The organism is Bradyrhizobium sp. KB893862 SZCCT0404 (assembly GCF_018130885.1).
GTDB lineage: Bacteria > Pseudomonadota > Alphaproteobacteria > Rhizobiales > Xanthobacteraceae > Bradyrhizobium > Bradyrhizobium stylosanthis.
Genome location: NZ_JAFCLT010000009.1, coordinates 1 through 108,191 on the forward strand (window position 1 = coordinate 1; position 108,191 = coordinate 108,191).

At 65.9% G+C, this 108,191-nt stretch carries 117 protein-coding genes and 1 riboswitch (1 of these 118 running past the window's edge); of the genes, 67 read left to right on the forward strand and 50 right to left on the reverse strand.

Annotated elements, in window-relative coordinates; translation table 11 throughout:
- Positions 1-891: 891 nt before the first annotated feature.
- The 3 genes from JQ617_RS29725 to JQ617_RS29735 form a co-directional block, all read right to left on the reverse strand.
- Positions 892-2,940, reverse strand: coding sequence for an elongation factor G (locus JQ617_RS29725; protein WP_212029442.1), 2,049 nt, complete (start codon positions 2,938-2,940; stop codon positions 892-894).
- Positions 2,941-3,131: 191 nt separating this feature from the next.
- Complete coding sequence (locus JQ617_RS29730; protein WP_063687358.1) at positions 3,132-3,614, reverse strand: DUF992 domain-containing protein; 483 nt, start codon at positions 3,612-3,614, stop codon at positions 3,132-3,134.
- 175 nt (positions 3,615-3,789) lie between these two features.
- Positions 3,790-4,992 carry a pyridoxal phosphate-dependent aminotransferase gene (locus JQ617_RS29735; protein ID WP_063687356.1) on the reverse strand — a complete coding sequence of 401 codons (1,203 nt, stop codon included), beginning with the start codon at positions 4,990-4,992 and terminating at the stop codon, positions 3,790-3,792.
- Between the two features lie 594 nt (positions 4,993-5,586).
- Between JQ617_RS29735 and JQ617_RS29740 the strand changes: the two genes are divergently transcribed.
- From JQ617_RS29740 to JQ617_RS29765, 6 genes are all read left to right on the forward strand, one after another.
- The gene (locus tag JQ617_RS29740) at positions 5,587-6,237 is read left to right on the forward strand and encodes a glutathione S-transferase family protein (RefSeq protein WP_063687352.1); all 651 of its coding nucleotides are present in this window, start codon (positions 5,587-5,589) and stop codon (positions 6,235-6,237) included.
- Between the two features lie 154 nt (positions 6,238-6,391).
- Complete coding sequence (locus JQ617_RS29745; RefSeq protein WP_167358260.1) at positions 6,392-6,568, forward strand: hypothetical protein; 177 nt, start codon at positions 6,392-6,394, stop codon at positions 6,566-6,568.
- A gap of 73 nt (positions 6,569-6,641) precedes the next feature.
- Positions 6,642-6,800 (forward strand): hypothetical protein, encoded by a 159-nt coding sequence (locus tag JQ617_RS29750; RefSeq protein ID WP_063687351.1) that lies wholly within the window; start codon positions 6,642-6,644, stop codon positions 6,798-6,800.
- 125 nt (positions 6,801-6,925) lie between these two features.
- Positions 6,926-7,732: a PAS-domain containing protein gene (locus JQ617_RS29755; protein WP_212029443.1), complete on the forward strand. Its 807-nt coding sequence runs from the start codon at positions 6,926-6,928 to the stop codon at positions 7,730-7,732.
- Between the two features lie 72 nt (positions 7,733-7,804).
- Complete coding sequence (locus tag JQ617_RS29760) at positions 7,805-8,260, forward strand: GNAT family N-acetyltransferase (protein ID WP_212029444.1); 456 nt, start codon at positions 7,805-7,807, stop codon at positions 8,258-8,260.
- 256 nt (positions 8,261-8,516) lie between these two features.
- Positions 8,517-9,458 carry an aldo/keto reductase gene (locus JQ617_RS29765; RefSeq protein WP_212029445.1) on the forward strand — a complete coding sequence of 314 codons (942 nt, stop codon included), beginning with the start codon at positions 8,517-8,519 and terminating at the stop codon, positions 9,456-9,458.
- 32 nt (positions 9,459-9,490) lie between these two features.
- Here the strand turns inward: JQ617_RS29765 and hmuQ are convergent, their stop codons facing one another.
- From hmuQ to JQ617_RS29780, 3 genes are all read right to left on the reverse strand, one after another.
- Complete coding sequence (hmuQ, locus tag JQ617_RS29770) at positions 9,491-9,814, reverse strand: heme-degrading protein HmuQ (RefSeq protein ID WP_212029446.1); 324 nt, start codon at positions 9,812-9,814, stop codon at positions 9,491-9,493.
- A gap of 77 nt (positions 9,815-9,891) precedes the next feature.
- Positions 9,892-11,109, reverse strand: a complete 1,218-nt coding sequence (locus tag JQ617_RS29775; RefSeq protein ID WP_212029750.1) for a DUF1501 domain-containing protein — start codon at positions 11,107-11,109, stop codon at positions 9,892-9,894.
- A 2-nt stretch (positions 11,110-11,111) separates the two neighbouring features.
- Complete coding sequence (locus JQ617_RS29780; protein ID WP_212029447.1) at positions 11,112-12,680, reverse strand: DUF1800 domain-containing protein; 1,569 nt, start codon at positions 12,678-12,680, stop codon at positions 11,112-11,114.
- A gap of 114 nt (positions 12,681-12,794) precedes the next feature.
- On the opposite strand from JQ617_RS29780, the gene JQ617_RS40100 reads away from it, so the two are divergent.
- Complete coding sequence (locus tag JQ617_RS40100) at positions 12,795-12,998, forward strand: cysteine-rich CWC family protein (protein WP_249157687.1); 204 nt, start codon at positions 12,795-12,797, stop codon at positions 12,996-12,998.
- A gap of 203 nt (positions 12,999-13,201) precedes the next feature.
- Here JQ617_RS40100 and JQ617_RS29785 read toward each other — a convergent pair whose 3' ends face one another.
- Positions 13,202-13,900, reverse strand: coding sequence for a glutathione S-transferase family protein (locus tag JQ617_RS29785; RefSeq protein WP_212029448.1), 699 nt, complete (start codon positions 13,898-13,900; stop codon positions 13,202-13,204).
- Between the two features lie 199 nt (positions 13,901-14,099).
- On the opposite strand from JQ617_RS29785, the gene JQ617_RS29790 reads away from it, so the two are divergent.
- A complete protein-coding gene (locus tag JQ617_RS29790; RefSeq protein ID WP_212029449.1) occupies positions 14,100-15,218 on the forward strand; it encodes an MBL fold metallo-hydrolase in 1,119 nt (372 codons plus the stop codon).
- Positions 15,219-15,247: 29 nt separating this feature from the next.
- A complete protein-coding gene (locus JQ617_RS29795; protein ID WP_249157688.1) occupies positions 15,248-15,823 on the forward strand; it encodes an SCO family protein in 576 nt (191 codons plus the stop codon).
- A gap of 34 nt (positions 15,824-15,857) precedes the next feature.
- Here JQ617_RS29795 and JQ617_RS29800 read toward each other — a convergent pair whose 3' ends face one another.
- Together JQ617_RS29800 and JQ617_RS29805 are read right to left on the reverse strand one after the other, a co-directional pair.
- Positions 15,858-16,088 (reverse strand): hypothetical protein, encoded by a 231-nt coding sequence (locus JQ617_RS29800; RefSeq protein ID WP_212029451.1) that lies wholly within the window; start codon positions 16,086-16,088, stop codon positions 15,858-15,860.
- Positions 16,085-16,864, reverse strand: a complete 780-nt coding sequence (locus JQ617_RS29805; protein WP_212029452.1) for a TSUP family transporter — start codon at positions 16,862-16,864, stop codon at positions 16,085-16,087. Before JQ617_RS29805 ends, JQ617_RS29800 begins: the two co-directional genes overlap by 4 nt.
- Positions 16,865-17,168: 304 nt before the next feature.
- On the opposite strand from JQ617_RS29805, the gene JQ617_RS29810 reads away from it, so the two are divergent.
- The 5 genes from JQ617_RS29810 (at position 17,169) to JQ617_RS29830 (ending at position 22,558) form a co-directional block, all read left to right on the forward strand.
- Positions 17,169-18,086 carry a LysR substrate-binding domain-containing protein gene (locus JQ617_RS29810; protein WP_212029453.1) on the forward strand — a complete coding sequence of 306 codons (918 nt, stop codon included), beginning with the start codon at positions 17,169-17,171 and terminating at the stop codon, positions 18,084-18,086.
- Positions 18,087-18,403: 317 nt separating this feature from the next.
- Positions 18,404-18,628: a hypothetical protein gene (locus tag JQ617_RS29815; RefSeq protein WP_063687329.1), complete on the forward strand. Its 225-nt coding sequence runs from the start codon at positions 18,404-18,406 to the stop codon at positions 18,626-18,628.
- A 39-nt stretch (positions 18,629-18,667) separates the two neighbouring features.
- Complete coding sequence (locus tag JQ617_RS29820) at positions 18,668-18,901, forward strand: hypothetical protein (RefSeq protein WP_212029454.1); 234 nt, start codon at positions 18,668-18,670, stop codon at positions 18,899-18,901.
- 93 nt (positions 18,902-18,994) lie between these two features.
- Positions 18,995-21,952, forward strand: a complete 2,958-nt coding sequence (uvrB, locus tag JQ617_RS29825; protein ID WP_212029455.1) for an excinuclease ABC subunit UvrB — start codon at positions 18,995-18,997, stop codon at positions 21,950-21,952.
- 30 nt (positions 21,953-21,982) lie between these two features.
- Positions 21,983-22,558, forward strand: a complete 576-nt coding sequence (locus JQ617_RS29830) for a hypothetical protein (RefSeq protein ID WP_212029456.1) — start codon at positions 21,983-21,985, stop codon at positions 22,556-22,558.
- Between the two features lie 95 nt (positions 22,559-22,653).
- Here JQ617_RS29830 and JQ617_RS29835 read toward each other — a convergent pair whose 3' ends face one another.
- Positions 22,654-23,040 carry a hypothetical protein gene (locus tag JQ617_RS29835; protein WP_212029457.1) on the reverse strand — a complete coding sequence of 129 codons (387 nt, stop codon included), beginning with the start codon at positions 23,038-23,040 and terminating at the stop codon, positions 22,654-22,656.
- A gap of 294 nt (positions 23,041-23,334) precedes the next feature.
- Positions 23,335-23,571: a hypothetical protein gene (locus JQ617_RS29840; RefSeq protein ID WP_212029458.1), complete on the reverse strand. Its 237-nt coding sequence runs from the start codon at positions 23,569-23,571 to the stop codon at positions 23,335-23,337.
- Positions 23,572-23,861: 290 nt separating this feature from the next.
- Between JQ617_RS29840 and JQ617_RS29845 the strand changes: the two genes are divergently transcribed.
- The 6 genes from JQ617_RS29845 to JQ617_RS29870 all read left to right on the forward strand — a co-directional run bounded on the left by JQ617_RS29845 (position 23,862) and on the right by JQ617_RS29870 (position 27,759).
- A complete protein-coding gene (locus JQ617_RS29845) occupies positions 23,862-24,302 on the forward strand; it encodes a nuclear transport factor 2 family protein (protein ID WP_212029459.1) in 441 nt (146 codons plus the stop codon).
- Positions 24,303-24,478: 176 nt separating this feature from the next.
- Positions 24,479-24,811, forward strand: coding sequence for a hypothetical protein (locus JQ617_RS29850; protein WP_502754901.1), 333 nt, complete (start codon positions 24,479-24,481; stop codon positions 24,809-24,811).
- A 186-nt stretch (positions 24,812-24,997) separates the two neighbouring features.
- Positions 24,998-25,438, forward strand: a complete 441-nt coding sequence (locus JQ617_RS29855) for a nuclear transport factor 2 family protein (RefSeq protein ID WP_212029460.1) — start codon at positions 24,998-25,000, stop codon at positions 25,436-25,438.
- Positions 25,439-25,720: 282 nt separating this feature from the next.
- Entirely contained in the window at positions 25,721-26,641 is a 921-nt protein-coding gene (locus JQ617_RS29860; RefSeq protein WP_212029461.1) for a hypothetical protein, read from the forward strand.
- Between the two features lie 263 nt (positions 26,642-26,904).
- On the forward strand, positions 26,905-27,327 hold the full coding sequence (locus JQ617_RS29865; RefSeq protein ID WP_212029462.1) for a hypothetical protein: 423 nt from the start codon (positions 26,905-26,907) through the stop codon (positions 27,325-27,327).
- Between the two features lie 294 nt (positions 27,328-27,621).
- Positions 27,622-27,759 (forward strand): hypothetical protein, encoded by a 138-nt coding sequence (locus JQ617_RS29870; protein WP_167358259.1) that lies wholly within the window; start codon positions 27,622-27,624, stop codon positions 27,757-27,759.
- Between the two features lie 39 nt (positions 27,760-27,798).
- Here JQ617_RS29870 and JQ617_RS29875 read toward each other — a convergent pair whose 3' ends face one another.
- From JQ617_RS29875 to JQ617_RS29885, 3 genes are all read right to left on the reverse strand, one after another.
- Positions 27,799-27,945 (reverse strand): hypothetical protein, encoded by a 147-nt coding sequence (locus JQ617_RS29875; RefSeq protein WP_167358258.1) that lies wholly within the window; start codon positions 27,943-27,945, stop codon positions 27,799-27,801.
- A 197-nt stretch (positions 27,946-28,142) separates the two neighbouring features.
- Positions 28,143-28,622, reverse strand: a complete 480-nt coding sequence (locus JQ617_RS29880; protein ID WP_212029463.1) for a MaoC family dehydratase — start codon at positions 28,620-28,622, stop codon at positions 28,143-28,145.
- Positions 28,622-29,074 (reverse strand): MaoC family dehydratase, encoded by a 453-nt coding sequence (locus tag JQ617_RS29885; protein ID WP_212029464.1) that lies wholly within the window; start codon positions 29,072-29,074, stop codon positions 28,622-28,624. The genes JQ617_RS29880 and JQ617_RS29885 overlap by 1 nt, the downstream gene beginning before the upstream one ends.
- A 169-nt stretch (positions 29,075-29,243) precedes the next feature.
- Between JQ617_RS29885 and JQ617_RS29890 the strand changes: the two genes are divergently transcribed.
- Complete coding sequence (locus JQ617_RS29890) at positions 29,244-29,540, forward strand: DUF4282 domain-containing protein (RefSeq protein WP_027545964.1); 297 nt, start codon at positions 29,244-29,246, stop codon at positions 29,538-29,540.
- A 122-nt stretch (positions 29,541-29,662) separates the two neighbouring features.
- Here JQ617_RS29890 and ychF read toward each other — a convergent pair whose 3' ends face one another.
- The 4 genes from ychF to JQ617_RS29910 form a co-directional block, all read right to left on the reverse strand.
- Positions 29,663-30,760: a redox-regulated ATPase YchF gene (gene ychF, locus JQ617_RS29895; protein ID WP_212029465.1), complete on the reverse strand. Its 1,098-nt coding sequence runs from the start codon at positions 30,758-30,760 to the stop codon at positions 29,663-29,665.
- 142 nt (positions 30,761-30,902) lie between these two features.
- Entirely contained in the window at positions 30,903-31,508 is a 606-nt protein-coding gene (gene pth / locus JQ617_RS29900; RefSeq protein WP_212029466.1) for an aminoacyl-tRNA hydrolase, read from the reverse strand.
- 58 nt (positions 31,509-31,566) lie between these two features.
- The gene (locus JQ617_RS29905; protein WP_063687308.1) at positions 31,567-32,286 is read right to left on the reverse strand and encodes a 50S ribosomal protein L25/general stress protein Ctc; all 720 of its coding nucleotides are present in this window, start codon (positions 32,284-32,286) and stop codon (positions 31,567-31,569) included.
- A gap of 270 nt (positions 32,287-32,556) precedes the next feature.
- Positions 32,557-32,808, reverse strand: a complete 252-nt coding sequence (locus tag JQ617_RS29910; RefSeq protein ID WP_007596812.1) for an accessory factor UbiK family protein — start codon at positions 32,806-32,808, stop codon at positions 32,557-32,559.
- A 168-nt stretch (positions 32,809-32,976) separates the two neighbouring features.
- Here JQ617_RS29910 and JQ617_RS29915 point away from each other — a divergent pair, with 168 nt between their 5' ends.
- The 6 genes from JQ617_RS29915 to JQ617_RS29940 all read left to right on the forward strand — a co-directional run bounded on the left by JQ617_RS29915 (position 32,977) and on the right by JQ617_RS29940 (position 38,421).
- The gene (locus tag JQ617_RS29915) at positions 32,977-33,708 is read left to right on the forward strand and encodes a dienelactone hydrolase family protein (protein ID WP_212029467.1); all 732 of its coding nucleotides are present in this window, start codon (positions 32,977-32,979) and stop codon (positions 33,706-33,708) included.
- 15 nt (positions 33,709-33,723) lie between these two features.
- Entirely contained in the window at positions 33,724-34,566 is an 843-nt protein-coding gene (gene lgt / locus JQ617_RS29920) for a prolipoprotein diacylglyceryl transferase (protein WP_212029468.1), read from the forward strand.
- A 21-nt stretch (positions 34,567-34,587) separates the two neighbouring features.
- Positions 34,588-35,706, forward strand: a complete 1,119-nt coding sequence (locus tag JQ617_RS29925; RefSeq protein WP_212029469.1) for a class I SAM-dependent methyltransferase — start codon at positions 34,588-34,590, stop codon at positions 35,704-35,706.
- A complete protein-coding gene (pgeF, locus tag JQ617_RS29930) occupies positions 35,703-36,470 on the forward strand; it encodes a peptidoglycan editing factor PgeF (RefSeq protein WP_212029470.1) in 768 nt (255 codons plus the stop codon). The genes JQ617_RS29925 and pgeF overlap by 4 nt, the downstream gene beginning before the upstream one ends.
- Before the next feature lie 185 nt (positions 36,471-36,655).
- The gene (locus tag JQ617_RS29935; protein WP_212029471.1) at positions 36,656-37,273 is read left to right on the forward strand and encodes a hypothetical protein; all 618 of its coding nucleotides are present in this window, start codon (positions 36,656-36,658) and stop codon (positions 37,271-37,273) included.
- A gap of 194 nt (positions 37,274-37,467) precedes the next feature.
- Positions 37,468-38,421, forward strand: a complete 954-nt coding sequence (locus JQ617_RS29940) for a ribose-phosphate pyrophosphokinase (protein ID WP_063687301.1) — start codon at positions 37,468-37,470, stop codon at positions 38,419-38,421.
- Positions 38,422-38,538: 117 nt separating this feature from the next.
- Here JQ617_RS29940 and JQ617_RS29945 read toward each other — a convergent pair whose 3' ends face one another.
- Positions 38,539-39,099: a 6,7-dimethyl-8-ribityllumazine synthase gene (locus JQ617_RS29945; RefSeq protein WP_063687821.1), complete on the reverse strand. Its 561-nt coding sequence runs from the start codon at positions 39,097-39,099 to the stop codon at positions 38,539-38,541.
- A gap of 75 nt (positions 39,100-39,174) precedes the next feature.
- Positions 39,175-39,349, reverse strand: a riboswitch (FMN riboswitch).
- A 408-nt stretch (positions 39,350-39,757) separates the two neighbouring features.
- Here JQ617_RS29945 and JQ617_RS29950 point away from each other — a divergent pair.
- From JQ617_RS29950 to JQ617_RS29960, 3 genes are all read left to right on the forward strand, one after another.
- Positions 39,758-40,258 carry a type III secretion system chaperone family protein gene (locus tag JQ617_RS29950; RefSeq protein ID WP_212029472.1) on the forward strand — a complete coding sequence of 167 codons (501 nt, stop codon included), beginning with the start codon at positions 39,758-39,760 and terminating at the stop codon, positions 40,256-40,258.
- Positions 40,259-40,417: 159 nt separating this feature from the next.
- Positions 40,418-41,311 carry a pyrroline-5-carboxylate reductase gene (gene proC, locus JQ617_RS29955; RefSeq protein WP_249157689.1) on the forward strand — a complete coding sequence of 298 codons (894 nt, stop codon included), beginning with the start codon at positions 40,418-40,420 and terminating at the stop codon, positions 41,309-41,311.
- An 80-nt stretch (positions 41,312-41,391) separates the two neighbouring features.
- Positions 41,392-42,744, forward strand: a complete 1,353-nt coding sequence (locus JQ617_RS29960; RefSeq protein WP_212029473.1) for an NAD(P)H-dependent oxidoreductase — start codon at positions 41,392-41,394, stop codon at positions 42,742-42,744.
- A 59-nt stretch (positions 42,745-42,803) separates the two neighbouring features.
- Here JQ617_RS29960 and JQ617_RS29965 read toward each other — a convergent pair whose 3' ends face one another.
- From JQ617_RS29965 to JQ617_RS29990, 6 genes are all read right to left on the reverse strand, one after another.
- Positions 42,804-43,196, reverse strand: a complete 393-nt coding sequence (locus JQ617_RS29965; RefSeq protein ID WP_063687296.1) for a thioesterase family protein — start codon at positions 43,194-43,196, stop codon at positions 42,804-42,806.
- Positions 43,197-43,387: 191 nt separating this feature from the next.
- Positions 43,388-43,642 carry a tautomerase family protein gene (locus JQ617_RS29970; RefSeq protein ID WP_283806164.1) on the reverse strand — a complete coding sequence of 85 codons (255 nt, stop codon included), beginning with the start codon at positions 43,640-43,642 and terminating at the stop codon, positions 43,388-43,390.
- Positions 43,643-43,734: 92 nt separating this feature from the next.
- Complete coding sequence (gene hisS / locus JQ617_RS29975; RefSeq protein ID WP_212029474.1) at positions 43,735-45,255, reverse strand: histidine--tRNA ligase; 1,521 nt, start codon at positions 45,253-45,255, stop codon at positions 43,735-43,737.
- 212 nt (positions 45,256-45,467) lie between these two features.
- Positions 45,468-45,992, reverse strand: a complete 525-nt coding sequence (locus JQ617_RS29980) for a YegJ family protein (protein WP_212029475.1) — start codon at positions 45,990-45,992, stop codon at positions 45,468-45,470.
- Between the two features lie 128 nt (positions 45,993-46,120).
- Positions 46,121-46,639, reverse strand: a complete 519-nt coding sequence (locus JQ617_RS29985; RefSeq protein WP_212029476.1) for a DUF2314 domain-containing protein — start codon at positions 46,637-46,639, stop codon at positions 46,121-46,123.
- A gap of 177 nt (positions 46,640-46,816) precedes the next feature.
- Positions 46,817-47,899 (reverse strand): branched-chain amino acid aminotransferase, encoded by a 1,083-nt coding sequence (locus JQ617_RS29990; protein ID WP_212029477.1) that lies wholly within the window; start codon positions 47,897-47,899, stop codon positions 46,817-46,819.
- A 340-nt stretch (positions 47,900-48,239) separates the two neighbouring features.
- Between JQ617_RS29990 and JQ617_RS29995 the strand changes: the two genes are divergently transcribed.
- The 3 genes from JQ617_RS29995 to JQ617_RS30005 are packed head-to-tail and all read left to right on the forward strand — an operon-like array spanning position 48,240 to position 50,917.
- Complete coding sequence (locus JQ617_RS29995) at positions 48,240-48,782, forward strand: MarR family winged helix-turn-helix transcriptional regulator (RefSeq protein WP_063687288.1); 543 nt, start codon at positions 48,240-48,242, stop codon at positions 48,780-48,782.
- Positions 48,779-49,510, forward strand: a complete 732-nt coding sequence (locus tag JQ617_RS30000; protein WP_063687286.1) for a response regulator — start codon at positions 48,779-48,781, stop codon at positions 49,508-49,510. The genes JQ617_RS29995 and JQ617_RS30000 overlap by 4 nt, the downstream gene beginning before the upstream one ends.
- A gap of 18 nt (positions 49,511-49,528) precedes the next feature.
- On the forward strand, positions 49,529-50,917 hold the full coding sequence (locus JQ617_RS30005) for an ATP-binding protein (protein WP_212029478.1): 1,389 nt from the start codon (positions 49,529-49,531) through the stop codon (positions 50,915-50,917).
- Positions 50,918-51,030: 113 nt separating this feature from the next.
- Here the strand turns inward: JQ617_RS30005 and JQ617_RS30010 are convergent, their stop codons facing one another.
- Entirely contained in the window at positions 51,031-51,561 is a 531-nt protein-coding gene (locus JQ617_RS30010; protein ID WP_212029479.1) for a DUF3617 domain-containing protein, read from the reverse strand.
- A gap of 45 nt (positions 51,562-51,606) precedes the next feature.
- The gene (locus tag JQ617_RS30015) at positions 51,607-51,900 is read right to left on the reverse strand and encodes a hypothetical protein (RefSeq protein ID WP_063687283.1); all 294 of its coding nucleotides are present in this window, start codon (positions 51,898-51,900) and stop codon (positions 51,607-51,609) included.
- 182 nt (positions 51,901-52,082) lie between these two features.
- On the opposite strand from JQ617_RS30015, the gene JQ617_RS30020 reads away from it, so the two are divergent.
- From JQ617_RS30020 to JQ617_RS30035, 4 genes are all read left to right on the forward strand, one after another.
- Positions 52,083-52,544 carry a hypothetical protein gene (locus tag JQ617_RS30020; protein WP_063687282.1) on the forward strand — a complete coding sequence of 154 codons (462 nt, stop codon included), beginning with the start codon at positions 52,083-52,085 and terminating at the stop codon, positions 52,542-52,544.
- Positions 52,545-52,663: 119 nt separating this feature from the next.
- Positions 52,664-53,356 (forward strand): ribonuclease T2 family protein, encoded by a 693-nt coding sequence (locus tag JQ617_RS30025; RefSeq protein ID WP_063687281.1) that lies wholly within the window; start codon positions 52,664-52,666, stop codon positions 53,354-53,356.
- Positions 53,357-53,549: 193 nt separating this feature from the next.
- A complete protein-coding gene (locus JQ617_RS30030) occupies positions 53,550-54,413 on the forward strand; it encodes a 23S rRNA (adenine(2030)-N(6))-methyltransferase RlmJ (RefSeq protein WP_212029480.1) in 864 nt (287 codons plus the stop codon).
- A gap of 253 nt (positions 54,414-54,666) precedes the next feature.
- Entirely contained in the window at positions 54,667-54,882 is a 216-nt protein-coding gene (locus JQ617_RS30035; RefSeq protein WP_008544396.1) for a cold-shock protein, read from the forward strand.
- A gap of 133 nt (positions 54,883-55,015) precedes the next feature.
- Here the strand turns inward: JQ617_RS30035 and JQ617_RS30040 are convergent, their stop codons facing one another.
- Complete coding sequence (locus JQ617_RS30040) at positions 55,016-55,639, reverse strand: outer membrane protein (protein ID WP_063687278.1); 624 nt, start codon at positions 55,637-55,639, stop codon at positions 55,016-55,018.
- Between the two features lie 249 nt (positions 55,640-55,888).
- Between JQ617_RS30040 and uvrC the strand changes: the two genes are divergently transcribed.
- The 7 genes from uvrC to JQ617_RS30075 all read left to right on the forward strand — a co-directional run bounded on the left by uvrC (position 55,889) and on the right by JQ617_RS30075 (position 62,161).
- Entirely contained in the window at positions 55,889-57,952 is a 2,064-nt protein-coding gene (gene uvrC / locus JQ617_RS30045) for an excinuclease ABC subunit UvrC (RefSeq protein ID WP_212029481.1), read from the forward strand.
- 97 nt (positions 57,953-58,049) lie between these two features.
- Complete coding sequence (gene pgsA / locus JQ617_RS30050) at positions 58,050-58,667, forward strand: CDP-diacylglycerol--glycerol-3-phosphate 3-phosphatidyltransferase (RefSeq protein ID WP_063687274.1); 618 nt, start codon at positions 58,050-58,052, stop codon at positions 58,665-58,667.
- Positions 58,664-58,915: a molybdopterin converting factor subunit 1 gene (moaD, locus tag JQ617_RS30055; protein ID WP_212029482.1), complete on the forward strand. Its 252-nt coding sequence runs from the start codon at positions 58,664-58,666 to the stop codon at positions 58,913-58,915. The genes pgsA and moaD overlap by 4 nt, the downstream gene beginning before the upstream one ends.
- A gap of 4 nt (positions 58,916-58,919) precedes the next feature.
- On the forward strand, positions 58,920-59,387 hold the full coding sequence (locus JQ617_RS30060; protein WP_212029483.1) for a molybdenum cofactor biosynthesis protein MoaE: 468 nt from the start codon (positions 58,920-58,922) through the stop codon (positions 59,385-59,387).
- Positions 59,387-60,346 (forward strand): 50S ribosomal protein L3 N(5)-glutamine methyltransferase, encoded by a 960-nt coding sequence (gene prmB / locus JQ617_RS30065; protein WP_212029484.1) that lies wholly within the window; start codon positions 59,387-59,389, stop codon positions 60,344-60,346. Before JQ617_RS30060 ends, prmB begins: the two co-directional genes overlap by 1 nt.
- A gap of 92 nt (positions 60,347-60,438) precedes the next feature.
- On the forward strand, positions 60,439-61,029 hold the full coding sequence (locus JQ617_RS30070) for a phage holin family protein (RefSeq protein WP_212029485.1): 591 nt from the start codon (positions 60,439-60,441) through the stop codon (positions 61,027-61,029).
- A 1-nt stretch (position 61,030) separates the two neighbouring features.
- Positions 61,031-62,161: a YihY/virulence factor BrkB family protein gene (locus JQ617_RS30075; RefSeq protein ID WP_212029486.1), complete on the forward strand. Its 1,131-nt coding sequence runs from the start codon at positions 61,031-61,033 to the stop codon at positions 62,159-62,161.
- 47 nt (positions 62,162-62,208) lie between these two features.
- On the opposite strand, the gene JQ617_RS30080 is transcribed toward JQ617_RS30075, so the two are convergent.
- Positions 62,209-63,048 carry a class I SAM-dependent methyltransferase gene (locus tag JQ617_RS30080; protein WP_212029487.1) on the reverse strand — a complete coding sequence of 280 codons (840 nt, stop codon included), beginning with the start codon at positions 63,046-63,048 and terminating at the stop codon, positions 62,209-62,211.
- Between the two features lie 121 nt (positions 63,049-63,169).
- On the opposite strand from JQ617_RS30080, the gene JQ617_RS30085 reads away from it, so the two are divergent.
- The 3 genes from JQ617_RS30085 to JQ617_RS30095 all read left to right on the forward strand — a co-directional run bounded on the left by JQ617_RS30085 (position 63,170) and on the right by JQ617_RS30095 (position 67,232).
- Positions 63,170-64,735 (forward strand): winged helix-turn-helix domain-containing tetratricopeptide repeat protein, encoded by a 1,566-nt coding sequence (locus tag JQ617_RS30085; RefSeq protein WP_212029488.1) that lies wholly within the window; start codon positions 63,170-63,172, stop codon positions 64,733-64,735.
- Positions 64,736-64,877: 142 nt separating this feature from the next.
- Positions 64,878-66,365, forward strand: a complete 1,488-nt coding sequence (locus JQ617_RS30090) for an EAL domain-containing protein (protein WP_212029489.1) — start codon at positions 64,878-64,880, stop codon at positions 66,363-66,365.
- Positions 66,366-66,377: 12 nt separating this feature from the next.
- Positions 66,378-67,232 carry a TIGR01459 family HAD-type hydrolase gene (locus JQ617_RS30095; protein ID WP_063687256.1) on the forward strand — a complete coding sequence of 285 codons (855 nt, stop codon included), beginning with the start codon at positions 66,378-66,380 and terminating at the stop codon, positions 67,230-67,232.
- Between the two features lie 183 nt (positions 67,233-67,415).
- Here JQ617_RS30095 and JQ617_RS30100 read toward each other — a convergent pair whose 3' ends face one another.
- The gene (locus tag JQ617_RS30100) at positions 67,416-67,811 is read right to left on the reverse strand and encodes a response regulator (RefSeq protein WP_007596883.1); all 396 of its coding nucleotides are present in this window, start codon (positions 67,809-67,811) and stop codon (positions 67,416-67,418) included.
- A 232-nt stretch (positions 67,812-68,043) separates the two neighbouring features.
- On the opposite strand from JQ617_RS30100, the gene JQ617_RS30105 reads away from it, so the two are divergent.
- The 7 genes from JQ617_RS30105 to arfB all read left to right on the forward strand — a co-directional run bounded on the left by JQ617_RS30105 (position 68,044) and on the right by arfB (position 77,065).
- Complete coding sequence (locus JQ617_RS30105) at positions 68,044-69,015, forward strand: bifunctional riboflavin kinase/FAD synthetase (RefSeq protein ID WP_212029490.1); 972 nt, start codon at positions 68,044-68,046, stop codon at positions 69,013-69,015.
- A gap of 201 nt (positions 69,016-69,216) precedes the next feature.
- Positions 69,217-72,225 (forward strand): isoleucine--tRNA ligase, encoded by a 3,009-nt coding sequence (ileS, locus tag JQ617_RS30110; RefSeq protein ID WP_212029491.1) that lies wholly within the window; start codon positions 69,217-69,219, stop codon positions 72,223-72,225.
- 7 nt (positions 72,226-72,232) lie between these two features.
- Positions 72,233-72,727, forward strand: coding sequence for a signal peptidase II (gene lspA / locus JQ617_RS30115; RefSeq protein WP_212029492.1), 495 nt, complete (start codon positions 72,233-72,235; stop codon positions 72,725-72,727).
- Positions 72,728-72,825: 98 nt separating this feature from the next.
- The gene (locus tag JQ617_RS30120; RefSeq protein WP_212029493.1) at positions 72,826-73,554 is read left to right on the forward strand and encodes a hypothetical protein; all 729 of its coding nucleotides are present in this window, start codon (positions 72,826-72,828) and stop codon (positions 73,552-73,554) included.
- A 193-nt stretch (positions 73,555-73,747) separates the two neighbouring features.
- On the forward strand, positions 73,748-75,142 hold the full coding sequence (locus tag JQ617_RS30125) for a M16 family metallopeptidase (RefSeq protein ID WP_502754903.1): 1,395 nt from the start codon (positions 73,748-73,750) through the stop codon (positions 75,140-75,142).
- On the forward strand, positions 75,139-76,509 hold the full coding sequence (locus JQ617_RS30130) for a M16 family metallopeptidase (RefSeq protein WP_212029495.1): 1,371 nt from the start codon (positions 75,139-75,141) through the stop codon (positions 76,507-76,509). Before JQ617_RS30125 ends, JQ617_RS30130 begins: the two co-directional genes overlap by 4 nt.
- Positions 76,510-76,648: 139 nt before the next feature.
- Positions 76,649-77,065, forward strand: a complete 417-nt coding sequence (gene arfB, locus JQ617_RS30135) for an alternative ribosome rescue aminoacyl-tRNA hydrolase ArfB (RefSeq protein WP_212029496.1) — start codon at positions 76,649-76,651, stop codon at positions 77,063-77,065.
- A gap of 47 nt (positions 77,066-77,112) precedes the next feature.
- Here the strand turns inward: arfB and JQ617_RS30140 are convergent, their stop codons facing one another.
- Positions 77,113-77,418 (reverse strand): hypothetical protein, encoded by a 306-nt coding sequence (locus JQ617_RS30140; protein ID WP_212029497.1) that lies wholly within the window; start codon positions 77,416-77,418, stop codon positions 77,113-77,115.
- A 302-nt stretch (positions 77,419-77,720) separates the two neighbouring features.
- Here JQ617_RS30140 and JQ617_RS30145 point away from each other — a divergent pair, with 302 nt between their 5' ends.
- From JQ617_RS30145 to JQ617_RS30160, 4 genes are read left to right on the forward strand one after another with little or no spacing between them, the layout of a single operon-like run.
- The gene (locus JQ617_RS30145) at positions 77,721-78,107 is read left to right on the forward strand and encodes a c-type cytochrome (RefSeq protein ID WP_212029498.1); all 387 of its coding nucleotides are present in this window, start codon (positions 77,721-77,723) and stop codon (positions 78,105-78,107) included.
- On the forward strand, positions 78,108-78,503 hold the full coding sequence (locus JQ617_RS30150; protein ID WP_212029499.1) for a VOC family protein: 396 nt from the start codon (positions 78,108-78,110) through the stop codon (positions 78,501-78,503).
- 44 nt (positions 78,504-78,547) lie between these two features.
- The gene (locus tag JQ617_RS30155) at positions 78,548-79,096 is read left to right on the forward strand and encodes a gluconate 2-dehydrogenase subunit 3 family protein (RefSeq protein ID WP_212029500.1); all 549 of its coding nucleotides are present in this window, start codon (positions 78,548-78,550) and stop codon (positions 79,094-79,096) included.
- Positions 79,097-79,123: 27 nt separating this feature from the next.
- Positions 79,124-80,692 carry a GMC family oxidoreductase gene (locus tag JQ617_RS30160; protein WP_212029501.1) on the forward strand — a complete coding sequence of 523 codons (1,569 nt, stop codon included), beginning with the start codon at positions 79,124-79,126 and terminating at the stop codon, positions 80,690-80,692.
- Positions 80,693-80,939: 247 nt separating this feature from the next.
- Here JQ617_RS30160 and JQ617_RS30165 read toward each other — a convergent pair whose 3' ends face one another.
- Positions 80,940-81,257, reverse strand: a complete 318-nt coding sequence (locus JQ617_RS30165; protein WP_063687238.1) for a ribbon-helix-helix domain-containing protein — start codon at positions 81,255-81,257, stop codon at positions 80,940-80,942.
- Between the two features lie 240 nt (positions 81,258-81,497).
- Between JQ617_RS30165 and mutL the strand changes: the two genes are divergently transcribed.
- Complete coding sequence (mutL, locus tag JQ617_RS30170) at positions 81,498-83,312, forward strand: DNA mismatch repair endonuclease MutL (RefSeq protein WP_212029502.1); 1,815 nt, start codon at positions 81,498-81,500, stop codon at positions 83,310-83,312.
- 103 nt (positions 83,313-83,415) lie between these two features.
- Here the strand turns inward: mutL and rsmD are convergent, their stop codons facing one another.
- Together rsmD and JQ617_RS30180 are read right to left on the reverse strand one after the other, a co-directional pair.
- Positions 83,416-83,970 carry a 16S rRNA (guanine(966)-N(2))-methyltransferase RsmD gene (rsmD, locus tag JQ617_RS30175; protein ID WP_212029503.1) on the reverse strand — a complete coding sequence of 185 codons (555 nt, stop codon included), beginning with the start codon at positions 83,968-83,970 and terminating at the stop codon, positions 83,416-83,418.
- 140 nt (positions 83,971-84,110) lie between these two features.
- Positions 84,111-86,135, reverse strand: coding sequence for a pseudouridine synthase (locus JQ617_RS30180; protein WP_212029504.1), 2,025 nt, complete (start codon positions 86,133-86,135; stop codon positions 84,111-84,113).
- Between the two features lie 119 nt (positions 86,136-86,254).
- Between JQ617_RS30180 and JQ617_RS30185 the strand changes: the two genes are divergently transcribed.
- Positions 86,255-86,713 carry a nucleoside deaminase gene (locus tag JQ617_RS30185; protein ID WP_212029505.1) on the forward strand — a complete coding sequence of 153 codons (459 nt, stop codon included), beginning with the start codon at positions 86,255-86,257 and terminating at the stop codon, positions 86,711-86,713.
- 93 nt (positions 86,714-86,806) lie between these two features.
- On the opposite strand, the gene JQ617_RS30190 is transcribed toward JQ617_RS30185, so the two are convergent.
- Together JQ617_RS30190 and purD are read right to left on the reverse strand one after the other, a co-directional pair.
- Positions 86,807-87,709: an alpha/beta fold hydrolase gene (locus JQ617_RS30190; protein WP_212029506.1), complete on the reverse strand. Its 903-nt coding sequence runs from the start codon at positions 87,707-87,709 to the stop codon at positions 86,807-86,809.
- A 212-nt stretch (positions 87,710-87,921) separates the two neighbouring features.
- The gene (purD, locus tag JQ617_RS30195; protein WP_212029507.1) at positions 87,922-89,205 is read right to left on the reverse strand and encodes a phosphoribosylamine--glycine ligase; all 1,284 of its coding nucleotides are present in this window, start codon (positions 89,203-89,205) and stop codon (positions 87,922-87,924) included.
- Positions 89,206-89,397: 192 nt separating this feature from the next.
- Between purD and JQ617_RS30200 the strand changes: the two genes are divergently transcribed.
- Positions 89,398-91,290, forward strand: coding sequence for a tetratricopeptide repeat protein (locus tag JQ617_RS30200; protein WP_249157691.1), 1,893 nt, complete (start codon positions 89,398-89,400; stop codon positions 91,288-91,290).
- 39 nt (positions 91,291-91,329) lie between these two features.
- Positions 91,330-91,896 carry a hypothetical protein gene (locus JQ617_RS30205; protein WP_212029508.1) on the forward strand — a complete coding sequence of 189 codons (567 nt, stop codon included), beginning with the start codon at positions 91,330-91,332 and terminating at the stop codon, positions 91,894-91,896.
- 24 nt (positions 91,897-91,920) lie between these two features.
- On the opposite strand, the gene JQ617_RS30210 is transcribed toward JQ617_RS30205, so the two are convergent.
- From JQ617_RS30210 to JQ617_RS30220, 3 genes are read right to left on the reverse strand one after another with little or no spacing between them, the layout of a single operon-like run.
- Positions 91,921-92,220 (reverse strand): winged helix-turn-helix domain-containing protein, encoded by a 300-nt coding sequence (locus tag JQ617_RS30210; RefSeq protein WP_011090236.1) that lies wholly within the window; start codon positions 92,218-92,220, stop codon positions 91,921-91,923.
- Positions 92,221-92,224: 4 nt separating this feature from the next.
- Complete coding sequence (locus JQ617_RS30215) at positions 92,225-92,779, reverse strand: Asp23/Gls24 family envelope stress response protein (protein WP_212029509.1); 555 nt, start codon at positions 92,777-92,779, stop codon at positions 92,225-92,227.
- Positions 92,776-93,888, reverse strand: coding sequence for an alpha/beta hydrolase (locus JQ617_RS30220; protein WP_212029510.1), 1,113 nt, complete (start codon positions 93,886-93,888; stop codon positions 92,776-92,778). Before JQ617_RS30220 ends, JQ617_RS30215 begins: the two co-directional genes overlap by 4 nt.
- Positions 93,889-94,027: 139 nt before the next feature.
- Between JQ617_RS30220 and xseA the strand changes: the two genes are divergently transcribed.
- Positions 94,028-95,653, forward strand: coding sequence for an exodeoxyribonuclease VII large subunit (xseA, locus tag JQ617_RS30225; RefSeq protein WP_212029511.1), 1,626 nt, complete (start codon positions 94,028-94,030; stop codon positions 95,651-95,653).
- Positions 95,654-95,997: 344 nt separating this feature from the next.
- On the opposite strand, the gene JQ617_RS30230 is transcribed toward xseA, so the two are convergent.
- Complete coding sequence (locus JQ617_RS30230) at positions 95,998-96,147, reverse strand: hypothetical protein (RefSeq protein WP_212029512.1); 150 nt, start codon at positions 96,145-96,147, stop codon at positions 95,998-96,000.
- Between the two features lie 295 nt (positions 96,148-96,442).
- Positions 96,443-97,267 (reverse strand): dienelactone hydrolase family protein, encoded by an 825-nt coding sequence (locus JQ617_RS30235; RefSeq protein WP_212029513.1) that lies wholly within the window; start codon positions 97,265-97,267, stop codon positions 96,443-96,445.
- Positions 97,268-97,428: 161 nt separating this feature from the next.
- Between JQ617_RS30235 and JQ617_RS30240 the strand changes: the two genes are divergently transcribed.
- On the forward strand, positions 97,429-97,656 hold the full coding sequence (locus JQ617_RS30240; protein ID WP_063687205.1) for a DUF2093 domain-containing protein: 228 nt from the start codon (positions 97,429-97,431) through the stop codon (positions 97,654-97,656).
- A 16-nt stretch (positions 97,657-97,672) separates the two neighbouring features.
- Here the strand turns inward: JQ617_RS30240 and JQ617_RS30245 are convergent, their stop codons facing one another.
- From JQ617_RS30245 to JQ617_RS30275, 7 genes are all read right to left on the reverse strand, one after another.
- Positions 97,673-97,978, reverse strand: coding sequence for a hypothetical protein (locus tag JQ617_RS30245; RefSeq protein ID WP_212029514.1), 306 nt, complete (start codon positions 97,976-97,978; stop codon positions 97,673-97,675).
- Positions 97,979-98,164: 186 nt separating this feature from the next.
- Positions 98,165-99,190: a tetraacyldisaccharide 4'-kinase gene (lpxK, locus tag JQ617_RS30250; protein WP_212029515.1), complete on the reverse strand. Its 1,026-nt coding sequence runs from the start codon at positions 99,188-99,190 to the stop codon at positions 98,165-98,167.
- The gene (locus tag JQ617_RS30255; RefSeq protein WP_145656264.1) at positions 99,183-100,529 is read right to left on the reverse strand and encodes a 3-deoxy-D-manno-octulosonic acid transferase; all 1,347 of its coding nucleotides are present in this window, start codon (positions 100,527-100,529) and stop codon (positions 99,183-99,185) included. Before JQ617_RS30255 ends, lpxK begins: the two co-directional genes overlap by 8 nt.
- Entirely contained in the window at positions 100,492-101,205 is a 714-nt protein-coding gene (locus tag JQ617_RS30260) for a lysophospholipid acyltransferase family protein (protein WP_063687199.1), read from the reverse strand. The genes JQ617_RS30255 and JQ617_RS30260 overlap by 38 nt, the downstream gene beginning before the upstream one ends.
- Entirely contained in the window at positions 101,202-101,444 is a 243-nt protein-coding gene (locus tag JQ617_RS30265; RefSeq protein WP_063687197.1) for a DUF4170 domain-containing protein, read from the reverse strand. Before JQ617_RS30265 ends, JQ617_RS30260 begins: the two co-directional genes overlap by 4 nt.
- Positions 101,445-101,505: 61 nt before the next feature.
- Positions 101,506-102,315, reverse strand: a complete 810-nt coding sequence (locus JQ617_RS30270; protein ID WP_212029516.1) for a 3'(2'),5'-bisphosphate nucleotidase CysQ — start codon at positions 102,313-102,315, stop codon at positions 101,506-101,508.
- Positions 102,302-103,705 (reverse strand): TldD/PmbA family protein, encoded by a 1,404-nt coding sequence (locus tag JQ617_RS30275; protein WP_212029517.1) that lies wholly within the window; start codon positions 103,703-103,705, stop codon positions 102,302-102,304. The genes JQ617_RS30270 and JQ617_RS30275 overlap by 14 nt, the downstream gene beginning before the upstream one ends.
- Positions 103,706-103,978: 273 nt before the next feature.
- On the opposite strand from JQ617_RS30275, the gene JQ617_RS30280 reads away from it, so the two are divergent.
- Positions 103,979-104,497 carry a DUF6101 family protein gene (locus JQ617_RS30280; RefSeq protein ID WP_212029518.1) on the forward strand — a complete coding sequence of 173 codons (519 nt, stop codon included), beginning with the start codon at positions 103,979-103,981 and terminating at the stop codon, positions 104,495-104,497.
- 8 nt (positions 104,498-104,505) lie between these two features.
- On the opposite strand, the gene ubiA is transcribed toward JQ617_RS30280, so the two are convergent.
- Positions 104,506-105,438, reverse strand: a complete 933-nt coding sequence (ubiA, locus tag JQ617_RS30285) for a 4-hydroxybenzoate octaprenyltransferase (RefSeq protein WP_212029519.1) — start codon at positions 105,436-105,438, stop codon at positions 104,506-104,508.
- Positions 105,435-106,094 carry a hypothetical protein gene (locus JQ617_RS30290; RefSeq protein ID WP_212029520.1) on the reverse strand — a complete coding sequence of 220 codons (660 nt, stop codon included), beginning with the start codon at positions 106,092-106,094 and terminating at the stop codon, positions 105,435-105,437. Before JQ617_RS30290 ends, ubiA begins: the two co-directional genes overlap by 4 nt.
- Positions 106,095-106,303: 209 nt before the next feature.
- On the opposite strand from JQ617_RS30290, the gene JQ617_RS30295 reads away from it, so the two are divergent.
- Together JQ617_RS30295 and JQ617_RS30300 are read left to right on the forward strand one after the other, a co-directional pair.
- Positions 106,304-107,053 carry a 16S rRNA (uracil(1498)-N(3))-methyltransferase gene (locus tag JQ617_RS30295; RefSeq protein ID WP_212029521.1) on the forward strand — a complete coding sequence of 250 codons (750 nt, stop codon included), beginning with the start codon at positions 106,304-106,306 and terminating at the stop codon, positions 107,051-107,053.
- Between the two features lie 529 nt (positions 107,054-107,582).
- Positions 107,583-108,191, forward strand: partial view of an ATP phosphoribosyltransferase regulatory subunit gene (locus tag JQ617_RS30300; RefSeq protein ID WP_212029522.1) — the 5' portion only. 543 nt of this gene lie beyond the right edge of the window; the window shows 609 of its 1,152 coding nt (coding positions 1-609); it begins with the start codon at positions 107,583-107,585; its stop codon lies beyond the right edge, outside the window.

Here is a 108,191-nt window from a genome sequence, read left to right on the forward strand (position 1 = left end):
GCTACTAACCGTCCTCAACGCCATGATGCGCGAAAGGAAGCCCTACCTAAAGGCCAAGCCGACATAACAGTTGCCGGCTCTGCGCAGCAATGCTGCGCATTGCAGCGCGTCCGGGACACGGCCGGGCGAAAGCGCGGCCACCCCACACGTCCGTCATTGCGAGGAGCGCAGCGACGAAGCAATCCAGAATCCTTCCGCGGAAAGAGACCCTGGATTGCTTCGCTGCGCTCGCAATGACGGGGACGCTGCAGTTGCGCCAAACTCCGCTCTTGTGCCCCGGACGCGGCGCAGCGCGAAGTGATGCGCCGCAGAGCCGGGGCCCATGCAGCAGCTAGTTTCGTAGCTTTCTGGGTCCCGGCTCTGCGCACAATGCTGCGCATTGCAGCGCGTCCGGGACACGGCCGGGCGGAGGCGCGGCCACCCCACACGTCCGTCATTGCGAGGAGCGCAGCGACGAAGCAATCCAGAATCCCCGCGGAAAGATTCTGGATTGCTTCGCTGCGCTCGCAATGACCGGGAAGCTGCAGTTGCGCCAAACTCCGCTCTTGTGCCCCGGACGCGGCGCAGCGCGAAGTGATGCGCCGCAGAGCCGGGGCCCATGCAGCAGTTAGTTTCGTAGCTTTCTGGGTCCCGGCTCTGCGCTGCAATGCTGCGCATTGCAGCGCGTCCGGGACACGGCCGGGCGAAAGCGCGGCCACCCCACACGTCCGTCATTGCGGGGAGCGCAGCGACGAAGCAATCCAGAATCCTTCCGCGGAAAGATTCTGGATTGCTTCGCTGCGCTCGCAATGACGGGTGGAGAGAGCGAGGCCTAATTAGACGCCGCGCGTGGAACCCCACCCTCTCCCCGTAAAGAACGGAGAGAGGAGAGAGCGATGCCGCCCTAACGGATCACGCCGCGTGCTGGTGGGCGGCGATGATCTGGTCGGCGGCGCGGCCGGTGACTTCGGCCATGTGGTCGAACTGACGGGTGAAGCTGCCAGCGCCTGCCGTGGCCGAACGCAGCTCGACGATGAGCTCGCCGATCTCGGCTTCCGGCATCATGGCGCGGACGCAGTCCCAGCCGCTCCAGCCGTCGCGGGTGTCGAAGCCGAGGATCTGACCGCGCCGCGCCGACAGGATCGCGTTGATCTTGGCGGTGGCGTCGGTAGGACAGACGATCTCGACCACGTGGATCGGCTCCAGCAGCACCGGCTGGCATTGCGGCAGGCCTTCGTTGAGCCCGACCCGCGCCGCCGTGCGGAAGGCGAGATCGGAGCTGTCGACGCTGTGATAGGAGCCGTCGGTCAGCGTCACCTGCACGTCGGTGACGGGGAAGCCGAGCGGACCGCGCGTCAGCCCGTCGACGACGCCCTCCTCCACCGCAGGGATGTAGTTGCGCGGCACTGCGCCGCCGACCACCTTCTCGGTGAACTTGAAGCCATCGCCGCGCGGCAGCGGCTTGATGTCGAGCACGACATCGCCGAACTGGCCGTGGCCGCCGGACTGCTTCTTGTGACGGCCGCGCTGGGTGATCGGCTTGCGGATGGTCTCCTGATAGCCGATCGCGGGCGGATGCGAGGTGACCTTGACGCCGAAGCGGTCGCGCAAGCGCTCGCTGGCGACGCGCAGGTGCATCTCGCCCTGGCCCCACAGCACGGTGTCGTGGGTCTTGGGGTTCTGCACGATCATGAGCGAGGGATCCTCCTCATGCAGCCGCATCAACGACTGGCCGAGCTTGACGTCGTCCTTGCGGTCGGTGGCCGCAACGGAGATCGCGAGCACGGCCGAGGTGGTCTCCTCCGCGACCAGCGCCGCGGGCTGGGTCTTGCCGCTCGAGACCGTGTCGCCAGTCTTGACCGGATCGAGCTTGGCGAGCGCCACCGTATCGCCGGCTTCCGCCGACGCGCGCTTGGTGTCGTAGGCGCCGTTGACGGCAAGGATGCCGGAGATGCGCCCGGAGCCGCCGGAGGAGGATTGCAGCGTGGCGCCGTCGTCGAGATGGCCGGCGAGCAGCCGCGTCAGCGACAGCTTGCCGCCGTGCTGCGAATGCAGCGTCTTGAAGACGTAGCCGAGCGCATCCTTGCTCTCGGGCGCGCCGAGACGTTTTGCGGTCTCCGCGACGCCGGGCGCTTCGTGGCGCAGCGCCTTCATCAGGCGCAGCACGCCGTTTTCGCGCGCCGCCGCGCCGAGCAGCACCGGGCAGATCTGTCCTTCGCGCAGTTCGCGGGCGAGATCGTCGAACACCGCATCGCGCGGCGGCTGGATGTCCTCGAGCAATTGCTCCATCAGCGCGTCGTCGTGGTCGGCGAGCTTCTCCAGCATCGAGAAGCGGGCCTCCTTCTCGCGGTCGAGGTCGCCGCCTTCGAGCGCGACCACCTCGGAGGCCTTGTGCTCGCGATAGATGAAGGCGCGCTCCAGCGCGAGATCGACGAACCCTTCGATCAGCTCGCCCTTCCAGATCGGGATCTGGCGCAGCACCAGCGGCACGCGCGAGGCGGGCTGGAGCATCGCGAGGGTCTCGCGGATGCGCTTGTTGGCGCGGTCGATCTTGTTGAGGAACAGGAAACGCGGGATCTTCAGCTCTTCCAGCTCGCGCAGGATGATCTGAAGCTGCGGCAGCTTCTTCTCGTCGGCCTCGCAGACCACGACGGCGGCGTCGACCGCAGGCAGCGCGGCGCGCATGTCGTGGGCAAACTCGACGGAACCGGGACAATCGAGGAAGGTGTAGCTGTCGCCCATGAAGCTCGTGGTGGCGGCAGTGAGGCCGACGGTCATTTTGTGATGACGGGCCTCCGGAGTGGCGTCGCCGACGGATGTTCCGGCGTCGACGCTGCCGGCGCGCGGGATTGCGCCCGTTCGCGCCAGTATTGCTTCGAGAAGAGTGGTTTTACCGCTTTGGAAAGGGCCCACCAGCGCGATGCACCGTGGACCTCGGGGACTTCTGACGTCTTGTCCCATTTCGCCGCCTCCTTGGTGTGGAGCTCGGCCCATGATTGGGTCGGCAAACGCAGATGCTCTGCCCGTCCCCGAGATTTGGCAAGCGTCAAACGTCGCTGCGGTGCGTCGTCGGTTGAATCCGTTGTAAAGTCTTGGAGATCAGCCGCGCTGTTCCACCTCTCCCCGATGGGGAGAGGTAAAGCGACATTGTCTTAACGGCCCGGACGCAGTTCCAGGCTTTCGAGGCCGGCGGCGACGCTGAGGCCGACCTGGCCCTGCACGCTGAGCGGCTGGAGCGCGATCGAATTGTTGGAGCCGCCGACCAGCACGTTGCCGCCGACACCGACGCCGAGCGCGGCGCTGCCCTGCGCGCCCGCGTAATTGCCGGAGAGATCGCCGGGGCCGAGCCGGTCGACCGGCGCGAACACGCCCCAGGCCAGCGTGGTCTCCTGGGTGATGCCGATGTCGAGGCCCACTTTGCGGATCGTCGCGACGTAGCGGTCATCGGGCAGGCCGTCGGCGCGCAGCACGCAGCCGAGATTGGTCACCGAGCCCACGATGAAGCCGACGCTGGCGCCGCCGCGGCATTCGAGCACGCCGACCCGCACCATGCGCTGCTGCTGTGCGCTGCCGCCGGCGACGGAAGCAACGAGGCTCGCGACAGTGAGTCCGGCGAGGAGGAGTGAGCGGCGCATGAAAGATCTCCGGCGATGGATGTGATGCGAGCAGAGAGAGCTCCCTGCCCGTGTTGCGCGATGGTCTATGCCACAAGACCCCTGGCGGGGCCAGATCGCGCGCCCCGATGAGCGTGCGATCAACAAAAAGGCCCGCCGGAGGCGGGCCTTTCCAATTTGCACTGTCGCGGCAGGCTCAGCGAAGATTGCCGCAGAAGCGCTGGATGCGCTTGCAGGCGTCTTCGAGGTCCGAGGTCTTGGTCGCGTAGGAGATGCGGAACGCCGGGCCGAGGCCGAAGGCCGAGCCCTGCACCACGGCGACGCCTTCGGTCTCCAGCAGCTCGGTGACGAAGTCCTCGTCATTGCCGATCACCTTGCCCGACGGCGCGGTCTTGCCGATCGTGCCGGCGCAAGACGGATAGACGTAGAACGCACCCTCGGGACGCGGGCACTCGATGCCCTTGGCCTGGTTGAGCATGGAGACCACGAGGTCGCGGCGCTCCTTGAACACCTTGTTGTTGGCGGGGATGAAGTCCTGCGGACCGTTCAGCGCTTCCACCGCCGCCCACTGCGCGATCGACGACGGGTTCGAGGTCGACTGCGACTGGATGGTCGACATCGCCTTGATGAGCTGGGCCGGGCCGCCGGCATAGCCGATACGCCAACCGGTCATGCAATAGGCCTTCGACACGCCGTTCACGGTGAGCGTGCGGTCGTAGAGTTTCGGCTCGACCTGCGCGACCGTGGTGAACTGGAAGTCGTCATAGACGAGGTGCTCGTACATGTCGTCGGTCATCACCCAGACATGCGGATGCTTCACGAGCACGTCGGTGAGCGCCTTCAGCTCGGCCCTGGTGTAGGCCGCACCGGTCGGGTTCGACGGCGAGCACAGGATGACCCATTTGGTCTTCGGCGTGATCGCGCGCTCGAGCGCCTCGGGCTGCAGCTTGAAACCGGTCGCGGCGGTGCAGACCACCGGCACCGGCTCGCCGCCGGCGAGCGCCACCATTTCAGGATAGCTGACCCAGTACGGCGCGGGGATGATCACCTCGTCGCCCGGATTCATGGTCGCCATCAGCGCGTTGTAGAGCACCTGCTTGCCGCCGGTGCCGACGATGATCTGGTTCGGCTTGTAGACCACGCCGTTCTCGCGCTGGAACTTGGCGATGATGGCTTCCTTCAGCTCGGGAATGCCGTCCACCGCGGTGTACTTGGTCTTGCCGGCTTCGATGGCGTGGATCGCCGCCAGCTTGATGTTGGCGGGCGTGTCGAAGTCGGGCTCGCCGGCACCGAGGCCGATGACGTTGCGGCCCGCCGCTTTCAGCGCGCGTGCTTTATCCGTGACCGCGATGGTCGCGGACGGCTTCACACGGTCGAGCGCAGCGGCAAGGAAGGACATCGTCATCTCCTGACAAGCGTCGTGAACCCATGGGTCGCCACGACTCTGATTGTGGGAATGGAGCCACCCTAAAACGTGCGCCGCTGCATCGCAAGAAACTTCGGCCCGATCCCGAAAAAGTTTACGATTTGGCGCGGTTCAAGGCCTGTTTTCCGGCAATTTCCCGCAACTTTGCCGCGCAAACCCCTCATATCCGGCAAGGCTTGTCCTCGGAGCAATTTTACGCGCTTAGCGGTCTCAAAATGAGGGCTCGTCATGCCCGGGCTCGTCCCGGGCATCCACGCTCTTCTTGCCGCGGTCAAGACGTGGATGGCCGGGACAAGCCCGGCCATGACGACGCGGAGACATTTGCGTTCTGACGGAGAGAAGGCGCCCCTCACACCAACGCGGCACACCACCGCCACGCGTTGACGCAAGCGTGAACTGTGTCGCGTGGTCGCGTGGAAATGATCTTCCGCGGCGCTGCAGCGCGGTAGGGTTTTCGAGTTTTTCTATTGGCTGGCCCTTGCGGCGGATTCGCATCGGCATCATTGTTTAGCCGCGCTGCGGGGCAACAAGCGCCGCGTCTTCCCGTCCTCGGTTCAGAACTCCGGAATGTACAAGCTCTATTCGATGCAACGCTCCGGCAACAGCTACAAGGTCCGCCTTGCGCTGGCGCTGTTGAACGTCCCTTACGAAGCGGTGGAGGTGGACATTCTGCGCGGCGAGAGCCGCACGCCGGACTTCCTGTCGAAGAACCCGTCGGGCCAGGTGCCGCTGCTCGAGGTCGGCGGGGACCGCTTCCTCGCCGAGTCCAACGCCATCCTGTGGTACGTCGCCGTCGGCACGCCGCTCGCGCCGGAGAATCGCATCGACCGCGCCGAGGCGCTGCAATGGATGTTCTTCGAGCAGCACGCGCTCGAGCCGAATATCGGCGCCGCCTATTTCTGGCTGTCGCTGGTCAAGGGCGGCCGCGACCTGCAGACCCACGCGCTGGAGGACTGGATGGAGCGCGGCTACGGCGCGCTCCAGGTGATGGAGAACCACCTCAAGACCAATTCCTATTTTGCTGCCCGCCAGCTCACGGTCGCCGACATCGCGCTGTACGGCTACACCCACCTTGCCGACCGCTGCGACTTCGACCTCGAGGCCTTTCCGGCGATCCGGGACTGGCTGAAGCGGGTCGAGGCCGCACCCGGATTCGTGTCGATGGACTGGCGGCCGGCCGACATCGACGACCCCGCCAGCATCGCGGCAGGGGCCTGAAACCGGTGCAGCGTTAAGAAATAGCGGGCATAGCGTTAACCTTTGCCGCAATCCCGCCACGTTCGGCGCGGCGGCTGCCGCAATATTGCCGGTTGAGATGGTGAAATTGTTCGGTGTCGCGGGTGATTCGCTCGCGCGTTGAAGGATTTAGACCATGACTCGGGCGTCCGGCACGGCAGGCTTTCAGAGCCAAACCGATACCGTTTCGTCTTCCCGGCTGACCAACGCGGTCGCGGCTTCGCTCGCCGTCGCCGCGCTCTCGCTGTGCCTGATCGTCACCCTGACGGTGCTGTCGACCAAGGCGACCATGGCGATGGGCCTGCCGGTCTGATTCCCGTTTCATCCTCGACGAGCCTTCAGGGCGCCGCACGCCCCGCGCCGGCCGGCAGCGCGACAGGACGTCGATGAAATCACCTGTGGTCATCGTTGCAATCACCCTCACCGCGGCCATCCTGGTCGCGGCCTCGCTGCTGATCTTCACCGGCATGCGCAAGAGCCCGGGCAGCTCGACGCTGAATGCGCCCGCGCAGCAACAGCGCATCAGGCACGTGCATTTGACCTAAAATCATCCGAAAGCTTTGCGCCGCGTCTCAAGCCGCCCTTAAGGGCTCCGCGCGATTTCGCACTGCGTCATCGCAACAATGAGTCAGTGTTGCGCCCTTACTCGTTCAGGGAGGAACGAGAGGCCATGCGGTTCGGATGGCGCGCGATGTCCGGTCCAATGCTGACGGTAGCGGTCACGCTGCTGGCGCTTCTGCTCGATCGCGCCGTCCACGTTCCCTCGCCTGCGCCATTGTTCGTCTGCATCGTCGCGCTGGCCGGCGCGCTCGCGGGCTTTGCCGCCGCCATGACCAGCGCAGCCCTCGCGGTCGTCGGCGCGGCGCTGTTCTTCCTCAATCATCGCGCCACCTCCTTCTACGCCGGCGCGGACCTGGTTGGGCTGCTCGCCGTGACGGCCTTCGGCACCGCAGGCATCACCGGGTTGATGCGCGAGCGGCTGCTCGCGACCTTCGCCGCGGAGCGCCAGAGCCACGCGCTCGCCGCGCGGCTGTCAGCCGCGCTCGACCAGGTCGACATCGGCATCGTGCTGCTCGATACCGAGACGCGCGCCGAGTTCATCAACCGCGCCTTCCGCGACTATTTCGCGCTGCCGGATGAAATGGCCGACAGCAAGCCGCCGTTCATCGCGCTGATGTATCACGGCCGCGACACCGGCGCGTTCGAGCTGCCGGAGGACGAGCTCGGCACCTTTATCGCGCAGCGCATGGAGATGGTGCGGGTCGGCGATGCCAGGCCGATCACCATCAAGCTGCGCAATGGCGAGGTGCTGCGCTTCGTCTGCGCCGCGCTGCCCGACGGCGGACGCATGCTGAGCTATACGCCGGTCACCGACCTCGTGCGCCACACCGACGCGCCGGCGCGCGCCGATTACTACCGCTCGCTGCGCGACCCCGCGAACCGCAAGCTGATCCGGTATCTGCGCGTTGCGGAGTGAGGCGATTGCGCGATTGATCGGTGCTCCCCTCATCCCGTATGAAGGACACTTCATCGATCGCGGGATTTTCAGATGTCGCTCACCATTCGCTCCGTCACGAGGCAGGACTACGATCAATGGCTGCCGCTGTGGGACGGCTACAATGCCTTCTACGGCCGCTCCGGTCCGACTGCGCTCTCGCCGAAGATCACCGAGGTGACGTGGCAGCGCTTCTTCGATGCCTATGAGCCGGTGCATGCGCTGGTGGCCGAGAGCGACGGCACGCTGCTCGGCATGACGCACTATCTGTTCCATCGCAGCACCACCGCGATCGAGCCGTCCTGCTACCTGCAGGACCTGTTCACGCTGCAGGCTGCGCGCGGCAAGGGCATCGCCTCAGCGCTGATCTACGGCGTCTACGAGCGCGCCAAGCTCGCGGGATCGCCGCGGGTCTACTGGCAGACCCACGAGACCAATACCACCGCGCAAAGCCTGTACGACAAGGTCGCCGAGCGCTCCGGCTTCATCGTCTATCGCAAGATCTTCTGATCCCCGGCGGCATTCGGCCTGTGGATAACTCGGCCTGTCACCGGCGCGTAACACACCGGGATTAAGTTGCAGCTGCGTCTGATCAGGCCCCCCGTCACCGATCAAGCGCCCCAAGCGGTCCCCGTCAGTCGCCGCGTCTGACAGGGGCCGCATTTTTTTGTCCGCGCCGCCGGCATGGCAGCAGCGCGGCGGGCAGCTTGCTGCTGCGGCGCACGGCGGTCAGAATGCCGGCCGTTCATCTCCCACAGGATCCCCCATGGAAATTCGTAATCTCGGCGCCTCCGGCCTTCGCGTGTCCGCGGTCGGCCTCGGCTGCAACAATTTCGGCCAGCGCATCGACCTCGAAGCCTCGCGCAAGGTGATCCATCGCGCGCTCGACCTCGGCATCACGCTGTTCGACACCGCCGACATCTATTCGAACATGGGCGGCTCGGAGACCGTGCTCGGCGCGGTGCTGGGCGATCGCCGCAAGGACATCGTGCTGGCGACGAAATATTGCAAGCCGATGGCGGAGGACGGCACCAAGCAGGGCGCCTCGCGCCGCTACATCATGGCGGCCGTGGAGGCGAGCCTGAAGCGGCTGAAGACCGATTACATCGATCTCTACCAGCAGCACGATTACGACCCGTTGACGCCGATCGAGGAGAGCCTGCGCGCGCTCGACGATCTCGTGCGGCAGGGCAAGGTGCGCTACATCGGCAATTCGAACTTCCCGGCATGGCGTATCGCGGAAGCGGAGTATGTCGCGCGCGCGATGAATGTCAGCCGCTTCGTGTCGTGCCAGGACGAATACTCGCTCGTCGTGCGCGACATCGAGAAGGATCTGCTGCCGGCCGCCACCGAATACAAGCTCGGCCTGCTGCCGTTCTTCCCGCTCGCGAGCGGGCTGCTGACCGGCAAGTACAAGAAGGGCGAGGCTGCGCCCGGCGACACCCGCTTCGGCCAGACGCCACGGCTGCGCGATCGCTATGTCACCCCGCGCAACGAGGCGATCGTCGAGAAGCTGCAGGCCTTCGCCAAGGCGCGCGGACACTCGATGCTCGAGCTCGCCTTCTCCTGGCTGGCCGCGCGCCCGCAGGTCTCCAGCGTCATTGCAGGTGCCACCCGCCCCGAGCAGATCGAGCAGAACGTCAAGGCGATCGCGTGGAAGCTCAGTTCGGAGGACATGGCCGAGATCGACAAGATCACGCTGGGCTGATCATCGCGACTGCCGATCTCGACGGCGCGGCGCTACTTGGCGCCGCGTCCGACCGTCTGCATCACCTCGAACCCCTCGAACTGGGGATGGCCGAGATAAAGCGGCTTGTTGTCGCCGGCCCGGTGATGCGCGGCGCGAAACGCTTCCGACTTCGTCCACGCATCGAACGCCGCGTGGTTCGCCCAGATCGTGTGCGAGGCGTACAGCGTATGATCCTCGAGCTCGGGCCCGCGCAGAAGGTGGAATTCGACGAAGCCCGGCACCTTGTCCAGATGCGTGTCGCGGGTGAGCCAGACCTGCTCGAAGGCAGCCTCGGAGCCCTTGGCGACACGGAACCGGTTCATGGCGATGTACATGGATGGTCTCTCCTGATGCTCGCCACATCATGTCGTCATTCCCCGACGCGCCGCAAGGCGCGGGCCGGGAATGACAGTTAAGCAATCAGCCCCTTCATCGGCCTTGCGCTTGCGCTGTCCGGGAACACCGTTTCCGCCAGCACGCGGTCGGACAGGCCGAACTGGTCCTGCAGCACGCCCTTGATCACGGAGCGCAGGTCGGTGGTGGGCTTGAGGTCGCGGCCCTCGTAGAGGTTCGCGAGCTTGAGGCCCGGCCAATCGGAGATGACGCGGCTGCCCTTGACCGCGCCGCCGGCGAGCAGCGCGATGGTGCCGGTGCCGTGATCGGTGCCGTCGGTGCCATTGATGCGCGCGGTGCGGCCGAATTCGGTGGCGACGACGACGGCGGTGTCGCGCCAGCGATCGCCCAAGCCGCTCTCGAATTCGGCGAGTGCGCCGTCGAGCCCGCCGAGCAGGAAGGCAAGACGCCCCACGGGCCCGCCCTCATTGGCATGCGTGTCCCAGCCGTCGAAGGCGAGCGCGGCAATGCGCGGACCGTCGTCGGCCGCCATCAGTTTGGCGGCGCCGCGCGCCACCTGGCGCATCTGCACGACCTGATTGCCGGGCTTCGGCTTCATGTCGTCGCCGCTTGCAGCCTTCTCGAGCTGGAGGCCCTGCGACAGCGCAGAGGCCAGCGCGGGATCGCGATGACGGTAGAGATCGACGAGCCGCATCGCGGTGTCGTCGTCGGCCTGCGGCAGCGCGACCGGCGCCCAGCCGACGGTCGGCGCATTGCCGCGCAGCACCAGCGGCGTGGTCGGGCCCACTGCAAGACCGCTCGACACGCGCTCGCCGCGCGGCAGCGCTTCGAGCGCGCGGTTGAGCCAGCCGGATTGCACGCGGCCCGGGCCGGCATAGCCGCTTTCCAGCACGTCCTGGCCGTCGAAATGCGAGCGGTCGCGATAGGGCGTCGCCACCGCATGGATCACCGCGGCATGTCCGCCGCGATACATGCGTGCGAACTCCGGCATCGCCGGATGCAGCGCGAAGAAGCTGTCGAGCATGATCGCCGGATGCGCGCCGTCGGCCGCGAGCGCGATCGAGCCGTGCAGGCCGGCATAATCGGGATCACCGAGCGGCGCGACGGTCGAGAGCCCGTCGAGCGCGCCGCGCAGGATCACCACGATCAGCCTGGGATCGCGCCCATTGGCCGCGCGCGCGAATTTCGGCAAATAAGCCCAGGCCGCGAAGGAGGCCCCGCCGAGCAGAAGGCCGCGGCGCGAGGTGAGGAGGCGGTTCTCGACGCAGTCGATCATCATCATCTCCTCTGCATCTCCGGCGACATCAACAGCAGCGCCAGCGCCTGCTGCCGCGATTCCGCGCGCTCGATGGTGCGGCGCGTCTCGATGGATGCGGCGTCGGCTGCGGCGAATTCCAGGAGGTCGATCGGATCGATATTGTCGCCGAGCCGCGAGGCCACTTGCGCCGCAATGTCGAGCCGCAGCTTGATGCCTTCAGGCGCAGCCCATGCCGCGCTGGTATCCGGAAAACCGTTGGGACCCGCCGGAGACCACAGCGGCTGACCGAGCAGGTTCAGACTGTTGAGATATCGGCCGGGATCCTCCGGCACGCGGGCAAGCAGCCGGCCGCTCGCGACCAGGAAGTCGTAAGGCGAGCGCATCTTGGTCAGCGGAGCCTTCCAGGCCTCGTCGGAATCGACGAGTGCGGCCGCCATCGCCTTGAGGTCGCCGTCGGTCTTGACGAAGACATCACGCAATCGCGCGACGAGCGCCGGCGGCGGATCGTCGGCAACGAAATGACGGACGAGCTTGGTCGCGATGAAATTCGCGGTCGAGGGATGGCGCGCGATGTCGGCCAGCGCGGCTTCGCCCTGCGCGACGCCGGCCGGCTCGTAGGTCTTGCCGAGCAGCATCTGCGGGCCGGGCTGGTGTGCATTCGTATTGAACACGAAGGAGCCGGGCGTGCCGAGCTGTCCTTGCCGACCGGCGAAGGTCCAGCCGGTGATGATGCGCGCAAGCGAGGTGACGTCCTCCTGCGTGTAGCCGCCGCCAACGCCGAGCGTATGCAGCTCCATGATCTCGCGCGCCAGATTTTCGTTGAGCCCGCGCTTGCGGTTCTGGCCCGCGCGCGAGTCCGGCCCGAGCGATTGCTGGTTGTCGAGGAAGAACAGCATGGCCGGATGCTGCTCGACCGCTTTCAGCATGTCGGAGAAGCGCCCGAGCACGTGCGGCCGGATCGCCTCGCGCTCGAACGCGCCGGCCCAGATCCGCGCCAGCTCGCCCTTGCTCGCGGAGATGCAGAAATGGTTGGACCAGAACACGACGAGACGCTCGGTGAAGCCGCACTCGGCCAGCGTCGCGCGCTGCAGGCGCGCCAGCGCCTCGGCGCGAAAAGTCTTCTGAATCACGTTGAGCGGTTGCGGCGCGGGTTTTGCAGCCGGCGGCGGCGAAGCGTTCGGCTGCATCATCTCGGGCTTCGCCGCGCCGTCGACAGGCTTCGCATCCGTCATCTGGCCGCCGATCTCGGTGGCGGCCGTGTTCAGCGAGAGATTGCGGCGCAAGGCGGGCTTCTGATCGGCAGGCGGCTGCGGCGGCATCTCCGCGGGCGCGGCGGCTTTGGCGGTTTCCTTGGCGGCCTCGCGCGCCTGCTTGACCTGGTCTTGATAGGCGAACACGGCCTGGCCGAGCTGCGGCGTCGATTGCAGGCCCGGCGCCTCCAGCAGCACGCCGTTCGGACGGGCCAGTTCCGCCTTCACAAAGCCTCTGGGATCGGAGGCCGCGTTGATGAGATCGCCCGATGCGCCGCCACGGGCGCCGAAGCCGAAACGGTTGAGCGCAACGAGGGCGGCTTGCGAATCGCGGGCCATCGATTTGTCCTTCGCGCCTTGCCAACCGCTTTTCCGAGACGTGCGCAGCGCATAGTATAGCGCAGCGACAGATGAACCCGACATGAAAATGACGGCGAAGCCTTTGCGTAAATCATGACAAATCCGAAAGAAATGCCGTCAGCCCCGGCCCTTCCGCGCCGCCTCGCCTGCTCCCGCTGCGGCACCGAGTTCGGCTGCGACCTCTCGGGCACCTGCTGGTGCGCGGAGGAAACGGCCAAGCTGCCGATACCGGTCGAGGGCGAGGATTGCCTGTGCCGGGAGTGTTTGCGGAAGGCGGCGACGGAGGCTGTTCGTTAGAACGCGGGACGACCGCCACATCCTCAGTGTCGTCCTGGCGAAAGCCAGGACCCATTACCCCAGGATTCAGTTTGGCGAAGGCCCGTCGTTCGGTACGCATACCACCTGCGATCGAGAGACCTCGCGGTATGGGTCCTGGCCTTCGCCAGGACGACGTTGAGGAGGGAGTGTGCGCTCCCCAACGACATAGTGGGGCGTGTGCCCTACACCGCAAATCCCGGCGACATCCGCGCCATGCCGTCGAATGCATCCAGCAGCTTTTCGCGCCAGGCGTAGACAGGATCGTCGCTCTCCAGCAGCTTGAACGGGCTGACGACGCGCGCCCACTGGAAGCCGCCGAACACGATATAGTCCGCATAGTTCGGCGCAGCTCCGCCGATGAAGGGCTGCTTCTTCAGCGTCTGGCGCATCACCTCCAGCGACTTGCGGAAGGCGACGACGCCGGTGTCGCGGCTCGCCATCACCTCTTCCAGCTTCTTGCCGCCGAAGCGCGCCTCGCGCGACTGCCGGAAGTAGACGGCATCGACCTCGGCGAGATTGTTCGGGATGTCGGCGACGATCAGCGGAAAGATGCCGCCGACGATGGCGATGTCGCCGAAAGCGTTGATCATGCGCGCCATGGCGCGGCCGCCTTCGCCGCCGAACAGCGACGGCCGATCCGGAAAATTATCCTCGAGATAGTTCGCGATGGCCCAGGAATCGAACACGGGCTTGTCGTGATGCAGCAGCACCGGGACTTTCTCCGAGCCGTGCGGCGCGATCGCGCTCTTCTCGGTGAAGCGCCAGGGCAGCGTCTCCGCCGACAGGCCCTTATGCGCCAGCGCCATTCGCGTGCGCCAGCAATACGGGCTGAAGGGGCGCGAGGGATCGGTGCCGACGAGTTCGAAGAGTTTCAGTGACATGATTGGTCCCGTTGCTGCGATTGCCGGACAGAGTAACCGTCATGGCGCGGAGCGCAAGAAAGCCGTCCCGTCGCCGGTGCCCCGGTGTGACCGGCAATCGGTTGCCTGCTCGCGCTCGCACCGGACCTGCCGTCACTTGTTGCAGCGGCCCCCGGATTGGACCTAAGCTCGGGCATTTCAAAAATCGGGAGGCATTGCAATGACCCAGACCATTCCACGTCGCGATTTCCTTCTCGGCTCGGCGGCGCTCGCCGGCGCTGCGGCCGCCAACGCCTTCACCTGCGTCGAGATCGCGAGTGCGGCGCCGATCACCGTTCCGACCGTCGACAAGCTCTCGATCCGCGTGCTCGTGGATTCGAGCTTCGACCTGTTCTTCCGTCCCAAGCAGATCAACGGCGTCTCGATCGCGCCGGCCACGCGCGTCGGCGGCGATTACCGCAAATCGCTGCACAATGAATGGGGCCTGTCGCTCTGGTTGGAATCCGAAGGCGGCGGCAACCAGCGCACGCTGATGCTGGACTACGGCTACACGCCCGAAGTGCTGCTCAACAACATGGCGCTGATCGGCGTCGATCCGGCCAAGCTCAACGCGCTGATCGTCAGCCATGGCCATTACGATCATTTCGGCGGCCTGAACGGCTTCCTCGACAAGTTCCGGGACAAGCTGCCCGCCGACCTCAAGCTCTATGCGGGCGGTGAAGACAATTTCTGCCATCGCGTCAGCCCGACGCCGACGCAGGGGCAGTTCGCCGATTTCGGCACGCTCGACCGGCGGCAGCTCGCGGCGCAGAAGGTGACGACCGTGCTGTGCGAAACACCGACCGTGATCGCGGACCATGCCTTCACCACCGGCAAGATCGCCCGCCGCAGCAGCGAGCGCGTTCTGCCGAACACGCTGGTCGAGTTCGGCATCAAGGACGGGCTCGGTTGCAATGCCGGCCATTATCTGCCCGCGGAGATGGAGGGCAAGATCGTGCCGGACGAGCACATCCACGAGCACGCCACCTGCTTCAACGTGCGCGATCTCGGCCTCGTCGTGATCTCGTCCTGCGGCCATGTCGGCATCGTCAATTCGGTGAAGCAGGCGCAGGAAGTATCGGGCATCCAGAAGGTGCACGCCGTCGTCGGCGGCTTCCACCTCGGCCCGGCGCCCAAGGACTACCTCACGCAGGTGGTGAGCGAGATCAAGGCGCTCAACCCTGACGTCGTGGTGCCCATGCATTGCAGCGGCCTCAACTTCGCGCAGGAGGCCAATGCCCAGATGGAGGGCAAGGTGGTGGTGACGACGACGGGTAGCCGCCTCACCTTCGGCCTGTGATGCGACGCGCCCGCGCCTGGCTGTACGCAATGCTGGCGTTCGCCTGCGCGGGCACGGCGCAGGCGCGCTCGGCCGCCGAGACCATGGACATCCTGATGTGGAATCGGGAGCCGGTCGGCGGACCATTCGAGCTGATCGACCAGGCCGGCAAGGTGCGCAGCGACCGCGACTTCCGCGGACGGCTGATGCTGGTCTATTTCGGCTTCACCTATTGCCCCGACGTCTGCCCGACCGATTTGATGGCGATCGGACAGGCGCTCGAGCAGCTCGGGCCGGACGCCGACGCCGTGCAGCCGATCTTCATCACGCTCGACCCCGAACGCGACACGGCCGGGCATCTTGCTGAATACGTGCCGCTGTTTCATCCGCGGCTGCTCGGGCTGACCGGCAGCCTCGAGGCGATCGCGACGGCGGCGGAGGCCTACAAGGTCTATTTTGCCAAAGTCCCGATCGGCAAGGACGGCGGCGACTACACGGTCGACCACACCTCTTTCATCTACCTCATGGACCGCGACGGGAAATATCTCGGCTTCTTTCCGCCGGGCACGTCGGCCGAGCGCATGGCCGAGATCATCCGGCCACGGCTTGCGGCGCCTTCACGCTAGCCCTCCGGCGAGAGCAGGCCGGACGCGACGCGCATCACCGCCCGTTGGTGCGCAGCAATTTCTCGCCGCCTTCCGTCACCGCGATGACGAGCCCCATGCCCGGCAGCGTCTCGCGCGCGACGTAGCCGCGATCGGCGGCGTCTTCCCAGATCGTGAGGCGCGGGCACGAGGTCTTCCAGGTCGCGATCACCTCGGCATAGGCGCGCGGCTCGCGCGCGACCCATTCGACGAAGTCCAGCACCAGCGGATCGGCAGTCTCGCTCATTGCAAACCTCCCTTGTCGAAGGCGGCCAGCACCGGCGTGCGAACCATGAGCCATCCGCCATAGGCGATGTAGTAGCAGGCGATTGTGGTGATCAGCTTGTTGGACCAGGCGATGAATTGCTGGTCGGTCATGGCCTCGAGGATGCGCCGTGCCAGCGTGGTGCCGAGCATCGAGGCTGCAATCGCGACGCCGGCGAGCACGGGATCGAGGCTTGCGGCCTGGTCGATGACGCCGCCGAAATAGATCAGCTTGGTGAAATGGCTGACGAGCTGGCACATCGCTTTGGTCGCCACCTTCTCGCGCCGGCCGAAATCGCCGCCGAGGAAGAAGGTGTCGAGCAGCGGGCCGGAGACGCCGGTCATCAGCATCAGGCCCATGCAGATCGTGCCATAGACCGTGCCCTGCCAGAGCCTGTCAGGATCCGGCTTGACGTTCGACGGCAGCAGCCGTGCCATGAACGGTGTGACGCCGAGCAGCAGCAGCGCGGTCGGCTTGTCCGGCACGTAGCGGGTGATCGACCAGGCCGCGAGCGCGATGGCCGCGCCGGCCATGTAGTTCGCGACCGGCCGCCAGCGGATATGCGACCGCCACAGCAGCGCGCGCCAGCCGTTCGAGGCCATCTGCGTGATCGCATGCAGCACCATCGCGGTCGGCAGCGGCATCAGGGCCAGCAGCACGCCGATCAGAATCAACCCGCCCGCCATGCCGAACAGCCCCGACAGGAACGCGGTGGCGACCATCAGCAATCCAAGGGCAGCGATCATGATGGGCGTCACGTGGGGATTCTCCTGTGGTGGCGAGGCGACGTAAGGGACGAAGGCTGCTCATTCCCCCTCGCTCCGCTTGCGGGGAGGGGGAGCCTCCGCGGGGACGGAGGCAGTTGGACTCGCGGAGACTCCCCCTCGCCCGGAATTTGCTGACGCAAATCCCGGCCTCTCCCCGCAGGCGGGGAGAGGTGAAGGGCACCGCCTCCGCTTCGACAAATCAACTTGGAATTACTCTCATTCTTGTGCCCCGCTTGCTCCCCCTTCGCAAACTGAGTTATCTTGCCCTGGCATCAGCTTTCCTGAGGGTCGGGCATTGCGGCGGCTGCTGTTTCTCAACGGCATCAAGGCATTCGAGGCGGCGGCGCGGACCGGCAGCTTTGCTGCGGCCGGGCTCGAGCTGAACGTGTCGGCGGCCGCGGTCAGCCGCATGGTGCATCTGCTGGAGGAGCGGCTCGGTGTCGGGCTGTTCGAGCGCAAGGCCAACAAGCTGGTGTTGACGCAGGCGGGCCGCGCCTATCAGAGCGGGCTGACGCCGATCTTCGACGCGCTGGCGAGCCTCACCGCCCAGGTGACCGCGCCCTCCAGCGTGCGCGTGCTCACCATCGGCGTCGGCCACACCTTTGCGATGCGCTGGCTGATCCCGCGGCTGTCGGAGTTTCGCAACGAGGAGCCCGACATCGAGGTGCGCTTCACCACCGGCGGGGCGCTGGTGCCGTTCGGCGAGGACTGGAATTGCGGCATCAAGCTCGGCACCGGCGACTGGCCGGGCCTCGTCGCCGAGCCGCTGTTCGCCGGCGATCTCACGCCGGTCTGCGTGCCCCGGCTCGCCAGCGGCCTGAAGCGGCCGGCCGACCTCAGGGGACCCAGCCTGATCCGTGTCGCGCACTCACCCGAGGACTGGCCGATCTGGCTGAAGGCCGCCGGCCTTGCCCGCATCAACGCGCGCGGCCCGGAATTCCAGTTCTACGGCCAGGCGCTGCAGGCCGCCGCCGACGGGCTCGGCATCGGCATGGGGATCCGCCCCTATATCGACGACGATCTCGCTGCCGGCCGGCTGGTTGCGCCGTTCGACCTCTCGGTGCCCAAGGGCATGCGCTGGTACCTGCTCTATCGCAGCTTCCAGACCGAGCAGCGCGACTTCGCCGCGTTCCGCCGCTGGATCATGCGGGCAGCCTCGGAACCCGCGACCCGCCCCGTGCGGCGCGCGGGCCGTACCGCTACACGGAACTGACTATCCAAACTTGCCAATTGCAATTGAAGCTTTGCAAACCCGGACGACGGTGCACCTCTCCCGCTTGCGGGGGAGGTCGGCGCGAAGCGCCGGGTGGGGGCTCTCTCCTCTCGGGGAATCTCTCCGCGGAGACACCCCCACCCCAGCCCTCCCCCGCAAGCGGGAGAGGGAGAGCACCGGCTCTGCGGAACTCAATTCGACACGCCCAAAAGCAAAAAACCCCGCCCCTTGTGAACGGCTTCACATCATCAAATCCGCAATCGTGGTCCCCTAACCCCCCAACAAGACACGCGACCTAGACACTTTGGGGACTACCAATGACGACCCTCTACGACGGCTTTGACATCGAATCCTTCGAGGCAGGCAAGGGACTGTGGCACGCCCGTATCCGGCGCTCCGATTTCAGCCCGGTTGCCATCGACGGCGTGCTGTTTCCGGCCATGGAAGTCGGCTTCGCCTGGCCCGATCGCGACGCCGCGATCGCCGACGCCAAGCACCACATCGACCGCTTCCGCCGGCGCACCGATCGCGACGACGACTAGATCTTCCAGCACAGCGCGGCGCGAAACGAGGAACCGCTGATGTCGTATATCGAGATCGATGAGACCCAGCCGCTGGCCCGATCCTTCGCACGATCGGTGCTGTCGAAATGCCCGGACTGCGACGGCGATCTCACGGTGCTCCGTGTGATCGGCGGCCGCGCCGGATGCGAGTACTGGACCATGCGCTGCACCGATTGCGGCGGCGTCCATCTCGACATCCTGAAGCCGCGCCAGGCGGCCGCGGATGACGACGGGCCGCTGCCGGCGGCGTGACGTTCCGCCCTGCTGCCAACCTGCTGTCAGCAGTCCGAGCATGGACGGGCTTTCGCCCTTTATTGAGGGGCGGACTCGTCCCATATTCGCCCCATGGCGAAGAAACCTGCTCCCCCTAAATCCCCCAAAACCAAGGCCCCGAACTCCAAGGCGCACCGCCCTGACGTGCAGCCGATCGGGCCGGCGCTGGCCGAACTGCTCAATCCCGCGATCAACCGCGGCGATGCCGGGCTTGGCTCGGGGACAGGCCTGCAGCCGCCGCCGGACAATTCGCGCGACCGCCGCGCCGGGGGCGAGGCTGCCGCGCATCGCGCGCGGGCCTCGACGCCGAAGGAGTTTCCCCAGGACTCTGCCCGACCGATGCCGCTGCGGCCCAATCCGCAGCCGCCGGGAGCCCGTGCATCGACTGAAGGCTTTGACGAGGCACCGCAGGCCAATTACGGCACCGCCGCCACGATCCCGACGCTCGATCCGGAACTGGCGCGTCAGCTCGGCCTGCCGACCGAGGAAGACGACGCCGAAGCGCTGGCGCGTCCGCCGCGCAACAAGATGGAGGCGCTCGGCGTCAAGGCGACCGCGGAGGCGCTGGAGTCGCTGATCCGCGAGGGCCGGCCCGAGTTCCGCAAGAACGACGGCTCCGTGAAAGTGTGGACCCCGCACCGGCCGCCGCGGCCGGAAAAGTCCGAAGGCGGCGTGCGTTTCGAGATCAAGTCAGCCTACGAGCCCAGGGGCGACCAGCCGACCGCGATCAAGGAGCTGGTCGAAGGCATCGAGCGCAACGACCGCTCGCAGGTGCTGCTAGGGGTCACCGGCTCCGGCAAGACCTACACCATGGCCAAAGTGATCGAGGCGACGCAGCGGCCCGCCATCATCCTGGCGCCGAACAAGACGCTTGCCGCCCAGCTCTATGGCGAGTTCAAGAGCTTCTTCCCCGACAACGCGGTGGAGTATTTCGTCAGCTATTACGACTACTACCAGCCGGAAGCGTATGTCCCGCGCACGGACACCTACATAGAAAAGGACTCGTCCATCAACGAGCAGATCGACCGCATGCGCCACTCGGCGACGCGCGCGCTGCTCGAACGCGACGACGTCATCATCGTGGCGTCAGTGTCCTGCATCTACGGTATCGGTTCGGTCGAGACCTACACCGCGATGACCTTCGCGCTGAAGAAGGGCGAGCGCATCGACCAGCGCCAGCTCATCGCCGACCTCGTCGCGCTCCAGTACAAGCGCACCCAGGCCGACTTTACCCGCGGCACTTTTCGCGTGCGCGGCGACGTCATCGACATCTTCCCGGCGCACTATGAAGACCGCGCCTGGCGCGTGAACCTGTTCGGCGACACCATCGAGGCCATCGAGGAGTTCGATCCGCTCACCGGCCACAAGCAGGACGAGCTCGAATTCATCAAGATGTACGCCAACTCGCACTATGTGACGCCGCGCCCGACGCTGGTGCAGGCCATCAAGTCGATCAAGTCCGAATTGAAGATGCGGCTCGACCAGCTCAACAACCAGGGACGCCTGCTGGAGGCGCAGCGGCTGGAGCAGCGCACCACCTTCGACCTCGAGATGATGGAGGCGACGGGAAGCTGCGCCGGCATCGAGAACTATTCGCGCTATCTCACCGGGCGCCTGCCCGGCGAGCCGCCGCCGACGCTGTTCGAATACGTGCCCGACAATGCGCTGGTGTTCGCCGACGAGAGCCACGTCACCGTGCCGCAGATCGGCGGCATGTTCCGCGGCGACTTCCGGCGCAAGGCAACGCTGGCCGAATATGGCTTCCGTTTGCCGTCGTGCATGGACAACCGCCCACTCCGCTTCGAGGAGTGGGACATGATGCGGCCGCAGACGGTCGCGGTGTCGGCCACGCCCGGCGGCTGGGAGCTGAACGAGAGCGGCGGCGTCTTCGTCGAGCAGGTCATTCGTCCGACCGGCCTGATCGATCCGCCCGTCGATATCCGCCCCGCCCGCACCCAGGTGGACGATCTCGTCGGCGAGGTGCGCGCCACGGCCCAGGCCGGCTATCGCTCGCTGATCACGGTGCTGACAAAGCGCATGGCGGAGGACCTCACCGAATATCTGCACGAGCAAGGCATCCGTGTCCGGTACATGCACAGCGATATCGACACCATCGAGCGCATCGAGATCATCAGGGATCTCCGCCTCGGTGCCTTCGACGCGCTGGTCGGCATCAACCTGTTGCGCGAAGGCCTCGACATTCCCGAATGCGCGCTGGTCGCGATTTTGGACGCCGACAAGGAAGGCTTTTTGCGCAGTGAAACGTCCTTGATCCAGACCATCGGCCGCGCCGCGCGCAACGTCGACGGCAAGGTGATCCTCTACGCCGATCAGATGACGGGCTCGATGGAGCGCGCCATCGCCGAAACCAACCGCCGCCGCGAAAAGCAGGTCGAGTACAACACCGCCAACGGCATCACGCCGGAGAGCGTGAAGAAGCAGATCGGCGACATCCTCAACTCGGTCTACGAGCGCGACCACGTGCTGGTCGAGGTCGGCGGCCACGACATGACCGACGACGTCATCTCGATCGGCCACAATTTCGAAGCCGTGCTGGCCGATCTCGAAACGCGGATGCGCGAGGCCGCAGCCGATTTGAACTTCGAGGAAGCCGCGCGCCTGCGCGACGAAGTCAAGCGCCTGCGCGCGACAGAGCTCGCCGTGGTGGACGATCCCACCGTCAAGCAGCGCGCCGTGGCCGGCAAGGCCGGCGCCTATGCCGGCACGAAGAAGTACGGCGACGCCGCGAATTTGCCGGTCAGCGCCATGAAGAAGAAAACCGTCGGCTCCGCGCTGAAGGCCAGCGGCGGCGGCAGCGGCTCGAAGGTCCACAAGCCGCATCTCGACGAGATGCACGGCCCGGAATCGCTGCCCTACCGCGAGAAGCAGACGCTGCCGTCAAAGCCGTTCGGAAGCACGAGCCGGATCATCCAGCCGACGGACTCAAGGCAGTCGGGGCCGGAGTTCGGGCCGGCGCCGAAATCGACGGGCGGGGCGCCGGGACGGCGGGGCGGGTGGAAGAAGAGGTAGGTTAGCCAAAGGTTCGAGCAGGATTCTGGATTGATCTTTTCGATGAAGCGAAAGAAATATTTCAAAGTTCCATCGAATATCGTCATTGAGCAAATGACAAACAGCTCGCTTGGTCACGACCGTAGAGGAGCAATCGCGAGGACCAAGCAAATCTATCGATTATTCGGACCACCGCGCGGTATGATGTTCTCCGGTGTTATGACCGCTGACACCTACTACGAGATGATTAACGCCTATATCTTCGGGCTTTACATTTCGACTGTATTCGCGGCCCACGCACTGATCGAGTCGTCGCTGTCTTTCGGCTTCATGTTTAATTCGAAAGACGAGGCAATTGCCGAAGGTGGCCTCGGCAAGATCGTCACGGCCTCACTAGAGCGAGGACATATATCTAATGAACTTGCTAAGCGCTTGAACGAACTTCGCCTCATGCGAATTGCTTACTTTCATTCTCATGTTGGTTTGAACAAGAAGGGCGCGATGAAGCGGGTCTTGGATAAGGGAAAATACGGCGTGAAGCTTCACAGAAGCGATGCAAGCGACGCCCTGCGGATCGTGCACGAATTTTTGAACGAGACTTCGCCAGGCTTTTTCCATAATGAATAGTTCTTGGCGGCACCGAGATCACGGACTCGGAGGACGATGGATTTTCAGATTCGCTGCTTCGCGGTGAACCTGAGTGACGTGCTAAGACCGCTTCCTCACCCCACGCTCGCCGTCACCACCGCCATCACCGACAGCAGCAGCACGATCGTCACCAGCTGCAGCGAGGCGACGGGCTGGGTGCGCCAGGCTGTGATCTTGTCGGACAGCGACAGGTGGGCCTCGAAGAATTTCGGCTCATAGACGGTCTTGAAAACGGCAGGGAAGCTCGGGCCGAGGGTCACGGCCAGCATCGCATGCATCAGCGAGGCGATCGCGACGAAGATGGCGACGCCGGGGTCGCCGGAGAGGTCGTGGTTGCCGCAGAGCTTGAGCAGGAAGGCGGCGACGGCGAAGGTCGGGAAGCTCTGCAGCGTCGCGGTCAGCGCGAGGCCTTCGAGCGCGTTGTGCAGGCGGGACTTTCTCGTGGCGGCGATGGTGGCCATGGCACGTCTCCCTGATGACATGGGGATGACGGTAGCCGCGAGGCCGGAGGAGCGATGTGAGATGGGTCACGCGCATTTCGACACCGAACAAGGGGTGAGAAACGCTTCGGATTTGTGGCGTTGAACATGCCGCCCGCTCCGCCGCGTTCCCTCCCCCCTTGCGGGGGAGGGTTAGGGAGAGGGGTGGCTCCGGGAGAGGTCTGAGTTCGTGGCTACCCCTCTCCCCGCCCCTCCCCCGCAAGGGGGGAGGGAGTGAGAGAGCGGTGGGCGCCTGACTCGTGCGAGAATGAACGCCTACAGCTTCCCCTGCCCGTTCACCTGGCTCTGCTGTTGCCGCTGCTTCTCCTGTTCCTTGGCGTGGTGGCGGCCGTAGAGGCAGCCGGCGGCGGCGCCCAGCACGCCGTGATGGCCGGCATAATGGCCGGCGACGCCGCCGACGACGGCGCCCTTGATGCAGCCCTTGGCGTTGGCGGCGGAACCCGCGCCGAGCATGAGGAGCACGGCTGCGGCGGTGAGGAGCGTGGATTTCATGGATGTCTCCGGATGCGATGTCCTGGCATCAACGGGCGCTGACGGCTCCGGGTTCCCTCGCGCCCGGCATTGCAGGACGCGTCGGCCGGTAGGCACGCAGCGTCATCGCAGGGCGCGAAGGCCGCTCGGTTTCTTGCAAGGAAACACGGGTGCAACCCGCAATTGCACCCCATGAACCGGGTATTGCGCCGGCGCGTCATAGACTGGATCACCCCTGTGTTCTCACGGATTGGAGCATGCGCGGGCTGCGCGTTAGCGTCCGCGGGTCATGGCAATGAGGGCGGCTCGGCATGACGGTGGAATCGTTGAACAGGCAACGCGTCGTGCATCTGCTCGACGCCTTCGCGCGCGGCGACATCGAGGCCGCGCTGGCGTGCTGCACCGACGACGTCGACTTTCTCACGCACGCACCGATCGACGTGCTGCCGCACATGGTGCCGCGCCACGGCAAGGGCGAGCTGCGCGAGCTGTGGCAGACGATCTGGTCGCGCTATTCGGAAGTTCGCTACAAGGCCCCGCACATCCTCGCCGACGGCGACGAGGTCGCGACCTACATGCACACCTATTTCAGGAAGCGCAGCAACGACCGCATCGTGCAGTTCGACATGGCGGTGTTCTACACCTTCCGCGGCGGGCTGGTGGCTCAGATCCGCGAGATCATCGATTCCTACGATCTGGTGCAGCAGGTGCTGGAGCGCGAGATCGGGCCGCTGATCACGGGGGTGGATTGAGTCTTCTCCCTCTCCCCGTTCTTACGGGGCCGCGACGAGCTTCGCTCCCTCTCTCCGCGCGTGAGGTCCTCGTGAGACCTGTCCCCCCTCACCCGGATCGCACCGGACGATGCTGCGCATCGCCGAGGCGATCCGACCTCTCCCCGCAAGCGGGGAGAGGTTAAGAGCGCCCCCGTTTGAACCTCCCTGCCCGCCGGCAAGACCCATCCCGGGGCGTTGTGTACGCCGGCTGGGGTTGGCCGATGAAAATCGTTTTGCTTGCCGTCTTGGGACTGTTTTTGGGAACGCTGGGCGGGGCCGCGCTCGGCATCGGGGCCGGGCTCGCTTTCGTCGAAATCGCACAAACCACGAATTTCGAGGGCCAGAACGGCATGCTGGTGTTCTTCACTTTCATGCCCGCGGGCGCTGCCATCGGCGGGATCGGCGGCGCAGCGCTGTTCGGCCTGCTGGCGCTGCGCGACAGCGCCATTGCGCTGGAACGGGAACCCGCGGTGCACGGGGACCGGTAAATTACGGGGTCCTGTTGTAAATCTCACAAATCGCCATCAATTGTGCATTGCAAAAACGTGAATTGCGTTTTGGCCGAAATCCCGTACCTTGTTCGTATACAAATGAGTTGAGCGCCCCGGGGCACCTTTACGGTGCATGGGGTCGTTTTCCGTTTTTTCTGCAAGCCAGCTTCAGGACTGCCCCAAATGACAGAGCACAGCCTCTGGCGTTTCTCGCGCGCATTGCACCGCGCGATCAACGACCGGCATTTCGAGGATATCGAGTCCCTGATCGACGAGGACGTCGAGTGGGCGCTCTACGGCCCCATCGACATGTTTCCATTCCTCGGCGCGCGCCAGGGCAAGGAAGCGGTGCTCGACGTCATCCGCCAGCTTGCCGACAATTTCCAGGTCCGCCGCTTCGACCGCGAGAGCATCATGCTGGGCGTGGATTCCGCCGCCTCGATGCTGCGCTATTCGCTGACGGCGCTGGATTCCAACAAGCCGATTTCGCTCCGGGTCGCGCAGTTTGCCCAGTTCAGGGCAGGCAAGCTCATCAGCATGCGCGTGCTGATCGACACGTTCGACCTGGTCGAGCAGGCACTCGGCCGCGCCATTCATCTGCCGAAGATGACCAGCGTCGGCTGAGGGGGACGCCAACGGGTCCCGCTGATCGGGACCGATGACGAGGCGACCGCGACGTCCTGGCCTCCAGCCCCGCCGGATGCCGTCGCAGGCCAGCCGTCATCGGGCGCGCGCCTTTCGCGCGGCCCGTTGGTTCGCGTCCCCAACGCGGGCATCCCGAGGCGAGCCGCCACAATTTCGCAACGATAGATCCGCATGTATGGTGGTGACCGAATGGCGCATGGTCATCACCGAGGGCCGACATATATTGTCGGACAGCATGCGCCGGGGTTTGCGGGCAGGACGATGGAATTCTCGACAGGTTTTGGCTGGACCAGGCTGCCGGTGCTGGCGGCCACGTTCATTCTGGGATCGGTTCTGACGGTCTCGGCGCAGATCATCCCGCCCTTCTCCCCGCCCGCCGCCGTCGTGTCCGACGACGAGGAGGCCGAGACGGCCGAGGCTCCCAACGTCAACGATCCCGATGTGATGAAGGACATCGACGTCGACAAGCTCGACTGGAGCCAGCTCGCCATCGATGCCGGCACGCTCAACGACATCATCGCCGCCAAGAAGCGCGCCCAGGCCGCCGCCAATAGCGGCATGGCCTGGTCGTCGAACACCAACACCAACGGCTCGTCCGCGGTGACGGTGAAGCAGTCCGTGTTCGAGTTCTGGGACACGCGGATCGGCGCCGACATGACGGTGGCGAGCGAGCCCCGGACGATGTCCGAGCTCTTGGCACAGAAGGCCACCAATGGCGGCAACCTGCCGCAATCCTCCGGCAGCGCCTGGGCGACCGCGACCGCGCCGGGCGCCGGCGTGATCTGGGACAAGACCGCGGTCGAGGCCCGCGTCGATCCCGGCTCTGAACAGAGCAAGCTCGGGGCCTCGCTGACCAAGTCGGTGCCGCTGACGGGCGACACCTCGCTGACGCTGCAGAACGGCTACAGCGTCAACCAGCAGGGCACCACCGCCGTCCCCGGCATCGGCGGCCACATCACGCGCAATTACGAGACCGACCAGACCGCCAAGGTCACCAACACCGACACCGGCACCAGCATCACCGCAGGCCAGACGCTGTCGACCACCGACGACAAATGGCTGCGCAAGCTCGGCGCCGAGCAGAAGCTGTTCGACAACGTCACCGTCTCCGGCTCGGTCGGCGAGACCTCGCAAGGCGCGATCAACAAGAGCGTGACGGCAGGCTTCAAGAAGAGCTGGTAGCTCGGCGATCAGACTCTATCCCCTCGGAGCTCTCCGAAGGAGCGCGTCTCGCAGGCGCTCTTCACGATGAGGGATAGAAGGTTCCGTCGCTCGACCTGCGTTTACACTCTCCTAACCATACGCCACGGCAAAGCCCCCGAATCGTCCGCCCTTGCCGTATCTCGGCCATGCCGCGGTCAAAATCCGACGCCCTAGTCAGGATGACCGAATTCGTCGTGCGGGGGACACTCGCGCTGCGCTCAAACGCGAACAGGGGAACACCGATGAACGCTATCCGTCCGGAAAAGATCGAAGGCACCGAAACCGAGACCGTCGACAGCAATCTCGCTGCGGTGACCGAAGTCGAAGCTGGCATCCGTGACTTCGTCCGCAACGACATCGCCTATCTGCGCCGTCCCGCGGCGGCGACCACCGATGCGCCGCCGCTCGATCCGAGCGCGGAGGCCACCGTCACCAACGTCAACTCGCTGATCCAGCGCGTCGCCGGCACCTCGCTCGCCGAGATCGAGAACCTGATCTCCGAGCTCGAGAGCCTGCGTGACCTGCTCCATGCCGAAGGCCAGCGCGTCCAGCGCGAGATCTCCGGCTACGCCCAGCTCAGCCAGGCGGCGATGAAGTCGACCCGCATGATCTCCGACAACGTCGCGCAATGGAAGCGCGCTGCCGACGGCCTGCGCAACAGCTGATCGCACCTACCAGGCATCACTGGACCGCCGCGTTCCCGGAAGGGAGCGCGGCGGTTTTGATTCGTGGTCAGGTCTCGTGCCCCGGACGCGGTGCGGCACGCAGTGCTGCGCCGCAGAGCCGGGGCCCATGCCTCAGTTGAGTGCGCCTCACAATGGGTCCCGGCTCTGCGCAGCAGCGCAAGAGCGCTGCAGCGCGTCCGGGACACGAGAGTGTGCCTTTGAACCGTCCGCCGCTTATCGGCGACCAATGCCAAGCGCCCGTGCCGCCACGGCCGGGTTCGGGGGACATTCCAGATGGAAAGCATTCGGCCCGACACCACGGAGCCCATACCGATGCGGCCCGCGCCGAACCAGTTCGGCACGATCATGCTGCGGTTTGTCGGATTGCTGGCGGTTGCGATCGCGGTGCTGGCGTTCGTCTATAGCCGCTGAGGCGGGACCGCGAGGCGGTCCCGAAACATTAACGAACCCTTACCGGGCCGCGTCGAAGGTCGAGGCTTCCAGGGTGTAGGCGCCGTCGGCATAGCCCTTCACCACCATGCCGGCGACCAGCATCACGGCCAGCGTCGCGGTAGCGAAGATAAATCCGACAAACTTGAGTGCGCCGCGGTCAGCCATGGTCCTCGTCCCCTGTACCTCTGCCTATTCGTTCAAATAGACAGCGACAGGTTCATAATTGGTTAGCAACTCGATGGTTCCCCCAACTGCTTCGCGGGTAACCATGTTGCGCAGGCTTATGGCAGCAGGCCCGAATAGCGTCCATAGCGCGCGGGCAACACTCGCGCACTCATTTGCCCGTTCATCCTGGAACAGATCTAACCTTTCGCGCGCATCGGCACGAAGGCCGAGGCGGTGATGGAATAGACCTCTTCGCCGCGCTGGTTGGTGCCGGTGGTGCGGGCCGTCAAAATGCCCCAGCCGGGACGCGAGGCGGAGGTGCGCTTGTCGATGACGACGTTGACGTAGGAGACGATGTCGCCGGCCAGCACCGGCTTGATCCAGCGCAGGTCGCGAAAGCCCGGCGACGGGCCCCAGATTGCGACCTCCTCGCCGCGCGCCGCGGCCTCCCGCGCCAGACGCTGGCCGTCGGCGACAAGCAGGCTCATGCAGGCCGAACCGACATGCCAGCCCGAGGCGGCGAGCCCGCCGAACAGCGAGTTCTTGCCCTCCTCCTCGTCGAGGTGAAAGCGCTGCGGATCGAACTTCGCGGCAAATGTCTTGATGGATTCGGCCGTGAACGTGTAGGCGCCGATCTCGCGGCGCTGGCCGATGGCGATGTCGTCGAAGAACCGCATCAGGCCGCTCCCTCGCGCCGCTTGATCAGGATCGGCGAGGTCATCTCGGCGAGCGCCTGCCCGGCGGCATTGCGCGCGGTGCACTTGAACTTGACGATGCCGAGCTCGGGCCGACTCTTCGAGGTGCGCGCCTCCAGCACGTCGACCTCGAGCGTGAGATCGTCGCCGGGCCGCAAGGGCGAGAGCCAGCGCACCTCGTCGACGCCGGGAGACCCCAGCGACGCCGCGCGGGTAATGAAACCGTCGGCCATCATCCGCATCATCAGCGAGCAGAGATGCCAGCCCGAGCCGGACAGGCCGCGCAGCATGCTCTTGGCGGCGGCGTCCTCGTCAAGGTGCATCGGCTGCGGATCGAACTCGGCGGCAAAGGCCAAAATCTCGTCGCGGGTGACATGGCGCGGGCCGAATGTTCCGAACCGGCCGGGCGGGAAGTCTTCGAAGGTCAGGGTCATCTTGGGAATGCTTTGCGGGAATGACAGATTGTGGCCGCACTTTGCGGCAATCTCAACCCGCCGGCCCGCATGGCTCGTGCTACACACGCGGTGGCGGCGGTGGTCTTGAGTCGGACCAGCCAAGGGCCAGGATCCACCCACGCGACCCAAATTTGCCCTGGGGAGAGCAATGTTTTCATTCAGCGACCTGTTTCAATGGGACCGCTTCATCACGCCGACGATCATCAAGACCTTCTACTGGCTGGTGATCGCGCTGATCTGCCTGTTCGGCCTCTCCGGCATCTTCTCCGGCCTCGCCGCGATGGCGATCAGCCCGTTCGGCGGCTTCCTGGTGCTGCTGTCGTCGATCGCGAGCGTCGTGGTCGGGATCGTGTTCTCGCGCATCGTCGCCGAGCTGATCCTGATCGTTTTCCGCATCAACGAGCACCTCGGCGCGATCAGGGACCAGGGCGGCGGGATGAAGTGAGGCAGGCGTAGGTGCCGTAGGGTGGGTTAGCCGAAGGCGTAACCCACCAACTTCGTTCGGCAATGCGCAAGCATGGTGGGTTACGCTGCGCTAACCCACCCTACGGCACCGTCGCTGGTGCCTTACGTATTGAACCGGAAGTGCATCACGTCGCCGTCGGCGACGACGTATTCCTTGCCTTCGAGGCGCAGCTTGCCGGCATCGCGGGCGCCGGCTTCGCCGTTCAGCGCGACGTAATCCTCATACGCGATGGTCTCGGCGCGGATGAACCCCTTCTCGAAGTCGGTGTGGATCACGCCGGCCGCGCCAGGCCCCTTGGTGCCGCGATGGATGGTCCAGGCGCGCGCTTCCTTCGGTCCCACCGTGAAATAGGTGATGAGGTGCAGCAGCGAGTAACCGGCGCGGATCAGGCGATCGAGGCCGGCTTCTTCCAGGCCCAGCGTCTCCAGGAAGTCGGCGCGCTCTTCGCGCGAGATCGTCGCGATCTCGGATTCGATCTTGGCGGAGATGACGACGGCGACCGCGCCCTCCTTCGCCGCCTGCTCCTCGACCGCTTTTGAGAAGGAATTGCCGGTGGCCGCAGACCCTTCCTCGACGTTGCAGACGTAGAGCACGGGCTTCGACGACAGCAGGCCGAGCATGGAGAATGCCCGCTCCTCCTCCGCCTTGCGTTCGACGAGGCGCGCGGGCTTGCCGTCGCGCAGCAGCACCAGGGTGCGGTTGACGAGGTCGAGCTGCTCCTTGGCGTCCTTGTCGTTGCCCTTGGCCTTCTTGGTGAGGTTGTCGACGCGCTTCTCGAGGCTGTCGAGATCGGCGAGCATCAGCTCGGTCTCGATGGTCTCGATGTCGGCGAGCGGGGCGATCTTGCCCTCGACATGGGTGATGTCGGAATCCTCGAAGCAGCGCACGACATGCGCGATGGCGTCGACCTCGCGGATGTTGGCGAGGAACTGGTTGCCGAGACCTTCACCCTTGGAGGCGCCGCGCACGAGGCCTGCGATGTCGACGAAGGTCAGCCGGGTCGGAATGATCTGCGCCGACTTGGCGATCGCCGCGAGCTTGTCGAGCCTGGGATCAGGCACGGCGACCTCGCCGACATTCGGCTCGATGGTGCAGAACGGATAGTTCGCGGCCTGCGCCGCGGCCGTCTCGGTCAGCGCGTTGAACAAGGTCGACTTGCCGACATTGGGCAATCCGACGATCCCGCATTTAAATCCCATGGTCGTCCTCTATCCGTATTCGTCATGGCCGGGCTCGACCCGGCCATCCACGCCTTAACGCGCGGAACGAAGATCGTGGATGCCCGGAACATCTAGCGCGAAGACGCGCTTCTGTCCGGGCACGACGGAGAGAACAGCGACCCTATTCCTTGCCGTTCTCGTCCTTGGTCAAAAATCCCTTCGCCTGCATGGCCAGATGCACCCTGTTGGCGAAGGTCGCGTCCGTACCCTTGGCGACCAGTGCGGCGTGCTCGGCGACGGCGTCGCAGAGCGTCGTCACCCAGTCGTTGTCGGCCTTGGCGAAGTCCGACAGCACGTGGCCGTGCACCATTTCCTTGACGCCGGGATGACCGATGCCGAGCCGCACCCGGCGGTAGTCGTTGCCGATATGCGCCGAGATCGAGCGCAGACCGTTATGGCCGGCAATGCCGCCGCCGATCTTCACGCGGACCTTGCCCGGCGGCAGTTCGAGCTCGTCGTGAAACACGGTGACGTCGCCCGGCGCGATCTTGAAGAAGCTCGCCGCTTCCTGCACGGCGCGGCCGGAATCGTTCATGTAGGTCGTGGGCTTGAGCAGGATCACGCGCTCAGTGCCGAGCGTGCCTTCCGAGGTCTCGCCCTGAAAACGACGGCGCCATGGTGCAAAACCATGACGCCGCGCGATTTCGTCGACGGCCATGAAGCCGATATTGTGCCGGTTACGTGCGTATTTCGCGCCGGGATTGCCGAGCCCAACAAAGAGTCGCATGACGCGGCGCGCCCCTCGCTCGGCGCGCGGCTAGAGACCGCGCGCCAGCTTTGAGAGATTACTTCTTCTTGTCGCCGCCGGCGGGAGCCTTGGCAGCAGCCGCGGGAGCAGCAGCAGCCGGAGCCGCAGCGCCAGCCGCCGGAGCGGCCGCAGCGCCCGGAGCCGCGCCACCAGCAGCAGCCGCAGCAGCAGCCTTCTGCTCTTCGGCGTAGCCGGACGGCGGCACGATGGTGACGAGGGTCGCGTCCTCGCGGGTCAGCGCCTTCACGCCGGCCGGCAGCTTGATGTCGGCCAGATGCAGGGAGTGACCGATTTCGAGCGAGCCGACGTCGGCCTCGATGTACTGCGGAATGCTCTCGACACCGCACTCGAGCTCGATCGCGTGGGCGACGATGTTGACGGTGCCGCCGCGCTTCACGCCGGGCGAACCTTCCGCCTTCACGACGTGCAGGGGCACGCTGATGCGGATGGTGGCGCCTTCGCCGAGCCGCATGAAGTCGACATGGATCGGGAAGTCCTTGACCGGGTCGAGGTGGTAGTCGCGCGGAATCACGCGGTGCTTCTTGCCCTCGAGATCGATGTCCACCAGCGTGGTCAGGAACCGGCCGGCGAGGATGCGCTGGCGCAGTTCACGATCTTCGATCGAGATCGTGACGGGGGGCTGGTTGTTACCATAGATCACTCCGGGAACTCGCCCGGCGCGACGCTCAGCCCGGGCGGCCCCCTTGCCGCTCTTCGGACGTGCGGTCGCCTTCAATTCCTTGACGGTCGTCGCCATGTCGTTAAGTCCTTGTTTTTGCAAAAGTTAATGGGCCGCAGCGCGGCCCATGGCATCGTCCACAGCAAGCCTCCAGGGGTGCGGGGGCCGCGGACGTGGCGGGCTTTTACCCGGAAGATGCGGAAATGACAAGGAAATGCGGGGATTTTTTGCGGGGGCCCGGTGCCGTCCCGTACTCGTCGTTCCGGGGCGATGCGAAGCATCGAACCCGGAACCTCGAGATTCCGGGATCGCGACTTCGTCGCGCCCCGGAATGACGCCGAGAGGGCGTCAGCCGCCGAGCTTGGCCTCCAGCGCCGCGATGCGTGCCTTCAGGGCCTCGTTCTCCTCACGGGCGAGGCGGGCCATGTCCTTCACCGCCTCGAACTCCTCGCGCTTGACGAGGTCCATGTCGCGCAGGAATTTTTCGGCCTGGGTGCGCATCACGGTGTCGAACTCGCGCTTGACGCCCTGGGCGGCACCGGCGGCGTCGTTCATCAGGCGGCCGATCTCGTCGAAAAACCGGTTGTTGGTCTGGGTCATGTCGGTCTCCTGGCAGCCTGCCGATAAACTTTGCGCGAACACGCAAAAAGACAATGGCAATCCGCAGCCTGGGGTTCAAGGGCGAAGCGGCGGTATCCTTGTCATGCCCCGGTTTCCTTGCAATCGTAATCAACGTCCCTGCATAACAAGAATCAGAAAGCGCACGAGATGATCGACCAGCAGATCGCGATCCTCACCAAGGACGGCCACACTGCAACCTTCATCAGCCATCCCGAACGTGGCGGGCCGTTCCCGGTCGTCCTGTTCTACATGGATGCGCCGGCGATCCGCGAAGAGCTGCGCGACATGGCGCGCCGGCTCGCGACATCGGGCTATTACGTGATGCTGCCGAACCTGTATTACCGCTCCGGCGTGATGGAGCTCGGCGCGCTGCCCGCCGATCCGAACGCACCGGAACGCAAGCGCATGTTCGCACTGATGGGCTCGCTCACCATTCCGATGATCATGGACGACACGCGCGCGCTGCTCACTTATGCGGAAGGCCAGGCGGCGGCGAACACCAAAATCGTCGGCACGGTCGGCTATTGCATGAGCGGCCGTTACGCCGTCAACGCCGCCACGCATTTCCCCGATCGCGTCAAGGCCGCCGCCTCGGTCTACGGCACCCAGCTTGCGACCGATCAGGACGACAGCCCGCATCTCGCAGCGAGCAAGACCAAAGCGGAGCTCTATTTCGCCTGCGCCGAGACCGACATCTACGCGCCGGCCGAGATCATCGAGAAGGTCAAGCAGGGCATGAGCGGAGCGAAAGCCGAGGTCGAGATCTATCCCGGCACGCATCACGGCTTTGCCTTTCCCAAGCGCCCGGTCTACGACCGCGACGCCGCCGAGCGGCATTGGGAGCGGCTGCTGGCGCTCTACCGCCGCAATCTCGTCTAGACCATAGAAGGCGCGATGCCCTTTCTGCTCATCGACTTTCCCTCGTTCAGCCCGATCGCGCTCGAGATCGGGCCGTTCGCGATCCGCTGGTACGCACTCGGTTATATCTGCGGGATCACGATCGGCTGGCTCTATGCGCGCGCGCTGATCAAGAACGACAGGCTGTGGTCCGGCTCCTCGCCGATCAGCCTGGTGCAGATCGACGATTTCATCCTGTGGGTGACGCTCGGCATCATCGTCGGCGGCCGCACCGGTTACGTGCTGTTCTACAACCTGCCCTTCTTCATCGAGCATCCGGCCGCCATCTTCCGATTGTGGGAAGGCGGCATGTCGTTCCACGGCGGCTTCCTCGGCTGCGTCGTGGCGGTGATGTGGTTCGCCCGCAAGCACGGCATCTCGATCCTGTCGCTCGGCGACATCACCTGCGGCGTCGCCCCGATCGGGATTTTCCTGGTGCGGCTCACCAACTTCATCAACGGCGAATTGTGGGGCCGCGCCGCCGACCCCAGCCTGCCCTGGGCCATGATCTTTCCGACCGGCGGCGACGTGCCGCGCCACCCGAGCCAGCTCTATGAAGCGGGCATGGAGGGCCTGTTGCTGTTCATCGTGCTCGCCGTGATGATCCGCCGCGGCGCCCTGAAGCGGCCGGGGCTGATCCTCGGCAGCTTCATCCTGATCTACGGCCTGACCCGGATCGTCGGCGAGCATTTCCGCGAGCCGGATGTCCAGCTCGGCTACCTCTGGGGCGGATTAACCATGGGTATGCTGTTGTCGATCCCGATGCTTATTGTCGGCCTCATACTTATTGTATTGGCAGTGAGGCGCGGTGCGCCGAAGCCTGCAGAGGCCATTCGTTAATTTCTTTCGAGAAGATGGACCGTGACCGAACAGCCGCTACTCAACGAGATCAAGGCGCTGATCAAATCGTCAGGCCCCATGCCGGTCTGGCGGTACATGGAACTGTGCCTGATGCATCCGCGCTACGGCTATTACGTCTCGCGCGATCCCCTGGGGCGTGAAGGCGACTTCACCACCGCGCCGGAAGTCAGCCAGATGTTCGGCGAGCTGCTCGGACTGTGGACCGCCTCGGTGTGGAAGCAGATGGGCTCGCCGCAATTCCTGCGGCTGATCGAGCTCGGTCCCGGCCGCGGCACCATGATGGCGGATGCGCTGCGCGCGCTCCGCGTGCTGCCGCCGCTGTACCAGGCGCTGCACATCCACATGGTCGAGGTCAATCCGGTGCTGCGCGAACGGCAGGCTGCGACGCTGTCGAGCGTGCGCAACATCACCTGGCACGACAGCATCGACGACGTGCCGGACGGACCGAGCGTCATCCTCGCCAACGAATATTTCGACGTGCTGCCGATCCACCAGATGGTGCGCTACGAGAACGGCTGGCACGAGCGCGTGATCGAGATCGACCCGAACGGCAGGCTTCAGTTCGGCGCGGCCGCCGAGCCGACGCCGCGCTTCGACGTGCTGCTGCCGCCCTTGGTGCGCGCCGCGCCCGTCGGGGCCGTGTTCGAATGGCGGCCGGACGGCGAGGTCATGAAGCTCGCCACGCGCGTGCGCGACCAGGACGGCGCGGCGCTGATCATCGATTACGGCCATCTGCGCAGCGATGCCGGCGACACCTTCCAGGCGATCGCGCGTCACACCTTCACCGATCCGTTGAAGGCGCCGGGCCAGGCCGACGTCACCGCCCATGTCGACTTCCAGGCGCTCGCGCGCGCGGCGGAAGACGTCGGCGCCCGCGTGCACGGTCCGGTGACGCAGGGCGACTTCCTCAAGCGCGTCGGCATCGACACCCGCGCCGCCGCCCTGATCCAGAAGGCGACGCCCGAGGTCGCCACCGACATTTCGGTCGCGCTCAAGCGCCTCACGGACACGGGGCGCAGCGGCATGGGCTCGATGTTCAAGGTGCTCGGCATCTCCGAGCCGCGGCTGACAGGCATTGCCGGCCTCAGCGATTTGGAACGTGCCGGAGGGAATGGATGACGCTCACTTCGTCGCTGCTATCGGCGGTGCCCGGCCTGCGCCATGCCTTCTTCACGCGTGAAGGCGGCGTCTCCGGCGGCATCTATGCCGCGCTAAACGGCGGGCTCGGCTCCAACGACGACCAGGCCCTGGTCGCGGAGAACCGACGCCGCATGGCCGAGCATGTCGGCGTCACGCCGGAACGTTTCGTCAGCCTGCACCAGATCCATTCGCCCGACGTGCTCGTCGCCGAAACGCCGTGGCCGAGCGGACCGCGGCCGAAGGGCGACGCGCTGGTGACGAAGACGCCCGGCATCGCGCTCGGCGTCTCCACCGCCGATTGCGGACCGGTGCTGTTCGTCGATCCCAATGCGCGCGTGATCGGTGGCGCGCATGCCGGCTGGAAGGGCGCGCTCACGGGCGTGCTCGAAGCGACGATCTCCGCGATGGAAAAGCTCGGCGCCACGCGCAGCGGCATCATCGCCGCGATCGGCCCCCTGATCCGCCAGGACAGCTACGAGGTCGGCAACGAGTTCGTGGCGCGCTTCATCGAGGCGGACGCGGACAACGCCGTGTTCTTCATGCCGTCGGTGCGCGAGGGACACGCGATGTTCGATCTCGCCGGCTTCATCCGGACGCGGCTGGAAGCCGCCGGCATCCTGATGATCGACGATCTCGGCCTCGACACCTACGCCGACGAGCGGTTCTTCAGCTACCGCCGCTCGGTGCATCGCAAGGAGCCGGATTACGGCCGCCACGTTCACGCAATCGCGCTCGAAGCGTGAACACAGCGGCAACATGAGCGATCGTCATTCCGGGGCTCGCGAAGCGAGAACCCCGAAGCTCGAGATTCCGGGTTCGATGCTTGCGCATCGCCCCGGAATGACGGGTGCATAGTCGCGACGACGGTGCGTTGTGTCGCCGCCGCCCTAGACGTTAATGCGTTTTAACGATATCGCTGCCCTCCATAATGAGGGACGCGTCATTCATCCTGGGCCGTGCGGGTTCGCGCGTGCTGGCAGTCATGCTGCTGGCGGCTGCGGCCTCGCTGGGCGGCTGCGCCGGAGGCGGCGGCACTGCCGCCAACTCCTATGCGATGGCGCCGAGCACCGGCTCGGGAGCGACCGTGGCGTTCGAGTCCATCGACGGACCGCCGCCGCAGGTGTTCGACCGCATGGTGGGCGTGCTCGACAGCGAATCCAAGCTGCGCAGCCTGTCCGTGGTCTCCCGCGAGGGGACGGCCGCCTATCGCGTGCGCAGCTACCTTTCCGCCCAGGTGGTGCGCGGCAAGACCGTGATCGCCTGGGTCTGGGACGTCTACGACGCCAACCAGCAGCGGGCGCTGCGCCTGTCCGGCGAGGAACCCAGCTCGGCCAAGGGCGGCCGCGATCCCTGGCAAGCGGCCGACGATCTCGTGCTGCGGAAGATCGCCCAGGCCGGATTCAGCGGACTTTCCAACATGATCAACGGCACGCCGGATGCCCCGAACACGGCTCCCGGCCTGCGGGGACCTGCCGTGGCGAGCGCCATTCCGGCCGCGCCCGCGCGCGAGATGCCGGCCTCGGCGCTGGGCTATGCCGAGCAATAACCCCCGCTAAACCACGGGCCCAGTTTGCAGCCAAGCCGTTGGCCCGACTCAGGATTTTCAAAGGGAAAACGTAGCATCCCGGGTTGCCATTGCAGGCCTCGGCCTGATATTTCCTCGCCCGTCGTAACCGTGCTGCCAGTGGGTATTCTGTGATGTTGAACGTCGTATCCAGCAAAGCGCGGGAGGAAGCGTCCATGTCGGCCAAGAACGGCTCCATCAAGCTTGTCGCCGGCAACTCCAATCCGGCTCTCGCCCAGGCCATCGCCCAGGGCCTCGACATGCCGCTGACCAAAGCGGTGGTCCGGCGCTTCGCCGACATGGAGATCTTCGTCGAGGTCCAGGAAAACATCCGCGGCTCGGATGCCTTCATCATCCAGTCGACCTCGTTCCCGGCGAACGACAATCTGATGGAGCTGCTGATCATCACCGACGCGCTGCGCCGCTCCTCGGCGCGCCGCATCACCGCGGTGATCCCCTATTTCGGCTATGCCAGGCAGGACCGCCGCTCCGGTTCGCGCACGCCGATCTCGGCCAAGCTGGTCGCCAACCTGATCAGCCATGCCGGCGTCGACCGCGTCATGACGCTCGACCTGCATGCCGGCCAGATCCAGGGCTTCTTCGACATCCCGACCGACAATCTGTTCGCAGCCCCGCTGATGGTGCGCGACATCCGCGAACGTTTCGACCTCAGCAAGGTGATGGTGGTTTCGCCCGACGTCGGCGGCGTGGCCCGTGCCCGCGGCCTCGCCAAGCGCATCAACACCCCGCTCGCGATCGTGGACAAGCGCCGCGAGCGTCCGGGTGAGTCCGAAGTCATGAACGTGATCGGCGACGTCTCCGGCTACAGCTGTATCCTGGTCGACGACATCGTGGACTCCGGCGGCACGCTGGTGAACGCGGCCGACGCGCTGATCGCCAAGGGTGCCAAGGACGTCTACGCCTACATCACCCACGGCGTGCTCTCCGGCGGCGCGGCCGCCCGCATCGCGGGCTCCCGGCTGAAGGAGCTGGTGATCACCGACTCGATCCTGCCGACCGAAGCGGTGACCAAGGCGCCGAACATCCGCACGCTGCCGATCGCCAGCCTGATCTCGGACGCGATCGCGCGCACCGCCGCGGAAGAGTCGGTGTCGAGCCTGTTCGACTAGCTTCTCCGATTCCTAGAGGTCTCGTTGGGTGGGCAGGCGCGAAGCGCCGTGCCCACCTTTTCTTTTTGTAAGCAGGTGGTGGGCACGCTGACGCTTTGCCCACCTACGGCAGGGTGCCTACCCCACGATCCCCGCCGCGACCTGGCCGCGCAGGCGCTCCAGGCCGTGCAACGTCTCCGCGCAGGCAGCCGCAACCTCGACGCCCTTGATGGCAAAGTGCCTGCGGAAGAAATCGTAGTGCACCTCGGTCTCGTGGAATTGCTGCGGCGTCAGCACGGCCGAGAACACCGGCACCTCGGTGCGCAGCTGCACGTCCATCAGCGCCTTGATCACGGTGTCGGCGACGAACTCGTGGCGATAGATGCCGCCGTCAACGACGAGGCCGGCCGCGACGATCGCGGTGTAGCGCCGCGTCTTGGCGAGGAGCTGGGCGTGCAGCGGGATCTCGAACGAGCCCGGCACCTCGAACACGTCGACATGGGTGAGGTGACGCGCCTCGGCCTCCTTCATGAAGGCGATGCGGGCTTCCTCGACCACGTCGCGGTGCCAGCAGGCCTGCACGAAGGCCACCCGCTGCGGCTTGGCAAAGCGCGGATGCTCCCGCACCGGGTCTTGTGGAACCGGCGGTTGAGCGACTTCAGAAGCTTCGGTTTGGGGATCTTGCAACATCTGATTCATGGCTTTCCTCTCGAGGACCAGAATCAGGGCACACGGAACGACAAACAGCCGCATCCTGACGATGCGTCTGCCACCGACCGTTCTCTTTCATCCGGACTTTAACCGTCGGCTTCGGAGTTGCACCGAATCTGCTGACCCTTCCCTTCGGGACAATCCTTTGCAGGAAACCCCGTCGAGGAAGGCGCTCGCGGGCTTAGGCCTTTCGGCCCTTACCGCCGGTGGGGACTTTCACCCCGCCCTGAGAACATCGGCCGTCCGGAATGAACGGCCTGAGGCGAAATATGACGCCGCGCGGCGGCCGCAGCAAGCGTGTTCCGCATGGGGAATCCGCATGGTCCCATGCCGGCGCGGCGGGAGCGGCCTCGCGGGGCGGAATTAACGATTGGCCGGCCGGCTCGAATCCGATTCCGGTTTGTTCTCCTCCATCCGGATCGCGACCCTGCTGCGTTAATAATTGTGGCGGAGATGAGCTGTGGACGAACGAGTCCTGGCTTGTGGACGGACTCGCGACCCCGTTGCGCAGATTCCGCAAATCACATCACTTGATCCGCGACAGGCCCGCGCTGATCCGAGCGATCGCAACAGCGACATTGAGGGAGCGTGCCGGGCCGACCGCGTGCGTATCAAAGACAACAAGAAGGCAAGAGGTCGAGACGGCATGTCCCTGCTCGAAGGCACTATCGATTCCAAAAGCCATCCGCTCGCGGTGGTCGAGGACATCGCTGCCAGCAACAACTGGCCGTTCGAACGCTCCGGCGAAGACGAGCTGACCATTGTCTCCAAGGGACAGTGGACCGACTACCAGATCTCCTTCACCTGGATGGGCGAGATCGAAGCGCTGCATCTGGCTTGCGCGTTCGACATGAAGATTCCGCTCGCGCGGCGTGGCGAGGTGCAGCGGCTCGTCGCCGCCGTCAACGAGCAGCTGTGGGTCGGCCATTTCGATCTGTGGACCAACACCGGCATGGTGATGCACCGCCAGGCGCTGGTGCTGCCGGGCGGCCTCACCGCCTCGACCGCGCAATGCGAAGCCATGCTCGCCGGCGCGATCCACGCCTGCGAACGTTACTTCCCGGCGTTCCAGTTCGTGGTGTGGGCCGGCAAGACCACCGCGCAGGCCATGGACGCCGCGATGTTCGACACGGTGGGTGAGGCGTAAGGCTCGCCCTCCCGAGGCGGTGAGCGGGCCCCGCTCTCTCATCGTCGTCCCGGCCTAGCGCGCAATTGCGCGCGGGGGGCCGGGACCTATACCGCGTGATCCATCTTGTGGTACGCGGCTTGTTGCGACCACCTTCATCCACTAGAAACGCTTGTGATTATGGGTCCCGGCCCCCCGGCGCGCAATTGCGCGCTAGGCCGGGACGACAACGAGCTTGTGGTGACCACAGTGGCAAACAGCACCCTTCAAAACATCACCGGCACCATCCTGCTCGCCGGCGCCGGCAAGATGGGCGGCGCGATGCTGACCGGATGGCTTGCGGGCGGGCTCGACCCGCGCCGCGTCGCGGTGGTGGACCCGTTCATCTCGCCGGAGATCACCGCGCTGGCCACCAAGGGCGTCGCGCTCAATCCCGATGTGACGGCCGCAGGCCGGGTCGAGACGATGGTCGTCGCGGTGAAGCCGCAGATGTTCCGCGAGGCCGGCGCGAAGCTGAAATCGTTCGTCTCGGAGAAGACCTCGGTGGTCTCGATCATGGCGGGCACCACCATCGCATCGCTCGAAGAGGTCTGCGGCGGCGCCGTGGTGCGCGCGATGCCGAATACGCCGGCCGCCATCGGCCGCGGCATCACCGTGGCCGTCGCGGCGAACAACGTCAGCGCGGGTCAGCGCGCGGTAGCCGACGCGCTGCTGCGCGCCACCGGCTCGGTGGAATGGGTCGAGGATGAAAGCCTGATGGACGCGGTGACCGCCGTGTCCGGCTCGGGCCCGGCCTATGTGTTCCTGCTCGCCGAGGAGCTTGCACGGGCCGGCGTCGAGGCGGGCCTGCCCGAGGCGCTCGCGACGAAGCTCGCGCGCGAGACCGTCGCCGGCTCCGGCGAGTTGCTGCACCAGTCGGAGCTTCCCTCGGCCACGCTGCGCCAGAACGTCACCTCGCCCGGCGGCACGACGGCTGCGGCGCTCGGCGTGCTGATGGGCGAGCCTGGTTTGCGCGAGCTGATGATCCGCGCGATCGCGGCGGCGACGAAGCGGTCGAAGGAATTGGCGAAGTAGGCAGATCAGGAGCGCGCTTCGGCCGCGATGGGCGGCCGGATGCGAGGCGATCCCGGCTGTTGCCGACAGGGAGAGCGATCGTGAACCTCCACGCGAAACTTCTCGAACGACAAGCCAGCGGCCACCCCATCAGGATCGGGCTGATCGGAGCGGGCAAATTCGGTGCGATGTACCTGCATCAGGTTCTGCGCACACCGGGCGTCCATCTCGTCGGAATTGCGGACCTGTCACCGTCGCGTGCCCGCGAAAACCTGAGCCGGGTCGGCTGGCGGGCGGAGCAATTCGCAGCAAGCTCGCTGGACAATGCGCTCAAGACCGGCACGACCTTCCTGACCGACGACTGGGAGGCGCTGGTGAAGTGCGACGGCATCGAGCTGATCGCCGAGTGCACCGGCAATCCCGTGGCGGCGGTCGAACACTGCCTCGGCGCCTTTGCTGCGGGCAAGGCGGTCGTCAACGTGACCGTCGAGGCCGATGCCTTCTGCGGACCGATCCTTGCGCAAAAAGCGCAGCAAGCCGGCGTGATCTACAGCCTCGCCTATGGCGATCAGCCGGCGCTCGCCTGCGATCTCGTCGATTGGGCGAAGGCCTGCGGTTTCCCGGTCGTGGCGGCGGGCCGCGGCCACAAATGGCTGCCGCACTATCGGGAATCGACGCCCGAAACGGTCTGGGACCACTGGGGTCTCACCGCCGAGCAAGCCGCGCGCGGCGGCATGAATCCGAAAATGTTCAACGCCTTCCTCGACGGCTCCAAGCCGGCGATCGAATCCACCGCGATCGCGAACGCAACCGGGCTGGAGGCGCCCTCGCAAGGCCTCGCATTCCCGCCGGGATCGGTCGACGACATCCCGACGCTGATGCGTCCCCGTTCCGAGGGCGGCGTGCTGGAATCCAAGGGCCTGGTCGAAGTCGTCTCCTGCCTGACGACTGAGGGCAAACCGATCCCCAACGACATCCGCAAGGGCGTCTGGGTCTGTTTCGAAGGCGACAGCGAGTACATCCGCAACTGCTTCCAGGAATACAGCGTCGTCACCGATCCGAGCGGCCGCTACATGAGCTCCTACAAGAAGTGGCATCTCATCGGTCTGGAGCTCGGCATTTCCGTCGCCTCGATCGCCCTGCGCAAGGAGGCGACGGGCGTCGCGACCACGTTCAACGCCGATGTCGCCGCGACGGCCAAGAAGGATTTGCGCGCGGGAGATACGCTGGACGGAGAAGGCGGCTACACCGTCTTCGGCAAGCTGACGCCGGCGAGCACGTCGCTGGCCAAGGGCTATCTGCCGCTCGGGCTTGCGCACAATGTGCGACTGACGAGGCCGGTCGCAAAGGACGCCTGCATCACCTGGGCCGATGTGGCGATCGACGAGACGCTGCCGGCCGTACGCATCCGGAAGGAGCAGGAAGCGTTCTATGCGTCGCCGAAACCGCGCTAGAAGTGCCGTAGGCACCGCGCTTTGCGCCTTTGCCCACCCTACGGCACCTGAGTCCTTGGCTAGGCCCCGAGCCGCTTGTTGAACATCGCGACATTCACCAGCCCGCGCGCGTGGCGGCCTTCGCCGAGCTTGCGCGTGCCCTCGAACGCCTCGACCTCGAAGCGGATGACGCGGCGCTCGACCGCGACCACTTTCGCGGTGGTGCGCACCGTCGCGCCGACGAGGCTTGCTGCGAGATGGCGGATGTCGACCTCGGTGCCGACCGTGACCCAGCCCGGCTGCAGCGCCGAGCGGATCGCATCGCCCGACGTCATCTCCATCTCGAGGATCATCATCGGCGTCGCATAGACCATCGGCATGCCCGGCACGAAATGCCCGACCGTGCGCTCCACCGGGACCACCAGCGTGCGCTCGGCGCTCATGCCTGTCGTGATGAAGTCGCGTGCGTCCATGGTGCTTGCTCGATGTCGTCCCGGACAAGCGAAGCGCAGATCCGGGACCCATAACCACTGGATCGAGTTTGACGAAGACTAGGAGTTGCCAGCGTGCCCACAACCACTCCCTGTGGTTATGGGTCCCCGCCCCCCGTGCGCAATTGCGCACTAGGCGGGGACGACACTGGTGATCGACTCTGCAGCAGGGCCTACTTCTTCGCCGCCGCCGCGCGCTCAACGAACGTCTTGCCGCCCTTCATCTTGTGGCGGAGCGGGGCTTCGTTGATCTGGATGACGACGGCATCGGCGTCGACGCCGAGATTCTTCACCAGTGCCTGCGTGATGTCGCGCATCATGCCGGCCTTCTGCTCGTCGGTGCGGCCTTCGGCCATGCTGACGGTGATCTCAGGCATTGTTCTCTCCCTTGCGGCCGAATACCGGCCATTCCCTGCTGCTGTCGCGATGACCGGGCACACCCCGGTCCTTCATGAAGGAGCGCATCAAACAGGACGCGGATGCCCGGGACAAGCCCGGGCATGACGGCCTGCCGGAATGGCTATCCCCACTTTACGTCATGGCGCGCCAGCACCTCGCGGACTTTCGTCACGAGATCGGCTTCACTGCACGAGAACTGCGCCGGACGGGTCTCGCGCCATTCCTGGTTGGAGGCGATCGCAGCGGCCGCCTTCGCGCCTTCGATCAGATCCTTGATCTGCAGCTCGCCGCGCGCCTTTTCATCCGAGCCCTGGATGATGACGCAGGGTGAGTTGCGGCGGTCGGCATATTTGAGCTGGTTGCCCATGTTCTTGGGATTGCCGAGATAGAGCTCGGCGCGGATTCCCGCGCTGCGCATGGACGCCACCATCTTCTGGTAGTCCGCGACGCGGTCACGGTCGAACACGGTGACGACGACGGGCCCGAATTCGGGCCGGGTATCGAGCTTGCCGAGCAAGGTCAGCGCGGCCTGGAGGCGCGAGACGCCGATCGAGAAACCGGTCGCCGGCACCGGCTCGCCGCGGAAGCGCGAGACCAGGCCGTCGTAGCGCCCGCCGCCGCCCACCGAGCCGAACCGCACCGGGCGCCCCTTCTCGTCCTTGGTCTCGAGCAGCAGTTCGACCTCGTAGACCGGGCCGGTGTAATATTCGAGGCCGCGCACGACGGACGGATCGATCTTGATGCGGTCCGCGCCGTAACCCGACGCCGTGACCAGTTTTGCAATCTCTTCCAGCTCGCTCACGCCGGCCTGACCGACCTGGCTCTTGGCGAGGTAGGTTTCCGCCGCAGCAATCGCCTCTTTCCAATCCTCGCGCGGTTTGGTGATGGCGAGAACGACGTCGGCTTCGGCCTCGCTCAGATTGGCGCCCTTGGTGAAGTCGCCCTTGCCTTCCTCGCCGCCGTCCCAGCGTCCGGGGCCGAGCAGCTTGCGCACTTCGTCGGCGGAGAACTTGTCGAGCTTGTCGATCGCGCGCAGCACCGTCAGTCTGCGCGCGGCGTTCTCATCGCCGCCGAGCCCGATGGCTTCGAGAACGCCGTCGAGCACCTTGCGGTTGTTGACCTTCACGACATAGGAGCCGCGCGCGATGCCGAGCGCTTCCATGGTGTCCGCGGCCATCATGCAGATCTCGGCATCCGCCGCCGGCGTCGCCGAGCCGACCGTGTCGGCGTCGAACTGCATGAACTGGCGGAAGCGGCCGGGGCCCGGCTTCTCGTTGCGGAAGACGTAACCGACGCGATAGCTGCGATAGGGCAGGACCAGGCCATCGGTGCCGTAGCGCTCGCCGACATAGCGGGCGAGCGGCGCGGTCAGGTCGTAGCGCAGGCTGATCCACTGTTCGTCATCGTCCTGGAACGAGAACACGCCCTCGTTCGGGCGGTCCTGGTCGGGCAGGAACTTGCCGAGCGCGTCGGTATATTCCATCGCCGGCGTCTCCACCGGCTCGAAACCATAGAGCTCGTAGACGGCGCGGATCTTCTCGACCATCTCGCGCGTCGCCCGGATCGCAGCGGGATCGCGATCCTCGAGCCCGCGCGGCAGGCGCGCCTTCAGTTTCTGGGGTTTTTTGGGTTTTTCGGCCATGCGGGCGTTTACCAGCCGGGGCCGGTGGCGGCAACCAGAGTATCCGTAGAACTCGTCATGGCCGGGCATAGCCGTCCGAAGGACGGCGTCGCTGCCGCTCGCCTATGTCCCGGCCATCCACGCGCCGCGATGGCGGTGCCAAAGACGTGGATGCCCGGGACAAGCCCGGGCATGACGGAGTGTGTGGCTAGGCGGGGAGCGGGGACGAGAGATTACGGCTGCTCCATCCTTGCCCTCAGGGCATCGGCATCCGCCTTGGGCAGCGATTTCAGCGTCGGCTTGATGGTTTCGCCGCCGACGATCTTGCCGTTGCGCATGAACATCCAATCCGAGATGTCGGCCTCGGTGAACTTGACCTGGTCGCCCGCATGCTTGCCCGGCAGGTCGCGCGGTTCGTTGGCGAACAGGCCCGAATAGGTCCCGCCGGGCTGCTTCTTCACCTCGCCGATCCAGATGTGCTCGCCGCCCTTGCGGGTCGTGAAGCGCACCTTCAGCGAATGGCCGGTCTCGGACGGTTTTGGTGCCTCGTAAGAAGCCCAGAAGGTCGGGAGCGTGCCGCGCGCACGCGCGATCGCGGCATTCATTTCGGGATCTGTGGTGCGGACGTCGACGATCGGCGAGCGGTCTTGCGCTGCGACCTCGTGCGTCGGACCGATGGTCAGGATGCCGAAAACGGAGATGCCGGTGATGGCGGCGAGAACGACCCATTTCATGGGCTGGCAGAGTTTGGTTGCCATGATCGCGATTCCAGGAATGCTCGGTGTGTCCTGGCTTTGTCGCGTTGTTGTGGCGGAGAGTTCACAGCGCAAAAGTCCACAAGCATTGCGCTTTTCCCCTCTCCCCTTGTGGAGAAGGAAAGGAGGATTTACGGCTGCTCCATCCGCGCGCGGAGTGCGTCGGCGTCGGATTTCGGCATGGATTTGAGCAGCGGCTTGATGGTTTCGCCGCCGACGATCTTGCCGTTCCGCATGAACATCCAGTCCGAGATGTCCGCATCCCTGAACTCGGTGAGGTCTCCGAACCGCTTTCCCGGCAGATTCCGAGGCGTGTCCGCGAAACGGGCGGCATATTCACCACTCGGAAGCTTCTTCACGTCGCTCATCCAGATGTGCTCGTCATTACCGACGGCCCGAAATCGCACCTTGAGGGCGTGGTCCGTCTCCATCCGTTTTGGCGCCTCATAGGAGGCCCAGAAGACAGGCAGCGTAGCGCGTGCGCGTGCGATCGCGGCATTCATCTCGGCGTCCGTGTCGGCGACGCTGATGACCCGGTCCGCCACTTCGACCGTGGGGCCCGTACGCAATGTCAGAATACCGTAGAGAACGGCTGCCGTTACGACAGCGGATACGGCCCATTTGATCTGCTGGGAAAGAGGGGTGGGCATGGAGCGCAATGTCTGGGAGCTTGATGTCCCAGACATTCTCACACAGTTGCATCGAAGTTTTCAACAACTAAAGGTTATATGGTCCGGCAAGAACGGAGCGCACCGCCTTCACAAGAAGATGCGCTGCCGATCCCTGTTGCGATCTCAATCCCGGCACTCACTCCGGGACACGAGACCTCAAAACACCTTGCGGATCCAGTTGTGCGGATCGTTGGTGCGGCCGTACTGGATGTCGACGAGCTGCTTGCGCAAGCCCATGGCGACGGGGCCGGCGGCGCCGCCCGAGATCTCGAAATCGCCGCTGACCGAACGCACCTTGCCGATCGGCGAGATGACGGCGGCGGTGCCGCAGGCGAAGGCCTCCTTCAGCCTGCCCGAGGCCGCATCCTTGCGCCACTGGTCGAGCGAGTACGGCTCCTCGCGCACCGTCTTTCCGGCATCACGGGCGAGCGCGATGATGGAATCGCGGGTGATGCCGGGCAGGATGGTGCCGAGCGGCGGCGTCGAGAGCGAACCATCGTCGAACACGAAGAACACGTTCATGCCGCCGAGCTCCTCGATGTACTTGCGTTCGACCGCATCGAGGAAGACGACCTGATCGCAGCCGTGCTGGATCGCTTCGGCCTGTGCGCGCAGGCTCGCGGCATAGTTGCCACCGCACTTGACGGCGCCGGTGCCGCCGATCGCGGCGCGCGTGTAGTTCTCGGAGACCCAGATCGAGACCGGCGCAGGGCCGCCCTTGAAGTAGGAGCCGACCGGCGAAGCGATCACCGAGAAGATGTATTCTGACGACGGCTTGACGCCGAGGAAGGTCTCGCTCGCGATCATGAAGGGACGCAGATAGAGGCTACCCTCGCCGCCCGGCATCCAAGCGCGGTCGATCCGCACGACCTGCTCGACCGCCTCGATGAAGACGTCCTCGGGGATCTGCGCCATCGCCATGCGGTCAGCGGAGTCCTTGAAGCGCCGCGCATTGGCGTCGGGGCGGAACAGGTTCACGCCGCCGTCGTCACGCTTGTAGGCCTTGAGGCCTTCGAAGATTTCCTGGGCGTAGTGCAGGACGGCGCCGGCCGGATCCATCTGGAAGTTGGCGCGTGCCTCGATCTTCGCCTCGTACCAGCCGCCCTTGGCCTGGTTGTAGCGGACGATCGCCATGTGGTCGGTGAAGACCCGCCCGAAGCCGGGGTCCACCAGCTTGGCGACGCGGTCCTTCTCGGGGGTCGGATTTGTTGCGGGCTGGATGTCGAATTTCATAGTCATGTCCTTGCCTCCCGCTGCCGGTAGCGGCGCTGTTCTGGCGCCCGCCTGCCCGCTTCCGGGCCCGGCTGGCTTGATTGGGTTTCTAGCCGGACCGCCGCCAGCCATGTTACGGCCGGTTTCCGTGGCCAGCATGTCCGCCGAGGACATGCTTTTGCGGAAGGCGGAAGTCCAGTATGTTTTGCCGAAATGCCGCTCGACAATCGCACGGTAGATCTGCTTCGGCCGTCGCCGCCTGTCCGGCTCTCTCTGGCCGCCCTGCTACGATGCCACCCGACGCGGAACGATCTAAAATTTCGTGCGGGTCGATCGTTTTGTAACATTGAACCCAAGATACGTCAATATGCCTGACATAAATTTCGCGACTTCCTCTCAAGACGCTGCCGAGCCGCGGCCGGCCGCAGGCGATGGAGGCAATTTGCGCTGGGATATCATCGAGCTGCTGTTCTTCGCCTATCGCGATTTCGTCGGCGATCCCGACCAGGAGCTGGAGGCGTTCGGCTTCGGCCGGGCTCATCACCGGGTCATGCACTTCGTCTATCGCTATCCCGGCCTGAAGGTCGCCGACCTGCTCGACGTCCTGCGCATTACAAAACAGTCGCTCGGCCGGGTGCTCAAGCAGCTCCTGGACGAGGGCTACATCGTGCAGAAGACCGGCGACAATGATCGCCGCCAGCGCCTGCTCTACGCGACGCCGAAGGGCGAGACGCTGGTGCAGAAGCTCGCCGGCCTGCAGACCACGCGGATCACCAAGGCGCTCGCCGAGATGAGTCCCGAGGACGCGGAGACGGTGAAGCGCTTCCTGCGCGCCATGATCGATCGCGACGATCCGGACAAGGTGCTCGAGACGATCTTCGCTTCCGTCAACCACGACGCCAAGGAGTGACCGTGCCGCTCGCAGCCACGCTCGCCCGTCCGCCGGTGCAGCCCGCCGACGACGCCCCGCATCTGCTGCTGGTCGACGACGACCGCCGCATCCGCGATCTGCTCTCGCGCTTCCTCGCCGCCGAGGGCTATCGCGTGACAACAGCTGCAAGCGCCGGCGATGCGCGCTCGAAGCTGCTCGGCCTGCATTTCGATCTCCTGATCCTCGACGTCATGATGCCCGGCGAGACCGGCTTCGACCTCGCCCGCTTCATCCGCACTTCCTCCTCGGTGCCGATCGTGATGCTGACCGCGCGGCACGAGGCCGAAGCACGCATCGAAGGCCTGCAGATCGGCGCCGACGATTACGTCGCAAAGCCGTTCGAGCCGCGCGAGCTCGCGCTGCGCATCAACAACATTCTCAAGCGCGCCGCGCCGCCGCCGCAGGCCGCAGCGGTCGACAAGATCGCGTTCGGTCCCTACGTCTACCATCTCGATCGCGGCGAACTGCGCCAGGGCGAGGAGGTCATCCACCTCACCGACCGCGAGCGCGAGATGCTGCGCATTCTCTCGGAGACGCCGGGCGAGACCGTGCCGCGCAGCGCGCTGACCGGCAATGGCAGCGTCAACGAACGCGCCGTCGACGTGCAGATCAACCGTCTCAGGCGCAAGATCGAGACCGATCCCGCCAATCCGCTGTTCCTGCAGGCGGTGCGCGGCATCGGCTATCGCCTAGTGGCCTCGCCATAGATCAGTGAACCGCGACCGATGAGCACGATCGACACCGGCCTGACGCTGCTCAAGAGCGCAGCGGGCCGCGTCTCCGCCGCGAACGGCTGGATGGGCAACGCGTTCAAGGGCTGGATGCCGACCGGCCTCTATGCCCGCGCGCTCCTCATCATGATCGTGCCGATGGTGATCCTGCAGTCGGTCGTCGCCTTCGTGTTCATGGAGCGGCACTGGAACACCGTGACGCGCCGCCTGTCGGCCGCGGTGGTGCAGGACATCGCCGCACTGATCGACGTCTACAAGGGCTATCCGCAGGACAAGGATCGCGACCAGATCAAGCGCATCGCCCAGCAGCGCCTCGGCCTCGTCGTCGACTTCCTACCTGCCGGCGACATGCCGCCGCCGGGACCGAAGCCGTTCTTCTCGCTGCTCGACCAGACGCTGTCGGTGCAGCTCGGGCGCCAGATCGGGCGCTCGTTCTGGATCGACACCGTCGGCCGCTCCAACCTGGTCGAGATCCGCATCCAGCTCGACGATGCCGTGATGCGCGTGTTCGCGCAGCGCAGCGCCGCTTACGCTTCGAATTCGGAGATCTTCCTGTTCTGGATGGTCGGCACGTCCTCGATCCTGCTGATCGTCGCGGTGCTGTTCCTGCGCAACCAGATCAAGCCGATCCTTCGCCTTGCGGACGCAGCCGAGAGTTTCGGCAAGGGCCGCGAGGCGCCGAACTTCAGGCCGCGCGGCGCGCGCGAGGTACGGCGCGCGGCGGTCGCCTTCCTGGAGATGAAATCGCGCATCGAACGCACGATGGAGCAGCGCACCGCGATGCTCGCCGGCGTCAGCCACGATCTGCGCACCATCCTGACCCGCTTCAAGCTCGAGCTGGCGCTGATCGGCGACAGCCCCGAGATGGAAGGCATGCGCAAGGACGTCGACGAGATGTCGATGATGCTGGAGGATTACCTCGCCTTCGCCCGCGGCGATTCCGGCGAGCAGTCGCAGCCGACCGACATGGCGCAGGCGCTCGAGGAGCTGCGCAGCGACGCCGAGCGTCACGGCCACACCGCGACCGTCGCCTTCAACGGCCTACCCGTGGTGACGGTGAAGCCGGCCTCGTTCAAGCGCTGCCTCGCCAACCTCGTCACCAACGCCGCGCGCTACGGCAAGGCGATCGCCATCACCGGCCAGCGCGATCACCGTTATTTGACCGTCACGGTCGACGACGACGGCCCCGGCATTCCCGCCCATCTGCGCGAAGAGGTGTTCAAGCCGTTCCTGCGGCTCGACAACGCGCGCAACCAGGACGAGGGCGGCACCGGCCTTGGCCTCGCGATCGCGCGCGACATCGCGCGCTCGCATGGCGGCGACATCACGCTCGGCGACAGCCCGATGGGTGGATTGAGAGCGAGCGTGAGGATACCGGTGTAGCAGAGAAGGCGGCTGTAGCCCGGATGGAGCGAAGCGCAATCCGGGATTCTTTCTGTGCGACTGAGAAAAGGCCCCGGATTTCGCTTCGCTCCATCCGCGCTACGAACCTCACCTTACTTCGGCAGCAGCGCCTTCAGCTTGTCCATGTCGCGCACGTTCATCTTGAAGCCGCCGGGCATCACGATGTCGCCCGGCTTCTGATCCGCCTTGCAGGCGCCAAGCCATTTGGCTTGCACCGTCATGGTGCTATCGCGCCCCGCGGCGCCGGCGACGCCGCCTTGCGCGTGCGAGGTGGACTTCACCGTATAGGCCGAGTTGAAATCGCCGGTGATCTCGGCATGCGACGTCGTGCTGACGCCGGCGACGCTGCATTCGGAATCGCTGACATAGCCGGTCGCGGTCTTCTTGATCTCCTGCTTGGCGCAGATCTGCTTGGCCATCGGGGAGACGTTGTTGCTCATCTCCTTGTCGACGGTCTCGTCGGTGCAGTGCTGCATGGTCATCTCGGGCACGGGCGAGCCGGTCGTGACCAGCTTCAGTTGCCAGAGGCCAGCCTTGCGCACCGGCAGATCGTCGGCGCAGGCGCTGCCTGCCGACAAGGCAAAGCAAACGGCCGAGCCGAGCAAAGCGAGTTTGCGCGTCATGTGAGTAGGCTCCCGGCTGAGAAAGTACGGCGCCGCGACGGCGCCTCAGTACAGCGTGCGGATCGGCCGTTCGGCGGCGCCATAGGGCACCCAGCGGCAGGAGAACGAGATGTATCCGCCCTCATAGGCCTGCACGCCCAGGAATTTGACGACCTTGCCGTAGCGCGCACAGTGATCGACCGCGACCTGCCGCGCATCGACCTGGGTCGCCATCGAATAGGCGATGATGCCGCCGGTGTCGTTGCCCTTGAACGGAGGCACCGGAAGCAGATCGGCGCGCGCCGGCTGGCTCGCCATCATACCCAGGGCAAGAAGGCCCGCGGCCGCAATGATTCGCATTCCCGTCACTCCAATTGGTCGGCGCCAGTTTACGGTGCCGGGACGGAAGTGAAAAGAACCGAAGGGCGGCGGCTGCGGCGTTATGATCAACTCCTGGCCAAGTGTTGCCGCGCTGCACTTGACCTCCCCTGGCCTTCGCGGCACCGTCCGGGCTTCGCAAGACCCAGCTGTCCGGATTGCCCATGCGCGCCCTCACCCTGAAATCGCTCCGTTTCGCCGCCCTGCTCGGCCTCATGTTCGGGGCGCTCTCGCTCGGCGAGGCCAAGGCCGCCAACCCGCTGGAGCTGAACTTCTGGCTGAGCGGGCCGCGCTATGACGGCGCCGTCGCCGACTGCGACAAGGCGCTGCCGACGATCGCCACCCAGTTCTGGGAGAAGGAAAGCTCCTTCTGGAATTCCCCGTTGAAGATCACGGGCTTCTCGGCCGTTCACGAGGTCGCCTTCCGGCCCTGGCAGTCCGACAACATTCCGCGCCGCTATTGCACCGGCGAGGCCATGCTCACCGACGGCAAGGTGCGCAAGGTGCACTTCTCGATCATCGAGGATGGCGGCTTTGCCGGCTACGGCAACGGTGTCGAATGGTGCGTGGTCGGGCTCGACCGCAACTGGGCCTACAACCCGGCCTGCCGCGCCGCCAAGCCGTAAAGCCCTGCGCCTGATTCGGCCCGATCAAGCGGCCGGACGGCACCAGCGACAATTTTGTTCTTGAAATGTTCTTGTTGCCTGCTAGGCTCGTTTGCACAGTCTAGTTGAGGGGCGTTGCCATGTTTCATTCCAGATTGCATTCGTTCTCCCGTCTGATGATCTCGCTGACCCTCGCTGCCGCCTTGGCAACCCTCGCCGGCGGCGCGAAGGCGCAGGACAAGCGGCAGAACGCGCCCGGCGAATTCGATTTCTATGTACTGTCGCTGTCATGGTCGCCCTCGTTCTGCGAGGAAGCCGCCGAGCGCGGCCGCAATTCGCAGATCCAGTGCAGCGGCCGGCCCTACGCCTTCGTGGTGCACGGGCTGTGGCCGCAATATGAGAACGGCTTTCCGGAATATTGCCAGCGGCCGGCGCCGCGGCTGAACCGCAGCATCGTCTCCTCGATGCTCGACCTGATGCCGGCACCGGGCCTGATCTTCAACGAGTGGGACAAGCACGGCACCTGCTCGGGGCTCGCCGATCGCAGCTATTTCGAGACGATCCGCAAAGCGCGCGCCGCGATCAAGATTCCCGCCGAATATCTCGATTTGTCACAGGCCAAGACCGTGGCGCCCGGCGATGTCGAGGAGGCCTTCATCAAAGCCAATCCGGGCCTCAGCAGTGCCGCCGTCTCGGTCACCTGCAACCGGACGCGGCTGTCCGAGGTGCGCATCTGCCTCAGCAAGGACCTGCAATTCCGCGCTTGTGAGGAGATCGACCGCCGCGCCTGCCGCCGCGACCACGTGACGATGCCGCCGATCAGGGGTGGGTAGAGCAAATGCTCGTGCCCCGGACGCAGCGCAGCGTCTCTTTGACGATGCGCTGCAGAGCCGGGGCCCATGCTGCACGGGAATCCCTGGTCCCTGGGTCCCGGCTCTGCGCCGCAACGCTCACGCGTTGCACCGCGTCCGGGACACGTGATCGTGCCTCTTTGCTCAAGCCATCACGTGGCGTAGTGCTCTTCCCATGAACTATCGCCACGCCTTCCATGCCGGCAACTTCGCCGATGTCATCAAGCACATCGTGCTGGCGCGCATCATCACCTACCTGCAGGACAAGCCGGCCGCGTTTCGTGTCATCGACACCCATGCCGGTGCCGGGCTCTACGATCTCGAAAGCGACGAGGCGCGACGTGGCGGCGAGTGGCTGACCGGCATCGCGCGGCTGATGCAGGCGCGCCTGTCGAACGACACCGTGGCACTGATCAAGCCGTATCTCGACATCGTTCGCGCCTTCAATCCGAAGGGCGAGCTTAAGGCTTATCCGGGCTCGCCGCTGATTGCGCGCGGCCTGCTCAGACCGCAGGATCGCCTCGTCGCCTGCGAACTCGAGCCGAAGGCGCGCAAGGCACTGATCGACGTGCTGCGCCGCGACGAGCAGGCGCGCGTGGTCGATCTCGACGGCTGGATGGCGCTGCCGGCCTTCGTGCCGCCGAAGGAACGGCGCGGACTCGTGCTGATCGATCCGCCGTTCGAGGCAAAGGACGAATTCGAGCGACTGGGCGAAGCGTTCGCGACAGCCTTCACGAAATGGCCGACCGGTATCTATGTAATCTGGTATCCCGCCAAGAGCCGGCGTGCCACTGACACGCTGGCGCAATCCGTGGCGCGCCTCGCAGGCGCAGCAAAACCGCCGGGCAAATGCCTGCGCCTTGAATTCAGCGCCGCACCGCAAGCCGATGGCGGGCCTCTCACCTCGACCGGGCTCTTGATCGTCAATCCGCCCTACACACTGCAAGGCGAGCTCAAGACCATCCTGCCGGAGCTGGAAATGCCGCTCGGCCAGGGTGGTGCTGCCAGATTCCGATTAGAGGTACCCAAACAGTCGTAACACTCCGGCATTCTTGGGAAAAATATGCAGTAGCCATAGTCAATCTGCAAAGAACCGTATTATGCTGTTTCCGTGACTGGCTTTACGTTCCGCTTCCGCGAATGGTTGCGGCGGAGTGAAGGCCTAAGAAAGATCCCGCCGGACCGATGAGGCCCGACGAAGGATGGCCAGCTCTCCCGGGCTTCGTAAGGCCCGGTCATGTTGCGACGTGCGTCTGCGTCGCGACGGAGGAGCAATGAGGGGGAGTTTCCCGATGGCCATGACGGGAACAGTTAAGTTCTTCAACGGCGAGCGCGGCTACGGTTTCATCAAGCCTGATGACGGCGGTCGCGACGTCTTCGTTCATATTACGGCTGTAGAGCGTGCGGGACTGAAAGATCTTGCCGAAGGACAGCGCATTACTTTTGAAGTCGAACCGGACAAGAAGGGAAAGGGACCCAAGGCGGTCAACCTTGTGATCCTGTCCTAGCGGGCTAGCCCGGCGAAACGCCTGACGCGAAAGCACCTGTCGCAAAAGTACTTGGTGCAAAAGTATCTGGCGCAAAAAAATCCCGGCCGCGAGCGGCCGGGAGGCTGTGGTCCGGTATTTTCTTCTTCAGCTATCAGAAGTGATAGTTCACGCCTGCGCGCACAACGCTGGCGCTATAGCCGTTTGACACGCCCGTAATCGCGAACTGACTCGTCGACAGATCGATGTAGAGATATTCGAGCTTGGCGCTCCAGTTCGGCGCGAAGCCGACTTCCGCACCGGCACCGATGGTCCAGCCGGCGGTCGTGTGCGACTCGGTCCAGCCGAAGGTCTGCGCACGCAGCTCGCCGAAGGCGAGACCGGCGGTGGCGTAGAACAGCACGTTGCTGAAGGCGTAGCCGGCGCGGCCACGCAGGGTGCCGAACCACGGATTGGAGAACTTCCACGGCGCGAAGGTGTCGTCGGCACCTGCGGCCTGGATGTCACCCTCGACGCCGAACACAAACGGGCCGTTCTGGAAATTGTAGCCGGCCTGCACGCCGCCGGTGAAGCCGGACGGCTTGACCGGGCTGTTGCTGACAGAACCCCATTCATAGCCGATGTTGCCGCCGAGATAGGGACCGGCCCAGCTATACGCATTCAGCGGCTGGTTCACGGTATAGGGGGCACGCCCGCCATAGTTCATATCGGCGGCCTCTGCCGAAGCTGTCCAGCCGGCAGCAACCAACGCGGCTGCGCCCACGACCAACCCCTTCATCACACTCTCCAACGCAACTACTGTCCCCTTGCGCTGCCGGCGCCGCCGCGCGCGGCAAAAGCGCATGGTTACGGAACCACGACCTTTTCGCGTAGGATTTATCGAGAGTTTTAAGTTAAAGGCCTGTTAAGCCGGGTTACCGCGCTGTTAACAGGCTTAAGCAAGCGTTACCGGGAACTGCGCCGCCATCCTGTGCGTGCCGCACGGCCGGAACTTCAAATCGGCACACCCAGCGCCTAAATTCGCTCCATGGCTCACGATTCCACCGACAATCCGGACGACGCACGCACGCGCAAATCGCCCCGCGGCGCGACAGCGGACGCCCCGCCCGAGAGCCTGTCCCCGCCCGATCTCGATCCCGCCAGCACCGGCGGCGAGGACGAGGACGATGCGCTGCTGCCCGACATCCTCGAAGACAGCGGCGCCGTCGGCGAGGAGCCGCTGGCGACCGGCCACGAGGCGATCGAGCGGGCGGTGCGGCTCGCCCCCACCTCGCCCGGCGTCTATCGCATGCTCAGTGCCAATGCCGACGTGCTCTATGTCGGCAAGGCCAAGAACGTCAAAAAGCGCCTCTCCAACTACGCGCGGCAAAGCGCGCCGCAGCCGGCGCGCATCCTGCGCATGATCGCGGCCACGGTGACCGTGGAGATCGTCTCGACCAACACCGAGACCGAGGCGCTGCTGCTGGAAGCCAACCTCATCAAGCAGCTGCGGCCGCGCTTCAACGTGCAGCTGCGCGACGACAAGTCGTTTCCCTACATCCTGATCACCGGCGACCATTGGGCGCCGCAGATCCTGAAACATCGCGGCGCGCAGACGCGTCCCGGCCGCTATTTCGGCCCGTTCGCCTCCGCCGGCGCCGTCAACCGCACCATCACCGCGTTGCAGCGGGCGTTCCTGATCCGCTCCTGCACCGACTCCTTCTTCGAGAGCCGCACCCGCCCCTGCCTGCTCTACCAGATCCGCCGCTGCGCCGGTCCCTGCACCCGCGAGATCGACTTCGGCGGCTACACGACGCTGGTGCGCGAGGCGAGCGACTTCCTCTCCGGCAAGAGCCACGCGGTGAAGCAGGAGCTCGCCGGCGAGATGGAGAAGGCCTCCGGCGAGCTCGAATTCGAGCGCGCCGCGCTCTACCGCGACCGTCTCGCCGCGCTGTCGGCGATCCAGTCGCAGCAGGGCATCAATCCGCGCACGGTGGAGGAAGCCGACGTGTTCGCCGTCCACCAGGAGGGCGGCTTCTTCTGCGTCGAGGTGTTCTTCTTCCGCACCGGCCAGAACTGGGGCAACCGCGCCTATTTCCCGCGCGCGGAGAAAACCTTTACGCCGGAAGAAGTGCTCGGCTCCTTCCTCGCCCAGTTCTACGACGACAAGCCGCCGCCGAAGAACATCCTGCTCTCGCACGAGATCGAGGAGAGCGAGCTTTTGGCCAACGCGCTCTCGATCAAGGCCGGCCACAAGGTCGAGGTCTCCACGCCCAAGCGCGGCGAGAAGAAGGAGCTCGTCGCCCACGCGCTGACCAATGCGCGCGAGGCGCTCGGCCGCAAGCTCGCGGACACCGCAACGCAAAGCCGGCTGCTGGAGGCCATGGCTGCGACACTGAGCCTGCCGCATGCGCCCAAGCGCATCGAGGTCTACGACAACAGCCACATCCAGGGCACCAATGCGGTCGGCGCCATGATCGTCGCCGGCCCCGACGGCTTCGTGAAGAACCAGTACCGCAAGTTCAACATCAAGTCGGAAGGGATCACGCCGGGCGACGACTTCGCCATGATGCGCGAGGTGCTGGAGCGCCGCTTCAAGCGCCTGATCAATCCGCCCGAGGACGCCGGGGCTAAGGCCAAGGACGACGATTTCCCGCAATGGCCCGATCTCGTGATCATCGACGGCGGCCGCGGCCAGCTCAATGCGGTCAGGGAGATCTTCGCCAATCTCGGCCTGACCCAGGTGTCGCTGATGTCGGTCGCCAAGGGGCCGGACCGGGATGCCGGCCGCGAGACCCTGTTCATGCCGGAGCGTGAGGCGATCAAGCTGGAGCCGCGCGATCCCGTGCTCTATTTCATCCAGCGCCTGCGCGACGAGGCCCACCGCTTCGTCATCGGTTCGCACCGCAAGCTGCGCAAGAAGGACATCCGCGAGGCCGGTTTGCAGGAGATTCCGGGCATCGGGCCGTCACGCAAACGTGCCTTGCTGCACCATTTCGGAACCCTGAAGGAGATCGAACGGGCCTCGATCGCCGATCTCGGCAAGGTTCCGGGGGTCAGCGCCGAAAGCGCCCGCAGGATTTTCGAGTATTTCCATCCCCAGCCGGGGTGAACTAAAGGGGGACCGCGGTCATAAGGGCGTCGTATCCCGCATCCCATTTGTGAGCGGGACGGTTGACCTTCAGCCTTGAGCGGTATTGGTAGGACGGATGAACATCGCCACGACACGAGGGACGACCAGCCGCGCGATGTCCCTCCCGAACATCCTGACCTATGGCCGGATCGCCGCGATCCCGGTCGTGGTCGGATGCATCTATGCGCAGTCGATCCTGGATCAGCCGCTGTGGCTGCGGTGGCTCGCGGTCGCCATTTTCATCGCGGCTGCGGTCACCGACTACCTCGACGGCTATTACGCGCGGATCTGGAATCAGCAATCGGCGTTCGGCCGGATGCTCGACCCGATCGCCGACAAGCTGCTGGTCGCCTCCTGCCTGCTGATGCTGGCCGCCGACGGCATCATCCATGGCTGGTCGCTGTGGGCCGCCATCGTGATCCTGTGCCGCGAGATCCTGGTCTCGGGCCTGCGCGAATACCTCGCCGCGCTCCGCGTCAGCGTGCCCGTGACCAAGCTTGCGAAGTGGAAGACCACGGTCCAGCTGGTTGCGATCGGCTTCCTGCTCGCGGGCCCTGCCGGCGACGAGGTGGTGCCCGTGGTCTCGATGATCGGGCTGGCGCTGCTGTGGGCCTCGGCGATCCTGACCATCTACACCGGCTACGACTATTTCCGCGCCGGCATCCATCACCTCATCAAGGAGGATGAGGGATGAGGGTGAAGTATTTCGCCTGGGTGCGCGAGCGCGTCGGCAAGGCCGAGGAGACCATCGAGCCGCCGGCGACCGTGCGCACCGTCGAGGAGCTGATCGCCTGGCTGTCCGGCCGGAGCGAGGCCTACGCCTATGCCTTCGAGAAGCCCAAGGTGATCCGCGCTGCAATCGATCATGCCCATGTCAAGGCGGACGCCACCATCGCCGGGGCGCGCGAGATCGCGTTCTTCCCGCCGATGACCGGCGGCTAGGCTCATGAGCTGCCCCGTCACCATCCGCATCCAGGAAGACGATTTCGACATCGCGCGCGAGATCGCCGTGCTGACAAAAAGTCGCACCGACATCGGCGCAGTGGTGAGCTTCTCCGGCATCTGCCGCGCGGACGACGACAGCAGCAAGGTCGCAGCGCTGACGCTCGAGCACTATCCCGGAATGGCCGAGGAAGAGATCAGGCGCCATGCCGACGAGGCCGTCTCGCGCTGGCCGCTCAACGGCGTCACGGTCATCCATCGCGTCGGGCGCTTCATGCCGGGCCAGAACATCGTGCTGGTGCTGACCGCCTCGCAGCATCGCCAGGCCGCATTCCAGGCCGCCGAGTTCCTGATAGACTACCTCAAGACCAGCGCCCCGTTCTGGAAGAAGGAAGAGAGCGCCACCGGCACCGGCTGGGTCGAAGCCCACGCCCGTGACGACGAGGCCGCCGCACGCTGGACCAAATCCTGATGGCAAAAGTTGCAAAAAAGACCGCGCGCGGCCGCGCCGCGCCGAAGCTTGCGAAAGTGGGACCCGGCGAGCTTCTCACGCTGCTCGACTACGTCCGCTATGGGGTGAGCCGCTTCGTCGAGGCGAAGCTCGCCTTTGCCCATGGCACGACCGACCCGGTCGCCGAAGCAGCCTTCCTGGTCAGCGAGGCCCTGCATCTCAACCCCGAGCAGTTCGAGGCCTTCGCCAACGCCCGCGTCACCGCCGCGGAAGGCAAGACCATCCTCGACCTCATCCATCGGCGCGTCACGACGCGCAAACCGGCCGCCTACCTCGTCAACAAGATCTACATGCGCGGCCTGCCCTTCTATGTCGACGAGCGCGTCATCGTTCCGCGCTCCTTCATCGGGGAGTTGCTCGATTCGCATTTCGGCGGCGAGGAAGGCGCCGGCGCGCTGATCGACGACCCCACGGCGGTCGAGCGCGTGCTCGATCTCTGCACCGGCTCGGGGTGCCTGGCGATCCTCGCCGCGTATCATTTCCCGAATGCCGCGGTCGATGCCGTCGACATCTCCAAGGGTGCGCTCGAGGTTGCCGCGCGCAATGTCAGCGAGCACGGCCTCGAGGAGCGGGTCAGCCTGCATCGCGGCGACCTGTTCGCCCCGCTCGGCGACGCCAGGTACGACCTGATCATCACCAACCCTCCTTACGTCGATGCGGACGGCATGGCCGCGCTGCCGCCGGAATGCCGGGCCGAGCCGAAGCTTGCCTTCGATGGCGGTACCGACGGTCTCGACGTGGTGCGCCGGATCCTGGCTGACGCCCCCGATCATCTGACGCCGAATGGCGGCTTGATCTGCGAGATCGGCCGCGGCCGCGACCTGGTCGACGAGGCCTTTCCGGAACTGCCGCTGCTCTGGCTGGACACGGAAGATTCCGAGGGCGAGGTGTTCTGGATCGCGGCCGCCGATCTCGGCTGATCCGTCACCGCGATCCCCGTCCCGCACGGAACAAGTCAAATTCCGCAACGTTCATCCCCCGACGCATTTACGCGCTCTGGGAGGATGTCCGCATGCTCGCGCCATCGGGCGAATTGCTGCGCGCCGGCGTGGCGCTCAAGCTCAATCACGTCAAACGCGCCGCGCAATCCTATCTGCGTGACCAGACCAGCCACGCCACCGGCAAGATGACCTCCTATGCGGTGGCCGGCGGGCTGTTCGCGGTCGCGGGCTTGTTCGTCGTCGCGGCATTCTTCGTGGGGCTGATCGCCCTGTATCGTTGGATCGCGATCCACTACGGGCAATTCTGGGGCTTTGGCGTCGTCGGCGCCGTGCTCCTGGTTCTCGCTGCGGTCTGTGCCGGGGTGGCCATGATGCAGATGAGGCGCAAGACCAGGCCGATCGTGCCGCTTGCAAGCCGGCTGCGCGTTGCGATCGCCACGCCGCGAATCCCGCGCGGAACAGTCAAGGAGGCGGTGAAGGAGGTGGCGACGACGATTCCCCTCGTGCCACTCGGACCCGGCGAACGCGATCGTGGCAGAAGTCATGGCAGATCGGTTCGCACCAACCGGCCCGTGCAGCTTGGCCTGATGCTCGCAGCGGTCGGGCTGCTGGGCGTCACGGCGGCGCGCCGGCGGCGCCACGGGCACCGGCTGGAGACGTGACGTGCTGGTGCGGCGTTCCGGGCAGATCGACAACTGGCTGCTGGTGGCGGCGACCGCCGTCTTCGTGCTGACAGCGGAGCGCTACTTCCAGGACTCCGGCCTGGTCCGTCCGGGACCGCCGCCGGACCACCGCAACAGCGAGGCGAACTCGCCCGAGACCAACCCGGTGCGGGCGGCCGTGCAGCCCGGCCGCGGCCGGCACTCGAAAAGCCCGTACGCAATTCCCTGGGCCGGCTGGAAGGATATCTTCTGGCGCACCTATCAGCGCATCGACGACGATCGGCTGCTGGCGACCGCGGGCGGTGTCGTCTTCTTCGGGCTGCTCGCGATCTTTCCCGCCGTGACCGCGCTGGTCTCGTCCTACGGATTGTTCGCCAATCCCTCGACCATCACCGACAATCTGCAGACGCTCGCGATGATGCTGCCCGAAGGCGCGTTCCAGATCGTCGCCGAGCAGGTCGGACGCGTCGTCTCGAACGGCAATGCGACGCTCGGCGTCACCTTCCTGGTCGGCCTGGTGCTCGCGATCTGGAGCGCCAATGCCGGCGTGAAGTCGATCTTCGACGCCCTCAACGTCGCCTATGAGGAGCGCGAGAAGCGCAGTTTCATCCGGCTCAACATGGTGTCGCTGGCCTTCACGGTCGGCGGCATCGTGGCGCTGCTGCTGATGGTCGGCGCCGTCGTCGCCTTCCCGCTCGCGCTCGACCATCTCGGCATGGCGCCTGAAAGCAAGCTGATCGTGGCGCTGGCACGCTGGCCGCTGCTGTTCGTCATCCTGCTTGTGGCGCTGGCCATGCTCTACCGCTTCGCGCCCAGCCGCGACGCGCCGCGCTGGCAGTGGCTGAGCGTCGGCGCGCTCGCGGCCGCCATCCTCTGGATCGCCGGATCGTCGCTGCTGTCCTGGTATCTCTCGGCCTTCGCCAATTACAACGCGACCTACGGCTCGCTCGGCGCGGCGATCGGCCTGATGATGTGGATGTGGATGTCGGCGATCGTCGTCATGTTCGGCGCCGAGCTCAATTCGGAGATCGAGCGGCAGACCTTGCGCGACACCACCACCGGGCCGCCCAGGCCGCTCGGCACCCGCGAAGCCGTCTCGGCCGACACGGTCGGCGCCGCTGCGCCGTCCTGATCGGCTGCGGCCGGGCCGGAGACCGGCCCGACCGCATCGCGCGCGTGTCAGCGCTTGGTAATCACGGCTTCCAGATATTCGCTGTGCACGACGATGGTGCCGTCATCGGCGTGGTTGAACTCGCCGAGCAGCGCCAGCAGATCGCGCTTCAGCGCGGCCTGGCCGGTCTCGTCGAGCGCGGCAAACGCCTTCAGCGTCGGCCCATAGAAGGTCTTGAAGATCTCGAGCCAGTGCTCCGGCGAACGATAGCGGAACACGAACATGCGCGGCTCGGCGGCGATCTCCGCGGCCTGACTGCCGAACATCTCCTCGAGCCGCGCCGGCGTGCCCCACAGCGCCGGTGATTTCACCCCGGCCGGCGGCGGCAGGTGCTTGCCGATGGTCTTGAACAGCTGGCCGATGAAACCCTGCGGCGTCCAGTTGGCGAGGCCGATCTTGCCGCCGGATCTGCAGACCCGCGCGAGCTCGGAGGCCGCCTTGTCCTGATCCGGCGTGAACATGACGCCGAAGGTCGAGAGCACGACGTCGTAGCTGGCATCGGCAAACGGCAGCGCTTCGGCATCGGCTTCGCGGAATTCGATGGTGAGATGTTCGGCGGCCGCGCGCTCGCGCCCGCGCTTGAGCAGCGCCGCCACATAGTCGGTCGACGTGACGTCGCACCAGCGCCGCGCCGCGGCCAGCGTCGCATTGCCGTTGCCGGCGGCGACGTCGAGCACCTTGCTGCCTGCGCGTAAGTCGATTGCCTCACACAGCTGCTCGCCGACGATCTGCAAGGTGGTGCCGACGACGGCATAATCGCCCGACGACCAGGCGCCGTGCTGGCGCTGCTTGACGGCGGCAAGATCGGGCTGGGCTGCGGCGGGCTTGAGTGCGGCGGATGTCGACATGAGCAATCTCCTGCGGTTGAAAACGCCGGGACGATAGGGCGCATGCGGCTCGCTGGCCTTGAGAGCGGCGTTATTTTACGCTGAGAGCACCTTGATTTCCGGATGGGAGCGAGGGGGATTTGTGACGTTTCAGTTCGAGGATTTCCTGCTCGACCCCGAGCGCCGCGAATTGCGGCAGGCGGACGCGCTCGTCGCGCTCGAACCGCAAGTGTTCGATCTGCTGACCTACCTCGTCCGCAACAGGGAACGCGTGGTGACGCGGGACAATCTGCTCGATGCGATCTGGAACGGCCGCGTCGTCTCGGAATCGACGCTCACCAGCCGGATCAACGCAGCGCGGCGCGCGGTCGGCGACAATGGCGACGATCAGCGCCTGATCCGCACCATCGCGCGCAAGGGCGTGCGGTTCGTCGGCGCGGTGACCGAGCTGGCCGGCGCGGCCGGCAAACCGGCCGATACCGACGCGTGGCACGCGCCGCCGCCGGCGGGCCTGCCGCTGCCCGATCGCCCGGCGATCGCGGTGCTGCCCTTCACCAACATGAGCGGCGAGGCCGAGCAGGATTATTTCTCCGACGGCATCAGCGAGGACATCATCACCGCGCTGTCGAAGCTGCGCTGGTTCTTCGTCATCGCGCGCAACTCCTCCTTCATCTACAAGGGCCGCGCGGTCCACTTGCGGCAGATCGCCGACGAGCTCGGCGTGCGCTATGTGGTCGAGGGCAGCGTCCGCAAGGACGGCGAGCGCGTCCGCATCACCGCGCAGCTCAACGACGTCGCCACCGGCAGCCATCTCTGGGCCGGGCGCTACGACCGCGAGCTCGCCGACGTCTTCGCCGTCCAGGACGAGATCACCGAGGCGATCGTCGCTGCGATCGAACCACAGCTTTACGCCGCCGAAAACTTTCGTGCCGAGCGCAAGCCGCCCGACAGCATGGACGCCTGGGACCTCGTGATGCGCGCGCTCTCGCATTACTGGCGGGTGACGCGGCAGGATCATGTCGTGGCGCAGGCGCTGCTCGAAAAGGCCATCGCGCTCGACCCGAGCTACGGCAAGGCGCTCGGGCTGCTCGGCACCAGCTACATGTTCACCGCGCATATGGGCTGGATGGAGATGGCGAGCGCCATCCCCGCCGCCGAGCGCGCCGCGCGGGCGGCGATCCGCGCCGACGACGAGGACGCCTGGGCCCACAACGCGCTCGGCCATGTCCATCTGTTCGCGCGGCGGTTCGAGGACTCGCTGGCCGAGTTCGAGACCGCCCTGCGGCTCAATCCGAACTTCGCGCTGGCCCAGGGCTATCACGGCCTGGCGCTCAGCTATTGCGGCCGCTGGCAGGAGGCCGACGAGGCGGCGCGCCGGGCGATCCGGCTCAGCCCGCGCGATCCCTATGCCCCCGTCTATTTCGGCATCGCCGCCTATGCCCGCTTCCTCGGCGGCGACTACGCCGAAGCGATCCGGCTTGCGCAGGAGTCGCTGCGCCAGCGCGGCGACTTCGTCGGCGGACACCGGGTGCTGACCGCGGCCGCGGGCATGGCCGGACAGACCGGGATCGCCCACGCCGCGCTGAAGGAACTCCGCCGCGCCCAGCCGAACATCTCGCTGGCCTGGATCGCCGAGTTCATGCCGATCAAGCTTGCCGCCGACCGCGAGCGCTACCTCGAAGGCTTTCGCCGGGCTGGACTGAGCTGAGCCGCAAACAAGCCGCTATCCCCTCGAATCAACAATGATGTTAGGGTTGCGCTGCTTGGGGGAGCATGAGGCGTGACGGGACCGCACAGGGGCCCGTGTTTTCCCGGGTGAGGCAGTCATCTCTTGAGGCGTAACGCGCGGCATGATTCGCATTTCGACGATCTTCATCGCCATCTGCATGGTTCTGGTCGCGGCCTCGCTCGGGCTGGTGCTCTATGCGGTCGCCGGCATCAGCGGAACTGAATCCGCGATCGTGGCGCTGACCGCGCTGACCTTCCTGATCCTCTACAACGCAGTGTCGATGCGGCTGCGCGACCGCAGCGACGTCGGCGGCCAGATCGCCGACCTCTCCCGCGGCACAGCCGACCTCGCCCGCCAGGTCGCCGAGTTCGGCCGCCGGCTGGCCGCGATCGAGGGGCGCATCGCCTCGTCCAACTCGACCAACTCCGACCGCATCCAGTCGGTGGTCGGCGAGATCAACGAGCTTGGCGGTCTGGTCAGGCAGCTCGCCACCACCGTGTCGGCTCATGAGGACCTCCTGGCGGGCGCCGCTCCCTCCCCCGCTCCGGGTGCAAGGCCCGAGGCGGAGGCGCCGATGGATTTGGTGGCAGCGTTCGAAGAGCTTCCCATGGCGCCGCCGCCGCTGCCCGCGCCTCCTCCGCCGCCCCCAATGCAGCCGCGGCCGGCAGCGGCCGTTCAGACCCAGTCCGCCCATCCGGTCCAGACCGCCAACGGACGCAACCAGACCCAATTGCTGGCGACGCTGCGCAACGCGATCGACGAGAACCGCATCGACATCTTCCTGCAGCCCATGGTGACGCTGCCGCAGCGCAAGGTGCGGTTCTACGAGGCGGTGACAAGGGTGCGCGACGAGCGCGACCAGCTCATCGCCGCGGAGGAGTTCATCAGCATCGCCGAGGCCTCCGGGCTGATCGGGCGCATCGACAACATGGTGATGCTGCGCTGTGTGCAGGTGCTGCGGCGCCTGATGGTGCGCAACAAGGACGTTGGCGTGTTCTGCAACGTCGCGGCCTCCACGCTCGGCAACTCCACCACCTTCGCGCAATGCCTCGACTTCCTCGAAGCCAACCGGGCGCTGGCGCCCTCGCTGGTGCTGGAGTTCAAGCAGTCGACCTTCCGCAATCTCGGCCCGGCCGAGACCGAGAACCTCGCCGCGCTCGCTCAGCGCGGCTTCCGCTTCTCGATCGACCACGTCACGGACCTCCGGATCGAGCCGCGCGAGCTCGCCGACCGCGGCGTGCGCTTCATCAAGGTGCCGGCTGCGCTGCTGCTCGACCCGAGGCAAGCCTCGACCTCGGACATCCATCCGTCCGACCTCTCGGACCTGCTCGGCCGCTTCGGCATCGACCTGATCGCCGAGCGGATCGAGGGCGAGCGCGCAGTGGTCGATCTGCTCGATTACGACGTGCGGTTCGGCCAGGGGTTCCTGTTCGCGCCGCCCCGGCCATTGCGGCCGGAGGGGGCATCTGCTACCGGCGGGGCCGCGCCGAACCAGGCGCAGGACACTCAGGGATCCAATGGCTCCGGCACACAAAGCTCAGGCGCGACGTCATCGGCGCCTCCGCCCCAGCGTCTCACCGGCAACGCGGCTCTCGCGCGCCGCATCTGACCGGCCGCGCGCATGACCACGCTGCATTTCGCCGAAAGCCTGCGCGAGCTCGTGGGCGGCGTCGATGTCGTGCTCAGCGACATCTGGGGCGTGGTCCATAACGGCCTGGAATCCTTCCCCGAAGCCTGCGAGGCGCTGCACACCTATCGCAGCCGCGGCGGTACGGTGATCCTGATCACCAACGCGCCGCGCCCGGCCGATTCCGTGCAGCGGCAGTTGCGCAAGCTCGGCGTCGCCGACGAGACCTACGACGCCATCGTGTCATCGGGCGACCTGACCCGGCTCTATGTCGCCGAGCATCCCGGCCGCAAGATGTTCTGGCTCGGACCCGAGCGCGACAATTCGATCTATCGCGGCCTCGATGCGACGACCGCGCCGCTCGAAGAGGCCGACTACATCGTCTGCACCGGCCTCTACGACGACGAGACCGAAACCGCCGAAGACTATCGCGGCATGATGCTGAAGGCGCGCGAGCGCAAGCTCACGCTGGTCTGCGCCAACCCCGATATCGTGGTGGAGCGCGGCGACCGGCTGATCTATTGCGCCGGCGCCATCGCCGAGCTCTATCGCGAGCTCGGCGGCGAGGTGATCTTCTACGGCAAGCCGCACCGGCCGATCTACGAGCGCGCCATGGCGCTGGCCGGCGAGCGCCAGGGCCACCAGATCGACCGCAGGAAGGTGCTGGCGATCGGCGATTCCGTCCGCACCGACCTCACCGGCGCGCGCGAATTCGGCATCGACTGCCTGTTCGTCACCCGCGGCATCCATGCCGAGGAGTTCGAGGGCCTCGACCAGCTCGACGCGAATACGGTGGCGGAATTGTTCGGCCATCCGCCGAAGGCGCTGATGCGCGAATTGAAGTGGTGATGGCGAGGGCGGTCCGAAGCGACCGAACTTAGACCAATTGCTGAGCCCGTATTGTGGCCGTCATGGCCGGGCTTGACCCGGCCATCCACGTCTTCCCTTTTGCATCCAAGAACGTGGATGCCCGGGACAAGCCCGGGCATGACGTTCCCAATGGAAGATTGTTTATCCGGATGAAGAGCGCGCTTACGCGCTCGCCATGTCCGGGAAGACAGCCTCGATCTTGGTCTTCAGCGTCGCCGCGTTGAACGGCTTGACGATGTAATTGTTCACGCCGGCCTTCTTGGCCGCGATCACGTTCTCGGTCTTGGATTCCGCCGTGATCATGATGAAGGGCGTGGTGGCGAGGTTCGGATCCGCGCGCACTTCGCGCAGCAGGTCGTAACCCGTCATCGGCTCCATGTTCCAGTCGGAGATCACGAGGCCGTACTTCTTGCCGCGCATCTTGTTCAGCGCTGCCGAACCGTCGCTGGCATCATCGATATTCTCGAAGCCAAGCTGCTTCAGGAGATTCCTGATGATACGGATCATGGTGCTGTAGTCATCAACCACCAGAACCGACATCGACAAATCAACCGCCATCTCGACTCCCCCAACGCAAACCCAGGAATAATTACAATCGGAGCTCCCGGGCCGGGGCCCGTGCAGTTCCACTTTTCAAGGACTAGCACCAAGGCTTTAAACAGCGCGTTAACTGGGGCCGCCCGTGAAGAATTGAAATCCTGTTCAATCCGGCCGCCCCCGCCCCGCTTGACTTCGCCGGTCGGCTCAAGCCACGGTCCCGGCCGGTCCCGCCGGCTCGAGAATTCCCCTGATGGCCCCGCATTTTACCGTTATCCGCGACACCACGCCGGATTCCGCTATTCCCCGGGGCGCCGTGGTCGCCATGGGCAATTTCGACGGGGTGCATCTCGGCCACCGGGCGGTGATCGCGGCGGCCCTGGAAATGGGCCGCGCGCATGGCCGCCCTGCGCTGGCGTTGACCTTCGAGCCGCATCCCCGGCGGTTTTTCAGCCCCAACACCCCGCAATTCCGCCTGACGGACGAGCGGGCCAAGCTGCGGCTTCTGGCCGGCACCGGGCTCGCCGGCGCCGTGGTCATGACCTTCGACAAGGCAAGGGCCGGCACCAGCGCGCAAGACTTCATTCACCATGACCTGATCCGCCGCCTCGGCGTCAGCGGCATCGCGGTCGGCTACGACTTCCATTTCGGCAAGGGCCGGGTCGGCTCGCCAGGCCTGCTTGTAAACGAGGCACCCCGGCTCGGCATCGAGGTCGACGTGCAGCCGCATGTCGATATCGACGAGCGGCCGGTGTCCTCCAGCGCCATCCGGATCGCGCTCGCCGAAGGCCTGCTCGACGACGCCACCACCATGCTGGGCGCACCCTGGTTCGTCAGCGGCGAGGTGATCCATGGCGAGAAGCGCGGCCGCGACCTCGGCTATCCCACCGCCAACATCCGCCTGGATGCCAATTGCGGCCTCAAGCACGGCATCTATGCGGTCCGGGTCGGCCGTGGACCTGAGCGGCTCGATGGCGTTGCCAGCTTCGGCCGCCGGCCGACCTTCGACAATGGCGCGCCCCTGCTGGAAATCTTCCTGTTCGACTTCAAGGGCGACCTCTACGGGCAGACGCTGGACTGCGCTTTCGTCGGCTTCATCCGCGAGGAGCTGAAATTCGACAGTCTGGAGGCCCTGATCCGCCAGATGGACGACGATTCCACCCGCGCCCGCGCCATGCTGGCCGCGGCGCCCGACGCATTTCCGCGGCTGGGCGTGATCGATTGAGGCCGAAACCGGCCTGCCGGACCTTTGCGCTTCCTCCGCCCGGCTGCTATGGAGAGCCCATGTTTGCGCGGCGCATCATAGGGATTAGCGGCCCGGCTTCCGCCTGAGCTTTGGCTCGGCGCAAGACCGGGATTTTGTCGTTTCACCCCCGCGATTCCATGTCGCCATCCGTTCCCGCGCCCTTCCGAGCCAGTCAGCCTCATGTCCGAAAAGCCGCAGAAGTCCCAAAAGTCTGAAGCCAACGACTATTCCAAGACCCTGTACCTGCCGCAGACCGAATTCCCGATGCGCGCCGGCCTGCCGCAGCGCGAGCCGGAGATCCTGAAATACTGGAACGACATCAGTCTGTACGACAAGCTGCGCAAGGAAGCGGAAGGGCGCGCCAAGTTCGTGCTGCATGACGGCCCGCCCTACGCCAACGGCAACATCCATATCGGGCACGCGCTGAACAAGATCCTCAAGGACGTCGTGACCAAGAGCCAGCAGATGCTCGGTTTCGACTCCAACTATGTGCCGGGCTGGGACTGCCACGGCCTGCCGATCGAGTGGAAGATCGAGGAGGAGAACTACCGCAAGAAGGGCAAGCAGAAGCCCGACTTCCGCGACTCCACCGCGATGGTGGCATTCCGCAGGGAGTGCCGTGCCTACGCGACCCACTGGATCAACGTGCAGCGCGAGGAATTCAAGCGGCTCGGCATCGTCGGCGACTGGGATCATCCCTATCAGACGATGAGCTATCCGGCCGAAGCGCAGATCGCGCGCGAGCTGATGAAGTTTGCGGCCAACGGCACGCTCTATCGCGGCTCCAAGCCGGTGATGTGGAGCGTGGTCGAGAAGACCGCGCTGGCCGAGGCCGAGGTCGAGTACGAGGACTACACCTCCGACATGGTCTGGGTGAAATTCCCGGTGACCTCGCCGGCGCATGGCGCGCTCGCCTCCGCCAGTGTCGTGATCTGGACCACCACGCCGTGGACGCTGCCGGGCAACCGCGCCATCTCGTTCTCGCCGAAGATCGCCTACGGCCTCTACAAGGTGACCGATGCCCCCGCGGACAATTGGGCGAAGACCGGCGATCTCCTGATCCTGGCCGATGCGCTCGCCGCGGAAGTGTTCAAGCAGGCGCGCGTCACGTCTTACGAGAAGGTGCGCGACATTCCCGGCGACACGCTTGACGCGGTCGAATGCGCCCATCCCTTGCGCGGTCTGGATGGCGGTTACGAATTCATCGTGCCGCTGCTCGCCGGCGAGCACGTCACCGACGACACCGGTACCGGCTTCGTGCACACCGCGCCGAGCCACGGCCGCGAGGACTTCGACGTCTGGATGGCCAACACCCGCGAGCTCGATGCGCGCGGCATCTCGACCGCGATCCCCTACACCGTCGACGAGAACGGCGCCTACACCGCGCAGGCACCCGGCTTCACCGGCAAGCGCGTGCTCAACGACAAGGGCGAGAAGGGCGACGCCAACGAGGCCGTGATCCAGGCGCTGATCGAGCGCGGCCATCTGCTCGCGCGCGGCCGCCTCAAGCATCAGTATCCGCATTCGTGGCGCTCGAAGAAGCCGGTGATCTTCCGCAACACGCCGCAATGGTTCATCGCGATGGACAAGGACATCAGCGAGGACGGCCATGCGAAGAAGGGCGACACGCTGCGCGCCCGCGCGCTGCGCGCGATCTCGGTCACGCAATGGGTGCCGCCGTCGGGCGAGAACCGCATCAACGGCATGATCGCCAATCGTCCGGACTGGGTGATCTCGCGCCAGCGCGCCTGGGGCGTGCCGATCGCCGTGTTCGTGCGCGAGAAGGCGGACGGCTCGGCCGAGATCCTGCAGGACGAGATCGTCAACCAGCGCATCACCGAGGCCTTCATGGAGGAAGGCGCCGACGCCTGGTACATGGACGGCGCCCGCGAGCGCTTCCTCGGGTCGCGCGCCAGCGAAGACTGGAAGAAGGTCGACGACATCTGCGACGTCTGGTTCGATTCCGGCTCCACGCACGCCTTCGTGCTCGAAGACCGCCAGAACTTCCCGCAGCTCGGCAACATCGTCCGCAAGGTCGACGGCGGCGACGACACCGTGATGTATCTCGAAGGCAGCGACCAGCATCGCGGCTGGTTCCACTCCTCGCTGCTGGAAAGCGCGGGCACGCGCGGCCGCGCGCCCTATGACATCGTGCTGACCCACGGCTTCACGCTCGACGAGAACGGCCGCAAGATGTCGAAGTCGGTCGGCAACACCGTCGAGCCGCAGAAGGTGATCAAGGATTCGGGCGCGGACATCCTGCGCCTCTGGGTCTGCGCCACCGACTATGCCGACGACCAGCGCATCGGCCCGGAGATCCTGAAGAACACCATCGAGACCTATCGCAAGCTGCGCAACACGGTCCGCTGGATGCTCGGAACGCTGCATCATTTCAAGGCGAGCGAGAAGGTCGCTCATGCCGAGATGCCCGAGCTGGAACGGCTGATGCTCCATGAGCTCGCAAAGCGGGCCACGGTCATCCGCGCGGCTTACGCCTCCTTCGACTACAAGACCGTCGTCGCCACGCTCTCCGCGTTCCTGAACAGCGAGCTGTCGGCCTTCTATTTCGACATCCGCAAGGACACGCTGTATTGCGATCCGCCGTCCTCGGTGGCGCGCAAGGCGGCGCTGACGACGATCGATCTGCTCTGCGAGTCCGTCCTGAAGTGGCTCGCCCCGATCCTGAGCTTCACCGCCGAGGAGGCCTGGCGGATGTACAGGCCGCAGGCCGAACCGTCGGTGCATCTCACCGTGTTCCCGGATGCGATGGACGCATTCCTCGACGACAAGCTCGCCGCGAAATGGGAGACCATTCGCGACGTCCGCCGCGTCGTCACCGGCGCGCTCGAGCTCGAACGCGCCGCCAAGAACATCGGCTCCTCGCTGGAGGCCTCGCCGGTGATCTATATCGCCGACCGCGCCATGATGATGACGCTGTTCGACGTCGATCTGGCGGAGGTCTGCATCACCTCGAACTACGAGGTGCGCGAGGGCGAGGCGCCGGCGAATGCCTTCCGTCTCGATGCCGTGCCCGGCGTTGCCGTCGTGGTGGAGAAGGCGGTCGGCACCAAATGCGCGCGCTCCTGGAAGATTTCGCCGACCGTCGGCGAGGACGCCGAATACCCCGACGTCACCCCGCGCGACGCCCAGGCGCTGCGCGAATGGAAGGCGTTGGGCGTGAGCGTCTGATCCCGGCATGACCCCGCTCCGCGCCGGCATCCTCTCGGCCGTGGTCACGGTCATCCTCGACCAGGCCTCGAAGCTGTGGCTGTTGAACGGGTTCGACCTCGCCCGGCGCGGCGTCGTGAAGGTGACGCCGTTCTTCGACCTGGTGCTGGCCTGGAACATCGGCATCAGCTTCGGCTGGCTCCAGAATGACGGCCAGGCGGCGCAGATCGCGCTGATGGCGGTCAAGGCCATCGCGGTGGTGGCGCTGGCGATCTGGATGGCCCGCTCCCACACCCTGCTGGCGACCGTCGCGCTCGGGCTGATCATCGGGGGCGCCATCGGCAACGGCATCGACCGGCTGGCCTATGGCGCGGTGGTCGATTTCGCCCTGTTTCACATCGATATCGGCGGAAATACCTATAATTGGTACGTGTTTAACCTCGCGGACGTGGCCATCGTTGCTGGGGTGGCGGCGCTATTGTATGATTCCTTCCTGGGGGTACCCGCCGCAAAAGCGCCCTGATCCCGGCCGATACGGACCGGCAGGTGGAACCTTGCTTTTGCGAGGGTTTTCAGCCGCATGCGAGCGGCAAACTGCCACAATTTGGAACAGGTACAGTGATGCGCAGCCCGAAGACCAGCGGTTCGATGGTTCGATATCCCCGGTCGGGGTTCTGGCAGGCATTGAAATTGTCCGCCGTCGTGCTCGGCATCGGCCTCGTCATGTCCACAGGCGCGGCCCGCGCCGGTGACGACGGCGACGATGACGACGACATGACCTTCGAAGAGAAGCTCATCGACAACCTGATGTCCGGCATCGGCGCCAAGAGCATGGAGAAGAAGGGCATCGAGTACCGCGAGCGTTCGCCGCTGGTAGTGCCGCCCAAGCTCGACCTGCCGCCGCCCGCGGGCACCGAAGCCAAGAACGCGCCGAACTGGCCGAAGGACCCCGACGAGAAGCGCCGCAAGGAAGCCATCGCCCAGCGCAAGAAGGCTGTGAAGGCGACCGAGAACTGGCAGGCCGCCCAGCCGCTGACCCCCGCCGAGATGAAGGCCGGCCAGGTCGCCGCAGCGCCCCGCACCAGCAACGATCCGATCCAGCCGGGCACCAACGGCAATCCGTCGCTCAGCCCCGCCGAGCTCGGCTACACCGGCGGCCTGTGGAACATGATGAAGGGCGGCAACAGCTCCGAGTCCAAGCAGTTCACCACGGAGCCGCCGCGCCAGTCGCTGGTCGAGCCGCCGCCGGGCTACCAGACGCCGTCGCCGAACTACGCCTATGGCGCCGGCCCGGACAAGTCGCGACGGACCTATTTCGACATCATGTCGGGCAAGGACAAGGAACAATAGCGTTCCTCGTCCACCGCGACATCCTGACAGAGCGCGCCGGCGGCTCGTGCAGCCCGGCGCGGTCGTAAATTGCTTATCAGTAACTTGCCTACGCGTTGAGTTCTCTGCTTCGTGACGCGAAGCCTCAGCCGCACGGTGTAGCATGCCGTGCCCTCCGAGCCGGACATCCGGGCTCGGCCTTTCACCAGGGATGATGATGTCCTCTTACCGATCGGCTACCTGCCTCCTCGCCGCGCTGCTTTCGACGAGCGTCCTCTCAGCCGGCGCCGCCGTCGCCCAGACCACGGTGACATCGGCGCCGCCCGCCAGCTTCACGCTTCCCAACGGCATGCAGGTCGTGGTGATCCCCGATCACCGCACGCCCGTGGTCACCGAGATGATCTGGTACAAGGTCGGCTCGGCCGACGAGACGCCGGGCAAGTCCGGGCTCGCGCATTTTCTCGAGCATCTGATGTTCAAGGGCACCTCGAAGCATCCGGTCGGCGAATTCTCCCAGACCGTGCTCCGCGTCGGCGGCAACGAGAACGCCTCGACCTCGGTGGACTACACCAATTACTACCAGCGCGTCCCGAAGGAGCAGCTGCCGACCATGATGGAGTTCGAGGCCGATCGCATGACCGGCCTGATCCTCAAGGACGAGAACGTGCTGCCCGAGCGCGACGTCGTGCTCGAAGAGTACAACATGCGCGTCGCCAACAATCCCGACGCGCGGCTCAACGAGCAGATCATGGCCGCGCTCTATCTCAACCATCCCTACGGCCGTCCGGTGATCGGTTGGCATCAGGAGATCGAGAAGCTCGATCGTGAGGACGCGCTCGCCTTCTACCGCCGCTTCTACGCGCCGAACAACGCGATCCTGGTCATCGCCGGCGACGTCGAGGCCGCCGACATCCGCCCGCTGGTCGAGCGCAATTTCGGCTCGATCCCGGCCCAGCCCGCGATCCCGGCACGACGCATCCGCCCGCAGGAGCCGGAGCCGGCGGCGCCGCGCACCGTCACGCTGGCCGACCCCCGCGTCGAGCAGCCGAACCTGCGCCGTTATTATCTCGTTCCGTCCGCAACCACGGCGGCAGCCGGTGAGAGCGCGGCCCTCGACGTGCTGGCGCAGCTGATGGGCAGCGGCAGCAACTCCTATCTCTACCGTGCGCTCGTCGTGGACAAGCCGCTCGCGGTCTCCGCCAGCGCCAGCTATTCCAGCATCTCGCTCGACCCGACCCAGTTCGCGATCTCGGCCTCGCCGAAGCCCGGTGTCAGCTTCACCGAGGTCGAGCAGGTGATCGACGGCGTCATTGCCGACATCGCGCAGAACCCGATCCGCGCCGAGGATCTGGAGCGCGTGAAGACCCAGCTCATTGCGGAAGCGATCTACGCCCAGGACAATCAGGCCGTGCTGGCGCGCTGGTATGGCGGCGCGCTGACCACCGGCCTGTCGATCGAGGACATCAGGAGCTGGCCCGACCGCATCCGCGCGGTCACCGCCGACCAGGTCCGCGCCGCCGCGCAGAAATGGCTCGAGAAGAAGCGCTCGGTCACGGGCTATCTGATCAAGGACACCGCCGCCACCAAGCGCGAGGAGAAGCGTTCGTGACCTATCCCTTCCTCCGCGCGCGTCATTTCGCGCTGTCGTTCGTCACCGGCGCGGCGCTCGCGCTCGCGACCGTCTCGCCGTCGCAGGCGGCCGCGAAGATCCAGCGCCTGGTTTCGCCCGGCGGCATCGAGGCCTGGTTCGTGCAGGACGCCACCGTGCCGCTGATCGCCATGGAATATTCCTTTGCCGGCGGCTCGTCGCAGGATCCCAAGGACAAGTCTGGCGTCGCCAATCTGGTCGGCGACCTGCTCGACGAAGGCTCCGGCGATCTCGACTCCAAGACCTTTCACGAGCGGCTCGACCGCCGCGCCATCGAGCTCTCCTTCAGCGCCACCCGCGATACCTTCCGCGGCAGCCTGCGCATGCTGCGCGACAACAAGGACGAAGCCTTCGACCTGCTCAGGATGGCACTGACCTCGCCGCATTTCGACACCGCCGACGTCGAACGCATCCGCTCGCAGGTTCTCTCGGGCCTGCGCCGCGAGACTACCAACCCGTCGTCGCTGGCGAGCCGCAAGTTCCTGGAGGTCGCCTTCGGCGATCATCCCTACGGCCGGCAGACCAACGGCTCGCTGGACAGCGTGCCGACCATCTCCGTCGCTGACCTGAAGGACTATGTCGGCCGCGTCATCGCCAAGGACGGGCTGAAGGTCGCCGTCGTCGGCGACGTCGATCCGGCGACCCTCGGCAAGCTGCTCGACCACACCTTCGGCAGCCTGCCCGCCAAGGCCAATCTGACGCCGGTCGCCGACGTCGAGGCGGCCAAGCCGCCGCAGCGTGCGTTCGTGCCGCTCGACGTGCCGCAGACCGTCATCACCTTCGGCGGCCCCGGCGTGAAGCGCAGCGACCCGAACTTCATGGCGGCCTATGTCGTCAACCACATCCTCGGCGGCGGCGGCCTGTCCTCGCGGCTCTATCGCGAGGTTCGCGAGAAGCGCGGCCTCGCCTATTCGGTGTTCGAATCCCTGCTCTGGATGGAACATTCGGCGGTCTTCATCGGCAACACTGGCACCCGCGCCGACCGCGCCGGCGACACCATCGAGGCCATCGACAAGGAAATCCGCCGCATCGCCGAGGAGGGCCCGACGCAGAAGGAGCTCGACGAGGCCAAGTCCTACCTCAAGGGCTCGCAGATGCTGGCGCTCGACACCTCCTCCAAGCTGGCGCAGGCGCTGCTGCAGTACCAGCAGGACAAGCTGCCGATCGATTACATCGAGAAGCGCAATGCCATCGTCGACGCCGTCACCCTCGACGACGCCAAGGCCGCCGCCAAACGGCTCTGGGGCCAGGGCCTGCTGACCGTCGTCGTCGGCCGTGCCCCGCAGGCCGCCGCGCAGCCGGCAGCCACGGCGCCCAAATCGAACTAGCAAGTCGAACTGGCATTCGACCTTTTCTCTATCGCTTCCTGAATGGCCGGGCTCGCCCCGGCCATTTGCGTTTCGAGAGCAGCGCCATTGCTGAAGGCCGGTGTCCGCGGTATGTCCGGACATCACGAATGGTGCCATCATGCTGCGGATATCCCGCGATCTCGTCATCGACGAGGACGACATCGAGATCGGCTTTGTCCGCGCCTCCGGGCCGGGCGGGCAGAACGTCAACAAGGTCGCGACCTCCGCGCAGCTCCGCTTCGACACGCGCAAGCTGACGATCCCGGAGGACGCATCGATCCGCCTCGCCCGCATCGCCGGCCAGCGCATGACCAAGGACGGCGTGATCATGATCCACGCCCAGCGCTTCCGCACCCAGGAGCGCAACCGCCAGGACGCCATCGACCGCCTCGTCGAGATCCTGAAGGAAGCCATGGTGCGGCCGACGCCGCGCCGCGCGACGCGGCCGACCTTTGCCTCCAAGCAGCGCCGGCTCGAGGGCAAGAAACGCCGCGGCGACGTCAAGGCCGGCCGCGGCCGGAGCTTCGACGACTGACACGCAGGAACTCCGGCCGCGGGGCGACCGGAGTTCTGCCGTCGAGACTAGTAGCGCTTGGACGGGGCTGCACCGCCCGTGGCGGCATCGTCGGCGGTCCCCTTGTGCCCAGCGCTGCCCGTGGTGCCGACCGTGCCTCTGGTGCCCTTGGTCGACTTCATGCCGGTCTTCTCGCCCGCAGCGCCCGGCTGAGCGTCCATCTCCTCATCGCCGCTGCCCATCGTGCTGCCTTGCACGGGTTTGCCTTGCACGGTGCCGCCTGTCTTGGCGGGTGGCGCGCTTTGCGCGAGAACGGGGGTCGCAATGAGAGCCGACAGAGCGCATGCGATCATCGAGGTCTTCACCAACTTCATCCATTTCTCCTGGATTTTTTCGCGACGAATGGCGCGGCGGCTCGCGCGCCGCTCGTCTGCACCGGGCCATTGCATCGCATCGAGAGTTCGAGCGGCGCGATCGTCATGCAATGCGCATGGTGTGGTGAACGTTTAGGGATTTGGCGGCGGTTTCGCGGAATTGTGCTCCGCATATAAGGCAACGCGGAACGGCACACATCACGAACATCTCCGCGTGGAGCGAAACAGCCCGCTACTACCACCGCATCTTTGCCGCCGCCTAGAGTTTGCGCAGCGTGAATGTGGATGGCGGATTCTTGGCGATGCGCGCGATCGTGCTGGGATTGTGCACCGCGGTGGTGCTGTTGGTCAGGGTTGCCGATGCGCAAATGCCGTTGCCGTCCGCAAAGCCCCCGGATGGCGCCACGCTCTTCAAGCAGCAATGCGCGGTCTGCCACACGTTGAACCTGTCGGAACCGATGCGGCAGGGCCCGCCGCTCGTGAAGATCGTCGGCCGCTCCGCCGGCAAGGCCGAAGGCTTCAAATACTCGGAGGCGCTGTCGAAGGCCGACTTCGCCTGGGACGACGCGAAGCTTGATGCCTGGCTGACCAATCCACAGGCCGTCATTCCCGGTGTGACCATGGTCTACCGGCAGGCGAAGCCGGAGACGCGCGCTGCCATCATCGCGTACTTGAAGGAGCAGAACTGAATGGCAAAGCCCGTTCATTCCATGATCCGCGTGCTCGACGAGGCACGCGCGCTCGATTTCTACAGGCGCGCCTTTGGCCTCGAGGTCGCCGATCATCTGAAATTCTCGGACTTTGCCCTGATCTATCTGCGTCACCCCTCCTCACCTTTCGAGGTCGAGCTGACGGTGAATTTTGATCGCAAGGAGCCGTATGCCCTCGGCGACGGCTACGGCCATCTCGCCGTGGTGGTCGACGATCTCGATGCCGAGCACGCCCGCTTCGAGCGCGAGAAGCTCGCACCGGGGCCGCTGCGCGACTTCAAGCACGACGGCAAGACGCTGGCGCGCTTCTTCTTCGTCAGCGATCCCGATGGCTACAAGATCGAGGTGATCCAGAAAGGCGGGCGCTTCGGCTGAACAATCACAACAATCCCAATCATAAAAATCCACGGAGGAATGCCATGAGAGAAGTCGATCGTCGAAGCAAGCACAGCCGCCGCGTCTTTCTCAAGGGCGCCGCGACCGCCGTGCCGGTCGTCGCTGTCGCGACCAGCGTCACTGTCAGCATCGAGGATGCCTGGGCCGAGGATGCCAGCACGCTCTCGCCCGCGACGATGAAGACGCTGCTGAAGGTCGCGCGCGACATCTATCCGCACGATGTGCTCGGCGACAGCTACTACATCACCGCGATCAAGCCGTGGGACGGCAAGGCGGCCAAGGATCCCGCCGTCAAATCGCTGATCAGCGACGGCGTCACCCGGCTCGACCAGAACGCCAGGGATCGTCACAAGGTCGCCTACGCCGAAGTGCCGTGGGAAGCCGACCGCGTCGTGCTGCTGAAGGAGATCGAGCAAAGCGACTTCTTCCAGAAGGTGCGCGGCGACCTCGTCGTCTCGCTCTACAACCAGAAAGAGGTCTGGCCGCGCTTCGGCTACGAGGGCTCCTCCGCCGAGCACGGCGGCTACATCAACCGCGGCTTTGCCGACATCGACTGGCTGCCGAAGGCCTAAGTCACCCAACGGTTCAGGAGAACGCATATGGCAAAATTCGATCTGAACGATTCCAGCGTTGTGGTGATCGTCGGCTCCGGTGCCGGCGGCGGCACGCTGGGCAACGAGCTCGCGCAGAAGGGCGTCAAGGTGGTCATTCTCGAGGCTGGCCCCCGCATCGAGAACCAGGACTTCATCAACGACGAGTGGGAGAGTTTTTCCCAGCTCGCCTGGACCGACGCGCGCACCACGTCGGGGACGTGGCGCGTCGCCAAGGATTTTTCGGGCCTACCCGCCTGGATCGTCAAGGCGGTCGGAGGCTCGACCGTGCATTGGGCAGGCGCGTCGCTGCGCTTCGACGAGCACGAGTTCCGGGTGAAGAGCGCCTACGGCAACATTCCCGGTGCCAACCTGCTGGATTGGCCGGTGACGCTGGCGGAGATGGAGCCGTGGTACGCCAAGGCCGAGAACAAGATGGGCGTGACCCGCACCAACGGCATTCCCGGCCTGCCCGGCAACAATAACTTCAAGGTGCTGGAAGCGGGCGCCAAGAAGCTCGGCTACAAGACCGTGCACACCGGCAACATGGCGATCAACAGCCAGCCGCGCGATGGACGCGGCTCCTGCCAGCAGATCGGCTTCTGCTTCCAGGGCTGCAAGTCGGGCGCGAAATGGTCGACGCTCTACACCGAGATCCCCAAGGGCGAAGCGACCGGAAACCTCGAAGTGAGGCCGAGCAGCATGGCGGTCAAGATCGAGCATGATGCGAGCGGCAAGGTGACCGGCGTCGTCTACGCCGACGAGAGCGGCGCCATGCAGCGCCAGAAGGCGCGCATCGTCGCGGTCGCCGGCAACTCGATCGAGAGCCCGCGGCTGCTGCTCAACAGCGCATCCACGATGTTCCCCGACGGCCTCGGCAACTCATCGGGACAGGTCGGCCGCAATTACATGCGCCACATGACCGGCAGCGTCTATGCCGTATTCGAGAAGTCGGTGCACATGTATCGCGGCACCACGATGGCCGGCATCATCCGCGATGAAGCCGCCAACAACCCGAAGCGCGGCTTCGTCGGCGGCTACGAGATGGAGACGCTGTCGATCGGCCTGCCCTTCATGGCGGCATTCCTCAATCCTGGCGCCTGGGGCCGCCCGTTCACGTCGGCGCTCGACGGCTATCCCAGGATGGCCGGCATGTGGCTGGTCGGCGAGGACATGCCGCAGGAGACCAACCGCATCACGCTCGACCCGGCCGTGAAGGACAAGTTCGGCCAGCCGGTCGCGAGCGTGCATTTCGACGATCATCCCAATGACCTCGCGATGCGCGCGCATGCCTACAAGCAGGGTGCCGCGGTCTACGACGCGGTCGGCGCCACCGTGACCTATCCGACGCCGCCCTATCCGAGCACGCATAATCTCGGCACCAACCGCATGAGCGAGAAGCCGAGGGACGGCGTGGTCAACAAGTTCGGCCAGAGCCACGACGTCAAGAACCTGTTCGTCTCCGACGGCAGCCAGTTCACCAGCGGCGCGGCCTGCAACCCGACGCTGACCATCGTCGCGCTCGCGATCCGGCAGGCGGACTACATTGCGGGAGCGATGCAGAAGAAGGAGATTTAACGGCCGACGTCATCGGCTCGGAATGGAGCACACCGTTCTCTCCCCGTCATTGCGAGCGAAGCGAAGCAATCCAGACTGCCAACGCGGAAACATTCTGGATTGCTTCGTCGCAAGCGCTCCTCGCAATGACGGCGGAGGGAGCGTCATAGCCGGATGGAGCGAAGCGTAATCCGGGGCTGCTGTCACTTGCGGCCGAATCCCGGATTGCGCTACGCCCCATCCGGGCTACGAACTTTTGTCGGAACGGCTACTCCGCCGCATCCAGAATCGGCGCCACCGTGGCCTTGAACTCCGGCACCGTCACCATGCTCTTCGAGCGATAGATCAAGCACGAGCAGCGCAAGAGCGACGCGAAATTGTTGACCTCGCCGTGATGGTCGAGCACCTCGCTGTAGAGCGTGGTCAGGAACTTGCCGAGGCTCATGCCCTCCTTGGCCGCGATCTCCTCCAGCGTGTCCCAGAACGCCATTTCGAGCCGGATCGAGGTGCAGTGCCCGCCGATCCGCAAGGAGCGGGTCTGGGATTCGTAGTCGCGTTGGGGCTGATGCGCGAAGAGATGGCACATGGCGTCCTCCCGTCCTGTTGCCGTTTTTTCACGATGCTACACCGCGGCCCGGCACCCCACAATCAGGACGGCATTCGGACGCCCGTCCGTCCCGGCTGCGCGATTTTCTCGAACGCCCAATGTCTTCAATGTGATAGGCATCCCTCTTCCCCAGGCGGCCACGACCCTGTTGCCCAACACATGCTTTTGACGCAACACGGCCTAGAATAGCACCGTCAGCGAATCCAGATCGTCAGCCTCATGCCCGTCCGCCAATTGCCAGAACAGGTCGTCAACCGCATCGCCGCCGGCGAGGTGGTCGAACGGCCCGCGAGCGTGGTCAAGGAGCTGGTCGAGAACGCCATCGATGCCGGCGCCAGCCGGATCGACGTCTTCACCGACGGCGGCGGGCGGCGGCGGATCGGCATCACCGACGACGGCAGCGGCATGACCGCAAAGGACCTCGCGCTCGCGGTCGAACGCCACGCCACCTCCAAGCTCGACGACGAGGACCTGCTCCAGATCCGCACCCTCGGGTTCCGCGGCGAGGCGCTGCCCTCGATCGGCTCCGTGGCGCGGCTGTCGATCACGACGCGGCATGCCAGCGAGCCGCATGCCTGGGCACTCAATGTCGAGGGCGGCGAGAAGTCCGAGATCATGCCGGCGGCGCTGGCGCATGGCACGCGGGTCGAGGTCAACGACCTCTTCTACGCGACGCCGGCGCGGCTGAAGTTCCTGAAGACCGACCGCACTGAGGCGGAAGCCATCCGCGAGGTGGTGCGGCGCCTCGCCATGGCGCGGCCCGACGTCGCCTTCACGCTGGCGGGCGAGGAGCGCGCGCCGGTGACCTGGGCCGCCGCCCTGCCCGGCGCCGCCGGCCGCCTGACGCGGCTCGGCGACATCCTCGGCGCGGAGTTCCGCAGCCATGCCTTCGAGGTCCATGCCGAGCGCGAGGGCGTCGTCGTCTCGGGCTATGCAGCCGCCCCCGCGCTGACGAAAGCCAATGCGCTCGGGCAATATCTCTTCGTCAACGGCCGGCCGGTTCGCGACAAGCTCATCCTCGGCGCGGTGCGCGGGGCCTATGCCGATTACCTGCCGCGCGACCGCCATCCGGTGCTGGCGCTGTTCGTCACGCTCGACCCGCGCGAGGTCGACGCCAACGTGCATCCGGCCAAGACCGAGGTGCGCTTCCGCAACGCCGGCCTCGTCCGCGCGCTGATCGTGCACGGATTGAAGGAAGGCCTCGCGCGCGAAGGCCGCCGCACCGCCGCCAACAGCGGCGAGAGCGCGCTGTCCTCGTTCCGCCCCGCCTTCACGCCGCAGCGCCCGGCGAGCTGGGACTGGCGCGCCTCGCCGTCCGCCCCCGTCGCGCCGATGCCGTCTTTCGACGGCGCGGCCGCGCCTGTTTTTGCGGAGCGCGCCCAAGCCGCGTTCGACGTCGGCGCGCCCAGCGCCGACGTGCGGATCGAGACCCAGCCGGTGGCCGACCTCGTCGATCGCCCGCTCGGCGCCGCGCGCACCCAGATCCACGAGACCTACATCGTGTCGCAGACCCGCGACGGCCTGATCATCGTCGACCAGCACGCCGCGCATGAACGCATCGTCTATGAGCGGCTGAAGGCTTCGCTCGCCGCCAACGGCGTGCAGCGGCAGATCCTGCTGATCCCCGAGATCGTCGAGATGGACGAGGCCACGGTCGAGCGCCTGCTGGAGCGCAGCGAGGAGCTCGCTTCATTTGGCCTTGCCATCGAATCCTTCGGCCCCGGCGCGGTCGCGGTGCGCGAGACGCCGTCGCTGCTCGGCAAGACCAATGCCGGCGGGCTGTTGCGCGATCTCTCCGAGCACATGGCCGAGTGGGACGAGGCGCTGCCGCTCGAACGCCGCCTGATGCATGTCGCGGCGACCATGGCCTGCCACGGCTCGGTGCGCGCCGGCCGGCGGCTGCGGCCCGAGGAAATGAACGCCCTGCTCCGCGAAATGGAGGAGACGCCGAACTCCGGCCAGTGCAATCACGGCCGGCCGACCTATGTCGAACTGAAGCTCAGCGATGTAGAGAAGCTGTTCGGGCGGAGGTGAACTTCGTAGGGTGGGTTAGCGAAGCGTAACCCACCTCTTTAGCTTCCGCGGAGACAGAAGTGGTGGGTTACGCCTTCGGCTAACCCACCCTACGGGAGCGTGACTACGGCCGCTTCAAAAACACGAACTCCGTGTCGTCATACGCCCGCCGCTCCAGCTCCTCGAAACCTTCCGGCGTTGCGAACTGCGCGGCCTTGGCTTCTTCCACCACCAGCAACGCGCCCGGCGTCAGCCAGCCGCCGTCGCGCAAGGACGCAAGCGCCTTCTCCGCAAAGCCCTTGCCATAGGGCGGATCGAGGAACACCAGCGAGAACGGCTCGACCGGATGCGCGGGCCCGAGATCGGTCGCATCGCGGCGATACACTTTCGTCACGCCGCCAAGGCCGAGCGACTCCACATTGTTGCGCAACAGCGCGCGCGCCTCAGCGCCGTTGTCGACGAACAACGTGAACTTCGCGCCGCGTGACGAAGCCTCGATGCCGAGCGCGCCGGTGCCAGCGAAAAGATCGAGCACGCGCGCATCCTCAATCGGATCGTCATAGGCGTGCACGAGGATGTTGAACACGGACTCGCGCAAGCGGTCCGCCGTGGGGCGGATGTCGCGCGAGGACGGTGAGGCGAGATTGCGCCCCTTCAACCTGCCGCCGACCACGCGCATCACACGGCTCCGTCATGCCCGGGCTTATCCCGGGCATCCACGTTCTTGAGCGGTGGACGCAAGCAAGACGTGGATGGCCAGGTCAAGCCCGGCCATGACGACCTCTTGCACGGTATCGAACTCGCCCCGACCATTAGGAGCTACTCGCCATCCCGCGGAGTCAGGTCGCGCTTGCCGTGATAGCCGCGTTTGGGACGGCGCGGCGGGCCGTAGCCGTTCGCTTCCATCTCGTTGCGCTCGCGCGCCTCCTCGCTGCCGGTGCGCTGCACCAGCACGCGGCGGCCCTTGCGGTCGGCGATCACGGCGCGCTTGCTGGCGGGCTTCTTCGGCGGATCGTCAACGCGGTCGGCGGATTTCGACGGCACGTCGAACTCGGCGCCCGATTTCTCGATCACCTTGTCGCCGAGCTGCTCGCGCAGCACGCGCGACCTGATCTCGTCGACCTGGCCTTCGGGGATCTCGCCGAGCTGGAACGGGCCGTAGGAGACGCGGATCAGCCGGTTCACCTCGAGCCCGAGATGGGCGCAGACGTTACGCACCTCGCGGTTCTTGCCTTCGCGGATGGCGAACACCAGCCAGACATTGGCGCCCTGGTCGCGCTCCAGCGTCGCCTCGATCGGACCGTACTTGACGCCCTCGATCTCGACGCCGTTCTTGAGCTCGTCGAGCTGCGCCTGCGTGACGTCGCCATGAGCGCGGACGCGGTAGCGGCGCAGCCAGCCGGTGTCGGGTAGCTCGAGCGTGCGCGCGAGGCCGCCGTCATTGGTGAGCAGCAGCAGGCCCTCGGTGTTGAAGTCGAGCCGGCCAACCGAGATCAGGCGCGGCAGGCCTTCGGGCAGATTGTCGAACACGGTCGGACGCCCCTCGGGGTCGTCATGCGTCGTCATCAGGCCGCGCGGCTTGTGATAGAGGAACAGCCGCGTGCGCTCACGCTCCGGCAACGGCTTGCCGTCAACGAGAACGACGTCGCTCTTGGTGATGTCCAGCGCCGGCGAGTTGATGACGCGGCCGTTGACGGTGACGCGGCCCTGCGTGACCATCTCCTCGGCATCGCGGCGCGAAGCAAGGCCCGCGCGCGCCAGCGCCTTGGCGATGCGCTCGCCTGTCTTCTTCGGCTTCGGCGCGTCGTCCCGGCGCGGCCGGCCCTCGAAATCCCGATCGCGCTCGCGATAGGCGCCGCGGCCGCCGAAGGCGGGGCGCTTCTCGAAGATCCGGCTGTCGTCCTCGTTGTCGCGGCGCGGACGGTCGCGGAAGCGGCCCTCGCTGCGCGGATGCTCCTGCCAGTCCATGCGGCCTTCCGGGCGCTGGCGCGGCCGATCGAACTTCGGCCGGTCACCGCGTTCGCTGTCACGGTCACGCGGACGATCGAATTTCGGCCGATCGCGGAAGGGGCGATCGCCCGATCCACGATCATCGCGCGAGCGCGAGAAGCGCGGACGGTCCTCGCCGCGTCCGCCCTCACGGCGGTCGTCGCGCTGACGCCAGGGCTTTTCCTCGCCACGATCGCGGCCGCCGAAATCCTTGTCGAAGCTCTTGCGCGGCCGGTCGCTGCGCGGACGATCGTCGCGCTTCTGCCACGGCTTTGAATCGCTCCGCTCGCCGCGATCGCGCGGACGGTCACCACGGTCGCCGCCGCGCGAAAACTTCCGCTCGCCGTCGAACTTGCGTTCCGGGCGGTCGCCGCGCGCCGCGTAGGGGCGCTTGTCGCCGAACTTCCTGTCGCTGGAGCGGCCGGCGGGACGGGCGTCATCGCGATCGCGGCTACGCGGCGGACGGTCGTCGCGGTCGAAGTTCGGACGATCGCCGCGCGGCTTGAACGGGCGCTTCTCGCCGTCGCGCGAGCCGCGATCCGAGAACGGCCGGTCGCCACGCGGCTTGAAGCTGCGCTCGCCACGGCCCTCGCCGCCACGGTCGTCGCGCTTGAAGCGCGGGCGGTCGGAAAAATCGCGGCGCGGGGCATCGCCGTCCTCGCGGCGCCGGAACGGACGGCCCTCGCGGTCACCACGGGGCGGGCGGCTGTCGCGATCGCCCTTGCCCTCGAACTTGCCCTCGAAGCCGCGCTTGCCGAACTTCTTCTCGGGACCGCGCGGCTTGCCGCTACGGCCGCCCTTGGGCGGGCCTCGCCGGCCGCGGGAATCGTTGTCTTTGTCGCTGTCGCGAGGCATGAATAATCTCACTCAGGGGGTGGCCGTTAAGCATTACGCGCGCTCGTTCCGAGCCGCATGCTCAGGCAAAACTCATAAGCACTTCTGCTGAAGGCGCAGCTACTAGCAGGTTTCTTCGGATGATACGAGGCTTGAAAGCCCCCTCTTTCATGGATTTGGCGCTTCTGGCGGCCGAAAATGCCGGAAAATCGGGCGAAGTTCCGATCGGATGCGTCGTGGTCCGCGACAACGAGGTCGTCGCCACCGCCGGTAACCTGACGCTGACCGACCATGACCCCACCGCCCATGCCGAGATCGTCGCGCTGCGCGAGGCGGCGAAGAAGATCGGCAGCGAGCGCCTGGTCGACTGCGACCTCTACGTGACGCTGGAGCCGTGCACCATGTGTGCGGGCGCGATCTCCTTTGCAAGGGTCCGGCGGCTCTATTACGGCGCGGCCGACCCCAAGGGCGGCGCGGTCGAGTCAGGCGTGCGGTTCTTCGCCTCGCCGACCTGCCACCACGCGCCGGACGTCTATTCCGGCGTCGGCGAGAGCGAGGCGGCGCGGCTGCTCAGGGAGTTTTTCCGGGAGCGGCGGTAGCGTAGCCCGGATGGAGCGAAGCGCAATCCGGGACAGTATCGCAAGTGAGGAGAGACCCCGGATTTCGCTTCGCTCCATCCGGGCTACAATATCTCAATCGGAAAAAAACTCCCGCAGCGCCCGCGCCGTCACCTCCGGGTTCTCCTCGGTGAGGAAGTGGCCGGAGTCCACCGGCATGCCGTCGACATTGGTCGCCCACTGCTTCCAGGTGTCGAGCGGGGTCGCCGCGGCCTGGGCGATGCCGGCATTGCCCCACAGCGCCAGCATCGGCACGGTGATCTTCTTGCCGGCTTCGAAATCAGCCTTGTCGAGGTCGTAGTCGAAATAGGCGCCGGCGCGGTAGTCCTCGCACATCGCGTGCACGCGGGCGGGATCGCGGAACGGGGCGATGTAGTGCTCGAGCGCGCGCTTGTCGATCGCATCCAGCGTCTTCGACTTGGTCTGGCTCGCCATCTTGAAGCGCAGGAAGAACTCGCCATTGCCGGAGATCAGCGTCTCCGGCAGCGGCGCGGGCTGGGCGAGGAAGGTCCAGTGGTAGATCTTCAGCGCATAGGCCCGGTTCATCCGCTCCCAGTAATTATAGGTCGGCAGGATATCGAGCACGGCGAGCTTCGACAGCCGGCCGGGATGGTCGAGCGCCAACCGGTACGAGACGCGGCCGCCGCGGTCGTGGCCGGCGAGCGCGAAGTGCACGTGGCCGAGTTGCTCCATCGCCTGCACCATGGCCTTGGCCATCGCGCGCTTGCTGTAGGGCATGTGCAGCGCATCGCTCTCGGGCATGTCCGACCAGCCATAGCCCGGCAGGTCGGCGATGATCAGCGTGAACCTGTCGGCAAGCTCCGGCGCCACGCGGTGCCACATCACATGGGTCTCGGAGAAGCCGTGCAGCAGCAACAGCGGCGGCCCCTTGCCGCCGACGCGCGCGAAGATGCGGCCGAAGGAGGTGTTGATCCACTCGGAGGCGAAGCCGGGATAGAGGTCGGCGAGATCGGACATCTTTCTGCATCCTTGTCTGGTCAGTCCCGGGGCCGCCCCGACAAAAGAAAAATGTCGAAAACAACCCCATGCACAGTACCGGTATTATCGGCGGGGCTGCTAACCTCAACAGCCGATTGCACATTTCTGGAATGTCGATGTGGCGGCGCGAAGGCGCCAAACGCCGGGATTTTCGGACCGGCGCGTGCCCGCGCGCCGTCCGGAATGACCCGCTAGCCCTTGGCCTTCTCGGCTTCAACCGCCTGCCAGCCGATATCGCGGCGGCAGAAGCCGTCCGGCCAGTTGATGCGGTCGACGGCCTGATAGGCGCGCGCCTGCGCCTCGGTCACGGTCTTGCCCAGCGCGCAGACGTTCAGCACGCGGCCGCCATTGGCGAGGATCGCGCCGTCCTTGGCGACCGTTCCGGCGTGGAAGATCTCGACGGTGTCGACCTCTGAGGCGTCATCGAGCCCCTCGATGCGCGTGCCCTTCTGGTAGTCGCCGGGATAGCCCTTCGCCGCCATCACCACGGTGAGCGCGGATTCCGGATGCCAGCGCAGATCGAAATTCTTCAGCTGCCCGTCGCAGGCGGCGAGGAAGGCGGGCACGATGTCCGACATCATGCGCAGCATCAGCACCTGGCACTCGGGATCGCCGAAGCGGACGTTGAACTCGAACAGTTTCGGGCCCTGCGTCGTCAGCATGATGCCGGCATAGAGAATGCCGCGGAACGGCGTGCCGCGCTGCTGCATGCCGGCGACCGTCGGCAGAATGATCTTCGCCATGATCGCGTCGTGGATCGCGGGCGTGACCAGCGGCGTCGGCGAATAGGCGCCCATGCCGCCGGTGTTCGGACCGACGTCGTGGTCGAACACGCGCTTGTGGTCCTGCGCGGAGGCCAGCGGGATCGCGGTCTCGCCGTCGCACAGCGCGAAGAAGCTGATCTCGCGGCCGGGCAGGAATTCCTCGATCACGACCTCGGCGCCCGCCTCGCCGAAGGCGCCCTCGAACATCATGGCGATGGCGTCCTCGGCCTCGCGCACGGTCTTGGCGACGACGACGCCCTTGCCTGCGGCAAGGCCGTCGGCCTTCACGACGATCGGCGCGCCCTGGCTCTGGACGTAGGCGCGCGCGTCGTTGGCGTTGGTGAAGCGCTTGTAGGCGCCGGTCGGAATGCCGAATTCGGTGCACAGCGCCTTGGTGAAGCCCTTGGAGCTTTCGAGCTGGGCCGGGATCCTGTTCGGGCCGAACGCCTTGATGCCGGCGGCGGTGAGGTCGTCGACGATGCCGGCCGCCAGCGGCGTTTCCGGGCCGACCACCACGAGTTCGACCGCATTTGTCCTGCAGAAATCGATCACGGCCGCATGGTCGGCGATATCGAGCGCCACGCACTCCGCCTCGCGCGCCATGCCGGCATTGCCGGGCGCGCACCAGAATTTGGTCACCAGGGGAGAGGCTGCGATCTTCCACGCCAGGGCATGTTCGCGGCCGCCGGAACCGAGCAGGAGAATGTGCATCGAGGGCTCAGGAATAAGGGGTTTTGTTGGGGCGGAGGTCGCACGAATCGGGGTGGGGCTCAAGGGGGCTGGGCCCGAACTCCCCGGCATTCCGGGGCGCGGCTTGCTCCGCTCCCCCTTCTCCCCTTGCGGGAGAAGGGGGCGCGCGGATGCGCGCCGGATGAGGGGTTGTATCCGCAGGTTCGAACAGGAATGGGACTCGTGGATAGAACCCCTCACCCGAATGAGTTTGCATCTGACGGCTTCGCTGCCCTCTCCCGCAAGGGGAGAGGGCGCAATGATTTGCATCGCAGCGCTACGGATGGAGCCCGACAGGCCTGCTGCCCTAACGCAAATCCGCCCGCTCCCATTGACTCGCATCGCGAATGGGCAAATCCTCCGGCAACGCAATTGCCATCATCATTTTCAGCACGACGAACTTCGCGCCCTGGTCGTCATCGGCGCCATCTGATCAGATTATTTCTAACAGGCACGGAGGGGCCGATGCGCGCGCTCGCCTTGAGAACCGTCTCCCTTTTCACCCTCGCGATCCTGAGCTCGATCTGTACCATGCCTGCCGCTCGCGCGGAGGACGGGACCGACGAGCAGTTTGGCAAGGTTCACTTCCAGACCACCTGCAACGAGGTGGCGCAGCGCCGCTTTGACCGCGGGATGCGTTATCAGCATTCGTTCTGGTACCGGCCCGCGAAGGAGATCTTCGAGGAAACGTTGCAGGCCGATCCGGAATGCGCGATCGCCTATTGGGGCATTGCCCTCAGTCTGCTGTACAATCCGCATTTCCCCGCGCCGAAGGAAAACCTCACCGAGGGTCTCGCCGCGCTGCAGAAGGCCAAGGCACTCGGCGCCAAGAGCCAACGCGAACGCGACTATATCGACGCGCTGCTGGCCTTCTATTCGGGCGACGAAAAGACGACGTTTGGCCAGCGCGCGCAGGCCTATCTCAAGGCAACCGAAGCCGTCGCCGCGCGCTACCCCGATGATGACGAGGCGCAGATCGCCTACGCCATCACGCTGAATGTCACGGCGTCGCCAAACGACAAGACCTATGCTAACCAGCTCAAGGGCGCTGCCATCCTGGAGCCGATCTTCAAGCGCCAACCGCGACACCCCGGTGTCGCGCATTACCTGATCCACCTCTACGACTATCCGGCGATCGCCGAGCAAGGTCTCGACGCTGCCAAGCGCTATTCCGAGATCGCGCCGGCGGCGCCGCACGCCTTGCATATGCCGTCGCATATCTTCACGCGCGTCGGCTACTGGAACGAATCCATCAACGCCAATAGCCGTTCAGCCAAGGCTGCCAAGGAGGGCAAGGACCCCAGCGAGCAGCTGCATGCCGACGACTATATGGTCTACGCCCTGCTCCAGCTTGCGCAGGACAGCCGCGCCCGCGACGTCATCGCGGATATGGTTGCGACCACGGGCTATGCGCCCGCCGTCCGCGCCGGTCCGTACGCGATAGCGGCGAGCCAGGCACGCTATATGGTCGAACGCGGCGATTGGCATGGTGCTGCCGCGCTGAAGGTCGAGCCGAGCCGGTTTGCCTATGTCGATGCGATCACCTATTTCGCCCGCGCCCTTGGCGCAGCGCGCTCCGGCAATGCAGATGCAGCAACGGCGGATATTGCCAAGCTGACGGAGCTGCGGGACAAGCTGCAGCAGGACAAGGACGCCTATTGGGCCGAGATCGTCGACATCCAGCGGCAGGTCGCCACCGCCTGGCAGCTCAATGCCCAGGGAAAGCAGGCGGACGCGTTGGATGCGTTGCGCCTTGCGGCCGATGCCGAAGACAAGACCGAAAAATCGATCGTGACGCCGGGACCGCTTGCCCCGGCACGCGAGCTTTACGGGGTCATGCTGCTCGAACGCGGCATGGCGACCGAGGCATTGGCCGCGTTCGAAAGCACGATGCGCAAGGAGCCGAACCGCTTTGGCGCGATCATCGGCGCCGCTCATGCCGCCGAGAAAGCGGGCGACGCCGCGAATGCGCGCAAATACTACGCGAAACTCGTCGACATGGCGCGCAATGGCGACTCCTCGCGGGAGGACCTCGCGGCCGCACGAAAGTTCATGGCTCAGAATTAGCAATGGCTTAGAATTAGCAATGATGCTGCGGCAGCTTCCATGCGCCTGACAAGCAAATTCGTCGCGATCAGCGCAGCCACCGCACTGCTCTGCGCTGTCGCGGCCGTCTGGATATTGCGATCCGGCGAACCGGCACGCGCGACAGCGGCACCCGGCGAGGTCCGCCCGGTGTGGACGGAAACCGACTGGCCTTTCGACGCAGATCCTTGGGGCAAAGGAAAGGCGTTCCGCTGCAAGGCCGACGATTGCGGCGGCGAGGTCCAGCTCTATGTTCGCGCCAAACTCGGCTTTTGCAATTGTGCCACCGGCGTCGCCGATGATGGCGACCTCGAGCAAATGGGCGACCTGGCGCTGATCGGCAAGGCGATTCCGACCGGTGCCGGCCGAGAGATCATCGTTGGTCCGATGCGCGGCCGCAGCCGCGGCTATCGCGTCGAGGGAAGTCGCAACACCGCGCTTTCGCTCGCATTCAATCAGCGTTGCGACATGGTGGCCGCGACGGCTCTGGTTGGACCGGGCGCGCCTGCGTCACTCGAGCCGGCAGTGCTGGCGTTTCTCAATAGCGACCGCATGTTGAAATGGGCCGAGGTCGCGCTTGGGTTATAATTCAGCGATTGCTGCGAGCGCCGGCTAAACCTGCTTCCCCGCAATAATCTCCTGCAGCGTCGCAACATGCCGCGCGAAGGCGCCGCGGCCTGCCGCCGTCGCGGTCACCGTCGTCTGCGGCTTCTTGCCCACGAACGCCTTCTCCACCGAGACATAACCCGCCTTCGCCAGCGTCTCGATATGCGCCCCGAGATTGCCGTCGGTGGCGCCGGTGAGCTTCTTCAGCCGGGAAAATTCCAGTCCTGCCGTCGCAGGCAGTGCATTCAGCGCCGCCATGATCTTCAGGCGCAGCGGCTGGTGGATGATGTCGTCGAGCTCCGCCATCCCGCTAGATCCGCCGCATCCAGAGGCCGCCGAGGATCAGGCCACCGCCGTTGACGAAGGCCATCCAGAGCGGAAACGCCTCGCCGATCCAGAAGAACCCGATCAAGGTCAGCGCGGCGATGCCGAGGCCGATCGCCACGAAGGCATGACCGAACCACAGGCCCGCCATCGTATAGAACAGCATGAAATAGAGCGGCCAGAACGTACCGAGCTGACGCGGACCGAAATGGCCGATCACATTGGTACAGAGATAGCCGAAGGCGAAGAACAGCACGAGCACCAGCAGCATCTTGATGCTGGCGGCGCTCCCATTGGGATGTTGCGGCGGATTGAGGACGCGGAGCACGACCAGACCGCCGACGCCGACGACATCCGTGGCAACCCAGGCGTAGACCGCATAGACCGGCCAGAGCCAGGTGACGAGATTGGCTGCGAACACCAGCACGCCCCACCAGACCGCAGCGAGGCTCGCGAGCTCGTAGAGCTGCGACTGCTTCACGCGCTGGACGATGTCGTCGATATCGGCCAGCGCTGCCGAGGCCTCCTTGCTGTCGATCATGACTGCCCGCCCCCGCGCGTTGCGACGTCCTCGGCGATGACAGAGATCGCCTTCGGCTGGGTGACGATGCCCATGTGGTTGATGCCGTCGATGATCCTGACGTCGACCGACGGCTTCACCGCCTGCACGGCTTCGGCATATTTGTCCGAGATCATCATCTCGTCCTCCGCGCCGCCGAAGATCGTGACCGGACGCGTCGTCGCCGGAAGATCGAGGCGATAGCCGCGCGTCGCGTAATTGCGCATCAGGCGATCGGAATAGGTGGAGACGAGGTACTTGGCCGAGGTCGGCGGCACCGCGAGCGCGAGCACCGGAAGCTGCGAGCAGCAATCGATGCCGAGCTTGCGCAGCGCGGCCAGTCCGAAGAAGCGCGGGAGGTCGATGCTGGCCCAGCCGCCGGCATTCGGCTTGTTGGTGGGCGCGTCATAGCCGAGATAGGGCGCGAGCAGCACGGTGCGCACGAACATGTCCTGCATGATCGGCGTCGCGGCGACGCGCAGCGAGAAGCCGGCGCCGGCGGAATGGCCGATCAAGGTGAGCGGCAGGTCCGGCGCCGTCTTGCGCAGATGGGCGACGAAATCGACCAGGTCGTCCTCGAGCTGGCCGACATAGCCGATGTCGCCGCGCGTGCCGGAGCCGCCGTGGCCGCGGATGTCGAGCGCCCAGGTCTCCACGCCGCGCGCGGCGATGGCATGGGTCAGCGCATGGTTGACGGTGCCGCTGGAGCCGGAGGAGCCGTGGATGAAGATGGCGCCGCCGCCCGTCGCGGGGCCGCCGGAGCCATTTCCGTTCCGATGGGATCGGAACGAGGCTCCGGATTCTTGTTTTGACGCGTTTTCTTCACGCGAACCGGCTTCCACTTCGCTTGAAAACGCTTTGGCCGTGTAATGGCGATAGCCGATCCAGGTGCCGTCGCGGGCCTGAAAGCGCTCCAGTGGAGGTAGCGTCGACCAGTCGATTCCCTTGGCGGAATCGGACACCGACCGCATCTCCGGCGGCCGCTGCAGCGGCGTTGCGATCATCGCGGCCAGGATCAGCGTCACACCGCCGACCGCGCACAGGGCCCATTTCAGTCCGTTCAAGGTGCCTTTCAGCAATCGGATCACCATGGCTCAACCTCCCTCAAACGCATAATCAATAGAGAACTCTATATTACAGAGTATTCTCCCAATCAATCCCCTAGATGGCGCCGCGCTGCGAAAATCCTTAACGTCGGGTCTGACCCCAAAATGCCGAATCGTTTGCTAGATGCCGCCTGCGGAACAACTGAACAACGCGTTTGAATTCACCGTCTCCGAGCTCTCGCAGTCCCTGAAGCGGACGGTGGAGGACACCTATGGCCATGTCCGGGTCCGCGGCGAGATCTCCGGCTTCCGCGGCGCCCACTCCTCCGGCCATTGCTATTTCGCGCTCAAGGACGAGAGCGCCAAGATCGAGGCGGTGATCTGGAAGGGCGTGCACGGCCGCATGCGCTTCAAGCCCCAGGAGGGGCTCGAGGTCATCGCCACCGGCAAGCTCACGACCTATCCGGGCTCCTCCAAGTACCAGATCGTGATCGAGGCGCTGGAGCCGGCCGGCATCGGCGCCCTGATGGCGCTGATGGAGGAGCGCAAGAAGAAGCTCGCCGCCGAAGGCCTGTTCGACGAGGCGCGCAAGCAGCTCCTCCCGTGGCTCCCCGAAGTGATCGGCGTCGTGACCTCGCCCACGGGTGCCGTCATCCGCGACATCCTGCATCGGCTGGAGGACCGCTTCCCCCGCCGCGTGCTGGTGTGGCCGGTGAAGGTGCAGGGCGAGGGCTCGGCCGAGCAGGTCGCGGCCGCGATCCGCGGCTTCAACGCGCTGCCCGAGGGCGGCAAGATTCCGCGGCCCGATGTGCTGATCGTCGCGCGCGGCGGCGGCTCGCTGGAGGATCTCTGGTCGTTCAACGAAGAGATCGTGGTGCGCGCGGCGGCCGAGAGCATGATCCCGCTGATCTCGGCGGTGGGCCACGAGACCGACATCACGCTGATCGACTTCGTCGCCGACAAGCGCGCGCCGACGCCGACGGCCGCGGCCGAGATGGCGGTGCCGGTGCGCAGCGAATTGTTCGTCGAGGTCGCCGATCTCGGACGGCGCACCCATGCCTATTGGCAGCGCGCCCAGGAAAGCCGGCGTAACGAGCTGCGCGCCGCCGCACGCGCGCTGCCGTCGGCCGGCGATCTCCTGGCGATCCCGCGGCAGCGGCTGGATTCGGCGGGTAGCGCCCTGCCCCGCGGCCTCAAGGCCAACACGCATGCGCATTTCCGCAGGTTCACCGCGGCCAGCTCGAAGCTGACGCTGCGCGTGCTGCACGGCCAGATCTCGCAGGCCGATCACCGCCTCACCGTGTGCGGCGAGCGGCTCGGCCTGTCCGCGCGCTCGCTGCTGCGGCAGCGGCGCGACCGCTTTGCCGGGCTGGAGGTGCGCCTGCGCGCCTCGAAGCTGTCGAATGCGCAGGCGCAGCGCAACGCCATTGCCCGCCAGCGCGAGCGCACGCAGCGCCTCTCCGAGCGCGCCGGCCGCGCGCTGGTCACGCTGATGCAGCGGCTGGAGGCCCGTGTCGAGAACAGCGGCAAGCTGCTCTCCGCGCTGTCCTATCGCAGCGTGCTCGCGCGCGGCTTCGCGCTGGTGCGCGATGAAGCCGGCCACCCCCTGCACGCGGCGGACGCAATCGGCCCCGGCGCGCGGCTCGAGATCGAATTCGCGGACGGCCGTGTCGGCGCGACCGCGGATGCGGATCGCCCCACGCCCGCGGCCAAGCGCGCGCCGGCGCCAGCAAAGCCGGCCGCCGCGCAGGAGACAAAGCCCGCGCCGAAGCGTGTGGCCAAGCCGGTCGATCAAGGTAGCTTGTTCTAAGGGCGCGAGGGCGGCGCTCCGCTCCAGGTGTCATTCCCCGCGAAAGCGGGGAATCCAGTACGCCGCGACGTCTCGATGAATCACTGAGGCCTCGGAGTACTGGATCGCCCGGTCAAGCCGGGCGATGACAGCGCGTTTGTGGAGGCGGCGTAGCTACACCCCCGTCATTGCGAGGAGCACTTGCGACGAAGCAATCCAGAATCGTTCCGCGGAGGGACTCTGGATTGCTTCGCTGCGCTCGCAATGACGGTGCTGAAGCATCGTAGCCCGCATGAGCGCAGCGACATGCGGGAACGGGCATCCCGGATATCGCTGCGCTCATCCGGGCTACGACACTGTCTTACCTACCGGCAGGACAGTCCCGCGTCGATCGTGGTCCAGAAGCCGCAATGTTCCGGCGCGCGCATGGGGGCGCCGGCGTGGGCCTCAAAGAGGAAGACCGCGACGGTGAAGACGACAAGGGCGGAAGCGAAGAGCGTGATGCGGTTGCGCATGTGAGATGCGTTTAACGCACATCGTGGTCGAATGATGGCACGGCCACAGGCTGAAACCGCGCCGCGGCGCGATCCGTAGATTCACGGTCGGCCATTTTCCGTGCAGGGCGGTGGTCGATGCGGGGCTGTCCGCCTGACGTTGTTCCCCGGGCGGCCCCGCTTCCGCCCTCGCTCTATCGAGCTACGGCGCGACAAGTCCGTAGCCCGGATGGAGCGCAAGCGTAATCCGGGGATCGTGCCGCAAGTTCGACTGTCCCGGATTGCGCTGCGCTTCATCCGGGCTACGAAACGGTCGCTACCGCGCCAGCCACTCCGCGACGTCCTTCTGCGACTCCGCGCGCGCCTCGGCGTCCGTGCCGAGATGGCCGTGCTCGGGCGCCGTGGCATCGCTGCTGGCGCTGGCCGCGTGCAGCGGCGTATTGGCACGGTCGAAATCGTGATAGGCGCCGGGATAGACCACAATGCGTGCGAGCGCGCTGCGGCCGCGCGCGCCGTCGACCATCTGGCGGCAGGCCGGCGGCGACGACACGTCGTCATCGGCACCGATCAGCACCAGCGTCGGCACCCGCGCACTCCAGCCCAGACCCGCCGAGATCCGGCAGTCGGGATAGAACGCGATCGCGGCGCGGAAATCCGGCGCCTGGTCGCGCGCCGTGCTCTGCGGGCGCACGGCCCAGAGCAGCGCGCTGGCGCCGTTGGCCCAGCCGATCAGGCTGATGCGGTCGCGCGCCACCCAGGCCTGCTTCATCAGCCAGGCGCGCGAGGCCGCAATGTCCGCAACGCGCTCGCGCCGCGCCTTGACGTGGCTCTCCTTGACGCGGCATTGCGGGCCAAGCTCGCGCGAGCCGTAGCTGTCCGGCAGCAGCACGGCATTGCCGGCTTTCAGCAGCCGCTCGGCCCAGTCGCGATAGCGCGGCAGCACGGGATCGGAATGACCGCCGAGGCCGCCGCAGCCATGCAGCGCGATCACGGTCGGAAACGGCCCCTCGCCCTCGGGCTTGTAGAGCTGCGCGTGCAGGACGCCCGACGACAGCGGGATGTCGACCTGCTGCGGCGCCGGCGACGCTTGCGCGGCCGACATCAGCAGCGTCAGGAACAAGGCGGCTAACGGAAGGCGCATCGGACTCTGCCGTGGTATCCTTCGGCTCAGCACTATCACGCGGAAACGGCGCCAAAACATCACAAACCGGTGGGTTTAACGGGCGGACAAGCCACCCTATCTATGCTACATCCCGTCCAACACATCGTGCCCTTACGGGCCTTCCACGGAGACTCTCGACCGTGCTGAACAAGTTCGGCTCTTCCGGCCATGGCGAAGCGCAGGTGCAATATCTCGACGGCGATTTCCGCGTGATCTCGCCGGGCACTTTCGTGCGCTGCGCCATCACCGACACGCGCATCCCGCTCGACGAATTGAAGTACTGGAGTGTGGATCTGCAGGAAGCCTACGCCACGCCTGCCGCCGTGCTGCAGCGGCACTTCCCGGGCGCGCCGAAGCCGCAGCCGTGAGGCCGCGTCCGCGCTGCTAGTGCTGCTCCGTGGCATCTCCACCTACGCAGGTCTTGATAAAGCTTTTCCTGTTCTCCCCGACGACCTTCTGATCGATCGCCTGCTTCAGGCAATCGACGCGCGCCTGCGCCAGGCAGAGCTGCATCTGGTCGCGCTTGTCCTGCCCCTTCAGGCTCGCCGTTGTGGCAAGACAGGTGACGCGCTTGGCCGCGGGAACCGGCACCGTGCCGGGAGCAGCCGACGGCGCCGCCGTTTGCGCGAACACGGGCGCAACAATCAGACACACAAGGCTCGCGGCAACGGCGGCGGACGGCAATTTCATCGCATTCTCCTGATCGGAACAGATCGATAGGAGTTTTGAAATGAATGTCGGCTGAATGGCGAACTGCCGTAGGGTGGGTTAGCGAGGCAGATGCGCGGAGCGGATCTGCTTCGCGTAACCCACCACTTACGTTTCCGCGGGGACAGGCGCGGCGGGTTACGCCTACCGCTAACCCACCCTACAAAGTCATCGCCTGGAGAACCGGCGCTCGCGGGCCTTGTAGAGATGATCGCTGATCAGCCGCCGCAGCGCGTCGGCGTCGTCGAACTCCAGCGTCACCTTGAACGGTGCAATTCCTTCCACATAGGGCAACATCCCTTCGCCGCCGTGGATTCGGGCAAGGTCCTTCTCCGTCGTCACCAGCGCCAGCCCGTCGCGCCTGGCGTCGTCCCAGAGAACCTCGATGTCGCGCTCGGAGTACGGATAGTGGTCGGCAAAGGCGCGGCTACCGACGACATCGATCCCGCTCGCCCGCAACGTCCTGAAGAAGCGCTCGGGATCGCCGATGCCGGCGAAGGCGAAGACCCGCTTGCCGAACAGCTGCGCCAGAGAGGCCGCGTCCGGCTTCAAGCGCGCGCGCAGCGCGGGCTTGTTGCGCCTGGCCAGCTCGGCCGCGACATCGTCCGCGGCGTGGCCGTCGCCGATGACGACCAGCGCGTCGGTGCGTGCAAGCTGCGGCTTCAATGGCGCACGCAGCGGACCGGCCGGAAACACCTTGCCGTTGCCGAGGCCGCGCTCGCTGTCGATCACGATCAGCGAGGCGTCCTTGAGCAGCTTCGGGTTCTGAAAGCCGTCGTCCATCAGGACCACGGTCGCGCCTTGCGACTTCGCCAGCGCGACGCCTTCGAGGCGGTCGCGCGCGACGCTGACAGGGACGTCGCGCGACATCATCAGCGGCTCGTCGCCGACGTCGGAAGCATCGTGCCGCTCGCGATCGACCATGACGGGGCCCTTCAGGCTCCCGCCATAGCCGCGACTCAGCACCACCGGCGTCTCGCCGAGCTCGCGGAGCAGCTTCGTCAAGGCGAGAACGGTCGGCGTCTTGCCGGCGCCGCCGACATGGTAGTTGCCGACGCAGATCACGGGGATGCCGGCGTCAAAGCCCTTGCGCAGCATGCGCCGTTCGGCGATCGCGCCGTAGAGTGCACCCAGCGGTCGTAACGCGTGCGACTTGAAGGAACGTGGCCGGTACCAGAAGGCCGGCTCACGCATTGGCGGCTCCCATCTCAATCCGCAATTGCAAGAGATAAGGCTCCAGCGCGGTCATGGTGCGATTGAGCGCGCCGCCGAGATCCTCGACCACGCCGTGACCTGCGCGCTGCATCTTGTCGCGCACGGTGGGATCGGCCAGCAGCTGGCCGAGCTGCTTGACCAGAAGCTCCTGCGTGTCGGCCTGGCGCGCGCCGCCGCTCGCATCGAGCGCCTCGTAGACGTCGGCGAAGTTGAAGACGTGCGGACCGTGGACGATGGCGGCCCCCAGCTTGATCGCCTCGATCGGGTTCTGCCCGCCGTGGCGGATCAGCGATCCGCCCATGAACACGATCGGCGACAGGCGATAGAACAGGCCGAGCTCGCCCATGGTGTCGGCGACGTAGACGTCGGTCGCGGCCGTCGGCAATTCCTCGCGCGAGCGCAGGGCGGGCTTCAGGCCGGACGCCGTGATCAGGCCCGCGATCGACGAGCCGCGATCGGGATGCCGCGGCACGATCACGGTGAGGAGTTGCGGGAAAAAGCCGACGAGGTTGCGATGCGCGGCGACCAGCATCTCGTCCTCGCCCGGATGGGTCGAGGCGGCGACGATGATCGGACGGCCGCGCGTCATCGCCATCAGCCGTTCGAGCTTGGCGGGATCGGCCGGTGGCGCCGGCACGTCGAGCTTGAGATTGCCTGTCGTGACGACGTCGCGGCCGCCGAGCGCGGAGAAGCGCTCCGCATCGGTCTTCGACTGCGCGAGGCAGATGTCGAAGCGCGACAGCAGCGCCGAGATGGTGCCGTACATGCGGCGCCAGCGCGGGAAGGAGCGCGGCGACATCCGTCCGTTGATCAGCACCATCGGCACGCGGCGCGCAGCGCCCGCCAGGATCAGGTTCGGCCACAAATCGGATTCGATGAACAGCGCCAGCGACGGCTGCCAATGGTCGAGGAAGCGCGCGACATAGCGCGGCGAATCATACGGCACGTATTGATGGATGACGTCGGGCGGGAAGCGCTTGGCGACGACGGCGGCCGAGGTGACCGTGCCCGAGGTGAGCAGGATGCGCAGGTTCAGATCGCGCAGGCGCTCGATCAGGGCCGCCGCGGCCAGCACCTCGCCGACGCTGGCGCCGTGGATCCAGACCAGCGGGCCGTGCGGCCGCACGTCGCGGGACAGGCCGCGCCGCTCGCCGACGCGCGCGGGGTCTTCCTTGCCCTGCTTCAGCCGCCGCTTGATCAGCGCAGGCGCAATCGGCACCAGGCCGCTCGCCAGGCGCCGATACATCCGCAGCGTGATCGGCAGCGCAATGGGCAGCGATTTAGGCATCTTCCGGTCCCGGACGGCCGAGCTGCGCATAGGCGCGCCGGGTCGCCTCGTTCAGCGTATCCTCGAGCTCCTGCCGCAGCGTCTCCATCATGGCGGCGTCGGCGTCGGCGGGAACGTGGATTTCCTTGATGCCGACCAGGGCGCCCCGCCCGAACGGCAGATTGATGGTGGTGCGGTCCCAGTTCTTGAGCCGGATGAAGCGGCTCGTCGCCATCGCGAAAGGCATGATCGGCCGCCCCGATTCCCGTGCCAGCATGATGATGCCGAGCCCGGCCACGCGCGAGCGCTTGGGGACATCGGCGGTCAGCGCGACATTACAACCGTCCTGGAGCGTGCGCACCATCTCCTTGAAGGCGCCCACACCACCTTTGCGGTGGAAGGCGCCGCCATGGTCGCCGGAACCCCTGATCGTGCCGATGCCGAGCCGCTCGGCGGCGATCGCATTGAACTCGCCGTCGCGGTGCCGCGAGATCAGGACCCTGGCCTTGTAGGAGTCCTTGTTCTTGATGAAGGGGGTGAGGAAGTGCTGGCCGTGCCAGAAGGCGAAGATCGCCGGGATCTGCGGCTCGACGATGTCGTAGACGTCGGGCGGATCGAACGTGAACCTGTTGGTCTTCCAGACAAAGCGCAGATATTCGGCCGCCAGGATCCCGACGGCACGCTGAACGAAGCTGCTTCGCAGCGTATTGCGAAGCAGTTTTTTCAACGCGCCGGTTCTTGATTCGGGTCGAGCAGCCGGTGGAGATGGACGATGAAATAGCGCATCTGCGCATTGTCGACCGTGCTCTGCGCCTTGGCGCGCCAGGCGGTGTGCGCCGTCGCATAGTTCGGATAGAGGCCGACGATCTCGACGTCGTCGAGGTTCTTGAAGGTGTTGTGCTCGAGGTCGACGAGCTCGCCACCGATCACGAGGTGAAGCAGTTGCTGCGGGGCGCTATCTGGCATGGGTTCTGTTCCTAATGGGCTGCCCGGCAAAGCAGTGTCCGACGAGCACGACGACAGCGCTTTAGGCTAAGGGGCGATTTCGAAAATGCGCGACAATGCTCGCATGACGATCGCGTCCCGCTGCCACCAGCACCCCGTGCGTAACTTCCCTGCGGTTATAGAGGATGGGGTCTCCGGAGAGGTCGCTCATCCTACCACCCGCTTCCTGCACGATCAAATCGGCCGCCGCAAGGTCCCAATCATGGCTGTTGCCGCCCGCAAAAGCCGCATCCAGCGCGCCATGGGCGACCCGGCAGAGCCGGAGCGCGAGCGAACCGATTCGCGGGTGCAGCTTGATGTCGCCGGCCGAGGCATTGAGCCGCTCGACCATCGGCTTGGGGCCGGCCATGCGGGAGAAGTCGAGCGCGGTGCCGGAGGTCGCCCGCACGGCCCTGCCGTTCAGCGTCGTGCCCTGCCCCCGGACCGCAAAGAAGAACTCCTCGCAGGTCGGCGCGAACACCGCACCAAGCACGGGCGTTGCGTCCTCGACCAGCGCGACGCTGACGCACCATTCGTCATGGCCGTTGAGATAGTTGCGCGTGCCGTCGATGGGATCGACCACCCAGGTCAGCCGCCGCGACAGCCGCGTCGAATCGTCGGCGCTCTCCTCCGACAGCCAGCCGTAATCCGGCGTCGCGGCGCGCAGCCGCGCTTCGAGCAGATCGTTGACGGCGATGTCGGCCTCCGACACCGGCGACGAGGCGCCCTTGATCCACTTCTTCAGCTCGGTGCGGAACATCGAGCGCGCCAGCGCACCCGCCTCCCGCACCGTGTCGTTCAGCAGTGCCGCGTCGCGCGCCAGGATCGTGTCGTGCGCGTCAACGTCCGCCAAGCGTCAAACCCTCGATGCGCACCGTCGGCGCATTGATGCCGTAGCGGAATTCGAGATTGTTGGCCGGCTGCATCGACTTGAAGATCTCGAACAGATGGCCGGCGATCGTCACCTCGCTGACGGGATAGGTGATCTCGCCGTTCTCGATCCAGAAGCCGGAGGCGCCGCGGCTGTAATCGCCGGTGACGCCGTTCACGCCCGAGCCGATCAGGTCGGTCACGTAGAAGCCCTGCTTGATGTCGGCGATCAGCTCGGCCGGTGTCGGCGTGCCGGGTTCGAGATGCAGATTGTACGGCCCCGGCGAGGGCGACGACGAGACGCCGCGATGGGCGTGGCCGGTGGTGGCGAGCCCAAGCTCGCGCGCGGTGGCGCAGTCGAGCAGCCAGGTCGTCAACACGCCCCCGTCGACCAGCGCCATTCTCTTCACCGCAACGCCTTCGGCGTCGAAGGTCTGCGAGCGCAGGCCGCGCTTGCGCAGGGGATCGTCGACGATGCGGATGTTCTTCGCGAACAGCTGCTGGCCGAGCTTGTCCTTGAGGAAGCTGGTCTTGCGCGCGATCGAGGCGCCGTTGATGGCGCCGACGAGATGGCCGACCAGCGAGCCGGCCACGCGCGGATCGAACACCACGGGCACCTTGCAGGTCTCGACCTTGCGCGGATTGTAGCGCGCCACGGTGCGCTCGCCGGCGGAACGGCCGACGGCTTCCGGCGACAGCAGATCGGCGCCATGCGGCGCGGAGGTGAAATCGTAGTCACGCTCCATGCCGGTGCCTTCGCCCGCGATGGCGGTGGCCGAGATGCCCTGGCTGGAACGCAGGTAAGAGCCGTGGAAGCCGGTCGAGGTGACGAGCACCATGCCGCCCATGCCTGCGGACGCCGAGGCGCCGCCCGATTTGGTGACGCCCTTCACCGCGAGCGCGGCGGCTTCGGCCGCGAGCGCGCGGCGTTCGAGCTCGCTGGTCGCGGGCACGTCGGGATCGAGCAGGTCGAGATCGGGGAAGTCGCGCGCGAGCAGCGCAGGATCGGCGAGGCCGACATATTTGTCCGACGGCGCAACCTTCGCCATCGCCACCGCGCGTTCCGCAAGCTTGGTCACGGCATCGCCGCTGACGTCGTTGGTCGAGACCACCGCCTGGCGCTGGCCGACCAGCACGCGCAGGCCGACATCGTCACCCTCGGAGCGCTCGGATTCCTCGACACGGCCGTCGCGCACCTCGACGCCTTGCGAGACGCCGCGCACGGCGACCGCATCGGCCGCATCCGCGCCGGCGCGTTTGGCCGCCTCCACCAGGCGCTGTGCGAGATCGGACAGCGCGGACTGATCGAACAGGTCGCGATTGGCCTTGGAAGAATCCTGGGGCGAAAGCGTCGAGCTTGGTGAAGGGTTCACAAACGAAATCCTGTTGGGGCGGGGATCGGGCTCGGAACGGCCGAACCCACCAGATGTGCCCAAATGGTGCGGACTTCAAGCATTATCAGCCTGCAAAAAGCTCAGATTCGCTCCTTGCGCGCAACGTCTCGTCAATCATGCGTGCCAAGGTCTTGTCAATCATGAGCGGCGGTGACGCTGGGTTAACCAGCCTTTTTAAGCGGTTTCGGAACGGGCCGCGCTAAGGTCTCCGCATCGACCGGGAACATAATCCTGGCGGGGAGAACGAAAGCCGTGAGGCGTCAAACAGCAACATGCGGGGTCAACCCCGCCGGGTCGAGCCGCTCCCTGCGGCTCGACCCTCTTTCCCTTCCGGTCCGCTTCGATGCGCATGATCCGCGCGCCGACGGCTACACCAGGCAGATCGAGCTTCATCGCGAACGTGTGGTGCTGCGCCGTGCCGTCCGCGGCATGCAGATGGCGATCAACGTCCGCGTCAGCGACTTCACCGGCGTCGCGCTGCGCGGCAATGACGAGACGCAGGCGCTCGTCCTCGTCCATCGCGACCCCTCTCTCTCCGTTCCGCTGCTGGTCGGCGCCGAAACCGACGAGCTCGCGCAGGCCTGGGCGGTCTGGAGCGAAATCTTCGCGCTTCCGCAACTCGACGAAGGCGCGCGTAAGCCGGCAGCCCGCCGCCGCCGCGCCAACGCGATCCGCGCCCGCCGTCCGAAATTTCTGATGCGCCGCCGCGTCGCCATGACGCGCGAGCTGACGGTTCATCGCGAGGAACGCGAGATCATCGCGCGGAATTGAGCGGGACGTTACGCCGCCCGCATTACCGCGTCGGCGAGCAATCCCGCAAACAGCAGCAGCCCCGCATGCTTGTTCGAGAAGAACAGGCGCTTGCACAGATCCGGATCGTCGATCCTCAAGCGCACGATCTGCGAGGCCAGATGCGCGGCGAAGGCCGCAAGGCCGAGCCAGGCGGGCCAGCGCACATCGCCTGACGCCAGCGCGACGCCGATCAGCACCACCGCGAGCCCATAGAACAGGATCAGCGCCTGATGCGTGTGCGCGCCGAACAGGCGCGCGGTGGACTTGATGCCGATCAGCGCGTCGTCCTCGGAATCCTGGTGCGCATAGATCGTGTCATAGCCGATCACCCAGGCGATCGAACCGGCATAGAGCACCAGCGCGGTCACGTCGATGCGGCCGAAGGTGACGGCAAAGCCCATCAGCGCGCCCCAAGAGAAGGCCAGCCCGAGGAAGACCTGCGGCCACCAGGTGACGCGCTTCATGAAGGGATAGATCGCGACGACCACGAGCGAGGCGATGCCGGTCAGGACCGCGAAGCGATTGAACTGCAGCAGCACGACGAGGCCGACCAGCGCCAGCGCGACCAGGAATGCCAGCGCCTGCTTCACGGTAATGCGCCCCGACGGCAACGGCCGCGAGCGGGTGCGCTCGACCTTGGCGTCGAGGTCGCGATCGGTGATGTCGTTCCAGGCGCAGCCTGCCCCGCGCATCGCGAAGGCGCCGATCAGGAACAGGACGATGGTGAGCGGCAGGCGGCGGACGTCGTGCGCCATGCCGGCGGCGAGCGCCGCCGACCACCAGCACGGCATCAGCAGAAGCCAGGAGCCGATCGGACGATCGAAGCGAGACAGGCGCAGATAGGGACGCGCCCATTCCGGCGCGAGCGTATCGACCCAGTTGCCGGTGGAATCGGCAACGCGGGCGGATGTGTCGCTCATCGGGTCAGGACGTTGCCGTTGAGCGTGTCGAAGGTGCTGCCGCCCTTTTTGCCGGCATTGGCTTCAGGCGCCGAGCCCGAACCCAGCACCTCGCTTAGCGACGGGCCCGCCGGACCGCGCGGCTGATTCTGCATCTGCTGCGCAACGTTGCAGACCTTGGTCTGCATGGCCTCGGTGTTCTTGTGGCCGTCCTTCATCTGCGCGCTGACCTGCGGCGGGATTCCGCATTTGGCCGCATTGGTCTCGACGTACTTGATCATCTTCAATTCAGCCTGGCTGAAATTGCGGATCAGCTTGCAGGCCTCGTCCGGCGGCGCATGGCGGTCGCCCGCGGCCTTGATCAGCTTGCCGCGCTTCTCGGCTTCCTCGCGCAGGGGAACGAAAGCCTTCATGCAGTCCTCGCCCGGGGCCTGCGTCGGTGGGGCTGCGCTGAAAGCGCCGGCGCCGCCGAGCGGCGCAGCGCCGTTGACGGGGAAGGAGGATTGCGGAGCCGTGCCGACGGAGGCGGACGGGGCCGATCCGTTCACCGGCGGAAACGCCGAACTGGTCGCGGCCTGGCCGGGCAGCGGCGCCGGGAAGGCGCTTTGCGCATGGGCGCCCGCAGCACCCATGGCAACCATGGCGGCAGTGATCGGAACCATCAGATGACGGATCATGAAAGCAGTTTCTCCGGCAGGAGCTTACGGGGTTCGGCGTCTTCCCAATTGAAGCGCAACCAGCGTGTTCGCGTTTTTACGATTCCTGCCGGCGCTTAACAACCCGTCGAATAGGGCAAGAGCGCGGCGCGCCGACGCACCGGTCCGGCAATATTTACCCCGAAATGGCCTCTTTCGGTTAATAACGGCCCCGAATTGGACCTGGAACGATGCCCTCCCACGATTTTCGCGCCCCCCGCCTGTTCGTCGATGCCCCCCTGGACCAGGACGCCCGGGTGCCGCTCGACCGCGACCAGAGCAACTATCTCGGCAATGTGCTGCGGCTCGCCGCCGGGGCCGAGGTTTTGGCGTTCAACGGCCGCGACGGCGAGTGGCAGGCCGCAATCGAGGGCCGCAAGCGGCCGGACGGCCTCGTCATCCTGCAGCAGACCCGGCGCCAGGACCGGCTGGCCGACCTCACCTACGTGTTCGCCCCGCTCAAGCATGCCCGGCTCGACTACATGGTCCAGAAGGCCATCGAGATGGGGGCCGCGAGCCTGCAGCCGGTGCTGACCCGGTTCACCCAGGCCTCCCGGGTCAACACCGAGCGGATGCGCGCCAATGTGGTCGAGGCGGCGGAACAATGCGGCATCCTCAGCATCGCCGGCGTCGCCGAACCGCTGGCGCTGGACCGGTTCCTCAGCCAGCGCGCCACGGACAGGCTGCTCATCTTCTGCGACGAGGCGGCGGAGGTGCAAAACCCCATTCAGAGCCTGCAGGACGCCCGAAAAGCTGACCAGGGTATCGACATGCTGATCGGCCCCGAAGGCGGCTTTGCCGAGGAAGAGCGGGCCCTGCTGCTGCGGCAGCCGAACATCCTGCGGCTGGCACTCGGCCCCCGCATCATGCGGGCCGATACCGCCGCCGTGGCCGCGCTGGCGCTGGTGCAGGCGGTGCTGGGCGATTGGGGCGGCAAATAAAGCGAGAGAACCACTGCGCGCTCGGTGACGATACCAAGCTATCGGGGGCGCCCGGCAGAGCTTGTGAGCGAGGTCGGCAATTAGCCCGCACTACGGCGGTGCCCAATGTCAGCGAAATCAGGTCTCGAAAGCCATCCTCTGGAGCCGGAAAAAGTCCTGCCGAAGGACTGGGTAAAGTCCGAGCTTTTCTAAATAGAAGGATATCAACTCAAGATATTTCAAAGAAAGGAAATTCAAAAATGGAATCAATAGGATATCTACTAATCATACTGGGATATATCATTCTATATCTGTTTCACTGAATGAGATTTGGGGGGTGGGTTTGGCCCACCCTCCACTTCATCTTGCAATTCTTACGCGGCCCTATCGATCGGCTCGGAGGCTTGTCTCAAGCGACCGCCATTGCGTTGCCCGCCTGTTAAGCGATTGATCCTTTGGAGGTCGAAACCGCTTCCGGGCCATGCTAAGGGCTGCGCCAATTCGCCTCCCCTGCCCCTGCCCGGTTCCGCCGGGACGATGGACCCCTGAGATGACCGCGACTGCCACCTCAAATGCTGCCGGCTCCGCCGCTTGGGCGGATACGCTGCTCTTGTCGTTCGCGCAGGCCGGCTATGTCAGGGCCGAGCCCGCCATCCTGCAGCCGGCCGAGCCGTTCCTCGATCTCTCCGGCGAGGACATCCGCAAGAGCCTCTATTTGACCACGGACCTCACGGGCGAGGAGCTCTGCCTGCGCCCGGACCTGACCATTCCGGTGGCGCGCGACTACCTCGCATCCCGCCAGGCCGGCCAGCCGGCCGGGTTCAGCTATCTGGGGCCGGTGTTCCGCTACCGCAGCGGGCAGGCCAGCGAATTCCTGCAGGCCGGCATCGAATCATTCGGTCGCCAGGACCGCGCCGCAGCCGACGCCGAGATGCTGGCGCTGGCACTGGAGGCGACGGCCGCCTTCGGTGTCCGTGACGTCGAGATCCGCACCGGCGACGTCGCGCTGTTCAACGCGCTGCTCGACGCGCTCAACCTCTATCCGGTCTGGCGCCGCCGCCTGGTCAAGGATTTCAACCGCAAGATCAGCCTCGAGCAGGACCTGGAGCGGCTGGCGGCCGCGACCACCGCGACGCGCAGCGAATATGAGGGCGTGCTG

What these genes read in the sequence shown, in the direction of transcription:
- JQ617_RS29725 (WP_212029442.1), bottom strand. Translation starts at nt 2,940, where the DNA reads ATGGGACAAGACGTCAGAAGTCCCCGAGGTCCACGGTGCATCGCGCTG.
- JQ617_RS29730 (WP_063687358.1), bottom strand. Translation starts at nt 3,614, where the DNA reads ATGCGCCGCTCACTCCTCCTCGCCGGACTCACTGTCGCGAGCCTCGTT.
- JQ617_RS29735 (WP_063687356.1), bottom strand. Translation starts at nt 4,992, where the DNA reads ATGTCCTTCCTTGCCGCTGCGCTCGACCGTGTGAAGCCGTCCGCGACC.
- JQ617_RS29740 (WP_063687352.1), top strand. Translation starts at nt 5,587, where the DNA reads ATGTACAAGCTCTATTCGATGCAACGCTCCGGCAACAGCTACAAGGTC.
- JQ617_RS29745 (WP_167358260.1), top strand. Translation starts at nt 6,392, where the DNA reads ATGACTCGGGCGTCCGGCACGGCAGGCTTTCAGAGCCAAACCGATACC.
- JQ617_RS29750 (WP_063687351.1), top strand. Translation starts at nt 6,642, where the DNA reads ATGAAATCACCTGTGGTCATCGTTGCAATCACCCTCACCGCGGCCATC.
- JQ617_RS29755 (WP_212029443.1), top strand. Translation starts at nt 6,926, where the DNA reads ATGCGGTTCGGATGGCGCGCGATGTCCGGTCCAATGCTGACGGTAGCG.
- JQ617_RS29760 (WP_212029444.1), top strand. Translation starts at nt 7,805, where the DNA reads ATGTCGCTCACCATTCGCTCCGTCACGAGGCAGGACTACGATCAATGG.
- JQ617_RS29765 (WP_212029445.1), top strand. Translation starts at nt 8,517, where the DNA reads ATGGAAATTCGTAATCTCGGCGCCTCCGGCCTTCGCGTGTCCGCGGTC.
- hmuQ (WP_212029446.1), bottom strand. Translation starts at nt 9,814, where the DNA reads ATGTACATCGCCATGAACCGGTTCCGTGTCGCCAAGGGCTCCGAGGCT.
- JQ617_RS29775 (WP_212029750.1), bottom strand. Translation starts at nt 11,109, where the DNA reads ATGATCGACTGCGTCGAGAACCGCCTCCTCACCTCGCGCCGCGGCCTT.
- JQ617_RS29780 (WP_212029447.1), bottom strand. Translation starts at nt 12,680, where the DNA reads ATGGCCCGCGATTCGCAAGCCGCCCTCGTTGCGCTCAACCGTTTCGGC.
- JQ617_RS40100 (WP_249157687.1), top strand. Translation starts at nt 12,795, where the DNA reads ATGACAAATCCGAAAGAAATGCCGTCAGCCCCGGCCCTTCCGCGCCGC.
- JQ617_RS29785 (WP_212029448.1), bottom strand. Translation starts at nt 13,900, where the DNA reads ATGTCACTGAAACTCTTCGAACTCGTCGGCACCGATCCCTCGCGCCCC.
- JQ617_RS29790 (WP_212029449.1), top strand. Translation starts at nt 14,100, where the DNA reads ATGACCCAGACCATTCCACGTCGCGATTTCCTTCTCGGCTCGGCGGCG.
- JQ617_RS29795 (WP_249157688.1), top strand. Translation starts at nt 15,248, where the DNA reads ATGCTGGCGTTCGCCTGCGCGGGCACGGCGCAGGCGCGCTCGGCCGCC.
- JQ617_RS29800 (WP_212029451.1), bottom strand. Translation starts at nt 16,088, where the DNA reads ATGAGCGAGACTGCCGATCCGCTGGTGCTGGACTTCGTCGAATGGGTC.
- JQ617_RS29815 (WP_063687329.1), top strand. Translation starts at nt 18,404, where the DNA reads ATGACGACCCTCTACGACGGCTTTGACATCGAATCCTTCGAGGCAGGC.
- JQ617_RS29820 (WP_212029454.1), top strand. Translation starts at nt 18,668, where the DNA reads ATGTCGTATATCGAGATCGATGAGACCCAGCCGCTGGCCCGATCCTTC.
- uvrB (WP_212029455.1), top strand. Translation starts at nt 18,995, where the DNA reads ATGGCGAAGAAACCTGCTCCCCCTAAATCCCCCAAAACCAAGGCCCCG.
- JQ617_RS29835 (WP_212029457.1), bottom strand. Translation starts at nt 23,040, where the DNA reads ATGGCCACCATCGCCGCCACGAGAAAGTCCCGCCTGCACAACGCGCTC.
- JQ617_RS29840 (WP_212029458.1), bottom strand. Translation starts at nt 23,571, where the DNA reads ATGAAATCCACGCTCCTCACCGCCGCAGCCGTGCTCCTCATGCTCGGC.
- JQ617_RS29845 (WP_212029459.1), top strand. Translation starts at nt 23,862, where the DNA reads ATGACGGTGGAATCGTTGAACAGGCAACGCGTCGTGCATCTGCTCGAC.
- JQ617_RS29855 (WP_212029460.1), top strand. Translation starts at nt 24,998, where the DNA reads ATGACAGAGCACAGCCTCTGGCGTTTCTCGCGCGCATTGCACCGCGCG.
- JQ617_RS29860 (WP_212029461.1), top strand. Translation starts at nt 25,721, where the DNA reads ATGGAATTCTCGACAGGTTTTGGCTGGACCAGGCTGCCGGTGCTGGCG.
- JQ617_RS29865 (WP_212029462.1), top strand. Translation starts at nt 26,905, where the DNA reads ATGAACGCTATCCGTCCGGAAAAGATCGAAGGCACCGAAACCGAGACC.
- JQ617_RS29870 (WP_167358259.1), top strand. Translation starts at nt 27,622, where the DNA reads ATGGAAAGCATTCGGCCCGACACCACGGAGCCCATACCGATGCGGCCC.
- JQ617_RS29875 (WP_167358258.1), bottom strand. Translation starts at nt 27,945, where the DNA reads ATGGCTGACCGCGGCGCACTCAAGTTTGTCGGATTTATCTTCGCTACC.
- JQ617_RS29880 (WP_212029463.1), bottom strand. Translation starts at nt 28,622, where the DNA reads ATGCGGTTCTTCGACGACATCGCCATCGGCCAGCGCCGCGAGATCGGC.
- JQ617_RS29885 (WP_212029464.1), bottom strand. Translation starts at nt 29,074, where the DNA reads ATGACCCTGACCTTCGAAGACTTCCCGCCCGGCCGGTTCGGAACATTC.
- JQ617_RS29890 (WP_027545964.1), top strand. Translation starts at nt 29,244, where the DNA reads ATGTTTTCATTCAGCGACCTGTTTCAATGGGACCGCTTCATCACGCCG.
- ychF (WP_212029465.1), bottom strand. Translation starts at nt 30,760, where the DNA reads ATGGGATTTAAATGCGGGATCGTCGGATTGCCCAATGTCGGCAAGTCG.
- pth (WP_212029466.1), bottom strand. Translation starts at nt 31,508, where the DNA reads ATGCGACTCTTTGTTGGGCTCGGCAATCCCGGCGCGAAATACGCACGT.
- JQ617_RS29905 (WP_063687308.1), bottom strand. Translation starts at nt 32,286, where the DNA reads ATGGCGACGACCGTCAAGGAATTGAAGGCGACCGCACGTCCGAAGAGC.
- JQ617_RS29910 (WP_007596812.1), bottom strand. Translation starts at nt 32,808, where the DNA reads ATGACCCAGACCAACAACCGGTTTTTCGACGAGATCGGCCGCCTGATG.
- JQ617_RS29915 (WP_212029467.1), top strand. Translation starts at nt 32,977, where the DNA reads ATGATCGACCAGCAGATCGCGATCCTCACCAAGGACGGCCACACTGCA.
- lgt (WP_212029468.1), top strand. Translation starts at nt 33,724, where the DNA reads ATGCCCTTTCTGCTCATCGACTTTCCCTCGTTCAGCCCGATCGCGCTC.
- pgeF (WP_212029470.1), top strand. Translation starts at nt 35,703, where the DNA reads ATGACGCTCACTTCGTCGCTGCTATCGGCGGTGCCCGGCCTGCGCCAT.
- JQ617_RS29935 (WP_212029471.1), top strand. Translation starts at nt 36,656, where the DNA reads ATGAGGGACGCGTCATTCATCCTGGGCCGTGCGGGTTCGCGCGTGCTG.
- JQ617_RS29940 (WP_063687301.1), top strand. Translation starts at nt 37,468, where the DNA reads ATGTCGGCCAAGAACGGCTCCATCAAGCTTGTCGCCGGCAACTCCAAT.
- JQ617_RS29945 (WP_063687821.1), bottom strand. Translation starts at nt 39,099, where the DNA reads ATGAATCAGATGTTGCAAGATCCCCAAACCGAAGCTTCTGAAGTCGCT.
- JQ617_RS29950 (WP_212029472.1), top strand. Translation starts at nt 39,758, where the DNA reads ATGTCCCTGCTCGAAGGCACTATCGATTCCAAAAGCCATCCGCTCGCG.
- proC (WP_249157689.1), top strand. Translation starts at nt 40,418, where the DNA reads ATGGGTCCCGGCCCCCCGGCGCGCAATTGCGCGCTAGGCCGGGACGAC.
- JQ617_RS29965 (WP_063687296.1), bottom strand. Translation starts at nt 43,196, where the DNA reads ATGGACGCACGCGACTTCATCACGACAGGCATGAGCGCCGAGCGCACG.
- hisS (WP_212029474.1), bottom strand. Translation starts at nt 45,255, where the DNA reads ATGGCCGAAAAACCCAAAAAACCCCAGAAACTGAAGGCGCGCCTGCCG.
- JQ617_RS29980 (WP_212029475.1), bottom strand. Translation starts at nt 45,992, where the DNA reads ATGGCAACCAAACTCTGCCAGCCCATGAAATGGGTCGTTCTCGCCGCC.
- JQ617_RS29985 (WP_212029476.1), bottom strand. Translation starts at nt 46,639, where the DNA reads ATGCCCACCCCTCTTTCCCAGCAGATCAAATGGGCCGTATCCGCTGTC.
- JQ617_RS29990 (WP_212029477.1), bottom strand. Translation starts at nt 47,899, where the DNA reads ATGACTATGAAATTCGACATCCAGCCCGCAACAAATCCGACCCCCGAG.
- JQ617_RS29995 (WP_063687288.1), top strand. Translation starts at nt 48,240, where the DNA reads ATGCCTGACATAAATTTCGCGACTTCCTCTCAAGACGCTGCCGAGCCG.
- JQ617_RS30005 (WP_212029478.1), top strand. Translation starts at nt 49,529, where the DNA reads ATGAGCACGATCGACACCGGCCTGACGCTGCTCAAGAGCGCAGCGGGC.
- JQ617_RS30010 (WP_212029479.1), bottom strand. Translation starts at nt 51,561, where the DNA reads ATGACGCGCAAACTCGCTTTGCTCGGCTCGGCCGTTTGCTTTGCCTTG.
- JQ617_RS30015 (WP_063687283.1), bottom strand. Translation starts at nt 51,900, where the DNA reads ATGCGAATCATTGCGGCCGCGGGCCTTCTTGCCCTGGGTATGATGGCG.
- JQ617_RS30020 (WP_063687282.1), top strand. Translation starts at nt 52,083, where the DNA reads ATGCGCGCCCTCACCCTGAAATCGCTCCGTTTCGCCGCCCTGCTCGGC.
- JQ617_RS30025 (WP_063687281.1), top strand. Translation starts at nt 52,664, where the DNA reads ATGTTTCATTCCAGATTGCATTCGTTCTCCCGTCTGATGATCTCGCTG.
- JQ617_RS30030 (WP_212029480.1), top strand. Translation starts at nt 53,550, where the DNA reads ATGAACTATCGCCACGCCTTCCATGCCGGCAACTTCGCCGATGTCATC.
- JQ617_RS30035 (WP_008544396.1), top strand. Translation starts at nt 54,667, where the DNA reads ATGGCCATGACGGGAACAGTTAAGTTCTTCAACGGCGAGCGCGGCTAC.
- JQ617_RS30040 (WP_063687278.1), bottom strand. Translation starts at nt 55,639, where the DNA reads ATGAAGGGGTTGGTCGTGGGCGCAGCCGCGTTGGTTGCTGCCGGCTGG.
- uvrC (WP_212029481.1), top strand. Translation starts at nt 55,889, where the DNA reads ATGGCTCACGATTCCACCGACAATCCGGACGACGCACGCACGCGCAAA.
- pgsA (WP_063687274.1), top strand. Translation starts at nt 58,050, where the DNA reads ATGAACATCGCCACGACACGAGGGACGACCAGCCGCGCGATGTCCCTC.
- moaD (WP_212029482.1), top strand. Translation starts at nt 58,664, where the DNA reads ATGAGGGTGAAGTATTTCGCCTGGGTGCGCGAGCGCGTCGGCAAGGCC.
- JQ617_RS30060 (WP_212029483.1), top strand. Translation starts at nt 58,920, where the DNA reads ATGAGCTGCCCCGTCACCATCCGCATCCAGGAAGACGATTTCGACATC.
- prmB (WP_212029484.1), top strand. Translation starts at nt 59,387, where the DNA reads ATGGCAAAAGTTGCAAAAAAGACCGCGCGCGGCCGCGCCGCGCCGAAG.
- JQ617_RS30070 (WP_212029485.1), top strand. Translation starts at nt 60,439, where the DNA reads ATGCTCGCGCCATCGGGCGAATTGCTGCGCGCCGGCGTGGCGCTCAAG.
- JQ617_RS30080 (WP_212029487.1), bottom strand. Translation starts at nt 63,048, where the DNA reads ATGTCGACATCCGCCGCACTCAAGCCCGCCGCAGCCCAGCCCGATCTT.
- JQ617_RS30090 (WP_212029489.1), top strand. Translation starts at nt 64,878, where the DNA reads ATGATTCGCATTTCGACGATCTTCATCGCCATCTGCATGGTTCTGGTC.
- JQ617_RS30095 (WP_063687256.1), top strand. Translation starts at nt 66,378, where the DNA reads ATGACCACGCTGCATTTCGCCGAAAGCCTGCGCGAGCTCGTGGGCGGC.
- JQ617_RS30100 (WP_007596883.1), bottom strand. Translation starts at nt 67,811, where the DNA reads ATGGCGGTTGATTTGTCGATGTCGGTTCTGGTGGTTGATGACTACAGC.
- JQ617_RS30105 (WP_212029490.1), top strand. Translation starts at nt 68,044, where the DNA reads ATGGCCCCGCATTTTACCGTTATCCGCGACACCACGCCGGATTCCGCT.
- ileS (WP_212029491.1), top strand. Translation starts at nt 69,217, where the DNA reads ATGTCCGAAAAGCCGCAGAAGTCCCAAAAGTCTGAAGCCAACGACTAT.
- lspA (WP_212029492.1), top strand. Translation starts at nt 72,233, where the DNA reads ATGACCCCGCTCCGCGCCGGCATCCTCTCGGCCGTGGTCACGGTCATC.
- JQ617_RS30120 (WP_212029493.1), top strand. Translation starts at nt 72,826, where the DNA reads ATGCGCAGCCCGAAGACCAGCGGTTCGATGGTTCGATATCCCCGGTCG.
- JQ617_RS30125 (WP_502754903.1), top strand. Translation starts at nt 73,748, where the DNA reads ATGATGTCCTCTTACCGATCGGCTACCTGCCTCCTCGCCGCGCTGCTT.
- arfB (WP_212029496.1), top strand. Translation starts at nt 76,649, where the DNA reads ATGCTGCGGATATCCCGCGATCTCGTCATCGACGAGGACGACATCGAG.
- JQ617_RS30140 (WP_212029497.1), bottom strand. Translation starts at nt 77,418, where the DNA reads ATGAAGTTGGTGAAGACCTCGATGATCGCATGCGCTCTGTCGGCTCTC.
- JQ617_RS30145 (WP_212029498.1), top strand. Translation starts at nt 77,721, where the DNA reads ATGCGCGCGATCGTGCTGGGATTGTGCACCGCGGTGGTGCTGTTGGTC.
- JQ617_RS30150 (WP_212029499.1), top strand. Translation starts at nt 78,108, where the DNA reads ATGGCAAAGCCCGTTCATTCCATGATCCGCGTGCTCGACGAGGCACGC.
- JQ617_RS30155 (WP_212029500.1), top strand. Translation starts at nt 78,548, where the DNA reads ATGAGAGAAGTCGATCGTCGAAGCAAGCACAGCCGCCGCGTCTTTCTC.
- JQ617_RS30160 (WP_212029501.1), top strand. Translation starts at nt 79,124, where the DNA reads ATGGCAAAATTCGATCTGAACGATTCCAGCGTTGTGGTGATCGTCGGC.
- JQ617_RS30165 (WP_063687238.1), bottom strand. Translation starts at nt 81,257, where the DNA reads ATGTGCCATCTCTTCGCGCATCAGCCCCAACGCGACTACGAATCCCAG.
- mutL (WP_212029502.1), top strand. Translation starts at nt 81,498, where the DNA reads ATGCCCGTCCGCCAATTGCCAGAACAGGTCGTCAACCGCATCGCCGCC.
- rsmD (WP_212029503.1), bottom strand. Translation starts at nt 83,970, where the DNA reads ATGCGCGTGGTCGGCGGCAGGTTGAAGGGGCGCAATCTCGCCTCACCG.
- JQ617_RS30180 (WP_212029504.1), bottom strand. Translation starts at nt 86,135, where the DNA reads ATGCCTCGCGACAGCGACAAAGACAACGATTCCCGCGGCCGGCGAGGC.
- JQ617_RS30185 (WP_212029505.1), top strand. Translation starts at nt 86,255, where the DNA reads ATGATACGAGGCTTGAAAGCCCCCTCTTTCATGGATTTGGCGCTTCTG.
- JQ617_RS30190 (WP_212029506.1), bottom strand. Translation starts at nt 87,709, where the DNA reads ATGTCCGATCTCGCCGACCTCTATCCCGGCTTCGCCTCCGAGTGGATC.
- purD (WP_212029507.1), bottom strand. Translation starts at nt 89,205, where the DNA reads ATGCACATTCTCCTGCTCGGTTCCGGCGGCCGCGAACATGCCCTGGCG.
- JQ617_RS30200 (WP_249157691.1), top strand. Translation starts at nt 89,398, where the DNA reads ATGGGACTCGTGGATAGAACCCCTCACCCGAATGAGTTTGCATCTGAC.
- JQ617_RS30205 (WP_212029508.1), top strand. Translation starts at nt 91,330, where the DNA reads ATGCGCCTGACAAGCAAATTCGTCGCGATCAGCGCAGCCACCGCACTG.
- JQ617_RS30210 (WP_011090236.1), bottom strand. Translation starts at nt 92,220, where the DNA reads ATGGCGGAGCTCGACGACATCATCCACCAGCCGCTGCGCCTGAAGATC.
- JQ617_RS30215 (WP_212029509.1), bottom strand. Translation starts at nt 92,779, where the DNA reads ATGATCGACAGCAAGGAGGCCTCGGCAGCGCTGGCCGATATCGACGAC.
- JQ617_RS30220 (WP_212029510.1), bottom strand. Translation starts at nt 93,888, where the DNA reads ATGGTGATCCGATTGCTGAAAGGCACCTTGAACGGACTGAAATGGGCC.
- xseA (WP_212029511.1), top strand. Translation starts at nt 94,028, where the DNA reads ATGCCGCCTGCGGAACAACTGAACAACGCGTTTGAATTCACCGTCTCC.
- JQ617_RS30230 (WP_212029512.1), bottom strand. Translation starts at nt 96,147, where the DNA reads ATGCGCAACCGCATCACGCTCTTCGCTTCCGCCCTTGTCGTCTTCACC.
- JQ617_RS30235 (WP_212029513.1), bottom strand. Translation starts at nt 97,267, where the DNA reads ATGCGCCTTCCGTTAGCCGCCTTGTTCCTGACGCTGCTGATGTCGGCC.
- JQ617_RS30245 (WP_212029514.1), bottom strand. Translation starts at nt 97,978, where the DNA reads ATGAAATTGCCGTCCGCCGCCGTTGCCGCGAGCCTTGTGTGTCTGATT.
- lpxK (WP_212029515.1), bottom strand. Translation starts at nt 99,190, where the DNA reads ATGCGTGAGCCGGCCTTCTGGTACCGGCCACGTTCCTTCAAGTCGCAC.
- JQ617_RS30255 (WP_145656264.1), bottom strand. Translation starts at nt 100,529, where the DNA reads ATGCGCAGCTCGGCCGTCCGGGACCGGAAGATGCCTAAATCGCTGCCC.
- JQ617_RS30265 (WP_063687197.1), bottom strand. Translation starts at nt 101,444, where the DNA reads ATGCCAGATAGCGCCCCGCAGCAACTGCTTCACCTCGTGATCGGTGGC.
- ubiA (WP_212029519.1), bottom strand. Translation starts at nt 105,438, where the DNA reads ATGAGCGACACATCCGCCCGCGTTGCCGATTCCACCGGCAACTGGGTC.
- JQ617_RS30290 (WP_212029520.1), bottom strand. Translation starts at nt 106,094, where the DNA reads ATGATCCGTCATCTGATGGTTCCGATCACTGCCGCCATGGTTGCCATG.
- JQ617_RS30295 (WP_212029521.1), top strand. Translation starts at nt 106,304, where the DNA reads ATGCCCTCCCACGATTTTCGCGCCCCCCGCCTGTTCGTCGATGCCCCC.